This window comes from Chelativorans salis (assembly GCF_025336525.1).
In the GTDB taxonomy this organism is placed as follows: Bacteria; Pseudomonadota; Alphaproteobacteria; order Rhizobiales; family Rhizobiaceae; genus Chelativorans; species Chelativorans salis.
In genome coordinates this window covers 1-114298 of the sequence record NZ_JAOCZP010000005.1, presented here as the reverse complement: position 1 = coordinate 114298, position 114298 = coordinate 1, and the positions used below count along the sequence as shown (strand labels likewise).

108 protein-coding genes and 4 pseudogenes (1 of these 112 cut by a window edge) are annotated in these 114298 nt (G+C 61.4%); 65 read left to right on the top strand and 47 right to left on the bottom strand.

The genetic code is table 11. The annotated features are described in order from the left end of the window. From N5A92_RS16965 to N5A92_RS16940, 6 genes are all read left to right on the top strand, one after another. Window positions 1-314, top strand: the 3' portion of a protein-coding gene (locus N5A92_RS16965) for an ABC transporter ATP-binding protein (RefSeq protein ID WP_260904883.1). It extends 718 nt beyond the left edge of the window; only the last 314 of its 1032 coding nucleotides appear in the window; its start codon lies beyond the left edge, outside the window; it ends in the stop codon at window positions 312-314. Continuing rightward, a complete protein-coding gene (locus N5A92_RS16960; protein WP_260904882.1) occupies window positions 311-2257 on the top strand; it encodes an oxidoreductase in 1947 nt (648 codons plus the stop codon). Before N5A92_RS16965 ends, N5A92_RS16960 begins: the two co-directional genes overlap by 4 nt. A 31-nt stretch (window positions 2258-2288) precedes the next feature. Beyond that, a complete protein-coding gene (locus N5A92_RS16955; RefSeq protein WP_260904881.1) occupies window positions 2289-3782 on the top strand; it encodes an aldehyde dehydrogenase family protein in 1494 nt (497 codons plus the stop codon). A 16-nt stretch (window positions 3783-3798) separates the two neighbouring features. Further along, window positions 3799-4398 carry a glutathione S-transferase family protein gene (locus N5A92_RS16950; protein WP_260904880.1) on the top strand — a complete coding sequence of 200 codons (600 nt, stop codon included), beginning with the start codon at window positions 3799-3801 and terminating at the stop codon, window positions 4396-4398. Window positions 4399-4474: 76 nt separating this feature from the next. Further along, on the top strand, window positions 4475-5449 hold the full coding sequence (locus N5A92_RS16945; RefSeq protein WP_260904878.1) for a LysR substrate-binding domain-containing protein: 975 nt from the start codon (window positions 4475-4477) through the stop codon (window positions 5447-5449). A 4-nt stretch (window positions 5450-5453) separates the two neighbouring features. After that, window positions 5454-6362: an IclR family transcriptional regulator gene (locus N5A92_RS16940; RefSeq protein WP_260904877.1), complete on the top strand. Its 909-nt coding sequence runs from the start codon at window positions 5454-5456 to the stop codon at window positions 6360-6362. A 40-nt stretch (window positions 6363-6402) separates the two neighbouring features. Here the strand turns inward: N5A92_RS16940 and N5A92_RS16935 are convergent, their stop codons facing one another. The 7 genes from N5A92_RS16935 to N5A92_RS16905 all read right to left on the bottom strand — a co-directional run bounded on the left by N5A92_RS16935 (window position 6403) and on the right by N5A92_RS16905 (window position 14606). Beyond that, the gene (locus N5A92_RS16935) at window positions 6403-6768 is read right to left on the bottom strand and encodes a cupin domain-containing protein (protein ID WP_260904875.1); all 366 of its coding nucleotides are present in this window, start codon (window positions 6766-6768) and stop codon (window positions 6403-6405) included. After that, complete coding sequence (locus N5A92_RS16930; RefSeq protein WP_260904874.1) at window positions 6765-8555, bottom strand: thiamine pyrophosphate-binding protein; 1791 nt, start codon at window positions 8553-8555, stop codon at window positions 6765-6767. The genes N5A92_RS16935 and N5A92_RS16930 overlap by 4 nt, the downstream gene beginning before the upstream one ends. Window positions 8556-8590: 35 nt before the next feature. Next, window positions 8591-9322 (bottom strand): SDR family NAD(P)-dependent oxidoreductase, encoded by a 732-nt coding sequence (locus N5A92_RS16925; RefSeq protein ID WP_260904873.1) that lies wholly within the window; start codon window positions 9320-9322, stop codon window positions 8591-8593. A 154-nt stretch (window positions 9323-9476) separates the two neighbouring features. After that, window positions 9477-10460, bottom strand: a complete 984-nt coding sequence (locus tag N5A92_RS16920) for a Bug family tripartite tricarboxylate transporter substrate binding protein (RefSeq protein ID WP_260904872.1) — start codon at window positions 10458-10460, stop codon at window positions 9477-9479. Between the two features lie 112 nt (window positions 10461-10572). Continuing rightward, window positions 10573-12561, bottom strand: a complete 1989-nt coding sequence (locus N5A92_RS16915) for an oxidoreductase (RefSeq protein ID WP_260904870.1) — start codon at window positions 12559-12561, stop codon at window positions 10573-10575. Between the two features lie 59 nt (window positions 12562-12620). Further along, window positions 12621-14135, bottom strand: a complete 1515-nt coding sequence (locus N5A92_RS16910; protein WP_260904868.1) for a tripartite tricarboxylate transporter permease — start codon at window positions 14133-14135, stop codon at window positions 12621-12623. 15 nt (window positions 14136-14150) lie between these two features. After that, window positions 14151-14606 carry a tripartite tricarboxylate transporter TctB family protein gene (locus N5A92_RS16905; RefSeq protein ID WP_260904867.1) on the bottom strand — a complete coding sequence of 152 codons (456 nt, stop codon included), beginning with the start codon at window positions 14604-14606 and terminating at the stop codon, window positions 14151-14153. Between the two features lie 205 nt (window positions 14607-14811). Between N5A92_RS16905 and N5A92_RS16900 the strand changes: the two genes are divergently transcribed. The 4 genes from N5A92_RS16900 (at window position 14812) to N5A92_RS16885 (ending at window position 18760) form a co-directional block, all read left to right on the top strand. Further along, a complete protein-coding gene (locus N5A92_RS16900; protein ID WP_260904865.1) occupies window positions 14812-15507 on the top strand; it encodes a GntR family transcriptional regulator in 696 nt (231 codons plus the stop codon). Continuing rightward, a complete protein-coding gene (tcuA, locus tag N5A92_RS16895; protein ID WP_260904864.1) occupies window positions 15504-16937 on the top strand; it encodes an FAD-dependent tricarballylate dehydrogenase TcuA in 1434 nt (477 codons plus the stop codon). Before N5A92_RS16900 ends, tcuA begins: the two co-directional genes overlap by 4 nt. Continuing rightward, window positions 16927-18012 (top strand): tricarballylate utilization 4Fe-4S protein TcuB, encoded by a 1086-nt coding sequence (gene tcuB / locus N5A92_RS16890; protein ID WP_260904862.1) that lies wholly within the window; start codon window positions 16927-16929, stop codon window positions 18010-18012. The genes tcuA and tcuB overlap by 11 nt, the downstream gene beginning before the upstream one ends. A 139-nt stretch (window positions 18013-18151) precedes the next feature. After that, window positions 18152-18760, top strand: coding sequence for an O-methyltransferase (locus tag N5A92_RS16885; RefSeq protein WP_260904860.1), 609 nt, complete (start codon window positions 18152-18154; stop codon window positions 18758-18760). A gap of 89 nt (window positions 18761-18849) precedes the next feature. Here the strand turns inward: N5A92_RS16885 and N5A92_RS16880 are convergent, their stop codons facing one another. Beyond that, window positions 18850-20094 carry a LysR family transcriptional regulator gene (locus N5A92_RS16880; RefSeq protein WP_260904858.1) on the bottom strand — a complete coding sequence of 415 codons (1245 nt, stop codon included), beginning with the start codon at window positions 20092-20094 and terminating at the stop codon, window positions 18850-18852. 130 nt (window positions 20095-20224) lie between these two features. On the opposite strand from N5A92_RS16880, the gene N5A92_RS16875 reads away from it, so the two are divergent. The 8 genes from N5A92_RS16875 to N5A92_RS16840 all read left to right on the top strand — a co-directional run bounded on the left by N5A92_RS16875 (window position 20225) and on the right by N5A92_RS16840 (window position 28238). Then, complete coding sequence (locus N5A92_RS16875; RefSeq protein WP_313958427.1) at window positions 20225-20959, top strand: PIG-L deacetylase family protein; 735 nt, start codon at window positions 20225-20227, stop codon at window positions 20957-20959. Next, window positions 20959-21651, top strand: a complete 693-nt coding sequence (locus N5A92_RS16870; RefSeq protein WP_260904855.1) for a 4-carboxy-4-hydroxy-2-oxoadipate aldolase/oxaloacetate decarboxylase — start codon at window positions 20959-20961, stop codon at window positions 21649-21651. The genes N5A92_RS16875 and N5A92_RS16870 overlap by 1 nt, the downstream gene beginning before the upstream one ends. Next, a complete protein-coding gene (locus tag N5A92_RS16865) occupies window positions 21644-22735 on the top strand; it encodes a 4-oxalomesaconate tautomerase (protein ID WP_260904853.1) in 1092 nt (363 codons plus the stop codon). The genes N5A92_RS16870 and N5A92_RS16865 overlap by 8 nt, the downstream gene beginning before the upstream one ends. Further along, window positions 22732-23616, top strand: a complete 885-nt coding sequence (locus tag N5A92_RS16860; RefSeq protein WP_260904851.1) for an amidohydrolase family protein — start codon at window positions 22732-22734, stop codon at window positions 23614-23616. Before N5A92_RS16865 ends, N5A92_RS16860 begins: the two co-directional genes overlap by 4 nt. Beyond that, window positions 23613-25547, top strand: a complete 1935-nt coding sequence (locus N5A92_RS16855; protein ID WP_260904849.1) for a TRAP transporter permease — start codon at window positions 23613-23615, stop codon at window positions 25545-25547. Before N5A92_RS16860 ends, N5A92_RS16855 begins: the two co-directional genes overlap by 4 nt. A gap of 13 nt (window positions 25548-25560) precedes the next feature. Beyond that, entirely contained in the window at window positions 25561-26535 is a 975-nt protein-coding gene (locus N5A92_RS16850; RefSeq protein WP_260904846.1) for a TAXI family TRAP transporter solute-binding subunit, read from the top strand. 83 nt (window positions 26536-26618) lie between these two features. Next, a complete protein-coding gene (locus tag N5A92_RS16845; RefSeq protein ID WP_260904845.1) occupies window positions 26619-27275 on the top strand; it encodes a dienelactone hydrolase family protein in 657 nt (218 codons plus the stop codon). 129 nt (window positions 27276-27404) lie between these two features. Beyond that, complete coding sequence (locus N5A92_RS16840) at window positions 27405-28238, top strand: LysR family transcriptional regulator (RefSeq protein ID WP_260904843.1); 834 nt, start codon at window positions 27405-27407, stop codon at window positions 28236-28238. Window positions 28239-28270: 32 nt separating this feature from the next. Here the strand turns inward: N5A92_RS16840 and N5A92_RS16835 are convergent, their stop codons facing one another. From N5A92_RS16835 to N5A92_RS16825, 3 genes are read right to left on the bottom strand one after another with little or no spacing between them, the layout of a single operon-like run. Further along, the gene (locus N5A92_RS16835) at window positions 28271-29557 is read right to left on the bottom strand and encodes a hypothetical protein (protein ID WP_260904841.1); all 1287 of its coding nucleotides are present in this window, start codon (window positions 29555-29557) and stop codon (window positions 28271-28273) included. A gap of 28 nt (window positions 29558-29585) precedes the next feature. Further along, the gene (locus N5A92_RS16830; RefSeq protein WP_260904839.1) at window positions 29586-30821 is read right to left on the bottom strand and encodes a pyridoxal phosphate-dependent aminotransferase; all 1236 of its coding nucleotides are present in this window, start codon (window positions 30819-30821) and stop codon (window positions 29586-29588) included. Beyond that, the gene (locus N5A92_RS16825) at window positions 30802-31542 is read right to left on the bottom strand and encodes an SDR family NAD(P)-dependent oxidoreductase (RefSeq protein WP_260904838.1); all 741 of its coding nucleotides are present in this window, start codon (window positions 31540-31542) and stop codon (window positions 30802-30804) included. Before N5A92_RS16825 ends, N5A92_RS16830 begins: the two co-directional genes overlap by 20 nt. Window positions 31543-31673: 131 nt before the next feature. Here N5A92_RS16825 and N5A92_RS16820 point away from each other — a divergent pair, with 131 nt between their 5' ends. The 9 genes from N5A92_RS16820 (at window position 31674) to N5A92_RS16780 (ending at window position 40617) form a co-directional block, all read left to right on the top strand. After that, the gene (locus N5A92_RS16820) at window positions 31674-32423 is read left to right on the top strand and encodes a GntR family transcriptional regulator (RefSeq protein ID WP_260904836.1); all 750 of its coding nucleotides are present in this window, start codon (window positions 31674-31676) and stop codon (window positions 32421-32423) included. 86 nt (window positions 32424-32509) lie between these two features. Beyond that, window positions 32510-33496, top strand: a complete 987-nt coding sequence (locus tag N5A92_RS16815; protein ID WP_260904834.1) for a Bug family tripartite tricarboxylate transporter substrate binding protein — start codon at window positions 32510-32512, stop codon at window positions 33494-33496. Window positions 33497-33556: 60 nt separating this feature from the next. Continuing rightward, window positions 33557-34009, top strand: coding sequence for a tripartite tricarboxylate transporter TctB family protein (locus N5A92_RS16810; RefSeq protein ID WP_260904832.1), 453 nt, complete (start codon window positions 33557-33559; stop codon window positions 34007-34009). A 47-nt stretch (window positions 34010-34056) separates the two neighbouring features. Beyond that, the gene (locus N5A92_RS16805) at window positions 34057-35604 is read left to right on the top strand and encodes a tripartite tricarboxylate transporter permease (protein WP_260904830.1); all 1548 of its coding nucleotides are present in this window, start codon (window positions 34057-34059) and stop codon (window positions 35602-35604) included. Further along, window positions 35591-36652, top strand: a complete 1062-nt coding sequence (locus tag N5A92_RS16800) for an Ldh family oxidoreductase (RefSeq protein WP_260904829.1) — start codon at window positions 35591-35593, stop codon at window positions 36650-36652. The genes N5A92_RS16805 and N5A92_RS16800 overlap by 14 nt, the downstream gene beginning before the upstream one ends. 31 nt (window positions 36653-36683) lie before the next feature. Then, entirely contained in the window at window positions 36684-37367 is a 684-nt protein-coding gene (locus tag N5A92_RS16795) for an FCD domain-containing protein (protein ID WP_260904827.1), read from the top strand. A 359-nt stretch (window positions 37368-37726) separates the two neighbouring features. Further along, complete coding sequence (locus N5A92_RS16790) at window positions 37727-38146, top strand: AbrB family transcriptional regulator (RefSeq protein WP_260904826.1); 420 nt, start codon at window positions 37727-37729, stop codon at window positions 38144-38146. Window positions 38147-38150: 4 nt separating this feature from the next. Beyond that, a complete protein-coding gene (locus N5A92_RS16785; RefSeq protein WP_260904825.1) occupies window positions 38151-39578 on the top strand; it encodes an MmgE/PrpD family protein in 1428 nt (475 codons plus the stop codon). Window positions 39579-39603: 25 nt separating this feature from the next. Continuing rightward, the gene (locus tag N5A92_RS16780; RefSeq protein WP_260904824.1) at window positions 39604-40617 is read left to right on the top strand and encodes an amidohydrolase family protein; all 1014 of its coding nucleotides are present in this window, start codon (window positions 39604-39606) and stop codon (window positions 40615-40617) included. On the opposite strand, the gene N5A92_RS16775 is transcribed toward N5A92_RS16780, so the two are convergent. Continuing rightward, window positions 40614-41585 carry a D-2-hydroxyacid dehydrogenase family protein gene (locus tag N5A92_RS16775; RefSeq protein WP_260904822.1) on the bottom strand — a complete coding sequence of 324 codons (972 nt, stop codon included), beginning with the start codon at window positions 41583-41585 and terminating at the stop codon, window positions 40614-40616. The two genes, N5A92_RS16780 and N5A92_RS16775, sit on opposite strands and share 4 nt — an antisense overlap. After that, complete coding sequence (locus N5A92_RS16770) at window positions 41582-42679, bottom strand: AbrB family transcriptional regulator (RefSeq protein ID WP_260904820.1); 1098 nt, start codon at window positions 42677-42679, stop codon at window positions 41582-41584. The genes N5A92_RS16775 and N5A92_RS16770 overlap by 4 nt, the downstream gene beginning before the upstream one ends. A 49-nt stretch (window positions 42680-42728) precedes the next feature. Between N5A92_RS16770 and N5A92_RS16765 the strand changes: the two genes are divergently transcribed. From N5A92_RS16765 to N5A92_RS16715, 11 genes are all read left to right on the top strand, one after another. Continuing rightward, window positions 42729-43430 (top strand): GntR family transcriptional regulator, encoded by a 702-nt coding sequence (locus N5A92_RS16765; protein ID WP_260904818.1) that lies wholly within the window; start codon window positions 42729-42731, stop codon window positions 43428-43430. A gap of 42 nt (window positions 43431-43472) precedes the next feature. Next, window positions 43473-44345 carry an NAD(P)-dependent oxidoreductase gene (locus tag N5A92_RS16760; RefSeq protein ID WP_260904816.1) on the top strand — a complete coding sequence of 291 codons (873 nt, stop codon included), beginning with the start codon at window positions 43473-43475 and terminating at the stop codon, window positions 44343-44345. 79 nt (window positions 44346-44424) lie between these two features. Beyond that, on the top strand, window positions 44425-45351 hold the full coding sequence (locus N5A92_RS16755) for a LysR substrate-binding domain-containing protein (protein WP_260904815.1): 927 nt from the start codon (window positions 44425-44427) through the stop codon (window positions 45349-45351). 145 nt (window positions 45352-45496) lie between these two features. Further along, window positions 45497-46666: an FAD-dependent monooxygenase gene (locus tag N5A92_RS16750; protein ID WP_260904813.1), complete on the top strand. Its 1170-nt coding sequence runs from the start codon at window positions 45497-45499 to the stop codon at window positions 46664-46666. Between the two features lie 46 nt (window positions 46667-46712). Further along, entirely contained in the window at window positions 46713-47531 is an 819-nt protein-coding gene (locus N5A92_RS16745; RefSeq protein ID WP_260904811.1) for an alpha/beta fold hydrolase, read from the top strand. Between the two features lie 264 nt (window positions 47532-47795). Beyond that, entirely contained in the window at window positions 47796-48770 is a 975-nt protein-coding gene (locus N5A92_RS16740; RefSeq protein WP_260904809.1) for a Bug family tripartite tricarboxylate transporter substrate binding protein, read from the top strand. A 40-nt stretch (window positions 48771-48810) separates the two neighbouring features. Further along, a complete protein-coding gene (locus tag N5A92_RS16735; RefSeq protein ID WP_260904808.1) occupies window positions 48811-49248 on the top strand; it encodes a tripartite tricarboxylate transporter TctB family protein in 438 nt (145 codons plus the stop codon). Further along, window positions 49239-50753, top strand: a complete 1515-nt coding sequence (locus N5A92_RS16730) for a tripartite tricarboxylate transporter permease (RefSeq protein ID WP_260904806.1) — start codon at window positions 49239-49241, stop codon at window positions 50751-50753. Before N5A92_RS16735 ends, N5A92_RS16730 begins: the two co-directional genes overlap by 10 nt. Window positions 50754-51453: 700 nt before the next feature. Further along, window positions 51454-53118, top strand: coding sequence for a carboxylesterase/lipase family protein (locus tag N5A92_RS16725; protein WP_260904804.1), 1665 nt, complete (start codon window positions 51454-51456; stop codon window positions 53116-53118). Between the two features lie 219 nt (window positions 53119-53337). Then, a complete protein-coding gene (locus N5A92_RS16720; protein ID WP_260904803.1) occupies window positions 53338-54963 on the top strand; it encodes a carboxylesterase/lipase family protein in 1626 nt (541 codons plus the stop codon). Window positions 54964-55031: 68 nt separating this feature from the next. Then, window positions 55032-56606 carry a carboxylesterase/lipase family protein gene (locus tag N5A92_RS16715; protein ID WP_260904801.1) on the top strand — a complete coding sequence of 525 codons (1575 nt, stop codon included), beginning with the start codon at window positions 55032-55034 and terminating at the stop codon, window positions 56604-56606. 19 nt (window positions 56607-56625) lie between these two features. On the opposite strand, the gene N5A92_RS16710 is transcribed toward N5A92_RS16715, so the two are convergent. From N5A92_RS16710 to N5A92_RS16665, 10 genes are all read right to left on the bottom strand, one after another. Further along, the gene (locus tag N5A92_RS16710; protein WP_260904799.1) at window positions 56626-57906 is read right to left on the bottom strand and encodes a LysR family transcriptional regulator; all 1281 of its coding nucleotides are present in this window, start codon (window positions 57904-57906) and stop codon (window positions 56626-56628) included. A 57-nt stretch (window positions 57907-57963) separates the two neighbouring features. Beyond that, entirely contained in the window at window positions 57964-59538 is a 1575-nt protein-coding gene (locus tag N5A92_RS16705; RefSeq protein WP_260904797.1) for a carboxylesterase/lipase family protein, read from the bottom strand. A gap of 8 nt (window positions 59539-59546) precedes the next feature. Next, complete coding sequence (locus N5A92_RS16700; protein WP_260904796.1) at window positions 59547-60761, bottom strand: LVIVD repeat-containing protein; 1215 nt, start codon at window positions 60759-60761, stop codon at window positions 59547-59549. Between the two features lie 42 nt (window positions 60762-60803). Beyond that, complete coding sequence (locus N5A92_RS16695; RefSeq protein ID WP_260904795.1) at window positions 60804-62345, bottom strand: tripartite tricarboxylate transporter permease; 1542 nt, start codon at window positions 62343-62345, stop codon at window positions 60804-60806. Beyond that, window positions 62345-62878 (bottom strand): tripartite tricarboxylate transporter TctB family protein, encoded by a 534-nt coding sequence (locus tag N5A92_RS16690; protein ID WP_260904793.1) that lies wholly within the window; start codon window positions 62876-62878, stop codon window positions 62345-62347. Before N5A92_RS16690 ends, N5A92_RS16695 begins: the two co-directional genes overlap by 1 nt. 28 nt (window positions 62879-62906) lie before the next feature. Continuing rightward, window positions 62907-63920, bottom strand: a complete 1014-nt coding sequence (locus N5A92_RS16685; RefSeq protein ID WP_260904791.1) for a Bug family tripartite tricarboxylate transporter substrate binding protein — start codon at window positions 63918-63920, stop codon at window positions 62907-62909. 297 nt (window positions 63921-64217) lie between these two features. Further along, window positions 64218-65306, bottom strand: a complete 1089-nt coding sequence (locus N5A92_RS16680; protein ID WP_260904790.1) for an ABC transporter ATP-binding protein — start codon at window positions 65304-65306, stop codon at window positions 64218-64220. 20 nt (window positions 65307-65326) lie between these two features. Further along, on the bottom strand, window positions 65327-66415 hold the full coding sequence (locus N5A92_RS16675) for a carbohydrate ABC transporter permease (protein ID WP_260904788.1): 1089 nt from the start codon (window positions 66413-66415) through the stop codon (window positions 65327-65329). Next, window positions 66408-67331, bottom strand: coding sequence for a carbohydrate ABC transporter permease (locus N5A92_RS16670; protein ID WP_260905271.1), 924 nt, complete (start codon window positions 67329-67331; stop codon window positions 66408-66410). The genes N5A92_RS16675 and N5A92_RS16670 overlap by 8 nt, the downstream gene beginning before the upstream one ends. A 94-nt stretch (window positions 67332-67425) precedes the next feature. Then, window positions 67426-68694, bottom strand: a complete 1269-nt coding sequence (locus N5A92_RS16665) for an ABC transporter substrate-binding protein (RefSeq protein ID WP_260904786.1) — start codon at window positions 68692-68694, stop codon at window positions 67426-67428. A gap of 334 nt (window positions 68695-69028) precedes the next feature. On the opposite strand from N5A92_RS16665, the gene N5A92_RS16660 reads away from it, so the two are divergent. The 4 genes from N5A92_RS16660 to N5A92_RS16645 are packed head-to-tail and all read left to right on the top strand — an operon-like array spanning window position 69029 to window position 72350. Further along, window positions 69029-70048, top strand: coding sequence for a Gfo/Idh/MocA family protein (locus N5A92_RS16660; protein ID WP_260904785.1), 1020 nt, complete (start codon window positions 69029-69031; stop codon window positions 70046-70048). 5 nt (window positions 70049-70053) lie between these two features. After that, the gene (locus N5A92_RS16655) at window positions 70054-71148 is read left to right on the top strand and encodes a Gfo/Idh/MocA family protein (protein ID WP_260904778.1); all 1095 of its coding nucleotides are present in this window, start codon (window positions 70054-70056) and stop codon (window positions 71146-71148) included. A 45-nt stretch (window positions 71149-71193) separates the two neighbouring features. Next, complete coding sequence (locus tag N5A92_RS16650; protein ID WP_313958426.1) at window positions 71194-71946, top strand: FadR/GntR family transcriptional regulator; 753 nt, start codon at window positions 71194-71196, stop codon at window positions 71944-71946. 11 nt (window positions 71947-71957) lie between these two features. Continuing rightward, window positions 71958-72350, top strand: a complete 393-nt coding sequence (locus N5A92_RS16645; protein WP_260904776.1) for a VOC family protein — start codon at window positions 71958-71960, stop codon at window positions 72348-72350. Here N5A92_RS16645 and N5A92_RS16640 read toward each other — a convergent pair. The 10 genes and pseudogenes from N5A92_RS16640 to N5A92_RS16595 form a co-directional block, all read right to left on the bottom strand. Then, window positions 72346-72468 (bottom strand): annotated as a pseudogene (locus tag N5A92_RS16640) (IS5/IS1182 family transposase); the annotation flags it as partial. The gene N5A92_RS16645 and the pseudogene N5A92_RS16640 sit on opposite strands and share 5 nt — an antisense overlap. 260 nt (window positions 72469-72728) lie before the next feature. Continuing rightward, entirely contained in the window at window positions 72729-73274 is a 546-nt protein-coding gene (locus N5A92_RS16635) for a 2,4'-dihydroxyacetophenone dioxygenase family protein (RefSeq protein ID WP_260904775.1), read from the bottom strand. Between the two features lie 29 nt (window positions 73275-73303). After that, window positions 73304-74008 (bottom strand): SDR family NAD(P)-dependent oxidoreductase, encoded by a 705-nt coding sequence (locus N5A92_RS16630; protein WP_260904774.1) that lies wholly within the window; start codon window positions 74006-74008, stop codon window positions 73304-73306. Continuing rightward, window positions 74008-74937: a sugar kinase gene (locus N5A92_RS16625; RefSeq protein WP_260904773.1), complete on the bottom strand. Its 930-nt coding sequence runs from the start codon at window positions 74935-74937 to the stop codon at window positions 74008-74010. Before N5A92_RS16625 ends, N5A92_RS16630 begins: the two co-directional genes overlap by 1 nt. Before the next feature lie 20 nt (window positions 74938-74957). Further along, on the bottom strand, window positions 74958-75605 hold the full coding sequence (locus tag N5A92_RS16620; RefSeq protein ID WP_260904771.1) for an RraA family protein: 648 nt from the start codon (window positions 75603-75605) through the stop codon (window positions 74958-74960). A 40-nt stretch (window positions 75606-75645) separates the two neighbouring features. Next, complete coding sequence (locus tag N5A92_RS16615; RefSeq protein ID WP_260904770.1) at window positions 75646-76650, bottom strand: C-terminal binding protein; 1005 nt, start codon at window positions 76648-76650, stop codon at window positions 75646-75648. Continuing rightward, window positions 76647-77666, bottom strand: a complete 1020-nt coding sequence (gene dctP, locus N5A92_RS16610) for a TRAP transporter substrate-binding protein DctP (protein ID WP_260904769.1) — start codon at window positions 77664-77666, stop codon at window positions 76647-76649. The genes N5A92_RS16615 and dctP overlap by 4 nt, the downstream gene beginning before the upstream one ends. A 29-nt stretch (window positions 77667-77695) precedes the next feature. After that, window positions 77696-78985 (bottom strand): TRAP transporter large permease, encoded by a 1290-nt coding sequence (locus N5A92_RS16605; RefSeq protein WP_260904768.1) that lies wholly within the window; start codon window positions 78983-78985, stop codon window positions 77696-77698. After that, complete coding sequence (locus N5A92_RS16600; protein ID WP_260904767.1) at window positions 78982-79461, bottom strand: TRAP transporter small permease; 480 nt, start codon at window positions 79459-79461, stop codon at window positions 78982-78984. Before N5A92_RS16600 ends, N5A92_RS16605 begins: the two co-directional genes overlap by 4 nt. Before the next feature lie 50 nt (window positions 79462-79511). Continuing rightward, window positions 79512-80711, bottom strand: a complete 1200-nt coding sequence (locus N5A92_RS16595; protein ID WP_260904766.1) for a major royal jelly family protein — start codon at window positions 80709-80711, stop codon at window positions 79512-79514. 114 nt (window positions 80712-80825) lie between these two features. Between N5A92_RS16595 and N5A92_RS16590 the strand changes: the two genes are divergently transcribed. Then, complete coding sequence (locus tag N5A92_RS16590; RefSeq protein WP_260904765.1) at window positions 80826-81575, top strand: GntR family transcriptional regulator; 750 nt, start codon at window positions 80826-80828, stop codon at window positions 81573-81575. A 211-nt stretch (window positions 81576-81786) separates the two neighbouring features. Then, window positions 81787-81936, top strand: a complete 150-nt coding sequence (locus tag N5A92_RS16585) for a hypothetical protein (RefSeq protein ID WP_260904764.1) — start codon at window positions 81787-81789, stop codon at window positions 81934-81936. Here N5A92_RS16585 and N5A92_RS16580 read toward each other — a convergent pair. Continuing rightward, a pseudogene (locus N5A92_RS16580) lies at window positions 81898-82086 on the bottom strand (hypothetical protein); the annotation flags it as partial. The gene N5A92_RS16585 and the pseudogene N5A92_RS16580 overlap by 39 nt on opposite strands. Before the next feature lie 339 nt (window positions 82087-82425). Between N5A92_RS16580 and N5A92_RS16575 the strand changes: the two are divergent. From N5A92_RS16575 to N5A92_RS16540, 8 genes are all read left to right on the top strand, one after another. Next, a complete protein-coding gene (locus N5A92_RS16575; protein ID WP_260904763.1) occupies window positions 82426-83496 on the top strand; it encodes an alpha/beta fold hydrolase in 1071 nt (356 codons plus the stop codon). A gap of 3 nt (window positions 83497-83499) precedes the next feature. Next, window positions 83500-84342: a class III extradiol dioxygenase family protein gene (locus N5A92_RS16570; protein ID WP_260904762.1), complete on the top strand. Its 843-nt coding sequence runs from the start codon at window positions 83500-83502 to the stop codon at window positions 84340-84342. Window positions 84343-84362: 20 nt separating this feature from the next. Then, the gene (locus N5A92_RS16565; protein ID WP_260905269.1) at window positions 84363-84665 is read left to right on the top strand and encodes a YciI family protein; all 303 of its coding nucleotides are present in this window, start codon (window positions 84363-84365) and stop codon (window positions 84663-84665) included. A gap of 98 nt (window positions 84666-84763) precedes the next feature. Then, complete coding sequence (locus N5A92_RS16560; RefSeq protein WP_260904761.1) at window positions 84764-85675, top strand: LysR family transcriptional regulator; 912 nt, start codon at window positions 84764-84766, stop codon at window positions 85673-85675. A 176-nt stretch (window positions 85676-85851) separates the two neighbouring features. Next, window positions 85852-86877 carry a TAXI family TRAP transporter solute-binding subunit gene (locus N5A92_RS16555; RefSeq protein WP_260904760.1) on the top strand — a complete coding sequence of 342 codons (1026 nt, stop codon included), beginning with the start codon at window positions 85852-85854 and terminating at the stop codon, window positions 86875-86877. Window positions 86878-86962: 85 nt separating this feature from the next. Beyond that, a complete protein-coding gene (locus tag N5A92_RS16550) occupies window positions 86963-88909 on the top strand; it encodes a TRAP transporter permease (RefSeq protein WP_260904759.1) in 1947 nt (648 codons plus the stop codon). Further along, window positions 88902-90482, top strand: coding sequence for a sulfatase family protein (locus N5A92_RS16545; protein WP_260904757.1), 1581 nt, complete (start codon window positions 88902-88904; stop codon window positions 90480-90482). Before N5A92_RS16550 ends, N5A92_RS16545 begins: the two co-directional genes overlap by 8 nt. Before the next feature lie 72 nt (window positions 90483-90554). Next, window positions 90555-91436: an alpha/beta fold hydrolase gene (locus N5A92_RS16540; RefSeq protein ID WP_260904756.1), complete on the top strand. Its 882-nt coding sequence runs from the start codon at window positions 90555-90557 to the stop codon at window positions 91434-91436. A 24-nt stretch (window positions 91437-91460) separates the two neighbouring features. Here the strand turns inward: N5A92_RS16540 and N5A92_RS16535 are convergent, their stop codons facing one another. From N5A92_RS16535 to N5A92_RS16525, 3 genes are all read right to left on the bottom strand, one after another. Beyond that, entirely contained in the window at window positions 91461-92369 is a 909-nt protein-coding gene (locus N5A92_RS16535; protein ID WP_260904754.1) for a methylenetetrahydrofolate reductase, read from the bottom strand. Continuing rightward, on the bottom strand, window positions 92366-93211 hold the full coding sequence (purU, locus tag N5A92_RS16530; RefSeq protein ID WP_260904753.1) for a formyltetrahydrofolate deformylase: 846 nt from the start codon (window positions 93209-93211) through the stop codon (window positions 92366-92368). Before purU ends, N5A92_RS16535 begins: the two co-directional genes overlap by 4 nt. A gap of 171 nt (window positions 93212-93382) precedes the next feature. After that, on the bottom strand, window positions 93383-94591 hold the full coding sequence (locus tag N5A92_RS16525; protein ID WP_260904752.1) for a LysR family transcriptional regulator: 1209 nt from the start codon (window positions 94589-94591) through the stop codon (window positions 93383-93385). Window positions 94592-94705: 114 nt separating this feature from the next. Here N5A92_RS16525 and N5A92_RS16520 point away from each other — a divergent pair, with 114 nt between their 5' ends. The 5 genes and pseudogenes from N5A92_RS16520 to N5A92_RS27490 all read left to right on the top strand — a co-directional run bounded on the left by N5A92_RS16520 (window position 94706) and on the right by N5A92_RS27490 (window position 97816). After that, on the top strand, window positions 94706-96079 hold the full coding sequence (locus N5A92_RS16520; RefSeq protein ID WP_260904751.1) for an aminomethyl transferase family protein: 1374 nt from the start codon (window positions 94706-94708) through the stop codon (window positions 96077-96079). A 479-nt stretch (window positions 96080-96558) separates the two neighbouring features. Continuing rightward, window positions 96559-96726 carry a hypothetical protein gene (locus tag N5A92_RS16510; RefSeq protein ID WP_260904750.1) on the top strand — a complete coding sequence of 56 codons (168 nt, stop codon included), beginning with the start codon at window positions 96559-96561 and terminating at the stop codon, window positions 96724-96726. 152 nt (window positions 96727-96878) lie between these two features. Then, window positions 96879-96947 (top strand): annotated as a pseudogene (locus N5A92_RS27495) (autoinducer binding domain-containing protein); the annotation flags it as partial. A 91-nt stretch (window positions 96948-97038) separates the two neighbouring features. Beyond that, entirely contained in the window at window positions 97039-97308 is a 270-nt protein-coding gene (locus N5A92_RS16505; protein WP_260904749.1) for a hypothetical protein, read from the top strand. 61 nt (window positions 97309-97369) lie between these two features. Beyond that, the gene (locus tag N5A92_RS27490) at window positions 97370-97816 is read left to right on the top strand and encodes a LysR substrate-binding domain-containing protein (RefSeq protein WP_425248599.1); all 447 of its coding nucleotides are present in this window, start codon (window positions 97370-97372) and stop codon (window positions 97814-97816) included. Window positions 97817-97933: 117 nt separating this feature from the next. Here the strand turns inward: N5A92_RS27490 and N5A92_RS16500 are convergent, their stop codons facing one another. After that, window positions 97934-98530 (bottom strand): TetR/AcrR family transcriptional regulator, encoded by a 597-nt coding sequence (locus N5A92_RS16500; protein WP_260904748.1) that lies wholly within the window; start codon window positions 98528-98530, stop codon window positions 97934-97936. Between the two features lie 167 nt (window positions 98531-98697). On the opposite strand from N5A92_RS16500, the gene N5A92_RS16495 reads away from it, so the two are divergent. Together N5A92_RS16495 and N5A92_RS16490 are read left to right on the top strand one after the other, a co-directional pair. Continuing rightward, window positions 98698-99228, top strand: coding sequence for a hypothetical protein (locus N5A92_RS16495; protein ID WP_260904746.1), 531 nt, complete (start codon window positions 98698-98700; stop codon window positions 99226-99228). Beyond that, a complete protein-coding gene (locus tag N5A92_RS16490) occupies window positions 99218-99886 on the top strand; it encodes a class I SAM-dependent methyltransferase (RefSeq protein WP_260904745.1) in 669 nt (222 codons plus the stop codon). The genes N5A92_RS16495 and N5A92_RS16490 overlap by 11 nt, the downstream gene beginning before the upstream one ends. Before the next feature lie 37 nt (window positions 99887-99923). Here the strand turns inward: N5A92_RS16490 and N5A92_RS16485 are convergent, their stop codons facing one another. Further along, on the bottom strand, window positions 99924-100091 hold the full coding sequence (locus N5A92_RS16485; RefSeq protein WP_260904744.1) for a hypothetical protein: 168 nt from the start codon (window positions 100089-100091) through the stop codon (window positions 99924-99926). A gap of 144 nt (window positions 100092-100235) precedes the next feature. Next, a complete protein-coding gene (locus tag N5A92_RS16480; protein WP_260904742.1) occupies window positions 100236-101150 on the bottom strand; it encodes a LysR family transcriptional regulator in 915 nt (304 codons plus the stop codon). A 96-nt stretch (window positions 101151-101246) separates the two neighbouring features. Here N5A92_RS16480 and N5A92_RS16475 point away from each other — a divergent pair, with 96 nt between their 5' ends. From N5A92_RS16475 to N5A92_RS16450, 6 genes and pseudogenes are all read left to right on the top strand, one after another. Beyond that, window positions 101247-102209 carry a TAXI family TRAP transporter solute-binding subunit gene (locus N5A92_RS16475; protein WP_260904741.1) on the top strand — a complete coding sequence of 321 codons (963 nt, stop codon included), beginning with the start codon at window positions 101247-101249 and terminating at the stop codon, window positions 102207-102209. Window positions 102210-102472: 263 nt separating this feature from the next. After that, complete coding sequence (locus N5A92_RS16470) at window positions 102473-104068, top strand: TRAP transporter permease (protein WP_260905267.1); 1596 nt, start codon at window positions 102473-102475, stop codon at window positions 104066-104068. Then, complete coding sequence (locus N5A92_RS16465; RefSeq protein ID WP_260904740.1) at window positions 104065-105411, top strand: acyclic terpene utilization AtuA family protein; 1347 nt, start codon at window positions 104065-104067, stop codon at window positions 105409-105411. The genes N5A92_RS16470 and N5A92_RS16465 overlap by 4 nt, the downstream gene beginning before the upstream one ends. A 57-nt stretch (window positions 105412-105468) precedes the next feature. Continuing rightward, window positions 105469-105798: an AtuA-related protein gene (locus tag N5A92_RS16460; RefSeq protein WP_260904739.1), complete on the top strand. Its 330-nt coding sequence runs from the start codon at window positions 105469-105471 to the stop codon at window positions 105796-105798. 46 nt (window positions 105799-105844) lie between these two features. After that, a pseudogene (locus tag N5A92_RS16455) lies at window positions 105845-107863 on the top strand (3-hydroxybutyrate oligomer hydrolase family protein). A 518-nt stretch (window positions 107864-108381) separates the two neighbouring features. Next, the gene (locus N5A92_RS16450) at window positions 108382-108963 is read left to right on the top strand and encodes a dihydrofolate reductase family protein (protein ID WP_260904738.1); all 582 of its coding nucleotides are present in this window, start codon (window positions 108382-108384) and stop codon (window positions 108961-108963) included. A 227-nt stretch (window positions 108964-109190) separates the two neighbouring features. Here N5A92_RS16450 and N5A92_RS27485 read toward each other — a convergent pair whose 3' ends face one another. From N5A92_RS27485 to N5A92_RS16415, 7 genes are all read right to left on the bottom strand, one after another. After that, window positions 109191-109358 carry a DUF1127 domain-containing protein gene (locus N5A92_RS27485; protein ID WP_425248598.1) on the bottom strand — a complete coding sequence of 56 codons (168 nt, stop codon included), beginning with the start codon at window positions 109356-109358 and terminating at the stop codon, window positions 109191-109193. Window positions 109359-109598: 240 nt separating this feature from the next. Next, the gene (locus N5A92_RS16440; protein WP_260904736.1) at window positions 109599-109895 is read right to left on the bottom strand and encodes a nucleotidyltransferase family protein; all 297 of its coding nucleotides are present in this window, start codon (window positions 109893-109895) and stop codon (window positions 109599-109601) included. A 214-nt stretch (window positions 109896-110109) separates the two neighbouring features. Next, window positions 110110-110721 (bottom strand): class I SAM-dependent DNA methyltransferase, encoded by a 612-nt coding sequence (locus N5A92_RS16435; protein ID WP_260904734.1) that lies wholly within the window; start codon window positions 110719-110721, stop codon window positions 110110-110112. A 141-nt stretch (window positions 110722-110862) separates the two neighbouring features. Then, window positions 110863-111384: a GNAT family N-acetyltransferase gene (locus N5A92_RS16430; protein WP_260904733.1), complete on the bottom strand. Its 522-nt coding sequence runs from the start codon at window positions 111382-111384 to the stop codon at window positions 110863-110865. 50 nt (window positions 111385-111434) lie between these two features. Next, entirely contained in the window at window positions 111435-111983 is a 549-nt protein-coding gene (locus N5A92_RS16425; protein WP_260904731.1) for a chloramphenicol phosphotransferase CPT family protein, read from the bottom strand. A gap of 238 nt (window positions 111984-112221) precedes the next feature. Then, on the bottom strand, window positions 112222-112998 hold the full coding sequence (locus N5A92_RS16420; protein WP_260904730.1) for a TIGR01458 family HAD-type hydrolase: 777 nt from the start codon (window positions 112996-112998) through the stop codon (window positions 112222-112224). A 573-nt stretch (window positions 112999-113571) separates the two neighbouring features. Next, on the bottom strand, window positions 113572-113943 hold the full coding sequence (locus tag N5A92_RS16415) for a GNAT family N-acetyltransferase (protein WP_260904729.1): 372 nt from the start codon (window positions 113941-113943) through the stop codon (window positions 113572-113574). Window positions 113944-114298: the final 355 nt, after the last annotated feature.

The window sequence follows — 114298 nt, the reverse complement described above, 5'->3', positions numbered from 1 at the left end:
TTGTGGAAATCGGGGACACCGAGGAAATCTACGAGCGGCCCCTGCATCCGTACACAAAGGCTCTTTTCAGGGCGATGCCACTGCCTGATCCGGATCGGGTCAAAAGCGCACCCAGCCTGCGCGGAGAAATTGGCTCGGCGCTCGACCTTCCGAAGGGATGCCGTTTCTGCCCACGTTGCGACGAAGCAATGCCGGTCTGCAGCGCTGTCGATCCCGAGCTTGTCGATGTGGGCGCAGGGCGGCAGGTCGCGTGCCATCTGATTGGCGGGCCTCAACTCACGAAGGCCACGCACCAAAGAGGTTCCAACGAATGAAGCTTTTTGAACCGGGCTGGATCGGAAACCTCAAGCTCAAGAACCGTGTGATCATGTCGGGTGCGGGCATCGGCGCACTGATCGATTCCGATGGAAGCCTCTCGCAGCGCGGGATCGACTATTTCGTCGAGCGCGCCCGCGGCGGCACCGCAATGATCACCACAGGGTCGGTCCGCGTCTCACGCCATTTCGAAAAGGATCCGTTGAGCCCGATCCAGACCTCCCTCATGTTGGACAACAAGGTTTATACCCGTTGGGTGCACGAACTCAGCCAGGCAGTGCACGATTATGGCGCCAAGCTGTGCGTCCAGCTGGCGCCGGGCCTCGGGCGCTGCATGAGCAAGCCGGACCTGATGAAGGGCATTCGGCCCTATGGTGCTTCCGCCATACCTTGCCTCAACGACCCCAAGCGGTTGACCCGCCCGATGAGCAGGGACGACATCAACCGGATGCTCGATGATTTCGAGCGGGCGGCAGGCCTTCTCAAAGTCGGCGGGGCCGACATGGTCGAGTTGAACTGCCACGCGGGCTATCTCTTCGACCAGTTCATGACGCCGCTCTGGAACAAGCGAGAGGATGAATACGGCGGGAGCTTGGAGAACCGGCTGCGGCTGATCATGCAAGTGGTCGAGCGACTCAAGGGCGTTCTGGGCAACACGTTTCCGGTGACAGTGAAATATGCACTCGACCACTATCTTCCCGGAGGCCGAGAGGCGCCGGAAGGGGTCGAGATCGCGCGCGCACTGGAAGCGGCCGGGGTCGACGGGCTGATGATCGATGCTGGCTGCCGCGAAACGCAATACTGGACGCTGCCATCGGAGTTCCTGCCCGAAGGCTGCACACTGGAACTTGCGCAGATGGTCAGCGAGGCAGTGGATATCCCAGTGATCGCAGTCGGCAAGCTCGGCAATCCCGAGATAGCCGAAGCGGCGCTGACATCCGGCAAGGCAGATTTCATTGCCCTCGGACGCACGCTGATTGCCGATCCGAACTGGGCCAACAAGGTGCGCGCGGGCAGGTATCTCGATATTGCGCCCTGCGTCGACTGCTTCGAAGGCTGTCACAAATACATTCACGACGGAAAGCGGATCGGCTGCGCGGTAAACGCGGCGACCGGCAACGAGCGCGAAATGCGCCTCACTCCGGCAGAGCAGAAGAAGCGGGTACTGGTGATCGGCGCCGGGCCTGGAGGCATGGAAGCAGCGCGCGTGGCCGCGCACCGCGGCCATCGCGTCACCGTATGGGAAAAGGAAGGCGGCGTGGGCGGTAATCTCGGGCCCGGCTCGTCACCACCGTTCAAAGAGATCTACCGGCGCCTGACAGACTACCTCGTCCACCAGATGGAGAAGGAAGGCGTCGATGTGGTCTTTGGCAAGGAAGCCACGGCGGAAAATGTTGCGGAGATCTCTCCCGAAATCGTGATCGTCGCCGCCGGCTCCGCGCCCATCGTGCCCCCCATTTCGGGCGTCGAGGGGGCGAATGTCGTTGCCGCCAACGATGTCCTTACCAACCGGGCCGAATGCGGCCAGCAGGTGGTGATTGTCGGGGGCGGCGTCGTCGGTTGCGAAACCGCGTTGCATCTGGTGCTGCAGGGGCGCGAGGTGACAATCGTCGAACGATTGAGCGCGCTGGGCGGCGACATGTACTACATCAACCGCATGCATATGCTCAAACTCCTCCAGGAAGAGGGCGTCCGTGTTCTCACGGAGGCCAGCGTGCTCGAAATCAATGACGCCGGTGTTCGCTATGCGGAAAAGTCGGGAACTGAGCATCGGCTTGTTGCGGATACGGTCATACTCGCCGTGGGCTTCCGCCCACGCCGGGAAATCGCGGAGGCGCTCGAGAGCGGCCCGGCCGAGGTGTTTTCGATCGGCGATTGCATAGCGCCACGCAAGGTGGCCGAGGCGATGCAGGAAGCCTACCGCATCGCCCGACTAATTTAAGTCTTTGGCAGTGCTGCTCCTTGGAGTCAGCGTGTCCAGTTCCGCAGACGACCGTATCGGAGACGATCTGATGTCCTACAGTTTCGAAACCAGCCAGGTGGGGGCGCTGCCCGTTTGTGGGATGCTTCTGGGCGGCGAATGGGTTCCCGGAGAAGGGGCCGCGAGCGAGATTCTCGACAAATTCCGTCTGACATCCATTGGCCAGTTGCCGGCGAGTTCCAACGTGCAGATCGAGCGCATGATCAGAATCGCGCATGAGGCCTTTGAAGGCGACCGGCTGACGCCGCACGATCGCGGTCGCATTCTCGACGGTGTGGCGGAGCTGATCGAGGCGCGACTGGCCGCGTTCGTGTCGGTGATGCAGCCGGAAACCGGCTTTACGACTTCGGACTGCAAGGGCGAGATCGGGCGGACCGTGCAGACCTTTCGCCTGGCGGCCGAGGAGGCGCGTCGGCTTGCGGGCGACGTTCTCCCGGTTGCGGGCGCGCCGGGGCAAGGCAGGCGCTTGGCTTTCACGCTGCGCGTGCCGCTCGGCGTCGTGCTGGCGGTCACGCCCTTCAACGCTCCGCTCAATACGGTGGCGCACAAGATCGCGCCCGCGATTGCCGCTGGAAATACGGTGGTGCTCAAACCGGCCGGCCAGACGCCCCGCACCGCGTGCCTGCTGGCCCACTGCTTTCTTGAGGCGGGGCTCCCCGAGGGCTATCTGCAGGCCTTCCACGGGGGCGGCGCGGCGGTCTCCGCCGCAATGACGGATGAAAGGGTACGCTACATCGCCTTCACCGGATCGACCGAGGTCGGAAGGATCATTCAGGGGCAGGCAGGTTTGCGGCGCACTCAGATGGAGCTGGGCTCCATCGCCTTTACGTTGCTTGCCGAAGACTGTGATCTCGAAGTGGCTCTGCCGAAGGTGATCGGGGCCGGCTACCGCAAGGCCGGGCAGGTCTGTACCTCCGTACAGGTTCTGATGGTTCATAAACGTCTGAAGGACGAGGTCGAAACACGCATGGCCGAGAGCGTCGCGGCTTTGCCACATGGCGACCCTGCCTGCGAGGGGTGTGTGACCGGCCCCATGATCTCGCTAGCCGATGCAAAGCGTGTCGAGAACTGGGTCAACGAAGCAACCGCGTCTGGCGCGCGCCTTTTGGCCGGCGGTAAGCGCGAGGGTGCGGTGGTTGCGCCGACACTACTCACCGGTATCGGGCCGAACATGAAGGTGGGTTGTCGAGAGGTCTTCGGGCCTGTTATCGGGATCGAAAGTTTCTCCGACCTCGATGCCGCGATCGCGCGTGTGAATTCCACGCCCTACGGGCTGGCTTCGGGCATGTTCACGAACCGGCTCGATGCCGCCTTTGCCGCAGCCCAGCGCCTCAGGGTCGGCGGTGTGCATGTCAATGAGACCTCGTCGTCACGGCTCGATATGATGCCCTATGGCGGCTCCAAGGACAGTGGTTTCGGCCGCGAGGGCCCATATTACGCGATGCGCGAGATGAGTGAAGAGCGCGTGGTAAGTTTTACGGTCTAAGGGAGAGGCGGCCGAAATGCTGACCCTTCTTCAGACGTCGGCTTCGCCCTTCGCGCGGAAAGTGCGCATGGTGGCGATCGAACGCGGCGTGCCGCTTGCGCTTGAAGAGGCAAAGGTCGATCCGGCCGATCGCAACACTGCGCTCGGCGCCTTCAATCCGCTCGCCAAGATCCCTGTCTTGCTTACCTCGACGAAGGCGATCTACGACAGCCGCGTTATCTGCCGCTACATCGATGCCAAAGGGGAGGGGCCGGGACTTTATGCCGGCCCTGATCCCTGGGGGATCCTGAGACTCGAAGCGCTTGCCGACGGCATCATGGATGCCGCGGTGATTGCCCGGTACGAGCTGGTGATCCGTCCCGGCGACCTTGTCTGGCAGGATTGGGCTGCGGCGCAGTTTGCTCGCATCGAGGCTGCGCTCGATTGTCTGGAGGCGTGGACCGAAGACCTCCAAACGCTGCATATGGGTACGATCGGCCTTGCCGCTGCGCTCGAATATCTCGACTTCCGGCACCCCAAGCTCCACTGGCGGAAAAGGCGACCGGTTCTTGCGGAATGGCTTGAGGGCGAGGCGGCGACCGAGCGAATGCAATGCACGCGTTATTCGGCATTCTGAGGAGGTTTGCGATAATGTGAGCGGATGGCTGGACAGGAGTGTCCTTCCGGCCCATTCTCCCATGGGAGGAAAATGTATGGATATCCGCCAACTCCGCTATTTCGTTCATATTGTGGACTGCGGCAGCCTTTCACGTGCGGCGCGTGAACTCTACGTCGCGCAGCCCGCTCTCAGTCAGCAAATAGCCAAACTCGAAGCGGAGGTGGACAGGCCGCTCCTGAACCGTTCTTCCAAGGGTGTGGTCCCGACGGACAACGGGCTGGCGCTCTATCATCACGCGCGTTTCATGCTACGCCAGTTCGACCAGGCCGTCGAGATCGCGCGGGGCGAAACCGGGCCTGTGCAGGGCGTGGTGACGGTGGGGCTGCCGGCAACAACGGTAGCTGCGATCGGCTTGCCGCTGGTGAAGCGCCTGCGCGAACGATTCCCGAACATCCTGCTCAATGTTGTTGAAGGGATGAGCGGGCATATCGGGCAACTCATGCGGCTCGGTCAGTTGGATATGGCGGTGCTCTTCAGTTGCGAGCCGGCGCTTGAAGCCGTAATTGAACCCCTGATGGTGGAAGAGCTTTTCCTTATCCTGCCGGAGGAAAGTCGACTGGTCCCCGGCGGGATCGACCATGTCAAACTCGCCGAGGCAGCGGCGCTACCCCTCATTCTGCCGACGCGCGACCACGGCCTGCGGCAACGGATTGAGGCAGAGTTCGAGAATCGTGGCCTTTCAGCTAGTGTCGTGGCCCAGGTGGATTCTTTGTCGCTCGTCATGGATTGCGTTCACGACGGGATGGGTGCCACGATCAAACCAATGGGTGCAATTATGAAGGAGAGTGCCGGCGGGCGACGCTTCCGGTATCTGGCTTTCCGCGATCTCGTCTTCCGGCGGCGCAATTTCCTCTATACTCTGCCTCCGGGACAGCTTACGCCGGCGGCCACGGTTGTGGTTGCCGAGCTGCGTGAAACCGTGCGCTTGTTGATCTCCGACAAGATTTGGCCCGGCTTTGAAGGCGCATTCCCCGAGCCATCCCCCTTTCCGGAGGCGATCGCTTCCTGAGCAGTTGTGGTCCCCAGACATAGGATTCAAAACTGGTCAAACCCCAGAGCGTGGTGTTAGAGCTTCGGCAAGCAAGAACGGTGCCCAAACGCCGATGGAAAAGATGAACACAAGCGACAGCAAGCCTATAGTCCGCGGATCGGGTATCCAGTCCCTCGAGCGTGGCGCCGCAATTCTTGATGCGGTGGCCGGTAGTCCTGACGGTTTGGGGCTTACCGAGATCAGCGGTCGCGTGGGCCTCCACACCAGCACTGCATTCCACTTGGTCAAGACATTGGTGGGGCTTGGTTTTCTGTCTCAGGACGGAGACGGCAAGAAATACCGTATCGGAACCCGGCTGTTCGGACTTGCCTCCGGCGCTTCGAGAGAGCGGACCCTGCTCAATTTCGGTCTGCCCGTACTTGAGCAGCTCAGTGCGCTGACGGGCGAGACATCGCATCTCGCCGTCAGGGAGCGCGCTGACGTCATCGTTGTGGCGCGGACCGAAGGGGCGGGGCTCCTCCAATTGTCCGAGCGCGTCGGGATTGCACGGCCGATGCATGCCACCGCCCTGGGCAAGGTGCTCCTGGCATATATGCCAGAGAAAGAGCGGGACGAATTGATCAAGGCTCTGCCGCTCCACCGCATTACGGAAAACACAATCACCGATCCTGGAAAACTTCGCCGCGAAATGGAAGTCGTGCGTAGCGAAGGCATCGCCCATGATCGCGCCGAGTTCGACCCGGATCTGCGTTGTATCGCCATGCCGGTCTGGGATTTCACCGGCCGCTGTGCTGCTGCGATCGGTCTATCCGGCCCTGCCTGGCGGATGACGCCGGATGTGACCGGCAAGCGGATCCCAAAACTCGAAGAAGCGGCGCAGCAACTGTCACGGGCGCTCGGACACCGCACCTTGGAACCGGCAAAGGCATAGGAGAAGACGGCCAAAAAGCCATCTCCCATCGGGATATCCCTCACTCGTCCCGCGCGGGCGCGGTGACCACGATGAAAGTCAGGTCGCCAAGCCCTGTGTTTTCTATTGAGTGCCAAGTGCCCGGAGCGATGAAAATGACGTCGTGTTTGCGAACGACGCTCTTTTCTCCGTCGATCTCCATCATCCCTTCCCCTTCAAGGATATGATAAACCTGTTCCTGGAGGTTGTGGACGTGGCGCTCGACATAGGCCATCGGCTGATAGGTCGAGATGCGGTAGTCGATGTGCTGAGTGGCTGCGCTTTCGGGCGTGACAAGGCCCTTTGAGAGGGCGGAGCCGAAATGTCCTGGATACTGCTGCCAAGACACTTCGGCCAGGTGCCGGATGAAGGACTTGCGTTCGCTCATCTGACTTCCCCGTAAGGCTGCCAAGGCTTGCCGAAGATGGGCTCCTTGGGCGGCAGAGGCGGTAATTCCCACGAGCCCGTCGCCGGCGGACGGATATCCGCGTCCACATGTACGTCGATCAGAGCGGGTCTGTTCAGCTTCACGGCCTCTTCAAGGATGCCCGCAAAATCTTGGCTTCGGGTCACCGTATAGCCCACGACGCCGCTCGCCCGCGCCCATGCTGCAAAGTCAGGATTGTACTTTGCACCCGAAGCGTTGTGATAGAAGGCAGTGCGGTATTCGCGGCCGCCGAAATACCCGTATTGCAGGTCGCGGATCGCGCCCCAAGCGAAATTGTTCCAGACGACGAAAACAACGGCAATGTCATATTCGACCGCTGTGCACAGCACATGCGGCACCATGGTGAAACCGCCATCGCCGCTGATCGAGACCACGGGCCGGTCGGGTGCTGCAAGCTTGGCGCCGAGTGCCGATGAAGGCCCGAAACCCATCCCCGAATAGCCCCAGGTGTTGAGCATGGACTGCGGCCGGCGCGCCTGCCAGAACTGCATGTACCAATTGTGGTGCACGCCGGAGTCGAGCGTGATGATGGTGTCCTCGGGCAGCACTTTCAGGCAGTCGGCGACAATGCGTTCCGGCCGAATGGGGCTTGCATGCTCGGCAAATCCCGGCGCGACATATGCTTCCCACTCTGCGCGCCAGCCAGCAATCTCCGCGAGCCAGGGGGCGAGACGGTTGTCGCCGATCTCGCGGCCCTCCAGTTCGCCCAGAACCTGCTCAAGGAACGCACGAGCGTCGGCCACAATCGGCAAGTCCGGCGTGTAGTTCCGGCCTAGTTCCGCGTGGTCGACGTCGACATGGATGAGCTTGGTCTGCGGGAAGTTCCAAGAATAACCGGGCTTCCAGCTTGACGCCGACCGGTCATCGAAACGTGCGCCGATGGCCAGAACAAGATCGGCGTGCCGGCCGGCCTGGTTCGCCTGATAGGCGCCGTTGCGGCCGATAAAGCCAAGCGAGAGCACATCTCTCATGTCGAAGCAGCCCATGCCGTTGGGCGAGCTGATGACAGGGATCGAAAGCTTGTGGGCCAGTTGTGTGAGCTCGGCCGAGGCGTCGGAGAGGGCCACACCGTGGCCGATGAAGATCACCGGCCGTTCCGCCGCGAGGAGCATGTCCATCACCCGCTTCACGTCCTCCAGGCTCGCGCCGCTGCGGCGCCGGCCGAAGGCATTGCCGCGCAGCTCGGTCGCGACCTCGGCTTCTTCCTGAAAAAGGTTATAGGGGACGTCGAGATTGACCGGACCGGGCCGGCCCGTCGTCATCGCTGCCGCAGCCTGTCGCATGGCGAGCGGCAGCATCTCGACACGGGTGGGTTGGAAGCTCCGCTTGACCACCGGTTTGATAACACTGTTGAAATCGGCGTGATGATGAAGGTTCAGTTCCTGGAACGGTCCCCGGTTGAACTGGCTGGTGGGCACGTTCGCCGTGATGGAATAGACGGCGGAGCTGTCGGTCTGGGCTACCGCGAGAGCCATGATCTGGTTGGCCGATCCGGGGCCGGTCGAGGTCAGCGTGGCCGCCGGCTGGTGTGAGACGCGGAAGAAACCGTCGGCCATATGAACGGCGGTCTGTTCGTGGCGCGGCGAGATCAGCGCAATGTCGTCCCGGCGTTCGTAAAGGCAATCCAGAAGCCCCACATTGCCATGCCCGCATATGCCGAAGACATGGGTGATTCCCTCCTTGAGGAGAGACTCGGTGATGATCTCTCCACCTTTTTTTCGTGTCATCTCAGTCAGCTCCATGCAGTGATTATCGCCAGGCGTCAGATCATGCCGCCGTTCGGCTGGACGATCTGGCCATGGACCCAAGACGCAGCATCGGAGGCGAGGAAGCCGACGACGGCGGCAACCTCCGCGGGACGTCCGACGCGGTTGAATGGGCTCATCGCCGCGGACCGTTCCACAGCGGCGGTATCCTTGCCGGCGCGGAACAGGTCGGTGTCGACAGGACCGGGCGCGACGCCGTTCACGCGCACCTTGCGTGGCGCGAGTTCACGGGCCATGGAGCGCAACAGGCTTTCGACGGCGGCCTTGGAGGCCGTATAGGGGCCGACGCCGGGGATACCCATGCGCACCATGGATGTGGTGAGGCCGATGATCGTGCCGCCGTCGCGGATATGGTTCGCTGCCGCGTGAAGAACGTTGAAGGCACCGACGATGTTGACTTCGACAAGGTTTGCAAACCGCTCATGCGGGAATGCGCCGACCGGTGCCGGAGGCACATTGATGCCGGCATTGGCGACGACGCAGGCCGGCGCTCCGCCGAATTCGGCTTCGGCTTGTGTGAAAATGCGTTCGATTTCCTCAGGGCTACGAATATCGCATTCGTAGCAGGATATCCTGGCCAGGGCTCCACCGGGAACCGGGTCGGGTTTGGCCGAAATGTAGGTGAGCACGACGTCGTAGCCGTCGCGGGCGAGCGCCTCAACGATGGCTGCGCCGATGCCGCGTGAGCCGCCGAACACGATTGCAGTCTTGGAATTCATTTCGTCCATTCCCGTTGCCTATTTTCTGTCAGAGTTCCGGTGCCGCCAGGGTCCACCGCCGACGGAGATGGCTGGATGCGATGCGGCCAATCGGGTCACGCGCTTAAACCGAGCGGCGTGGGCAGCCCCCGATCCGAGTGACCGGGGGCCAAAGCAGAGCACTTCATTTATTCAATTCGGTGGGAATACCGAGATCGGCTATGATCCCGGCAAAGTTCTCTTTGACCTTTTTCAGATAGGCGGTGAGTTCGGTGTGGCCACGATATTCCTTGGCCGCGATCAGCTTGGTGAGGGTTTCTTTGAACTCCGGTGTTTCCATTGCTCCATGAAAGGCATCGTCGAGCTTGGCTATGATCGGCTCCGGTGTGCCGGCAGGCGCAACGATGACGCTGACCGCATGGGCGTCGAAGTCGTAGCCGAGTTCAGGCAGCGTCGGTACATCCGGGAAAGCCGGCATGCGGGTGTCGGAAATCACCGCCAGCAGGCGCATGTTCCCAGCGCGGACGTCCTCTACCCACTGCGTCGAACCGACTGCGGCGTTAACATGGCCGCCCAGCACTGCGGCGAGGGTGTCGCGCGCGCCAGGGTAGGGGACGTGGGTCCAGTCGAGACCGGCTTCCTTGCCGACATACTGCATCGCCACGTGCATGGTCGAACCTGCGCCCGAAGTAGCGTACGTGATGTTTCTCGGATTTGCCTTGGCATCCGCAATGAACTCTTCAAAAGTCTGCCAAGGTGAGTCGGCCTTGACCACAACGCCCGTCACGCCCGATGAAAACTGCATCACAGGCGCAAAATCCTCCTGCGTGTAGTCCATCTTTCGCATGGTGAGCATGCGGCTCAGCGGCGTGTCGACGACCGAGGCGAGGGTGTAGCCATCGGGCGCCGCCTGAGCCAGAACGCCGAGTGAAACAGCGCCTGCTACGCCGGGCTTGTTGACGATGTTGATCGGCTGGCCAAGCTTCTTCTCTACCAATTCGGCGAGGTGGCGTGTCATGACGTCCATGTTGTCGCCGGGATTGTAGCCGACGAGAATCGTGATCGGCTTGGTGGGAAAGTCTTGGGTGGCCGCGCTGGGCGCGGCCCCGAGAATGGCACCGAGCGCGAGACCAAAGACCGCGCCCAAAGCATTGAGCTTGAATTGCATTTCAACTCCTCCTTCTGTCGATAGCCCACCAGCCGGCACTTCGGCTGAACAGGCGGTCCCCTCCCAGGGGTTGTGTTCCGGCCGGGCCTGCTGGTCCGAACGGAAGGTCCCGTCAGATCGAACGTCCAACCTCGAAGCCGTCCCAGACGGCCTTCATGATGTTCTTCGGTCCGTCGCAATCGCCGATCGAGTAGACTTCGCCAGGAAAGCTCTGAACGAGCTGGGCGTAGAGCTCTGGTTCGGCTTTGACGCCGACGGCCATGACCACCGTGTCGCAATCGAATTCCTCGCGGGCGCCATCAGCACGGCTGACCACTACCGACCCCTCCCGCACCTCTTCGAGAGCTGTATCTGTGAGGATCGGCACCAGATGGAATGCAAGCAGATCAAGCAGCATGTTACGATTGGCGCGCGCCACGGGAATTGCCACCGGGCGCGACAGCCGTTCGACTATCCTGACGCGCTTGCCCTTCCTGGCGAGCCAAAGGGCGAGTTCGCAGCCATTCTCTCCGGCGCCCACGACGATGACGTTGTCGCCCGTCTCATACCTGCCTAGCAGAACACCGGTGCTCGGCACGACATGCGGAAGATCGGCGCCCGGCATTTGCGGCATGATGTCCGTCGAGCCGCTGGCCACGACTATGACATCTGGCCCTTCGGCCTCGACGACCGCCGGTGTAACGGCAGTGCCGACCATGACGGGTATCCCGCGATTGGAGAGCTGTCGCTGATACCAGGTATTGAGCCGCCCAACGTCTTTCTTGTCGTCCGGCACCGATGCATCGCGCAGATGACCGCCGAGCTCGGTCTCCTTCTCGTAAAGAATGACTTCGTGTCCCCTGGCGGCAGCGACAAGTGCTGCCTCCATGCCCGCGGCGCCGCCGCCTGCAACAAGCACCTTCTTCTTGACGAGCGCCGGGGAGGGGGTGTGGGTTCGTTCGCGCCCGCATGCGGGGTTCACTGTGCATGAGTTCAGATCACGGCCATGGATGGCCTCCGTGCAGGCCTGGTGACAGCCGATGCAGGGGCGAATGTCCTCGACCTGGCCCGCGCGCACCTTGTTAGGCCAATAGGGATCTGCGAGCAGGCCCTTGCCGATTGCGACGATATCGGCCTCGCCGGATGCAATGGCACGTTCCGCCATGTCCGGGATGTCGAGGCGGCCGACGGTCATGACGGGTATCGAAACCACCTTCTTGACCATGGCCGCCATGGACAGCATGCAGCCATGGTCCTGATAGATCGGTGGATGCGTCCAATAGTGGCCTGCGAACGCGCCGGCATCGACGGCCAGCCCGTCGAAGCCGGCCTCCTCGAGAAGCCTTGCCATTTCGAGCCCCTCATCGATGTCGCGGCCCACTTCGCTAAAGCTCTCGCCCGGCAGGCCGGCATCGTGCAACGACTTCATGTAGTGCTTGAGCCCATAGCGATAGGTGACGGGAAAATCTTCGCCGACGCGGCTCTTGATCTCGCGCAGGATCTCGAGCGGGAAAGTGAGGCGGCCACGCAAATCGCCACCATATTTGTCGTCGCGCTTGTTCCAGAAGGAGCAGGTGAACTGATCAAGCAGAAAACCGCCGTGACCGTGCAACTCAATTCCGTCGCAGCCGGCGCGGGCAACGATTTCGGCGGCGCGGCCATATGCCTTCACCAGCGCCTCAACTTCTTCGGTCCTCAGCGCCCGGCAAGTGATCCTCGGGTCGCCGAAATTCGGCACGGCGGAAGGCGCGATGGGGCCGCCCCTGATGGTGCCGGGGCGCGCCTGGCTGCCGAAGCCGGGAGAGAGCTGAACGAAAAACTTCGCGCCGAGCGAATGAACCGCCTCAGTCAGATCCGCGAATGGACGAATGAACGCTTCCCGCACGGGACCGCGCTTGCGGCTGGAATGCTCGATCTCATCCTCGACCTTGAGCATGCCCGTGTGCAGCAGGCCGGCTCCACCCTTGGCGCGTTCTACGAAATAGTCGACGTAGCGCTGGGTAGGGAGACCATTTTCGTCCTGCAGGGCGGGAAACCCCATGGGCGCCATGGCGATCCGGTTCTTGAGACGGACCTTGCCGATCGTAAGCGGTTCGAAGAGGTGAGGGTACCTTATCTGCATATGCAGTATTCCCTGATTTGAAGTTGGTGCATGGCGCGTCGTCCCCCGTGCGATTCCGGTTACTCGGCCCCGCGAATCTGACCCCGCGCACGGCGCCTAGCGCGCAGATACGGGAGTACGTTCGAGATCAGGATGAGGAGCACCAGGAGAAGGATGGCGCCGGAGATCGGCCGCGTGACAAAGATGGAGAAATCGCCGCGCGAGATCAGCAGCGACTGGCGCAGATTCTGTTCGAGGATCGGACCGAGCACGAAGGCAAGAACCAGTGGTCCCGCGTCATAGCGGAACTTCCGCATCAGGTACCCGATGCCCCCGAACACGAGCATCACAAGAACGTCAAATGTAGAGTTGTTCACCGAGTAGGCCCCGATGAGGCAGAACAGGAAGATGAGCTGGTAGAGCATCCAGCCAGGCGTCTTGAGGATCTGAACCCAGACACCGATAAGTGGCAGGTTCAGAACGAGCAGCAGCACATTCCCCACATACATGCTCACCACGAGGCCCCAGAAGATCTGGGGATGGTTGCTGATGAACATCGGTCCCGGCTGAACGCCCTGAATGACGAGAGCCGCAAAGAGCATCGCCATGATCGGGCCTGTGGGCAGGCCGAGGGAGAGCAGGGGGACAAGTCCTCCGCTCGCCGCCGCATTGTTGGCTGTTTCCGGACCGGCTACGCCTTCGATCGCGCCTTTGCCGAATTCTTCGGGGTGCTTGGAGATCCGGCGCTCAACGGCATAGGAGGTGAAGGTCGCAAGCACGCCGCCTCCGCCGGGAAGAATGCCGATGAAAAAGCCGATAAGCGTGCCGCGCACGATCGGCCACTTTGCGCGCGCCCAATCGGCCATTGTCGGCCAGAGGTTTTTCACCCGAGTTTCCGTCGGGTGTACCTTCGTTTCCTGTCCTTCGAGATTCTCGAGAACCTCGGTCACGCCAAACAGGCCCATGACGACGGGGACGATGCCGATGCCGTCGCTCAGTTCGTTGATGCCGAGTGTGAACCGGGGCAGCGCGGTGACGAGGTCAAGCCCCACCCCGCCCAGGATAAACCCAACGAACGCCATCATCAGGGCCTTCAGCGTCGAGCCCTGGGAGAGGTGGGTAACAAGGACCAACCCTATGCAAATGATGGCGAAATATTCCGGTGGGCCGAATCTGAGGGCCATCGACGCGAGCGGCTGTGCGACGAGCATGAGGATTAGCACGCTGACCGTGCCGGCAATGAAAGATCCCCAAGCGGCGATGCCTAATGCGGCGCCTGCGCGGCCCTTGCGCGCCATCTCATGGCCGTCGATGCAGGTGACGATCGAAGTCGCCTCGCCGGGGATGCGCACGAGGACGGAAGTTATCGTCCCGCCATATTGCGCCCCATAGTAGATGCCGGCGAGCATGATAATCGATGCTTCAGGCGACACATACATGGTCGCCGGCAGAAGCAACCCCATCGCACCGACAGGACCTATGCCGGGGATGACCCCGATCAGCGTCCCGATGACGACCCCAAGCGTGCAGAACAGCAGGTTCTCCGGCTGGAAGGCGACGCCGAGCCCGAGGGTGATATTCGATAAGATGTCCATCTGGCGCAGCCTCCGTCAAAAGCCCCAAGGGCCAACCGGAAACTGGCTCTTCAGCAGAAACTGGAAGATCAGCTGGGTTAGTGCGGTGCTGATAAAGGCGAGAACAGCGATGAGAACGTAGCGTTTCGGCTGGACCAGCCAGAACAGCACGAACATGAGCGCAAATGTGGTAAAGCCGTATCCAAGCAGTGGAAGAACAAGCGCGTAAAGAACGAGCGCGATAAAGCTCGGTAATACCCTCGGAACTGCTGCGAGGGGAGGTGCCTTGTCATCCGCCGCTTCCGCACCCTGGAAGGTGGTGCGGGCGATATGCACCAGTGACAGCAAGCCGAGACAAAGCGCCGATACGAATGTCACAAATCCAGTACCGGGGTTGGTAGGAGTCCCAAGACCAAGCCGCATTGACTCTGCCATAACCAGAGCGGCAAAAAGCAGCCAGAACATCCCTCCGGCCTGTTCGTAGATTCTCATGATCCTCCCCGATCGTGCGACTTGTGTCGGCGACTAGGCCGGGCGCTGGCGGAAATCGCGCGTCAACGATATTATTTCAATATTAGAGATACGTTCCGACATTATGGTAAGTCAACCCGGAATCTGGTTGCGTTCATGCGTATCGCCGGCTATTGTCTCCTATCGTATCCAACCGGATACAAATTTCCACTGGGCCATCCTTCTTATGACCAACGTGCAAGACAAGACCCCGCATGGCCAGACGGCGTACATGCGCTTGCTCGACGAGATTCGCCGCGGCGATCTGCTGCCAGGCACGCGACTGCGCGAAGTCGAGCTTTCGGAGAGATTGAAGATCTCGCGCACACCTGTTCGTGAGGCACTGCGGCGCCTTGAGGCGGACGGACTGGTCGTCCATCAGCCGCGGCTGGGCGCCGTGATGCGCCGGCTTGGCTATGCCGAAATCATGGAGCTTTACGAGATGCGCGCTGTTCTCGAGGGAACGGCCGCGCGGCTTGCCGCGCGGGCAGCCTCGGAAGTGGAATTGGCCGAACTCCGTGCCCTAAACGAAGAGTTTGCTGATGTACTCAATGACGAACTGCAGGCAGCCGAGGTCAATCGCCAGTTCCATTCCATTTTGCTGGATGCGGCCAAAAACCGCTTCTTACGCAAGTCGGTCGGCGCCCTGCAGAAAACGATGTCCATTCTCGGCCGCTCGACACTGATCGACGTGGGGCGGGCAGGGGCGGCATGCCAGGAGCACATACGAATTCTGGACGCCATCGAGGCGCGAGACGGAACAGCGGCCGAAGCCGAGATGCGCGCTCACATCGAGGCTGCGCAACGTGTGCGCCTCAAGGCACTGCGGGCGCTCGACCGCGATGAGGAAGAAGTGCTTTGGGAAGAGGGAGATGGACTGTGAACCGGTCAGAGCTGCCGCCGCGCGGTTCATGGGATGTCATCGTCGTGGGCGGAGGGAACGCAGCCCTTTGCGCCGCGATCTGCGCCGCCGAAGAGGGTGCGCGCGTGCTCGTGCTCGAGGGCGCTCCCAAGCCCTATCGCGGCGGAAATTCCCGCCATACCCGCAACTTCCGCTGCAAGCATGATGGGCCGCTCTCTGTCCTCACCGGCACATATGGCGAGGACGAGTATCTTGACGATCTGATACTGGTGACCAAGGGCAAGACCGATGAGGATCTGGCGCGGTTTACGATCCGCGCCTCCCAGGAATGCCTGCCTTGGATGGAAGCGCATGGCGTTCGTTTCCAGCCCTCCCTGTCCGGCACCCTGTCCTTGAGCCAGACCAACGCCTTCTTCCTCGGCGGCGGCAAGGCGCTCGTCAACGCCTACTACAACACTGCCGAAGACCTTGATGTGACCGTTCGCTATGAAGCTCAGGTCAGCCATATTGGCATTGAGGCGGACAGTTTCAAACATGTCGAAGTGAGTTTCTCCGGCGGCCCGGTGGAGCGCATTTCCGCGCATGCGGTGGTACTTGCCTCGGGGGGCTTCCAGGCCGACCGGGAATGGCTGGTAAGCGCCTGGGGGCCGGCCGCCAGAAATTTTCTCATCCGCGGAACACCCTATAACCGCGGTGTGGTGCTGCGCGATATGCTGGACCAGGGATGTGAAAGCGTCGGCGATCCAACGCAGTGCCATGCGGTGGCCATTGACGGTCGCGCACCCCAATATGACGGGGGGATCGTTACGCGCCTCGACTGCGTACCATTTTCGGTCGTAGTGAACCGGGATACGGAGCGCTTCTATGACGAAGGCGAGGACGTCTGGCCCAAGCGCTACGCAATCTGGGGGCGCCTCGTCGCCGGACAGCCGGACCAGGTAGCCTACGCGATCATCGATTCCACATCCCTTGATCTCTTCATGCCATCGGTCTTTCGGCCGGTGGTGGGACAGACCATCGAGGAACTGGGTGAAAAGCTCGGCCTCGATCCTGCAAAGCTCGCCAAAACCGTCGTCGGTTTCAATGCCGCCTGCAAGCCCGGCGCCTTCACCCCGACGGAACTGGACGGGCTATCGACGGAAGGCATTGATCCTCCCAAGACCAACTGGGCACGTCCCGTCACGGAGCCGCCCTTCTATGGCTATCAACTGCGGCCAGGGGTCACCTTCACCTATCTCGGCCTCAAGGTCGACAAGACAGCGCGCGTTCAGACGCCCTCCGGCGCTCTCTCAAATGTTTGGGCCGCCGGCGAAATCATGGCCGGATCAATCCTGGGGCAGGGCTACCTTGCCGGTTTCGGCATGACGATCGGCACCGTCTTTGGGCGTATCGCGGGGCGTGAAGCGGCGCGCTACGTTCTTAACAATCAGGAAATTGCAGATGTCGCTTGAACTCTCCCAGGCCGTTTCGGGCTCAACCGCCGAAGCCCGGCGGCAGATCGAGATCTGCAATGCATGCCGCTATTGCGAAGGCTATTGTTCCGTGTTTCCGGCGATGACGCGCCAGAAGATGTTCTCCGACGGCGACATCACGCATCTGGCGAATCTCTGTCACAACTGCCGGGGCTGCTACTATGCCTGCCAGTACACCGAACCGCATGAATTCGCGCTGAACCTTCCTGCGGCGCTGGCCGAAGTCCGTCAGGAAAGCTGGGAGCGGCTGGTCTGGCCGGCGCCATTTTCGCGCTTGTTCCATACGCATGGCGTGGCAATTGCGGGGATGCTGGTCGCCGGCATCTCGGCCTTGTTCGCCTGGATTGCCGCCCTGCCGGAAGGTGCGGGCGACGGGTTCTACGCGCACCTGTCGCACAACGCGATGGTCGCGGTTTTCACCCCGGCATTCCTGCTGCCGCTTGTTGCCGTCGCCATCGGCCTGTACCGGTACTGGCGGGACGTCGGTGCGGGGCCTATCACGCTGCGCGACATCGGCAACGCCTTTGCCAGCGCTGCAACACTGCGGAACCTCGACGGCGGACAGGGGCAAGGCTGCAATTTCGAGCGCGAGGACCGCTACACCGACCTCAGGCGCTGGTTCCACCAGGCCGTGCTCTACGGCTTTCTTGCCTGCTTCGCCGCGACGTCGGTGGCAACGCTCATGCACTACTTCCTTGACTGGCAGGCGCCTTACGGCCTCTTCACGCCGCCCAAGCTCCTGGGCGTGCCCGGCGGCATCGCACTGGTGATTGGCACCAGCGGACTTGTTTGGCTTAAGATGCGAGCCGATCCCAAGCTCGGCGCCAGCCGGGTTTGGGGAGGCGAGATGGCATTCGTGCTGCTGCTCGGTCTCGTGGCGGCTTCCGGGCTGACGCTATATGCAGCCACCGGCACCTTTGCAGTATCCAGCCTTCTGGCGCTGCATCTGGGTTCGGTGCTGGCCTTGTTCCTGCTGCTACCCTATACGAAAATGGTTCATGGCTTCTTCCGCGTTGCGTCGCTGCTTGCGGAGGAAACGAAGCGGAAGGTATGAGTGCTGGGCGGCACGCGCGACGGCACCGCCATCTGGTGCGCTTCGCGTTCCGCGAAGATTAGCGGATCGACTGGCGCCGGGCCCGAAGCGTAGAGGCTCCGAAAACTCCCATTCTCCAACAAATTTCTCCGGGACTTCAATGGACGACAAAATCACGGCAGTGCTCGACGCCTACCACGGGCTGATCCAAAAACAACGTCAGAGCCTGCAGCAGGGGCGGCCCGAGACGGGAGAGGACAGGCGGTTTCTTGCCATAGGGCCGCAAACGGGACGGCTGATCAACATTCTCGCCAGGAGCCTGAAGGCACCGAATATTCTGGAGCTCGGCACATCCTATGGCTACTCGGGAATCTGGCTGGCGGAAGCCGCGCGGGCGACCGAGGGCCGGCTGATCACGATGGAGATGCATGACTATAAGTCAGCCTTCGCGCAGGACATGGCGGCCAAAGCAGGCCTTGCCGATTATGTCGACTTCAAAGTCGGCGATGCCGTTCAGTTGATCGATGGCCTGACAGTGGGGCTGGATTTTGTGCTCGTCGATCTCTGGAAGGATCTGTATGTCCCTTGCCTCGAAGCCTTCTATCCAAAGCTGAACCCCGGCGCGATCATCGTCGCGGACAATATGCTGCGCCCCGGTGGTGAAAATGTCATGCACTACGGCAGGGTCGTGCGCAAAATGCCCGGCATCACGAGTGTGCTCCTGCCGGTCGGGTCGGGGATCGAGGTCAGCCGCTACCAGCCGGAATGAATTCCATCGCCAGATGACCGACCCTAGCGGCCCGCGCTTGCACGCCCGCGCAGGAGGTAGGGATGATCGAAGCATGAGGTCAGGCATATTTACCGGACGCCAGTATCGCTTGCGTGCATCCTGAACGCATTTTCGGAACATATTCTTCTCAACATATCCAAAAAGAGCGATTGCGTTGCGGTCGGTGACCAGCCGCGCCGCGTTGTGATGCCGATGGGGCGGTCGGAGCCATCGAGCGTGAAGTCCAATGTCGTGAGAACGCCTTCTTCCAGCTCCCTTGCGATCTGGTGCCGGGAAATGATGGTGAGGCGGTCGCTGCCCAGCAGCAATCCGCGGATCAGTATCAGGGAACTCGATTCCACGATCCTGCCTGGCGCCGGCACTTTCGCGTTCTGGAACAGCGCATCGAATTGTTGACGGGTCGGGATGTTCGACGACGGTGTCACCCAGGGAAATTGCGCGAGCATGTCTGCGCGGAGGCGCCTCCTTCCCGCAAGCGGGTGGCCGGCCCGTGCGGCTATGGCCAGCTTGTCGACAAACAATTCCTCCTGCACGACGTCGTCCACCGGAGGGGGATCCCGCAACGCACCGATGAGAACGTCCATCTCCCCATAACGGAGCGCGTGCAACAAATCCTTATAGGCGCCATCACGCACCTTGATCCGGACTTCCGGCCGCATCGCGCACAGATCGTTGATCGCCTTTGGAAGAATGAAGCTGCGCGCCAGGGGAAGCGTGCCGAGGACGATCCGCGCCGTATCTTGCCCCAGCAGCATGCAGACTTCCTCCAGTCCCTGTTTGAGCTCGGCGAACGCCAGCAACACGCCCTGGCGCAGGGCATCGCCGGCGTGAGTAGGCTCGAAACCCTGGACAGACCTCGTAAAGAGCTGAAGTCCCGATATGCGCTCCATGTCGTTGATACCCCTATGCACAGAGGGGCGGGACACACCGAGGTTCCTGGCCGCCCAGGAGTAGTTTCCGGTTTCGCAAAGCGCCAGAAAACACCGCAGTTGAACCGATGTCAGCAGATGATGGAAGTTCGCAAAGCCGACGGATTTCGAGCGTCCGCCGCCACGCGCTGCCCGGCGCGCGGCGCGTGCCAGGATAAACAGCGCCCGATCAACCCGGGCACGCAGCAATTCACCCGCCTCAGTCAGGAACATGCCGGTGCTCTTCCGCAGAAATAGCGGTGTGCCGACCGCTTCTTCAAGCTTGGCCAGAGCCTGGGTTATCGCTGGCTGCGAAAGAAAGACCTTTCTGGAGGCGGCCGAAATACTGCCGGTAGCGGCAACCTGGGCAAAGGCACGCAGGTGACGGAGATTCAAACGGATCACGGGATGCTCCCTTTCTTGCCGAACCAAAACGTAGTGTAGCAAAAACTTATGGGCTCGGCGTCCCATTGAAATGGCAATTGCGAACGAGAGGAGAGAAAAGACAGCAGTGTTTGTTGGAGGAGAGACCGACTTGACTGCGAATAAAACGGCACTGGTGATCAGCGCCCACGCGGCCGACTTCGTCTGGCGTTGCGGAGGTGCGATCGCATTGCACCAAAAGCTGGGCTACGACGTGACCGTGGCTTGCCTTTCCTTTGGAGAGCGCGGGGAAAGCGCCAAGCTGTGGAAGCAGGAAGGCACTACGCTGGAGAAGGTCAAGGCCGCGCGGCAAAAGGAGGCCGAGGCCGCCGCCAAGGCGCTCGACGTCCACGATCTTCAGTTTCTCGACTTGGGCGACTACCCGCTGGATCTCGGGGTGGAGGCGCGCGAGCGCACGGTGGATCTCATTCGGGCCGTGCAACCGGCCTTCATGATGAGCCATTCCATGTGGGACCCATACAATACGGACCATATGAACACGACGAAATTCGTGCTCGAGTGCCGCATGGTCGCGCAGGCCTGGGGGCATAAACCGGGAGAGAAGGTGCTTGGCGCGCCGCAGCTTTATCTGTTCGAGCCGCACCAGACCGAGCAGATGGGCTGGAAGCCGGACGTGTTCCTGGACATCACCGAGGTGTGGGACAAGAAGCGCGCCGCAATCGAGTGCATGGAAGGCCAGGAGCACTTGTGGGCGTACTACACAACTGTAGCTGAGAATCGCGGCAACCATTTCCGCCGCAATTCCGGCGGACAGGCAGGCGGCCGGCCGGCAAGATACGCCGAGGGTTTCCAGTCGGTGTTTCCGCGAACGGTGGATGAACTCTGATGGCCGGGTCCACGACGGAAGCGGGCGTTGTCGTCCAGCATATCGAGCGTGCCGAACAGGCTGTCATCGACGGCCTTGGCGAATGCGGAGTCGCGACCGTGCATGAGGCGCAGGGTCGGAAGGGTTTGTTGGCCGCCAATATGCGCCCGATTTATTCCGGCGCGCGGATCGCCGCATCCGCGGTTACCATCTCGGCGCCGCCCTGCGACAATTGGATGGTCCATGTGGCCATCGAGCAGATCAGGGAAGGCGATATTCTGGTGCTCGCCCCCACTTCTCCGTCCGATGCCGGCTATTTCGGCGACCTGCTCGCCACGTCGGCGAAGGCGCGTGGCTGCCGGGGTCTCGTGATCGACGCCGGCGTTCGCGATGTGCGCGACCTGACGGAGATGCGGTTTCCTGTCTGGTCGAAGGCAATCTTCGCACAGGGCACGGTGAAGGAGACGGTCGGGTCCGTCAACGTTCCCGTGGTTTGCGCCGGCGAGCTTGTCAATCCAGGCGATGTCATCGTGGCCGACGACGATGGCGTTTGCGTCGTGCGGCGCGAGGAAGCGCCAATGGTGCTGGAGAAGGCGCGCGCCCGCGAGGCCAAGGAGGCGGAGAAGCGCGCGCGTTTCGAGAAAGGCGAGCTCGGCCTCGACATTTACGGCATGCGCGGGCGCCTTGCCGAAAAGGGCCTGAGATATGTCTGACGGCATTCGAACCATGTGGATGCGCGGCGGCACGTCGAAAGGCGGCTATTTCCTTGCCGACGATCTTCCATCCGACACTGCCGAGCGCGATGCCCTGCTGCTTTCGATCATGGGATCGCCGGATCCCCGCCAGATCGACGGCATGGGCGGGGCGGATCCGCTGACCTCCAAGGTCGCCGTCATCGCCAGGTCGGAGCGTCCTGGGATCGATATCGACTATCTGTTCCTGCAGGTCTTTGTGGATCAGGCGCTGGTGTCGGCGGCGCAGACCTGCGGAAACATTCTGGCCGGCGTCGGTCCGTTCGCCATTGAGCGCGGCCTGGTGGCGGCGCGGGAGGGCGAGACGCGGGTCACCATATACAATGAAAACAGCGGTCAGGTGGCGGTCGCGCGGGTTGCGACACCCGGCGGGCGCGCGTGTTACGAAGGCGTGGCGCATATCGACGGCGTGCCGGGCCAAGCCGCTCCCATTCCCATCGAATTCAAGGATACGGCGGGCTCCAGTTGCGGCGCGCTGCTGCCGACCGGACATGCCGCCGACATGGTGGACGGCGTCGAGGTCACCATGATCGACAACGGTATGCCCTGCGTCCTCCTGGCCGCCCGCGACATGGGTATTTCCGGACGCGAGACGCCGGCCGAGCTGGAAGCCATGTCTGCCCTGCGCGAGAGGTTGGAGGCGATCCGGCTTGCCTGCGGCACGATGATGAATCTCGGCGACGTCACCGAGCAATCCGTACCCAAAATGACGATGATTTGCGAGGCGCAATCGGGCGGCGCCATTTCCACGCGAACCTTCATTCCGCATCGCTGTCACAAGGCGATCGGAGTGCTGGGCGCGGTCAGCGTCGCGACGGCCTGTCTGATCGAGGGGTCAGTCGCTTTCGATATGGCCAGGCGGGGCGAAGGGAGCGAGCGCAGCCTCTCCATCGAGCACCCGACCGGCGAAATGACGGTCATCGCATCGCTGGACGAAGCTGGCTCCATTCGATCCGCCGCCATATTGCGCACCGCTCGCAAGCTGATGGACGGCGTTGTTTTCCCCGCGCCGCGGGCGCATGTGCCGACAAAGGCAGCAGAATGACAGCCGCATATCTGCCATTCCATCCCGATCCGTCGAAGCCGCGCTTTCAGGTTCCTGCGGGCGCCGTGGATGCCCATTGCCACGTCTTCGGTCCGGCGGCGCAATACCCCTTCGCGCCCGAGCGGAAATACACGCCCGTCGACGCGCCGAAGGAGAAGCTGTTCGCGCTGCGCGACCATCTGGGGCTGAGCCGCAGCGTCATCGTACAGGCGACCTGCCATGGACGCGACAATTCCGCGCTTGTGGACGCGTTGCGAAGTTCCAATGGCACGGCGCGCGGCGTTGCGGTCGTCGGAGCCGGGGTGGAAGACGATGAACTCGTCCGGCTGCACGACGCAGGTGTGCGCGGCGTGCGCTTCAACTTCCTGAAGCGGCTTGTCGACGACACCCCGCTTGAAACCTTTACCGATATCGCCGCGCGCATCTCCCGCCTCGGCTGGCACCTCGTCGTGTATTTCGAGGCGGAGGATCTCGAGCGGCTGAAATCATTCCTGGGCGAATTGCCCGGCACGGTGGTCATCGACCATATGGGCAGGCCCGATGTGTCAGCGGGGGTGGATAGCGCGGAATTCCAGCAGTTCATCCGGTTCCTCGATGAACACCCGAACATGCATGTCAAGGTTTCCTGCCCCGAACGGCTGACCAGGGCAGAGCCGCCCTATGACGATGTCGTGCCGTTCGCCAGGACGCTCGTCGAGCGACTTCCAGATCGCGTGTTGTGGGGCACGGACTGGCCTCATCCAAATATGAAGTCCCATATGCCGGACGACGGAAGCCTGGTCGATTTCATCCCTCGTATCGCCGCCACCGAGGCGTTGCAGCGCAAGCTTCTGGTGGACAACCCGATGCGCCTCTACTGGCCGGAGGAAGCGGGAAGATGAAGCAGGAGCAGAAGCTGAACCCGGCCGTCAACCGTCTCATTGCACTGTTCGCAGGGCTGATGTGCGCTGCTTGCGTTTTGTGGAATCTCGAGGTTCCAACCCGCATCGGCATAGCAATTCTCTCCCAGCAATACATGGCCTTTCAGCTCGCCATGGCCTTGGCGATCACTTATCTGCGTTTTGGCTTGCGGGGAGAAGCGAAGAAGCGGGTCGGCATTCTCGACGGCGCGATAGCGGCGGTCGCGCTCGCCGTCCTTCTCTACGCCGCCTGGGATTACTCGTGGCTCCTGAAGGAGCAAGCCTACAGGCCCTGGCAGATAACGCTCATCGGCGCCGTGGTCACAGTGACGGTCATGGAAGGCATCCGCAGACGCGCGGGCTGGATGCTTTTCTCCATCGTTGCCGTCTTCCTCGTCTATGCGCTGGTGGCCGACCAGGTTCCCGGCCGGCTCATCGGCAAGGAACTCAGCCCGCTGCGTCTCGTCCAGTATGTGGGATTCGACCCTAACGCGGTGTTCTCCACCCCGCTCGCGGTCGGCACGATCATCGTTCTTCTGTTCGTTCTATTTGGTCAGCTTCTATTTGCGGCTGGCGGGGGCGCGTTCTTCACCGACCTCGCCATCGCAGCGACGGGCAGGTCTCGCGGGGGCAGCGCCAAGATTTCCGTGGTGGGTTCCGCTCTCTTCGGCTCCATTTCCGGCAGCGCGGTATCGAATGTCGTCACAACCGGCATCATCACCATCCCGCTCATGCAACGGGGCGGGTACTCGAGACGCGATGCCGGCGCCATCGAGGCGGTCGCCTCAACAGGAGGCCAACTGACGCCGCCCATCATGGGAGCGGCGGCCTTCCTCATGGCCGAGTTTCTCGACATTTCCTATATGACCGTGGCCGCGGCGGCGCTGTTGCCCGCCTTGCTCTACTACTTCAGTGTTTTCATTCAGGTCGATCTCATTGCCGGGCGCGACAACATCACCGCCAGCGAAACGGACGGATTGACCGTGGCGCAGGTGCTTGCGGAGGGATGGCATTTCATCGTCCCCTTTGCCATCCTGCTCGGAGGTTTGTTTTGGTGGCGGCTTGACCCGCAGGACGCTGCCATTCTGTCTTCGGTGGCAATCATCTTCGTCGGCTTTCTGCGCGGCTATCGCGATCAACGCCTGTCGCTGCGCTCGCTTGGCAAGGTCACGGTGAATGCCGCGACGAGCATGGTAGATCTCATCCTTGTCGTGGCGGCGGCCGGTTTCGTGATCGGCATTCTCAACATCACCGGTCTCGGCTTTGCCCTGACCCTGGTACTGGTCGACGCAGTCGGCTCGAACGTGATCGCCCTGCTGCTGATCTCGGCGGTCATCTGCACTATTCTGGGCATGGGCATGCCGACCTCCGGCGTCTATGTGCTGCTTGCCGCGCTTGTCGCCCCGTCGCTAGTGCAGGCAGGCATCCAGCCGATCGCGGCACACCTCTTCATCCTCTATTTCGGCATGATGTCGATGATCACGCCGCCTGTGGCGCTTGCCGCCTTCGCTGCGGCGACGATCACCGGCGACAACCCACTTTCGACCGGGCTGGCCTCGATGCGCGTGGGATGGGCGGCATTCATAATCCCGTTCCTCTTCGTCGCGTCGCCGGTCATTCTGCTGTACGGCGGATGGCCGGAGATCCTGTCGGCCATGGTCCTGTCTTTCCTCGGGATAGCAGCGGTGACGGCGGGTATCGTCGGCTATTGGGGCCGGAAGCTCCAGATGGCCGCGCGTGTCGCGCTCGTTGGGCTCGGTGCACTGGCGTTGCCGCTCGGGTTCCTCTCAATTCCCGATATTGCGCATTGGATAGCCGCTTTGGGCGCGGTCGCCGTTGCGCTGTTTCTCGCGGTTTCCGCCAGGCGGCAATCGGTATCCGAAAGCAGTTCGTTGAAGGCAAGAAGTCCATAACAGGGAGGACATCATGAAACATATGAAAACTCTGCTCGCGGGGGTCGCTCTTGCCACTTCCGGTATGATTGCGACGGCCACCGCCCAGGTCGTGACCGTCGCAACGGGCGCACAAGGATCTCTCGCGTATAATTCAGGCCAGGCGGTTGCCAAGGTTGCCAACGATGCCGGCATCACGGCGCGAACACAGCCCCTCGTGGGATACCTTCCGCTAATCAGCAATGGTGAAGTCGATTTCGGTTTCTCGAACGGCGTTGAAGCCGCCTTCGCTTACACGGGTACCGGCAATTACGATCGCGCAAGTCCCAACCTCAAGTTGGTCGGCACTATGTTTCCGCTGACGACCGGTCTGATGGCGCCATGCGATCTCGGGCTCGAAACCATCGCCGACGTCAAGGCGAAGGCGGGGGAACTCCGCATCGCTTCGGAATATACGTCGTCGACGATCATTCCCTATTACATTGGGGGCGGCCTCGCCAATGGCGGCCTCACATATGAAGACTTCCAGAACGTTCCGGTTTCGAGCTTTGTGGCCGGCATCAACGCGTTGGGGGACGGGCTGGTGGATATCGCGCTTGTCAGCCTCAACGCCGGAGCCGGGCAGCAGGCGGCAGTGAAGCTCCAGGACCGTGGCGGCCTCTGCTATATCTCGCTCGACAATTCCGAGGAGGGCACGAAGGCATTCAAGGATTTCCTGCCGGCCGGCAATATCGTTTCGCTGCCCCAAAACCCCGATGTGAACGGTCTGCAGGACTACGACGTGAACATTATGCAGATCCCCTGGATAATGCTCACCAACAACGATGTCGATGAGGACCTCGTCTATCGCATGACCAAGGCCGTCGCAGAGGGCAAGAAGGCGCTCACGGAGTCGTTCGGCGCTTTCGCCGGCGCCAGTACCGAGGCAATGGCTCCGGCGAACGAAGTTCCCTACCATCCGGGCGCCCTGCGCTATTTTGAGGAGGCCGGCATCAAGGTCGGCGATTGAGACCATATCGGAAACGGCGCCGGTCGAGGGCTGGCGCCGAAAACGGCGATCTTGCCGTCAACAGTGATGAAAGGATTACAAGAATGATGACACAACTGACCGCGTCGGATGGGCATCAGCTCGACTGCTGGATGGTACCGGCCCAGGGAACCCGGCGTGGCGGTGTCGTGATCCTGCAGGAGATTTTCGGCGTCACAGACCAATTGAAAAGTGTTGCGGCTCGCTATGCGAAGCTGGGCTATGACGTCGCCATACCGGCGCTGTTCGATCGCCGCGAGAGGGGCGCAGTCATTCCTTTCGACCAGGGCCCGCGTGGACGCGATCTGATGCTCGCCGCCACTCTCGAGGAGACCATGCGCGATGTCGAGGCGGCCGTACAGGCGCTCGCCGCCAAGGGTGGCAAGGTCGGGGTCATCGGCTTCTGCTGGGGTGGAGGTCTTGCCCTGCGCGCTGCGCAGAAACTCAATGTCGCCGCTGCCGTCGCCTTCTACGGCACGCGGCTGCCGCAATATCTCGACAGCCCTTTGAGGGCACCGCTGCTCGGTCATTTCGGCACGAAGGACGACCACGTTCCGCCGGAAATGCTGGATCAGGCCAAGGCTTATCTGCCGGACATGATCGTGCATACGTACGAGGCCGGGCACGCCTTTGCCAACGATGCACGACCCAGCTACGTCGCCGACGCGGCCGAGCTTGCGCATGAGCGCACGGCCGGGTTCCTCGATAAACATCTCGCCTGACCGGCGCGATGCGCTCCCGCCCGCTCAGGGCGGGACGCCTTGCTCAAAAGGTACTGGAACGCAGCACAAAGTTCGGCGAAGGAGGGGATTAGCCGGATGCGTGTAGATTAGCTGGGCCTTGAGGCATTCATGGCCGTAGCCGAATTGGGCAGCTTCTCGCGGGCTGCCCAGAGGCTCAATCTTACGCAGACCGCTTTGAGCCATCGCATTCGCAAGATCGAGGCGGATCTGGGTACGCGCCTCCTGGTGCGTACCTCGCGTGATGTCTCGCTGACCATCGCGGGACAAGATCTCCTTCCGCAGGTTCGCGAGCAAATGGATGCCCTGGCGGAGCTCTACGGCGCCGTTCATGACAGCGGGCGTGAATCGCGGCGCAGGCTGGTCTTCGCTTGCCTTCCCACCGTTTCGATCTTCCACCTTCCGGAGTTGATCAGGGATTTTTCCAACGCGAACCAAGGTCTCGAAGTGGTCCTGCTCGATCAGCCGGCGGGTCGGATCGTCAAGCTTGTGCAGGAAGGCCAGGCCGAATTCGGGATCACCATAACGGGCGCAAATCCGTGGGACCTCGAAATCGAACACCTGTGCACGGAGCCTTACGTTCTACTCGTATCGAAACACCACCGGTTGGCTGGCCGCAAGAGCGTGGCAAGAAGCGACCTGCTCGGAGGGCGCCTCGTTCGTATCCGAACGCAATCCATCAACCGCCAGATCATCGAGGACTCCCTGGGAAGTCTAAGTAAACAGCTCGACTGGCGCTTCGAGGTGCAAAACGTGACTACCGCCATGAGCCTCGTCGACCATGGCGCCTCCGTCACGGTCTTGCCGCAACTCACCAAGCGCCTCGTGCCGAACGAATTCGTCGGGCTGCCTTTTTCCGATGTCGATCTTTCGCGCAACATCGTCGCTCTCCAGCGTTCTATGATTTTCATTCATCATTATTTTGCCGGCGACGCTGCGCATTGAAGCGCGGCCGGTGTCACATCCGTCTGCATCTCTCAGAGGCGATCGAGCAGCGCTGCGATGTCGAGCAGGTACATCTGCCGGCAGCCTTCATGCACCGAATCGATGCAGACGGCTCGGTTGTCCCGGCTCCAGCGCGGGTGCAGATCGCAGCGGTTGTGCTTGCCCAGATCTGCGGGGGTGTAGAAGGTACCCAGATCGTAGCGCACCTCCTTCTCGCAGTCGAAAAGGAACAGCGTGCGTTCGTTGGTCTTGGCGTCGGGATATGTATCCGACAGCATCCAACGCCCGTTCCGGCCATAGGTCATGTGCCCGTTTTCCGTGAGGATACCGTTTCCCACAACGCTCACGTCGCCCGTCCGGTCGTTATAGAGTTGGTAGTGAATCTCGCCTTCATGCGGACCCCAGACGATGACCTCGTCGTCGGATTTCCACAGGGGGTGGGAAATCTGCCATTCGGACTTCTCGTAGTCGAAGGTGCCGTGGGAGCTCGGGTCGAAATCCTTCTCGAGCTGGGGCAGGGGGTGGTCCGTGTCTTCCAGCAGGTGCAGACCGGTGCCGTCGCCGTTGATGGTGAACAGCCGATGCAGGTAGCAGAACTCGTCATCCGGCCGCTCCGTCCAGCGATGGATGAACAGGAAGCGGGTACCGGAGGGGTTCACCTCCATATGGGTGATCCAGTGCGTCGCCCCGTCCATGGACGGCACATGTTCGAATTCGAAGAGGCGGCGCAGGGAACATATGAGTTCCGTCTTGCCGGTTTCGATATCCATGCGCCAGATGCCGTCATCGTCGGGAGCGAGCGGCAGGCCGGGTTCGGCACGCGTGGCCGGATAGCCGATGGTGCGGTGCGTCTTTATGAAACGTGAGTAGTTGATCGTCAGGGCAAATCGGCCATTGGGCGCCATGACGTAGATGGGCGCGGGAAGTTCCCGGCTTTCCCCTGTTGCGGGATCCACCACCTGGGAGCGGAAGTCCGGATAGATGTTGTCGGGGCCCGGCACTGTCGTCGCGCGGGTGTTGTAGATGACCTGGCCCGTATCGCCCAGCCACTGCAACTGACAGCCCATCTGCCAGTTCCAGGCGGTGGTTTCGCCAAGCTTGTGCCAGCGGTCGCCGTCGGTGAGATCGAAAAAACCTACCTCTGCCACTTCACGGCCAGTCAGGTCGCCGGTGAAAAGCGGCGTGCGGTTACCCAGAAGCCGGGCGTCGCTGGGACCGAAATTGGTCTTGTTGTAGTAGCCAAAAAAACTGTGGAGGCTGCCGTCGCCCGCGCGACGGATCGGCACCTCGTCGGATAGGTCGATGATCTTGTGGGTCATTTGGTTGTTCCTGTGTGGAGCGCGATGATCAGGCGAGAGCGGCCAGAAAGTCGTGCATCCGTGTCATGGCAGTTTCGATGATGTCTTCCGAGGTGGCGAAGGACATGCGGAAGAAGCCCGGCTGCAGGAAAGCGGCACCGGGAATCGCGGCGATTTCCGCATATTCAAGCAGCGCTTCGCAGAAACTCACATCGTCTGTAATGGTCATGTCGCCGACCGACTTGCCGTAGGCGGCCCGAATATCCGCGAATATGTAGAAAGCGCCCTGCGGCGGGATGTAGCGCAGATAGGGCATCCGGCCGAGCCGCGCCGTGATCAGATCCTTGCGCTTCTGATACTGGGCGGCCATGGCATCGATCTGCTCCTGCCCGTTCCGCAGCCCGCCAAGCGCAGCCCACTGCGCAATGGAGCTCGGGCCGGAGGTATTGTGCCCCTGAAGCATCGTCATCCGCTTGATCAATTCCGCTGGCCCAATGGCGAAGCCGATGCGCCAGCCGGTCATGGCAAGGCTTTTCGATGCACCGTTGATGTGCAGCATCCGGTTCCGCGCCGCGGGGCAGAGATTTAGTGGATTGCGGTATGTGATCCCGTCGAAAATGATCCGTTCATAGATTTCGTCATTGATGATCGTCAGATCGTGTTCGATCGCGAGTTCGCAAAGACCGACCACGAGGTCATCGCCATAGATGCGGCCGGAAGGATTATTGGGCGCGTTGAGCATGATCATCCGCGTGCGGTCGGTGATCGCCGCGCGGATGTCGCCGAGCGAGAAGTCGAGCGTCTGTGGGTCGGTTTCGATGATCACCGGCTTGGCGTCGCAGAAGCGGACCTGTTCTACATAGCTGACGAATGCCGGGGCGATTATGATTGCCTCGTCGCCGGGATTCAGCAGGGCGGCGCAGGCTTCGAAGAGCAAGGGCTTGCCCCCTGCGCCGATCATCACCTCCCGCGCCTCGTATTCAAGAGCGAACCGGGTCTTGTAATAGCGAGCCACCTCCTCGCGCAGTTCCAGCAGACCTGCGGCGGGGGTGTAGAAAGTATGGCCCGCGTCCAGCGCCCGGCGAGCGGCTTCCATCACAGCGGGTGGCGAAACGAAGTCTGGCTCGCCGGTGGAAAGCGAAATGATGTCCCGGCCCTGCCGTCGCAAGTCGGCGGCTTTCTCGGACACCACGCGAGTGGCGGCAGGCTGCAGGCGGGTCAGGCGTTCTGAAATACGCACCATACTCGGTCCTCTCCTCACCGCATCACGTGGCTTGGCCGCCATTGACACCGATCATCTGACCGTTGACGAACCGGCTGGCGGGTGAGGCGAGGAAGGTGACCGCCGCGGCCACGTCTTCCGGCGCGCCCATGAAGCCCACGGGGATCGATGCCAGCTTCTTCGGGTCTGTGCCATCCCGTCCCTCGGTCAGGGTTTGGCCCGGGGAAACCGCGTTGGCAGTGATGCCGTGTGGCCCGAACTCTGTGGCAAGCGCCTTGGTCAGCCCCCAGATCCCGTGCTTTGCCGCAGAGATCGGCGCACCTTCGAAATAGCCCTTGATCGCCTTCATTCCGGTCATGCTGATGATCCGGCCCCAGCCCTTGTCCACCATGCCGGGCAGGAATGCCTGCGTGGTCCGGAAGGCGGCGGTAAGGCTTGTGTCGACGACGAAATGCCAGTCGCTCTCGTCCATATCCAGGAAAGGCTTGTGCGGCCGGACGGCCGCATTGTTCACGAGGATGTCGATTGTGCCGAACCGATCGAGCGCCGCTTTCGAGATGGCCGCAATCTCCTCCGCTCGGCCCATGTCCCCCATGACAATCAGGCTTTCGGTGCCCTGCGCGTGAACCAGTCCGGCGGTATCCTCACAGGCCTGGCGGTTGCTCGCGCCGTTGATCACCACGTTGGCCCCGAGGCCTGCAAGTTGCGCGGCGATGGCGCGCCCAATGTTCCTTCCCGATCCGGAGATGAAGGCGGTTTTGCCAGCAAGAGGTCTGTCGGTCATTCCAAATCCTTTTCTTTTGTCTCTGGCCAGCCACGTTCCAAGGCGCAGCCATAGGCGCGCGCACGCCTCGCAATCCTGGCACGGTGACTACGGAGAATCCGGAACGTGAAAGGTCCTCCTAAGCCGGGAAGATGGAGCGGGCCATAAAAATTGTCAACAGCGTGAAAACTGTTGACAATCTGAAAAAGGAGCGTTCTTTTATCGGCATGGAAATTTCGAACGACACACAGGCCATGGTTTCTGCACGCCGCGAGAGGTCGCTGACCACCATCGTGCGTGACAGGCTGGAACAGATGATCCTCAAGGGTGAGTTGGGGGCAGGCATGCGCCTCAACGAGCAGGCGTTGTCAAAGGTGCTTGGCGTCAGTCGCGGCCCGATCCGCGAGGCTGCGCGGCTATTGGAGCGTGACGGGCTCGTCGCTTCGGTCGCCAATCAGGGCGCGTTCGTGCGGCAGCTGTCGATTGAGGAGGCGCTCGAACTCTATGATCTGCGTGCGGTCATTGCTGGCCACGCCTGTGCCCAACTTGCCGAACGGGCTAGCGCAGCAGCGAAGCGCGAAATGCGTGAGAGGGTGGAAGAGATGGATCGCTGTATCGCGACGGAGGAAGAGGCCCGCTACTTCGAACTCAATCTCGCCTTTCACGACCGCATCGCGGAGCTGTCGGGGGGTAAACGCACCCTGGCTCTTTATACGTCGCTGGGCAAGGAAGTGCGGCTGCTGCGGCGGCGGGTGCTGCGAGGAACGGAATCAATGCGCTTCTCGAACGAGGAGCACAAGCAGATCGTCGGAGCGATCGAGGCCGGCGATGCGCCGGCTGCCCGCCAGGCGGCTGAGCAGCACCACATCAACGGGAAACGGCGCTGGCTCGATACGCTCTAGGCCTGTTGTCGAAGCACTGTGCGTCCGGTTTTGGCCGGGTGGAACTGGAGAAGGCGGGGAGGACCGCACACAAATGGGAGGAAAGCATGAAATTTATCAGCGAATTCGTTGGAACGGGCCTACGCGGGACCGGATTGGCCGCTGGTTGCGTTCTCGGTCTCATCGCCGGCAGCCATGCGCTGGCGCAGGATTATCCTAGCAAGGATCTCGATTGGACGATCGCATTCGGGCCGGGCGGCGGAAACGACATCATGGCCCGCACCCTGATCGACATCATCCAGAAGTACGACTTGTACGGGCAGGATATTAGGGCAGAGAACCGGGCCGGCGGCAGTGGAGCGGTCGGCTGGGGCTATGTATATTCCAAGGCCGGCAGTGGGTACGACATCTCCACAACCTCGGGCAGCCTCATAACCACGCCGCTGCAGGCCGACACCCCGTGGAAGGCTTCCGATTTCGTGCCGCTGGCATTGCTGGCGACCGATGACCTCGCCATCATGGTGAGCGGCAATTCCGAATGGGACACCATCGAGGAGTTTATCGAATCCGCAAAGGAGACGCCGCCGACGCTCGCCGGCACTGGCACCGTGAACGTGGACTTCATCGTGCCTACGCTTTTCGCGGAGAAGGCGGGTTTCGAGTTCGAATACGTCTCGTTCAACTCGATGGCCGACATGCAGACCGCGCTGCTGTCGGGAGCTGTCGACGCCATGGTCGGCAATCCGGGCGAAATCGTCGGCCTCGTGGAGTCCGGCGATATGAAGGCGTTGATCTACAGCGGCGAGACCACCCCGCCGGCGCTCGGTGATGTCCCGACGATGGATGAGAAGGGCTGGGGCGTTGGCGTGTCCATGCCGCGCGGCCTGATCCTGGCTCCCGATGCGCCGCAGGAGGCGGTCGACTTCTGGCGCGCTACGGTCGAGAAGATCGTGGAGACTCCGGAATGGGAAAAGTACATCGAAACCAACCTCCTGACCGAGAATATCAAATACGGCGATGACTTCGGGACCTTCCTGAAGAATGCCCAGGATGGGTTCGAAAAGGTGTTGCGCGCGCAGGGCGCGATCAAGTGAAGCAGACCTGACAGGGGGGCGCCGGCCGAATCCCGTCCGGCGGCCCCCGTGGAGCCTGAGATGCGTATCATCTTCTTCGTCGTGATCCTCGCTGCGGGGCTCATGTATTCCTATGTGGCTTTCACAAACCTGGACTTTCTGACGATGACCGGACGGCTGGGGCCGGGGTTCTTCCCCCGGGGCATCGGGGTCTTGATGGTGGTCTTCACTCTCTGGAGCATGAGCGCCGAATTGCGGCCAAGTGCGGCCGAGGGACGCTCCGACGTCGGCGGTTACGCCGGCCAGGTGGCGCTAATAATGGGTTTTGGCGTGGCTTATGTGCTGTCGCTGGGCTTGATCGGCGGCATTCCGGCAACGGTGATCTTCCTTTTTGTCACCTTGTCGGTGCTGAACCGGAACCGCCTTCTACAGAATGGACTGGTCGCGTTGCTGGTGCCCGCCGCGATCTATGTGCTCTTCGACAGGCTGCTGAACGCCGCGATACCCGAGGGCGTACTGCCGCTTCCCTTCTGAAACGCTCCGCGCCGGTGCGTAACCCGATATACTGGAGCCTTCCCTTCATGGACCTTTTCGCTGACCTCTGGATGGGTTTGTCCGTTGCGATCAGCCCCATCAATCTGGTGTATCTGCTGATTGGTGCGATGGTGGGCATGATCGTCGGTATCATTCCTGGCTTCGGCCCCGCGGCGGGTCTGGCGATTCTCTTGCCCGTCACCTTCGGGATGGATCCGATCGGCGCCGTGATGATGCTCGCCGCGATCTACTACGGGGCGATGTATGGCGGGACGATTACCTCGATCCTGCTGAACACACCGGGCGAATCCGCGACTGTTGCCAGTACTTTCGACGGCTATCCGCTGGCCCAGAAGGGGCGAGCGGGTCCCGCGCTGGTGATGCAGGCGGTGGCCTCGTTCACCGGGGGGACAGTGGGTGTCATCCTGATCACGCTTTTGGCGCCGGCCTTTTCCCACGTCGCCCGCAACTTCGGCCCGCCGGAGTATTTCCTGTTGGCGCTTCTGGGGATGCTGACCCTGATCGTGATGATCGGGGAGAATTGGAAGCTCGGCGTGCTCTCCGCCCTCATCGGTTTCGCGCTCGGCACCGTCGGCGTAGATCTCGAAACAGGTCAGAGCCGCTACACATTCGGTTCCGCGGAGCTGATCGGCGGCATTCACTTCATTCCGATCGCCATCGGCCTCTTCGGCCTGGGCGAACTCTACTTTGCCTTCTACCGGGGCCTTCATCGCATCGGGTCGGGCTCCATTGCGCAATATGACCGGAAGAAGGGCTTCTGGCCCGATTTGGCCGACTGGGTAGACACGAAGTTCACGCTGGTGCGCGGGTCCATCCTGGGCTTCGTGGTGGGTGTGATCCCTGGCGCAGGGGCGACCATCGCCTCGCTCATGGCCTATTCCTTCGAGCGCTCCTTCTCAAAGCGTCCGAAAAACTTCGGCAAGGGCGAGATGGCGGGCCTGGTGGCGCCTGAAGCCGCGAATAACGCCGCTTCCTCGGGCGCGATGATCCCGCTGCTGACGTTGGGAATTCCCGGCTCGGCCTCGACCGCGGTCCTTCTGGCGGCCTTTCTTCTCTGGGGGATGCGTCCGGGTCCGCTCTTCATGACGCAGAATCCGGAATTCGCCTGGGGGCTGATCGCCTCGATGTATCTCGGCAACATGGCACTCCTGGCGCTCAATATCTTCGCAATCCCGCTCTTCGTGCAGATCATCCGCGTGCCATACCGGATCCTCGCGCCCATCGTGTTGGTCATCTGCACGCTCGGGACATTCAGTGTCTCCAGCTCGATGATCGAGGTCTACCTGATGTTCACCGCCGGGATCGTCGGCTTCTTCATGCGGCTTTATGGCTTCTCTCCCGCCGCGCTGGTTCTAGGGCTGGTTCTGGGGCCGCTCGCGGAGGAGGCCCTGCGCCAGACGCTGACCATATCGCGCGGATCCTTCTGGATCTTCCTGGAACGCAATGGGTCGATCGGAATCATCGTGACCACGGCGGTCCTGCTTCTCGTCCTGCCACTTATGCAACGCATTGGACGCAGAGCAGGCGCCTTGAAGCAGGGTACTGTCAGTGAGGCTGAGGATGCCGGGGTCTGAGGCACGGATCGCTCAAGGCGCGCTGGAGGGTTTGGCCGCCCGCGCCTTCTCCGGCCTCGGCGTACCCGATGCGGAGGCGGGGCAGGCCGCCGCAGTACTCGTGCTGGCGGAGATGATGGGAATCTCCACACATGGTATTGCCCGCGTCGTCACTTACGGGAAGCGGCTCGCATCCGGCGGGATCGATGCCGGGGCCCGGATCGAAAGCACGCGGATCGCTCCGGCGTTTGTCCAACTGGACGGCGGCAACGGCCTGGGGCCGGCAGTTGGGGCGCGAGCACTCTCCACTGCGATGGAGTCGGCGTGGGAGAGTGGGGTAGGCGTGACGCTTTGCAGGGGGTCCAATCATTTCGGCGCTGTAGCGCCATATTGCTGGCAGGCCTGCGAGGCGGGCTTTGCTGCGATTGTCATGTCAAATACGACACCGCTGATCGCGCCCACCGGCGGGCGGACTCCTGCCGTGGGGAACAATCCTATCGGCTTCGGCTTTCCGGGGCCGGAGGGCCGGCACGTCATCGTCGATATGGCGATCTCGGTCGCCGCACGCTCCCATATCCGCCGCGCAGCAGAGGCCGGAGAGCCGATCCCGGATGACTGGGCGACGGATGCCGAAGGCCGGCCGACGCGGGACGCCTCGGCGGCGATGCGCGGGATGCTCATGGGGATCGGGAGGCACAAAGGCTATGGTCTTGCGCTCGCTGTCGACATGCTGGCTGGCGTTCTATCCGGGGCGGCTTTCCTCACGGAAGTAGCCGATCTGTCTCGTGAGCCGGGGGCCTCACAAAATCTTGGGCACGCCTTTCTCCTGATCGACGTATCGCGCTTGCTGAATGCGGCGGAGCTTGCCGAGCGGATGGACCGGGCGAGGGATATGCTTACCTCTGTAATGCCCGTCGATCCGGACAGTCCCGTGCGTCTTCCCGGCGACCGGGCACTGGCGCGGATGCGTCGAGCGCGAACCGAGGGCATCGCGGTGCCAGATCGGGTTCTTGATGATTTGCGAGCGCTCGCAAATGGCAAGGAAGAGGTGCCGAAAACGCTGGATTGATCTTCTCGGAAGTCCAGTTAAAACCGGTGTGATGAGGCAGTCCAATGATCCCTATGCCGGACTATCCGGCGAGACGATACGTCCGATCCAGACCCTGAGCCGGATTGCTTTGGAGGCGATTGAGCGTCTCATTGCCGATGGATCGCTTAAATCCGGTGATCGGGTTAACGAAAGTCATCTTGCAGAGCTCCTCGGTATCAGCCGAGGCCCCGTCCGTGAAGCCGTTCACAGCCTGGAACAGATGGGACTTCTTGTCAGCGTCACCAATAGGGGCATGTTCGTCCGGGCGCTCAGCCTGGAAGAGGCGCAGCACCTATATGAACTCCGCTCGGCCCTCGCTGGGTTGGCCGGTCGGCTGATCGCCGTCCGTGGGACCGACGAGGATATCAACACCCTGATCGCTCTCGTGCACGAGATGGATATGGCAGTGTCAAAGGACGATGCCGAAACCTACTTCCGGCTGAACCTTGATTTTCACGAAAAGCTGATCGGCGCGGCCGGTAATCCAGCGCTTCAGGCAACCTACCAGCGCATCGTGAAACAGCTTTTGCTGATGCGGCGCCGTGGACTGGTGCAGGCCCACAACATCCGTATTTCGAATGAAGAGCACCGTGTGATCGTCGACGCGCTGCGCATGCGCGACGCCGATGCAGCCGAAACGGCCATGCGCATCCACGTGGAGAACGGTTTCAAGCGGATTGCCGACGCAGGCTGATTGCTGCAAGGCGGGCTGCCGTGGAAGGCGATTTACCTGTATGGAGCAGTGGGTACTTGAGGAACTGTCAACAGTTAACTGTTGACAGATATATGTGGGCTCATCATTATGAAGTCCTAATGGAATCTCCCTACATGATGCTGCCTCTAGTACCAGCTCCTGCCTGTCGCCTCTTCGCGCCAATGCCTTGTTGCCGCATGGAGCGGCGCTGATGATTGCCACCTTGCGCGCCCAACCGGGGACGTACGGTTTCGCCGTCATCCTGGTGCCAGCTGCAATCGGTGGAGCGATCTGGTCCGCATCGGGTTTGCCTCTGGGTTGGCTGATGGGGGCCGCGCTCGTCACCGGGGGCCTATGCAATGACCGGTCGTCCGGTCGCTGTTCCGAAGCTGCCGCATCGTGCAGGGCTGGTCATGATCGGCTTGGCACAGATCATCGTGGGACTGGCGCTTGGCGCGCGCTTCGAGCGCCAGCGGCTGGCTTCGATCCCGCGAGCGATGGCGGCCGGCCTGGCGATACTGGCGCTCATCATGGCCGCGATGGCGGCCTTTGCGGCGCTGGCCGGAATGCTCATGCCGCAAGATCTGCCTTCGCTGATCCTCGCTTTTTCCATCGGCGGCATGGCCGAAATGGTTCTGACCGCAAAGGTGCTACATCGGGATATTGCGCTCGTTGCCGCTTTTCAGACGTTGCGCGGAGTGACTGTCAACGCGGTGGCCGGGGCCGTCTGGCAACGGCTCGGTCGCAAGTTTTTCAAGACTGACATGAGAGGAGACTGAACCGGTGTCTGCCCAGAACAACGCTTATGCCGAAATGCCGGGGAATACGCAGGTCACGGAAGAGGCTGCCCGCTTCATTGAAACGGTAACTTTCCATGGCATTCCCGAGGAAGCGATCCGCATCGGCAAGCGCTGCATGATCGATGCCTTCGGACTCTACGTCGCCGGGTCGGTAGAGCGATCGGTCCGGATACTTGCCGACGAGGCGCGGGAGTTCGGCGGGCGCGAGGATGCCCGACTTCTTGGCGGCGCGCAAAAGGTTCCCGCACCCATGGCCGCACGGGTTCTCGGGACCGCGGGCCACGCTCACGACTGGGATGACAGCCAGGTGAGCCACGATCCCGCCCACATCTACGGGCTTTTGACGCATCCCACGATCCCGCCGCTTACTGCAGCGCTGGTCATGGCGCAGAAGATGAAGCCCGTTTCGGGCCGCGACTTCATGCTGGCCTTCCTCACTGGGTTTGAGGTCGAGTGCAAGATCTCCGAATGGATGCTGCCCAGACACTACATGCAGGGAATGCATTCCAGCGGCACCGTGGGGCATTTTGGCGCCTACGCGGCGGCGGCTAAATTGTTGGGGCTGACTGGCGAAAAGCTGCACGCAGGCCTGGGGATCGCGGCGAGTTTCGCCGCCGGCATCCGCTGCAACTTCGGCACGATGACGAAACCGCTTCACGTCGGTCGCGCGGCCGAAAATGGTGTGACTGCCGCGCTGCTTGCGGCCCGAGGCTATACCGCGGATCCGGAGGCGCTCGATGGTCCTTGGGGTTTCATGGCTGTGCAGGGCGGCGGCGCCAGCCATGAGAAACTCTCGCAAGGCTTCGGCAAGACCTGGACCATCATGAACCCGGGCGTATCGATCAAACCCTATCCCTGCGGCGTGCTGACCCATCCGACTATCGACCTGATGCTGCGGCTGGTGAGGGAGGCCGACCTCGCCCCTGAGGACATCGAGGCCGTGATCGTCCATGCCGGGACCAATATCCTGAAGCCGATCCGCTACCCCATCGCGAAAAACCACCTGCAAGCCAAATTCTCGCTTCCCGCCGCTCTCGCGATGATCGCCCTGGAGCGGAAAGCGGGAAAACGCGAGTTTTCCGACGCATTCGTCGGCAGCGCGGCGATGCAGGACATGCAGCGCCGCATCTCCACCGAGTTCGATCCGGAGATCGAGGCTAAGGGTTTCGACAAGATGCGCTCGCGCATCACGATCCGCGTGAAATCGGGCGGCGAGGTCGCAGGCTGGGCCGACGAACGTTACCGTGGCGGACCGGAGAACCCGCTAACAGACGAGGAAGTCGAGGCCAAGCTGCGCTCCTGCTGCGAAGGCGTCCTTGACGAGATCGGTCAGGACAAGCTGATCGCGCGGAGCTGGGCCGTGCTCGACATGGACGACGCCGGCGCGATCGCCGACCTGCTCCAAGCTTGATCAACCAGCCCCGGGGAGGAGAGCAATGATCATCGATTGTCATGGACACTACACCACCGCGCCCGGCCAGCTTGTCGCCTGGCGCAACACCCAGATCGATGCGAAAGGGGACCGCTCGCGCATTGCGGAACCCGATGGGCCGGTGATCTCCGATGACGAGATACGCGAGAGCCTCCTCGGGGCGCAAATCCGCACCCAGCGGGAAAGGGGCATCGACCTCACGCTCTTTTCCCCACGCGCGGCGGCCATGGGGCAGCACATTGGCGATGAGGCCATGTCGCGGCATTGGAGCCGGATCTGCAACGACCTGATCCGACGGATCTGCGACCTCTTTCCGGATCATTTCGCGCCGGTCTGCCAACTGCCCCAGTCGCCCGGCCGCAAGCCGGAACGCGTCGTGCCGGAACTGCGTCGCTGCGTTGAGGAGATGGGGTTTGTCGGGTGCAATCTGAACCCTGACCCCGCTGGCGGCTATTGGACCGATCCGCCGATGACCGACCCGTGGTGGTTCCCCCTTTACGAAGTGCTGGAGGATCTTGATGTGCCCGCCATGATCCACGTCAGCGGGTCTTGCAATCCGAATTTCCAATATAGCGGCGCGCACTACATCAACGCCGACACTTCAGTTTTCATGCAGATCCTCGACAGCGATCTGTTCGATCGCTTCCCGCGGCTGAAGTTCATCATCCCGCATGGTGGCGGGGCCGTGCCTTTCCACTGGGGGCGCTACCGCGGTCTCGCGATGGACCGCGGCCGCAAGGAGCCGGCGCTGATGATGGGGCAGAACATGTTCTTCGATACCTGCGTCTATCACCAGCCGGGCATCAACCTGATGACTGAGGTCGTGCCGGTGGACAATGTACTCTTCGCTTCCGAGACATATGGGGCCGTGCGGGCGGTCGACCCGGAAACGGGCCACCAGTTCGATGACACGAAACGCTATATCGAGGCGAGCCCGCACCTGACCGATGCAGACCGCGCGAAGATCTTCGATGGCAACGCCCGGCGGGTGTTCACCCGGCTGAAATTGCCGGACTAGCCGAGCACCTCGGGGTTGATCAGGTTGATCGGCGCACCTTCGCAAAAGGCGTTCACCTGCTGGTAGATGTCGCTGAACTGCATATCGAGTTCGTCCTGCGTGACGAACCCGATATGCGGGGTGGGGATGATCTTGGCATGGGCGATCTGCGGGTCTTTGGGGTCCGTTACCGGTTCTCCGCGGAATACGTCGACAGCGGCGCGGCCGGGCCGCCCTGCATCGAGAGCGGCAATGAGAGCACCGTCCTCCACCAATCCCGCCCGTGCGGTGTTGACGAAAAGCGCGTCGGGCCGCATCCGGGCGAGGTCGGAACGGGTCACGATCTCGCGTGTTTCCGGGGTCAGCCGCAGGTGGACCGACACGACGTCTGGCTCGGCGAAGAAAGCCTCCCGGCTATTCGCCACGGTCTCGCCATCCGCGCTTGCGCGTGCACGACCGTCCTCGGACGCCCACCATACGATCTCCATTCCGAAGCTGCGGGCAAAGCCTGCCACGGCGCGCGCGATCCGCCCGTACCCATATAGCCCCAGGGTCCGTCCACGCAGGCTGCGCCCGACACCCGCCTGCCAGTGGCCGGCGCGAACGGAGGCGATCTGCTCTGGCAGATTCCGCATTGCCGCGAGCATCAGGGCAAAGGTCAGTTCAGCCGCGCCAAAGGAGAAGCTGTCCGAATGCAGGTTGGTGCAAAAGGCGATCCCGCGTTTGGTCAGTGCTGGCACATCCACATGCGGATAAGTGCCCCGCATTGACACGAGCCGCAGGTCCGGGAGCTTTTCGACAAGGCTTTCGGTGATTGCTGTCCGGTCGCGAAACAGCACCAAGGCCTCCGCGTTCTCGATGCAGCCGGCCAGCGCCTCCTCGTTTGGGGCGCGGTCCGTCCAGACCGTTACATCGTGATCGGCGAGCATCCCGAAACTGGGCAGATGGCGCAATGTGTCGTGATAGTCGTCGAGGATATGGACTTTCATTTGCCGCCTCCCGGTTCCGTGGCCGTTCTTTTTGACAGTCCGATCATCGCGCCCACCAAGGGCGCGCCGGCGATAATCAGAATCACGCGCAGCAGATGATGGACCACGACAAAGCCAAGATCCGCCCCGACAACGATGGCCAATACCGTCATTTCGGCCTGGCCGCCCGGGGCGAAGGCGAGAAAGCCGTCCAGCGGATCGGCAAAGCCCAGATGCACCACAATCCCGGTTACGATGAGCGCCAGAACGGCCAGGATCACGACATAGAGGGCGCCCGCAAGCACATCGCGGCGAATTTCGTATAGTGTAATCCCGACATAGCCGACGCCGACCCCGACGCCGATGAAGAACTGCGCCGCCTGAATCGCCAAGGCCGGTGGCCGCGCGTGAATCAGCCCGGTCAGCGACAGTAGGCCGGCGAGGATCAGCGGCCCGATGATCGTCGCTCCGAAAAGCCCGATCCGCTCGCCACCCTTCCAGCCGATAATTGCCGCGCCCGCCATGAGCGCCAATTCGACGATGGGAATGTCCGCCACCGGAGCCCCCGTCGGCCGGGTCAGCGGAACGTTGAACCCCACAGAGATGACGACAGGCGCGATCGTCACGATCAACAGGATCCGGGTCGCGTGAATGAGCGAGAGTGCCCGCAGGTTCGCGCCGGCTTCCTGTCCGAAAACGAGCATGTCCTGCAATCCGCCAGGCATCGCGGAATAGTAGGAGGTGGCGAGGTCGTATTTCAGCAGGCGGTGAAAGTAGGGGATGCCAACCGCTCCCATCACCGCGACATAGAGCGGGACAAATGCGATGGAGCCCAACATCTGCGGCAGCCGGGCCATGAGCTCGGGCGTTAAAGACGCTCCGACAGCCACGCCCAGCACCGTCCGCGCCAGTTTCGATGCAACCGGCAGGCTCGCAAGCGGCAGGCGCACCAACGCCGCAATGAGGCAGGCCGTCATGGCGCCGAAAAGAAAGGGCAGGGGGAGTTCGAACGCCCAGAAGAGCGCCGCGCCGGCCGCCGCGATCGCCAGTGTCAACAACCGGTGAACGTGGCTCGCTCGCGAAATGCTCTGGGAAATATCTGAATCTTGACGCATTGTATCCTTATGTATACTTCTGAATTCAGACAGGATGCAAGCGGTAACGATGAGCCCAGCCGACCGGAAAAAGGGAGACGGCGAGAAGCTGCAGGGGCAGGGCGCCTACGCGCAGCTTCTCGATGATATTCGCAGCGGACGGCTTCTTCCGGGCGTGCGACTTCGTGAGATCGAAATTGCAACGAGGCTCGGCATCAGCCGCACCCCCGTGCGTGAGGCTATCCGCCGGCTGGAGGCCGATGGGCTAGTCTCCTTCCTGCCGCGTATCGGCACCGTGGTGCGGCAGCTCAGCTACCCCGAGGTCATGGAGCTTTACGAAATGCGCTGGGTGCTCGAAGGCACGGCTGCACGTCTGGCCGCCCGTAGCGCCTCCGTGGTGGAAATCGAGGAACTGGCCGAGATCAATGCCGAGATGATCCGCGAAGGGCAGACACCGCAGGAATTGGTCACGCTTAATCGCCAGTTCCACAACACCCTGATTGCTGCAGCCCGCAACCGCTATCTGGTTCGGTCGGTCCGCGCGATCGAAACGACGCTGCTGATCCTTGGTCCCACTACCATGGAGGACCCGGCTCGCGTCAGTGCTGCGGTCGAAGAGCACCAAGCTGTAGTCGATGCGCTGCGCGGCCGGGACGAGGCTTCCGCCGAGGCGATGATGCGCGCCCACATTGAAAGCGCGCAGCGCACAAGGTTGCGGCAACTCAGGAGCCACGGGCAATTGATGGAGGGTGAGGGGGCCGATCAGGCATGATAACCGCGCCACGCCCTGCGCCCAGGAAGCGAGGAGGACAAGATGAGGATCGCATTTATCGGTTTTGGCGAGGCTGCCCGCGCGTTTTGCTATACGCTGCGGAATGCGGGTCACGCCGTGGACTTTTCCGCCTATGACATCGTCGACGCCGCCGAGATGCGGGAGGCGATGTCCGTGCGCGACGTTCGCCACGCAAGCTCGGCGGGGGACGCTGTCCGCGATGCCGACTGGATCATCAGCGCGGTGACTGCTGACCAGAGTCTTGCGGCTGCCGTTTCGGTCGCGCCTTATCTCGTGCAGGGGCAAGTCTTCATCGACATCAATTCGGTTTCGCCAGATCGCAAAGCAGAGACAGCGGAACGGATCGAGGCGCAGAGCGCGTCCTATCTCGACATGGCCGTCATGGCGCCGGTTCATCCCAAGGGCCATGCCACGCCCACGCTGATCGCCGGCACATGTGCCGCCACGATGGAGCCGGAACTGTCCGGTCATGGCTTTGCCTTTGATATCGTCGGCGACCGGGCCGGGCAGGCCACGGCCGTGAAGATGGTGCGTTCGCTCTTCGTCAAAGGACTGGAGGCCATCACCGTCGAATGTGCGCTCGCGGCCGCCACGTCCGGTGTCTACGACAGGGTCATCGGTTCATTGGAACGCAGCTATCCACAGTTCGACTGGACGGAGCATATCGCCTACGTATGCGAACGGACCTTGAACCACGGCAAGCGCCGGGCAGCGGAAATGCGCGAAAGCGCCGCTACTTTGGACGCACTCGGCCTGCGCGGAGGGCTGGCGCGAGAGATTGCCGAGGTTCAGGACAGAATGGGTGCGCTGCCAGCCACTCGCCTGCCCGAGGGAGACATCCGCACCTCGCTGCGCGACACGGCCGCCGCGCGAGGGGCCAGGCTCAAAAGCTGAAGGAGGGCTGTCTTTTCGCGACTGGCGCCTGACGTGGACAGAATTGCTAAGTTGAGCGTGGCGTTGCAGGGAGGCAACCATGGAACTGCGCCATCTGAGATATTTTGTTGCAGTCGCCGAAGAAGGCAGCATTACGCGCGCAGCGGAGCGTCTTGGAATTCAGCAGCCGCCGCTTGGTCAACAATTGAAGGCCTTGGAGGCCGAACTTGGCGTTCAGCTCTTTGACCGGGCACCCAAGCGTATTGCCCTCAATGCTGCCGGTCGGGTCTTCCTTGAAGAGGCACGAGCGATCCTCTCCCGGACACAGGAGGCGGTGGATCACATTCGCCGCTTCAACATGGGCGAGAGCGGAACGTTGTCAGTGGGCTTCACCAGTTCCGCTTCGTTGCATGCACTGACTCCGAGGCTGTTGGGCGCATTCCGGCAACTCTTCCCCCTGGTGCAGATCGCGGTTGAGGAGAGCGAGACTTATGAGTTGGTTCTCGCCTTGCAGAACAGCAGGATCGATGTCGCCTTTTCGCATGTTGCAACTGATGACTTCAAGAATCTGACGAGCCGGTCCCTCGGGCAGGAAGGAATGATCGTCGCGATGCCCATCGGTCATCCGCTGGCGCAATCGGGCGAAGGTCCGCTCGATATCCGGGCGTTGGCAGACGAGAAGATTGTCGTCTACCGGCGGCCTGATGGCCCCGGGATCTTTGACGGCATCCTGAAATGTCTCGATCAGGCAGGGATCCGCATTTCCATTTCGGATCAGGTCAGTCGGATGATCGCGGCGATCAACCTCGTCTCTGCCGGGCGCGGATTGACAATTGTTCCCGCCTCGATGGGAATCCTGCATCGCGCTTCGGTCCACTATCGTCCCTTGATAGGCGACGTCATTCCACCCCTGCCGCTCTATATCGCCTTTCGCACGAATGAGCGGCTCGCCCTGGTAAAGAAATTTGTCGAGGTCACCTCCGACATGACCAAGGATGCAGCGGACAGGAAAATGTCCACCGAATGAGGGCCGGTCGTCTTAGGAAAGGTTTTGGCTCGTCCAAACCACAATTGAAACTTATAAAGTTCTAACATAGTACATAATAGATATTTTACATATGCTTTCAGCCCAACTACCTTCCAGAGATAAATCGTCAAACTCTGGGGATCCGATGAGCAAGAAGAAGCTATCTATCGCAGTAGTTGGTGCCGGCATGGGAGGGCTGGCGGTCGCCGCCACGCTTCGTCAGGTTGGCGTTGAGGTGAACGTCTACGAACAGGCCGAACAGTTCCTGCGCGTCGGAGCCGGCATCCAGATGCTGCCTAACTCATCGCGTGTTTTGCGCGGGATCGGGGTCGAGGAGCGGCTCCGCAAAGTATCTTTCGAGCCTTATTCCCATTTGAACAGGGTTTGGGATACGGGCGAGATCAAGCGCGAGCTGCCGATGCCCGAAAGCCTTTACGGGGCGCCCTTCCTCTGCACACATCGCGCTGACCTGCATGAGGCGCTCTATTCCGTCCTGCCACCAGAGATGGTGCATCTGGGCAAGAAGCTCGTTGGGCTGGACCCGGTAGGTGATGGCGTTGAGCTCGGCTTCGCCGATGGCACGAAAGTTCGTGCCGATGCCGTGATCGGGGCGGATGGAGTCCATTCGCTCGTGCGCGACATCATCGTCGGTCCCGACGCGCCCTTGCACAAGGGGCGCATCGCCTATCGCGCTGTTTTGGAGGCCAGCCTGATGGACGGCGAGATCGCACCCTCGCGCACGAAATGGTGGGGCCCAGACCGGCATATCGTTATCTACTACACCACACCGAACCGCAGCCATCTCTATTTTGTCACGAGCGTACCGGAAGACGCAAAATGGATGACCAAGGAATCCTGGTCGGCCAAAGGTGATGTTGAAGAGCTGCGCGCCGCTTATGCAGGGTTCCATCCAGAAGTGCAGATGGTGCTGAATGCCTGCTCGGATTGCCACAAATGGGCCATTCTGGAGCGTGAACCCTTGCCGCATTGGAGCGACGGTCGTGTGGTGCTGCTGGGTGATGCCTGTCATCCGATGACCCCCTATATGGCCCAGGGGGCGGCAACCTCGATAGAGGACGCGGCAATCCTCGCCCGCTGCATTTCCGCGGTTGAAGGTGACGATATAGAGCGCGCCTTCCGCAATTATGAGGCAAATCGCAAGCCCCGCACATCGCGAATCCAGGCCATTTCGAGTGCGAATACCTGGATGTCCGGCGGCAATGACGATCCGACCTGGCTCTATGGCTACGATGCCTGGAACGTGCCGCTGGTCGACGCTTCCGAAGCAACAATGGCAGATGTGGCAAGTGTGTGAGACAAGTAGGCGCACGAGCCCGCTTCGCAAAGCCGGGAGATGAACAGTGAATGCAGAAATCACAACGGCAAACCTGCGTGACGGTGCGAAGATTACCTATCGCCGCTGGGGCGCTGGCAATTCCGGTGGGCGGATTCTGCTCGTTCATCCGTTGGCGCTGGACGGTTGCCTTTGGGAGCCGGTGGCGGCGTGGCTGGCGGCGGCACGGATGGATGTCATCGCACCGGACTGCCGCGGACATGGCCGATCCGAGCGGAGCCCGGGCCCTTACAGTGTCGAGCAATTCGCCGACGATCTGACCGATCTCATGGATCATGCCGGCTGGGCCAATGCCATAGTAGCCGGGTGCTCCATGGGGGGCTGCGTGGCGCAGGCCTTTGCCGGGGCCTATCCGCAGCGACTGCAAGGCCTGGTCCTCGTTGATACGACCAGCTGGTATGGGCCGGACGCCCAAGCTTCATGGGCCGAGCGCGCCACAAAGGCACGGACGGAAGGGCTGGCTTCGATGAGCGGCTTTCAGACAACACGCTGGTTCAGCGACGCTTATCGAGCCGACCATCCCGAACGCGTGGCTGAGGTGGTCGACATCTTCATTGCCAATCAACTGGAGTGCTATGCCGCGTCTTGTGCCATGCTCGGAGCGGCCGATCTTCGATCGGTCCTTCCCAGGATCAGGGTACCAGTTCAGGTCGTCGTCGGCGAAGATGACTACGCCACCCCGGTTGCAGCTTCGGAGTATCTGGCGCGGGAAATTCCCGGCGCGAGATTGATCATTCTGCCGCATGCTCGGCATCTGACCTTGGTGGAGCGGCCGGACAACATCGCTGCGGCGATTGCGGAGGTGACTGAAGCGAGCGTTTCATAGAGCGAAAAGGCTTTCGGCCGAACTGGGTCGGGACTGCAATACAGGTGAGGAGATGATGGCTTCGACCGAAACGGCACAGTTTGCCCTGACCCCATTCTCCGGTCATCGGGCCATCAGGGCTATAGGGGTGGGGTATCCGCAGCCGGTGTTCCAGGCTGGCGGATCCGAACAAAACAAAGCCGTGCCCTTTGAACGCTCGTCCAAATCCTTGGAGGCCAAGTTCGCGCAAAGTTCAGTGTCATGAAAACGAAAAGGGAGGAAAACATGTTCAAAAAGCAAATTGTCCGGCTTGCGAGAATTGCCGTTGCCATGGGGGCCATGATTGGCGGTCCTGCCGCCGCACAGGAATATCCTGTAAAGCCCATCCAGATGATCGTGCCGTTTGGCCAGGGCGGTGCAACTGATCAGGTTGCGCGATTGATGGCCGCGCCGCTTGAAGAAGCGCTTGGTCAACCGGTTGTCATCATAAACCAACCCGGCGCCGGCGGCGCGATCGGCCTGTCAAATCTTACCAAGGCACGGCCTGACGGCTATACGGTTGCGATCGGCTCGGACTCGACTCTTGGCGCACGACCTCTGATGTCTGAAACCGGGTATGACGCCGACAGCTTCACAATGATCGCGCGGCTCGTCCAGATTCCTTCTGGGGTCGCGGTGCGTGTAGACAGCCCCTATGAGACGCTGAATGATCTCGTCCAGGCCCTCAAGACCGAGCGCCTCGCCTATTCGGGCTCGGGCGTTGCCTCCGGGCCGCATCTTGCGATGGCGGTCTTCCTCGCGCAGCAAGGGGTGCAGGCAACATTCGTCAACTCCGACTCCAATCAGGACGGTTTGGTCAAGCTGCTCTCCGGTGAGGTCGATTTCCTGACCGGTGGCGGGTCGAACTTTCCTGCGCTCTTTGGCGAGGATGGTCAAAGTGACATCCGCGTCCTTGGCCTTGCCGCCGAGGAGCGCTGGTCCTTTATGCCGGACGTGCCGACCTATCGTGAGCAAGGCTTCGATTATGTGAATTCGCAGTGGTTCGGCCTAGTGGCCCCCGCGGGTGTTCCGCAGGAGATCGTCGATGAGCTCTCCAGCAAGATCAAGGCTATGGTCGAAACCCCCGAGTTCTCGCAGCGACTTGAAGGGTTCTTTTTCAATGCCGCCTATCTCGGCCCAACGGAGATGGACGGGCTGGTGAAGGAAGACATGCAGAATGTGCGTCCCGTCCTCGCGGAGATTGGGCTGTTAAAAAACTGACCCCGTTCCCGCACGCTGCTCGCGTCTCAAAGAGGCCGTCATGAACATACTGCATAAGGATACCGTTTCGGGAGCTGCCCTTCTTGCGCTTGCGGTGCTGGTGGTGTCCATGTCGCTCGACATGGGCACCGGTGCGGGAGGAGAGACCCTGACACCGAGTTTCGTGCCGCGGATCTGCGCCGCGGGCCTCGTGATCAGCGGCGCGTTCCTCTTGCTGCGCGGGTTGCGCTCGGAAGGGGGGATGCCCGCCATATTGGACCGCCGAATCGCGATAGTGATGATCGCCTTGGTCTTCTACCTCTGGTTCTTTCACGCGATCGATGTCCGCTTCGGTGTCTGGGCTTTCACCCTCGCCACCATGCTCGCCTTCGGCATACGTGCCCCGCTGATGCTGATCCTCTATCCGGTCGCGCTCTCAGCTATCCTGTATCTGTCCTTCAGCTGGGGTTTTAGGGTGGTACTTCCGACATGGATCTGATTGCGTTTTCCGATATCCTGCAGGGCGCGGTACAGGTCGCCAATCCTTGGGTTGTCTTCTTCGTGATCGTCGGTGTGGTCATCGGGATGATATTCGGGGCAGCGCCCGGGCTGACCGCACCGGCCGCCATCGCACTGTTCCTGCCAGTGACCTATGCGATGGGGCCGACTTCGTCGATGGCGCTCTTGCTGGGCATCTACTGCGCGGGTTATTTCGCGGGCTCAATCCCCGCGATCCTCATCAATACGCCTGGTGCGCCAAGTTCAGCGGCCACCGCGTTGGATGGCTTCGCCATGGCCCGTGCCGGCGAGGGAGACAGGGCGCTCTCGACGGCCATATGGGGATCGCTCATTGGTGGTCTGTTCTCGCTCCTCCTACTGATGACGATCGCACCGCTATTGGCGCGGTTCGCCCTGACGTTTACCTCGGTTGAATATTTCTCCTTCGCGCTCATAGGAATTGTCTGTGTTGCGGGGATATCGCGGGGTTCCTTGGCCAAGGGATTTGCTGCGGCGCTTTTCGGCATTCTCGTCAGTACGGTCGGGATCGATCCGGTGAGCGGCGTCGGGCGCTTCATGTTTGGCGAGCCGAACCTGATGGGCGGCATCCCGCAGACCACCGCGCTGATCGGCCTGTTTGCAATCTCTCAGATGTTGCTGCTTTCCAAAAAGGACACTCAGGATCAAATTGTGCTTCCGACGCAGAAAGCAGCATCTCAGCTGGCGGTGCTCCGTGATCTGTGGCGGTACCGCTGGGTGACCTTCAAATCTGCCGTAATCGGCAGCCTGATCGGCGTACTGCCCGGGACCGGACCGGCCATCGCCTCATGGATCAGCTATAGCGATGCGCTGCGCGCCGCAAATCCTGGTGACAAATTCGGGCAGGGTGAGGTCAAAGGGGTGATCGCTTGCGAGGTCTCGAACAACTCAGTCACCGGTGGGGCCATGGTCCCCCTGCTGACGCTCGGCATTCCAGGCGATCCGGTGACAGCGATCCTGATTGGCGCTCTCATGATCCAGGGGGTTCACGTCGGGCCTTTTCTTATTCAGCAGAATGGCTCTCTTTTTGTCTCTATCCTGCTGCTCCTTTGTCTATCGAATATACTCATGGTCGCGGTCGGGCTGAGTGCTCGGAAGGTGGCGGCGAAGGTTCTGCAGATTCCTCCGGGTATTCTTGTTCCAACAATCTGCATGATGGCGGCGATTGGCGTCTTTTCGATCAGCAACAATGCCTTTGACGTGCGGCTGGTGCTGATCTTCGGTTTGATTGGCTACCTGATGGTGCGTCTGGAGTTTCCCACCGCGCCCGCCGTGCTGGGAGTCGTGCTGGGGCCGATTCTTGAGAAGAACCTGCGCAACGCCCTGACGGTCAGCGACATGGATTTCTCCGTCTTCATCACCCGGCCTGTCAGTGCGGCTGCTTTGATCGCGACCGCTTGCCTGCTCTATGTTTGGCTAGGGCCGCGCAAACGATCGGAGGTACACCCGCAACCTGAGAAGCTTTGATGAATTACGCATCTTTTGACCTGCTGCCGGTTTCGCGGACACCGAGATAAGGTGTTTTGACGAAACCGGAGTTTGTGTTGCGGTGCAAATCGAATGGCGACATCGGGGCCGTATGAACGCTTGCCCTGCCTCGGTGAGCGTTCTATGCAATGCCGCCGCGAAGCCCCCAGGTGCTCCCGCTCTCGCTTCCGACGAGCAGGATCGTCTCCGCCCGCCCGGCACGAGGCCCAGAACTGCCGCACGCTGGCCGGTGTGAAGCATGTAGATCGTCTTGGACAGGTGCCCCATCCCGCTCCAGGTCTATGTTCACGCTCTTGTCGAGGATTCCCGGGGTCAGTCTTTTTCCAAGAGCGTTTTGACCACGACCCGCCCGGAGGTCATACGGGCCCGGGCTGGGCACCGGCGCCCCCGCGTGAGCGTTTGGCACCGCGCGACGCGTGGCTATGGCGCTATACGGGCAGCTATCTTACTGGAACGTCTCGGAAGCAGACATGACGGTGTCGATGTTGCGTTGCTCTGGGTTCCAGCGGAAAGCAAGGCGGCTTTTTGATAGCGCTTACTGAAAACTCGATAACCCCTCAAAGTTTACGGCCAACTATCCTCCTGTAATCCGCAGGTACTCTCGTGTCAGCGGAAGCCGGGTTTTCGACTTTCCTCAGGCCCGGCCATTTCGAAGTGACAGTTGGAGGAGGAGGAACGAATGTTCGACTCGAGACAGCTCACACTGGCTGGCCTTGGGCGGTCAGCAGGCCTGGCTGCAATACCCATGATGGCGATGATCGGCGCGACATTCATGCCGACGGTCGGAACTCAGGCATCGGAATATGTCACAGCCGCGGACCGTGCGCTGGTCGCCACGGATGCGGGCAAGCTGCTGGGTGCCGAGCGCAACGACGTCTTGCAGTATCTTGGCGTGCAGTACGCCACTGCCGAGCGGTTCATGACGCCGCAAAAGGTGAAGTCCTGGGAGGGTGTCCGCCCGGCGGTGACCTATGGCAACAACTGTCCCATCCCGCCGATGAGCGAGGTCGCCAACGACGAACTTTTCAATCCGCATCGCTATCTTCCCATGAGCGAGAACTGCCAGTTTCTCAACATCTGGACACCCGGGGTGAACGACGGAGGCAATCGGCCTGTGATGGTCTGGCTGCATGGCGGTGGCTTCACCAATGGATCCGCGATCGAGCAGGTGGCCTATGACGGCGAAAATCTTGCAAAAAAGGGAGATGTCGTCGTCGTAACGCTGAACCACCGGCTGAACATTCTGGGCTTCCTCGATCTATCGGCATACGGGCCGAACTATGCGGATACGCCCAATCTCGGCCTGATGGACATCGTGGCTGCCCTTGAATGGGTGCGCGACAATATCGAGGCGTTCGGCGGCGATCCGGACAATGTCACGATCTTCGGGCAGTCCGGCGGCGGCGGCAAGGTGCGTGCCCTGATGCGCATGCCGGCAGCGGACGGCCTGTTCCATAAAGCTATAGTCCAGAGCGGCGCCACCAATGTGGTGGGCATGCCGAAGGAAGCCGCGAGCCGTGTGGCCGAACTCACGCTTGGGAATTTGGGCTTAACCGCGGAGACGGCTGACAGGATTCGCGAGGTTTCCTACGAGGACTTGCTGGCGGCCGGAACCCAGGCCTTCGAGACGCTCTCGCAGGAGAATGCCTTTCCAGGCGTCACCGGTTGGCGGGCCGTCATCGACGGCGTGCAAGTCCAGAAAGACGAGAATGGCGGCGACGGCTGGGTCGACCAGGGGCGCGACATCCCACTTCTGATCGGCAACGTGCTGAACGAAAGCGAAACGGTCATCCGCAACAAGCCTGCCGACCTTCTCGCTGACAACAAGAACCAATGGGCCGAGGAATACGCCCGGGAGAAGCTGACGGAGCGGTTCGGCGACAAGGCCGATGCGGTGGCAGAGGCCTTCCTGGCCGCATATCCCGACAAGACGCTGGCCGATGCCTACTTCGTCGATCTGCGATCGCGCCCGGGCACGCTGCGCAATGCCAAGATGAAGGCGGAACAAGGCGGCGCACCGGTCTACACCTATATGTTTAGCTGGGAATCTCCGGTGCTGGAGGGGATAGGCATGGCCTGGCATTGCGCGGAAATCCCGCATGTCTTCGCAAATGCCGAACTCGTCAATACGGCCACCGGGGGCGGACCGGACGCGATCGCAATATCCGAGCGGGTAAGCAACGCCTGGATCGCCTTTGCCCGTACGGGTAACCCGAACCATGAGGGCCTGCCCGAGTGGCCGGCCTACACGGTCGAGGACGGGGCGACGATGATCTTCGACAATGCGAGTGAAGTCCGCTTCCATCACGATACTCCGCTGCTGGAAGCCGCGGGCGTGATCTGATCCTGTCTTCCAACCAAGCAACGAGTGTGCCGGCGGCATTCCGCCGGCGCACTGAAGGAGGAACAGCCGAAACTTGCTGACCGGACATTGTCTTGGCCGGTGGAGAAGCGGCCTAGCCTGTCCGTCCCGATGGGACGGATCCCAAAGGAGGAGGAGGAGGAGAAAATGCACATGGTACCTAGCAAGGCATCCCCTTGCAGGAGATTGGCGTGGTGTGTGTTGGCCGGCAGTCTTCTACTGAGCACTGCCGTACCAGCCGCTCTTGCCGACCCGGTTGATGTGGTCGAGATCGCTGGCGGCAAAGTGAAGGGCGTCGAAACGGATGTGCCGGGCGTCCAACTCTTCAAGGGCATTCCCTTCGCCGCCCAAACATCCGGGGCAAACCGGTGGATGCCGCCGCAACCCGTCGAGCCCTGGGAAGGGATCATGGTTGCAGACAGATGGCCCGATCAGGTGGTGCAGGATATCAACCTCAATCCGGTTGGAAAGTTCTGGGGCGATGAGTTCTATTACGATCGTGAGTTCCTGCCCCCGGCCAGCGAAGACAGTCTGAAGCTCAATCTCTATACCCCCGCTGCAAGCACCGACGACAACCTGCCCGTCTATGTCTGGATTCACGGCGGCGGCAACGATCACGGCTATGCCTCGGAAATAGAATTCTGGGCATCGAAACTGGCCGAAAAGGGGGTCATCGTCGTTCAGACGCAATACCGTGTTGGACCTCTTGGTTTCCTTGCGCTCGACGAACTGAGCAAGGAAAGCCCGAACGGCGCGTCCGGCAACTATGCCCTGCTCGACCTCGTCGCGACACTTCAATGGGTGCATGACAACATCCAAAGCTTTGGCGGCGACCCGAGTCGGGTGACGATAGGAGGTCAGTCGGCGGGCGGGCGAAACAGCGTCACCTTGCTCAAGAGCCCCTTGGCGAAGGGACTATTCCACCGTGCCGTCATCCAAAGCGGCTTTGGTGGCATCCTGCCTTTGGACTTCAAGACGCTGGAACAGGCGGAGACCGACAACGCCGCGGCGCTGGAGGAGATATTTGGGAAGCCGATGAACCTTGCTGATCTCCGAGCGCTACCGACGACCGAGTTCACCCAAAAGATGGTGGGAGATGATATTCTCTACAAAGCACTCGACCGAGCCATCGGCGAATACATCATCGACGGCTACTCGCTGACGCAGGAGTCGATCGACCTGCTGCGTCCGGGCGCGCTCAACGGCATCGATATCATGATCGGCGGAACTTCCGACGAACGCACCTCGCAACGAGGCGGCCCGGACCGCACCTTCGCGGATGAGGAATTCGATGCCGCCATGACCAAGATCTACGGCAACGACGACTACACGGATGTATACGAGCCGTCGGACCCGCGGGACGCATACCGGATGTCGCTTAGGGCTGACACCGACTTCGAGTTCCAAAAGGCACTCATCTCGGCGCAGTACGCAAAGGCGCACAACGACAGCAATGTCTTCGCGTATTATTTCAACCACGTGCCGCCTGGCCGGGACTCCGAGTTCTACGGTGCGTACCACTCGGCGGACCTGTGGTACTTCTTCAACTCACTGCGGGAGTGGCCCGGTCAGCGGCACTGGACGGATGCGGACTATCGCATGGCCGACACGATCTCGTCCTACCTGGCGAACTTCATCAAGACAGGCGACCCGAACGGAGAGGGTCTGCCGGCTTGGCCGCAACCGACGGATGGGGCGGCCTTCATGCGGTTCGCCGACGGCTATGCCTTTGCCGTCGAGTCGACGCCGTATCCGAGCCGTGACGCCCTAAACCGCAAAGCAGTATTTGACCGCTTCGAAATGCGCGAGGGCGAACTTTCCAGGTGAGGGGAACGGTGCTCTGCCCGAGAATGAGGGGTTCAGCACCCTCATCCCCAGCCTGAAGGAGAGGACAGATGAGTTTTCTACCGACCATAAGCCGGTTCAGCCGGCAACTTGGCTTCGCCCTTGCAGCAGGCCTGTTGGCCGCCAATACGGCAGGTGCTCAGACGGTAACTGCGCCCGCGGGCGAATTTCGTGGAACAAGCACTGGTGGGCTCGATATCTACCAGGGCATCCCCTACGCGGAGGCGCCGGTCGGCGATCTCCGCTGGGCACCGCCGCAGCCGAAGGCTCCGTTCACCGAGCCGTTCGAGGCGACGGATCCGGGCAACGAGTGCGTGCAGTTCGCCACCTTCTGGCGTCCGGACCGCCCGGCGAGTTGGACCGAGGACTGCCTGTCGCTCACTGTCTACGTGCCGCCTGATCGGGAAAACAACCTGCCAGTCTTCGTCGGCTATCACGGAGGCGGCTCCGTCAACGGCGCCAAGACCGACTGGCATCCGCGGGAACTGGCGCTGGCGGGATCCGTGGTCGTGACGGCGAACTATCGCCTGGGGGCGATGGGGTACCTCGCGCTCGATTTGCTGAATGCCGAATCGAAGGACGGCCAGAGCAGCGGCAATTACGGCGATCTGGACAAGGTCCAGGTGCTTCGCTGGGTCAAGGAGAACATCTCGGCCTTCGGGGGCGATCCGAATCGCGTCACCATCGCCGGACAGTCGGCCGGCGCGCGCGGGGTGTGTTTCCTTCTTGCCTCGCCCGAGGCCGCGGGCCTGTTCCATGGGGCGGTGATGCAAAGCGGGCGCGAATGCCCAAGCACCTCGAACGCCGACCAGGTTGAGGCGGGCAACAAATTTGTCGGGTCGATCGGCTGTGCGGATGCCGAGGATACACTAGCCTGCCTGCGCGAGAAATCGCCGGCCGAGGTTTTGACCGCGCAGGCGGATTCAGAGCTTGGTTTCCCAACGACCTACGGCGGTTACGCGCTGCCGAAGCCGCCGCTGGAAGCGTTCCGGTCGGGTGAGTTCAACCGCGTCCCGGTCATCATCGGCAACACGCGCAACGAAACGCGCGTCTTCATCTACGAGGGTAACGACCTGCAGAAGCAGCCGGTCACGCTTGAGAAGTACGAATCGACGGTGCGCGAACGGATGGGCGACAAGGCCGATGCCGTCCTGGCGGCCTATAAGGAGTCCGCGGCGACCGCCCCCGGCATGGCGCAGGGCGATTTCGATACCGACCAGCGCTATATCTGCGGCACCCACAAGGCCGTCGATGCCCTGGGCGAATGGACGCCGACCTTTGCCTATGAGTTCGCCGACGAAACCGCGCCGATCCGCTCTTATGCCAGCGTGCCGCCGTCGTTTGATCTCGGTGTCCCCCATAGCGCCGAACTGCCTTATCTGTGGGGCGAGGACACGGTCCCGAATGGGCTTACGGCCGAGCAGCAGAAGCTGGCCGAACTGATGCGCGCTCATTGGATCAGTCTCACGGATCCTCAGGGCATGGCCGCAACCGTCAAGGCCGAGTGGCCGGCCTATACGCCGGATGGCAGGCAGCGTATCGTCTTTTCCGCAGGTGGCGAGACCAGCATTGTCCCCGAGGACCAGTACCTCGCGGACCATAACTGCGATCTCTTCGCCAGGTAAAAAACGAGCTGGGGCCTTTTCACGACGGCCGCAGCTCCGGCAACGGAGAGCTGATTTCGTGGAACTTAGCCGCGCGGCGTCTCAAGCGCGCGGCGAGTTCGGAATGAAGCGGGGGCGGACGAAAACTCTGCCGTCGATAGAGATAGATCGACCGCGCAGCGATCGGCAGCGGATAGGGCAGGACGGAAAGATATAACTCCTGGCCATTCGAGACGATGTCGTGCCAGGAGGAAATCATCAGCCGGTCGCTGGAGCGGAGGATGGCGAAGGATGTCATCGCCGACTGGGTCTCGATCACTGAGTGGCTGGGGAAGGCGACACCTTCGAAGATCCGCTCGCAGGCTCGGCGCAGTGGAGTACCTTCGATCGGCAGCAGCCAATCGTGCCTCAGTAGGTCGGCAATAGTAACCTTGCCGACGCGGGTCAACGGATGGCCGGCCCGGCATGCGATTGCATAATTTGCGCTGAACAGCTCGTCCCCCACAATCCCATGCGCCGCCATGTCGTCGCGCTTTGCACAAATCAGGTAATCGAGCTCGCCGTTGCAAAGCTTTGCGAAAGCGACATCGAAGGAGTCGTCTACGAGTCGGACACGAACCGAGGGGCGATGCGACAGATAGCAGGAGAGTGTCATAGGGATCAGTGCCGTGCGTGCCAGGCCAAGGCAGCCTAGGGCGATGGTGCTGACATGGCTCTCGTCCAATGAGGCCAATTCGTCGACGGCATAGTCGAGCTCCTTGGCCGCGAGGCTGAGGCCCCTGGCAAATGCCTGTCCGGTTCGGTTGAGGACAAGGCGCTCCGCGTTCCGTACGAACAGATCGCATCCCAGGCACCGCCCGACTTCACGCAACCGCCGCAACAGAGAGGCCTGAGAAATTCCAAGCTTTTGCGCTGCCGCATCGACGTCGCCCAGGCGGGCAAATGCTGCAACAGCAACGATGTGGAGCCAAGAGATAGACGCGACTATACGACCCAGATCCGCCTCGGCGCGTTTCCCGAGCGGGCGAAGCGCCGCAACCACGGTATCGTTGAGAAGCTCGAAAAAAGTCACTAGGCGGGCATGGACGACTTCCCCTTCCGGCGTCAGGCGGCTGCCGCGCGCATCGCGCTCCATCAATCGGACGCGGAACATCTCCTCGACCTGACGCAACGCATAGGTCATGGTCGATTGAGACATGTGGACTTCGTCGCCCGCTTGATTCAGGCTGCCCAACCGGCCGGCCGCTTCGAAGGCGCGGAAATGCCGGATGCTGATGTGTTTCGTGCGCTCGAGAACCGATAGCGTCACCGGCGGAACCAACCCCGAATTTCTTCCTGGATACGCATCATAGCATATCGGAAGGAATTCTAATCGGTCTCAGGCAGAACCGGCCAACTTCCGCTCGTCCTGGTCCGAACCGATATCCAGGGTGCAATCGGTGTCGAGGATCATCGTCTCGCATCCGGCTGCGGAAACGGGCAGCCATTCGGGCAGGCCCGGGTGGTTCGGATCGCCGGTGCGGGCGAATTCAGCCCATGTGCCCGCGACGCGGTCTGCCAGCCTGATCGCCTCCGGGCTGCCGGTGGTCCACTCGACACAGCGGTGGGCGTTGGCGAAGACGAAAGGCAATTCTGCATTGTGGAATACACCCGGCCGTCCACCGAGTGCCGGCGTGCGCCAGCGGAACCAGTAGAGATACGCAGGCGCCCGGCCTTGGCGCACCTTGCGCCGGGCCTGGATCACAGCACATTCCCGCACGGTAGCGCCATAGGCGCGAGATCGAAGCTCGAACGGCGTGATGTCGGGATACTTGGAGCGGAACAGAGCTAGCACGGCAGGGCCTTGCTCGCCGAAAGTGCGGGAAAACTCTTCTGCCACGGCACGATCAGTAAGTCCTTCGGGATCGGGAACGCCGATCCCGTTTGAGAACTCGTGAAGCGTCGTGCCGACAAGCAGCGGCACCTCTGCGCTGAACTCGGGTGCCTCGGGATCGAAGGCATGGCTAGGAAGGTTGATGCCGTCGACCACAGGCTCCCACCGGACGCGGAGGTTTCGGCGGGCCGGGTTTTCGGGAACCGCGACACGCTGCACCACCGTCATTCCGAAGCGCATCAAGCGCTCCGACGGCATCTCCAGCAACCGTCGTTCGGCATCTATCCCACCGATTTCGGCACGAATGGCTGTGCGGACACGGTCCGCCTGCTCGGCCCCGCACTGACGCAGCGCGATGTTGCTCTGGACGATTGCGCGGTGGAACAGGCCACGTGTTGCGGGCATCCCCATCAGCGTCGTCACCTTCGCCCCGCCGCCGGACTGGCCGAAGATCGTCACGCAGCCCGGATCGCCGCCGAATGCCTCTATATTGTCGCGAACCCATTCTAGCGCGAGGATGATGTCGAGCATACCGGCATTGCCCGAGCCGGCGTATCTCTCTCCCAATGACAGGGCGGGCATATAGCCAAAGATGTTGAGCCGGTGATTGACGCTAACGACGATCACCTCGCCGCGTCGACTGAGTTCCTCTCCATTGGTCGCCGGGAGTTCGCTGCTCGAGCCAAACGCGAAATGGCCACCGTGAAGCCAGACCATAACTGGAAGTCGCGCTTCGCGGTCGAGTGTCGGCGTCCAGATGTTAAGGTTGAGGCAGTTCTCACTTTGCACACCCTCCCGCCACTGCAAGAGGAAATCCTCCTCCTGATACGCGCGGCTCATCTCCTCTGCCTCGGCGCGGGGCGGCTGCGGACATATAGGTCCGAACGTCAGACAAGGCCGCGCACTATCCCAGGACGCCGGCAGCCGTGGAGGGAGAAACCGGTTCACCCCTCCAGTATCGGCGCCATAGGGTATTCCGAGGAAGGTATAGACATCCTCGGCAAGGAATCCCGAAACGCGGCCCGACCGTGTCTCGGCCTCGGCTACGCTGGGGCCGGAAAAAATGCGCCTCTGGGCCATCACCGTTCTCACCTGCCCTCGAATTGAAGAATGTCGAGGCCGCGATTGCGGTCGCACAGAAAGACAATGCCCGAAGCGTCAGCGTAGACGTCATTGCTCATCGGTGCCGGATAGCCATCGGGCGGTTGCGGAAGAAAATGACCGATTTCACGCGGGCGGGCCGGGTTTGACGTGTCGATCGCGCGCAGACCCCCGCTGAACCAGGTCACGAACAGCGTGTCGCTGCGCATGGTCTCGTTATACTGGTGCGCGCCGAACGTAAGGCCGGAAAGTGCATGGGGGCTTGCGCGCTCCTGGAGATGAAAAAGCGAGATCGGCCGTATGTCCGCCGGGTCCTCCACATCGAGGAACCACAGCCCCGCATGAGGTTCCCCGGGCGCAAAATCATGTTCTTCGTCAACCGCTACCGCGACCTGGCGCCCATTGTGCCGCGCTCGGATCGGCATAACGGTGTGCGTGGGAGACGGAAAGGGCGGATGGTAATTGTAGCTTCCGAGCGTCCGCGGCCGCGTGATGTCGGAGCAGTCGATCACATAGACGCCGGCCTTCATGCAGGCGGCCCAGAGCCGATTCCCGGATCGCAACGCGTGGTGCAAGCGGTGGCCGTATCCTCGCCAGGAAGGCGTCTCGCCGCCCGCGACGTGCTGGCCCGGCATCCACCATCGGCTGACCTCCTTCGGCCGGGAAGGGTCGGCAAGGTCGTAGATGACAAGGATGTTGCCGATATATCCTTCCATTTCGGTCGATAGGTAAAGATATCTCTCGTCCACATCGAAGCGGTGGGCACCGAACCCATGCGTGCGTATATACGCGATCTCACGTGGACGAGCCTTGTCCGAGATGTCGTAGATCTTACAGCCGCCGAGATCGTAGGGCCGGGATGTGTAGCAACGTGCGCTGGCGACAATCTTAGCGGGCAGCCCCGTGCGCACCGCGATCTGGGCGTCCGTCGCATTCGGATCAGCTTCGATCGCCGCGCCCGCCTGCCGCGTCTGGTGGCGGGCAGCCTGTTCGACGTTGACGAGCATCAGATCGCCGATCACCCGCACCTTGTGGGTGTGTGACAGATGGTCGGGCAGCATGATCGTGTGGACGAGTTTCGGCCGTCTGGGATCGCCGACATCGATGATGCTGGTTCCGTGCGGAGCGTGCATGTGGCCGACAAAAGCGTAGCCGTTCTCAACCGTCACCTGCCCGCCGCCCGGGATATCCAGCCTGGCCAAATGCTTGAAGTTCTTAGATTCTGTTTGGTTTGGCATAATAGCTCAATAGGGATTGATGGTTTCCTTGGCGGCAGGCCCGTTGCGAAGTGCCCGCCGCATCCTCCGCCCCTTCCACCACTGCAGTGCGAGGGACAGCACGAGCAGCCCCCACAGCGTGTTGCCTATGGACGATGAGAAGAGAATTTGAAGATCGCCCTGACCCAACCGGAGCGAGCGCAGGAGGTATTGCTCGAAAAGCGGCCCCAGGAGCACGCCGATCAGTACGGCAATGACATTGTACCCGGTGCGCCGGCAGATGTAGCCGATGACGCCGAAGACGAGCGCGACATAGATGTCGAAGACGTAGCCCCGGTTGGCGAGCGAGGCGACGACGGTTAGCGATAGGATCAGCGGAACGAGCACGCGCGTCGGTACGAGAACGATGGTGCCCACATAGCGCGCGAGCGGCAGCACAAGGAAGACCATCACGATGTAGGCCGCGAGCATCGAAAAGAAGATGCCGTAGGCTGTTTCGGGACGGTCTGTGAAGAGGCGCGGGCCCAGAAGGACGCCGTTGTACTGAAGCACCACAGCCATGACCGCGGCGGTCGTGCCGCCGGGCACACCAATCGCCAGCAGCGGGACCAGCGTCCCCGAGGTCACGCCATTGTTTGAACTTTCGGCCGCGATCAGGCCTGCCGGGCTGCCGCGGCCAAAACTTTGCGGATCGCTGGAGAATAGACGCGCCTGCGCGTAGGCAACGAACGAGGCGATCGAGGCCCCTGCGCCCGGAACGATGCCGATCAAGAGGCCGATGAACGAAGTCCAGGCCAGAATCCACCATTGCCGGATACATTGATGAATTCCCTCGAATGTCCCGGTCCACCCCGAAACCTTCTGACGAGCCTCCTCCGAGCTCAAGGCGACCGACTCCCGCTCGAACATCACCAGGGCCTCCGAGATCGCGAGAAGGCCGATAAGTGCGGGGACCAGCGGCACCCCTTCGTACAGCTCGATAAAACCGAACGTGGCGCGGGGGGTGCCGTAGATAAAGTCCGTCCCGACCACTCCCATGAGGAGGCCGAAGAAGCCGGCGATCAGCCCCTTAACGAGGTCATCGGTGGCGATCATTGCGATCAGGCAAAGGCCAAAGACCATGATCACAACCATGTCTACGCTGTGCAGGTAGAGGCCCATCCTGGAAAGAAAGGGCAGAAACGCGATGGCGAGGATGGTAGTGAAGAGGCCGCCGACAACCGAGGCGAATGCCGAGATCGCGAGAGCCTCTTGCGAGCGTCCCTGCTTCGTCATGGCGAAGCCGTCTAGGCAGGTTGCCGCGTGTCCTCCCGTGCCGGGCATATTGATCAGAATTGCTGGGATGCCGGCACCCATATGCGATGCGCAATAGACCGAGACCATGAATGCCATGGACGTATCAATATCCATGACCAGGGTGAGAGGCAGCAGGATGAGCAGCGTGTTTTGGGCGCTGAACCCCGGAATGGCGCCGACGAGGATGCCCAGGACGACCGCAGGAATGATGATCCAAAGGTGGGTGAAGGATGCAATAAGCAGCGTCCCGTAGTTCTCCCAGCCAGACAACATCATATGCCTCCGCCGACCAGTAGAGGCGCAAGCAGGTTTTCAACCGGGCCGTAGGGCATTCTCTTGTCGAGGACTGCAATGAACAGAACATAGACCAGCGCAGCCGTACCGGCCGGAAGTAGCACCAGGAGGGCGGGGCTGCGAACATCAAGAATCCAGAGGCTGGCAAGCAGAGCCAGGAACAGCGACAGCGTGACGCCGAGCCACCCGATCAGCATCGCGAAACCGGCAAATACAGCCAAGAGAACGAGGCGTCGCCGCTGATCCGGTGTCCAGGCGGCGATGGACCCGAGGCGCATCGAGGCCCTTCCTTCGGTTATGGCGATCGCCATGGAGGCGATCTTGAGCACGATGAGGCCCAGAAGGGGAACGCCGATGAGAATCCCGTTGATGCGCGCTTCCCACTTCAGGTTCCAGGTGTCCCAAAAGAAGTAAAGCGCGAAGAGCCCCGCGACGGCAGGGATCAACAGATCGGCACCCAGCGCCCGTTTAGGGGCGCCGGGGCTCGTCTCGCGCGATAGGTGGTCGTCCATATTTGGCTCTCGGCCATCAGCTGGCCACCTAACCGGCAGTCAGCTGATCTCCATATTTCGTGGCCAGCTCGACCATGCTCTGCGCAAGTTCCATGCAAGTGGACTGATCGCGGAAACGAACGCCGTCCCAAGGCGTCACCCCGCTCTGAACGATCTCTTCCTTGAACCTGGGATCGTCGAATACGGCCGCCGAGGTATCCTGGAGCACCTTGTAGTCGTCCGGGTTGGCATCGGCCCAGCTACGGTGGACAGCCCAGGAGCGGGTCGAGTAAAGGCTGGGAATGTCGGTCCCAAAGACTTCGTTGATCAGCGGCACGTCACCGCGGGTCTCGGCCAGCACGAACTCTTCGCGGTCGAAAACCCCGAGGATACGCGCCCCCTCGATATATCCTGCAGTGCCACCGCCGCCGCATTCGGCCTCCCCATTCAACACCGCCACCACCTGAGGATTGCCCCCGCCATAGGGAATGATGTTGAACTGCGCCCCTGTCGCTTCGGCCAAGGCCAGAAGCCCGATCGTGCCCGGGTGCGGCAACCGGCTCACGGCGATGCTCACCGGCCGTTTCATGGCCGTCTCGACAACCTCTTCAACCGACGTGAATGGGCTTTCGCCCGAAACCCATATGCCGCAAGGGTCGGTATCGATCCCGCAGAAGTAGTAAATGTCCTCGGGGAATTTGAAATCAGGCTTCTGCAGCGCGTACATGATCATCTCCGCGCTCACATTGCCGAAAAGCAAATTGCTGCCGTCCATTTCGCGTTGCTTGAAGTACAGTTCATAGCCCACTTGCCCGGCCGCGCCAGGGCTGAACTGACGCTCGAAATTTTGTCCGATCTTGTCCTTCCAGCTATTGATGAAGGCGCGGGAGAGACCATCCGCCCCTCCGCCCTCTCGGGTGGGAACGATGACGTCGAAGGTCCTGCTGGGATAATTGGCTGCGAAACCTTTGCCTGTCGCGCCACCTACCGCCGATGCGGCAACGAAGCTCCCAGCGATCTTCAAGAAGCCTCTGCGATTCATGAAAGCAGTTTCGGCTAGCATGTTGAATCCTCCCTTCGTGCTCGATTTTTTTCTGTGCACCCCGCAACGATATGGTGGTTGAGCGTCTCACGGTTATCGATTCTCTCCCCGGGGCTCTGGAATTCGTTCTCCCGCGAGAGGACATTCAATCTCCCTTCTTCGGACAGACTGATGATGGGCGTCGGATCCTTCTGGCAGATCGTGATCAAAGGCCTTGTCGTCATCGCCGCCGTGGTCATCGATTAGTTCCAGCAGCGTATGGAAGCGCGCATCACCCTGCAGCACTAGGCGGTCGTGCTCCTCGTAGGCTGTACTCTTTCAATTGCCCAGCGGCACGCGCAGGCCCGCTGCATCGAAAAGGTGCCAGTGGCCCTCTCGCGGCTCGGCGTGCAGGACGTCACCGCGCGCCACGCGGCTCTGTCCAGCTTCGTGGATCAGGACTGGTGTGCCGTCAGGTGTGGCGCAGTGCAGATAGCTATTGGAACCGTGCTGCTCGGAAACGCTGACCGTAAGCGGCCAGCCCGTGCCATTCTCAGACAGCGTGAAATGCTCAGGGCGCACGCCCAGCGTTACCGTTGCCCCCGCCCTGAGCGGACCCGGGCGCGCGGGAAGGGTAAAGGGCGGCAGATGCGGGCTTTGGAAGGAAAGGCCGGCTTCGCTGACCCTAGTGATCGCGCCGTTGAGAAAGTTCATGCGCGGCGAGCCGATGAAGCCTGCCACGAACAGGTTGCGCGGGTGGTTATAGAGTTCGAGTGGCGCGCCCACCTGCTCGATCACGCCCTTGCGCAGCACGACGATCTTGTCGGCCATGGTCATGGCCTCGATCTGATCGTGCGTCACATAGATCATGGTGTTGCCGAGCCGCTCATGCAACTTGGTGATCTCCACGCGCATCAGAACGCGAAGCTCCGCATCGAGGTTCGACAGCGGCTCATCGAACAGAAAGATCTTCGGGTTGCGGGTGATGGCGCGGCCGATGGCGACGCGCTGGCGCTGACCTCCCGACAACTCCTTGGGCCGGCGCTCCAGCAGTTCCTCGATCTGCAGCATCTTCGCCGCCGCCTCGACTCGGCGGGCGATCTCGTCCTTGGGCATGCGGATGTTTTCCAGCCCGAAAGAGAGGTTCTGGCGCACGGTCATGTGCGGGTAGAGCGCGTAGGACTGGAAAACCATCGCCACGCCGCGGTCGGCGGCGGGCACGGAAATCACGCTCTCGCCGGCGATACGGATGTCGCCGGCGGTGGCCTCCTCCAGCCCGGCGATGAGGCGCAACAGGGTGGACTTGCCGCAGCCTGACGGCCCGACGAAGACCACGAACTCGCCATCTTCGATCTGAAGGTCGAGGCCGGGGATCACCTCGACGGCGCCGAAGGACTTGCTGAGCTTTTCCAGGACGAGATTTGCCATTCCGATTTACGTGTCCGATTTCACTTGATACCGGTCGAGGCGATGCCGCTGGCGATGTAGCGCTGCAGGAAGATGAAGGCGAAGGCGAGCGGCAGGGCGGTCAGCGTCGTCATCGCCAGGAGCTGGTCGTAATGAATCTGGTTCTCGTCCTGGAACGAGGCGAGCGCCAGTTGCAGCGTGAAGACCTCGCGCCGGTTGAGCACGACCAGGGGCAGCAGGAAATCGTTCCAGCGCGACAGGATCGAGAAGATCGCCACCACCGCGAGCGCCGGCGCGGAGAGAGGCAGAATGATGCGCCAGTAGATGCGCCATTCGCTGGCATGGTCCATGCGCGCCGCCTCGATCAGTTCGTCGGGGATGGTGAGCATGTACTGCCTGAGGAGGAAGACGCCGGTGGGGGTGGCGACTGTGGGCAGAATGACGCCCCATAGATTGCCCACGAGGCCCAACTGGGCGACGATCAGATAGATCGGCACGAGCACCACGGTCGGCGGTATCATCAGCGTCATTAGGATGGCGATGAGGGCGAGTGTGTTGCCCTTGAAGCGGTATTTCGAAAGCGCAAAGGCGGCCATGGAATTCATGATCACCGTAATTGCCGTGGCGACGATGGTGATGAAGAGCGAATTATAGACGAACAGCCACAGATCCGAGCCCGAGGCAGACAGGAGCCGCGTGTAATGCTGCCAGGTGAAGAAGATACTTCGCACGGGCTTGGCATCCGCCACGGGTACGACGAGCCGCCCGGCCCCGGGATTTGCCGGATCGATCATCTGGGCGTTGAGCCCGACACGGCGGATTTGCGCCAGCTGCCGCGTCTCGCCGTCCTCGGTGGTGACCTCGTAAAGGGACAGGGGCTCGTCGAAACCCTCCACTGTCACCGTCTCCGCCGCGTAGGGCAGGAAGGTGGGCGGAAACTCGGCCAGGTTGACGGGTGCCTTGAAGGAGGAAAGCACGACCCAGAGCACCGGCGCGAACATCACTGCCAGGCCGAGAAACAGGTAGGCGTAGGTGAGCCAGTCGGTCCAATCCGCACGCACCCTGCCGCGGCGACGGGTGAGGAACTGGAGGATGGAGCTTTGCGCGGTGCGGGCGGTAAGCTCAGTCATAGCTCTTCCCCCGCGCCAGCCGCAGTTGGATCAGGGTAAAGACCAGCAGCACGGCACCGAGCAGCAGGGAGGCTGCAGCCGCCAGACCGAAATTGCGCGGCTGGATGGCGAAGCCGATCTCGTAGATATACTGCACGATCAAAATCGTCGCCGAGCCTGGGCCGCCGCCTGTCAGAACGTAAAGCTCATCGAAGGTCTGCACCGAGCGGATGACGCACAGGATGAAGACCACCAGCAAGGTGGGCTTGAGCATGGGCAGCGTGATGCGCGTGAAGACGCGCCAGGGATTTGCGGCATCCATCTTCGCCGCCTCATAGACGTCGCGCGGGATCGACTGCAGGCCGGCCAGCAGGATGATTGTGAAGAAGCCCATATGCGCCCATACGGTCACGAAGACCGACCAGAAGAAGGCGGAGTTCGGGAACACCAACCAGTTCACCGGTGTGAGACCGAGCGCCGTCAACAGGCCGTTGAGGGCACCGTTTCGCTGCAGGATCCATTGCCACGTCAGCGCCACTACCACCGGTGAGAGCATGACCGGGAAGAAGAAGATGCCGCGGAAGAAACCCCGGCCGCGGATGTCGCGGTTGAGGCAGATGGCGGTGAAGAGCGCGATCCCGATCATCGCCGCGACCTGTACGGGCACGAAGATCAGCGTATTGCCCAGCGCGCGCCAGAAGAGGTCGCGGGAGCATGTAGAGGGGTCGAGATAGCTCCCGCACTCGAACAGTGTCTCGTAATTCGCTGCGCCGACATAGGGCCGGTCCGCGGGGTAAAGCCGGTCGCTGCCGGTGGCCGAATAGAAGATGTTGATGAAGACCGGCAGAAGCGAGAAGAACAGCACGGCCGCCAAATTGGGGAAGAGGAACACCCAGGGCATCCGCTTGATGCCAAGGATCTTCTGCGCACCGCGCATGACCGGCTCGATCGCCCTGGCCGGCAGGGCGACCAGGGCTGTGAAGGCTCCCGAGAATGTGGCTGCGGCGCGCATGGCTCCCTCCGCGCGCCGGCTACTTGGCTTCCGCAGCCTGAATCGCAAGCTCCACGTCCTGCCTGATGCGCTCTAGCGCGGCCTCGACGGTCAGCTCGTCATTAATGACCTGGCTGATGCGCGTCGTCAGCGCGTTCATCATGGCCCGCTGATAGCGCCAGCCCTGGAAACGGTAGGCGGCCGGCGCCATCTTCGGGATCTGGTCCATGAAGGTCCGGAGCGCTACCTGGGTCCGCTCGGAGGCGGTGGGATAGTCGACGCCTTCCTCGATGAGCGATGTGGCGGCGGGAATCTCGACCGCTGCGGCGATGATCTCCTTGTAGTTCTCCTGCTGCGCGACATAGTCGATATATTCGCCCACGAGTTCGGGGTGCGGCGTGTGCTTGAAGCCCACCAGCGCTCCGCCGCCGGGCATCGCCGTGCAGGAGGACGGGCCGCAGGGCGTATCGACCACGGCCCACTCGAACAGGTCGCCGACCTCGGTATCCATCCGGCTGAGCGTCCACGAGCCGCCGAAATAGAACACCACATTCGCGTTCAGGAAGTCCTCGAAAAGCTCCCGGTGCGTCGAGCCGCCGACCGCGCCCCAGAGATCGAGTGGCATGGTGCCGTTCTTGTGCCACTCGACGAACGTGTCGATAGCCGCGTGCAGGCCGTCATCGACGACGGGATTTCCTTCCTCATCGACCAGTTCGGCGCCATGGCTAATGGCGAAGCTCGCGAAACGGTGACCGGAGCGGTCCATCTCCATCGGGAACTCGGTGTTGGTCGCCTCGGCCACCTTGCGCGCGGCTTCGGCCCACTCGTCCCAGGTTGCCCCCTCCTCAGGCACGGAAACTCCCGCCTGCTCGAATAGGGTGAGGTTCACATAGGCGCCGTTCACGGTGAGCGAAGTCGGCATGCCGTTGATGGCCTTGCTCTTTCCGTCTGTACCGCGCAGCCATTGCAGCGTCTGGCCGAATTCCTTCTCGAAGTTCGCCGCGTCCACATACGGCGTGAGGTCGACATAATAGCGGCTGAGGCCGCCCAGGTCGGTGATGATGGCGGCGTCCGGTCCCTCACCGGACTCGAGCTGCACGGGCAGCGCCTCGACGACGGTCTGATAGGATACCGTCTCCAGCTTCACCGTCTTACCCGGGTGCTCCTCGTTGAACCGCTCGGCGACGGGCGCCATCGTCTTGCAGCCGAATCCGATATCGTCGCAGTATATCGTGACCTCCTGGGCGTGTGCCGTCGCCGTCATCACCAGGCCGAAAGCGGTGTTCGACAAAATAGCAGTAAGCTTCATGATTCTCCTCCTCTAAGGGCGGTCGCCCGCCCTGTCGACCAGCCTGGCTGTCCCAGCCGAAAAATGACGTTGGTCTAACCAGAGAAGCTTCGTTTCGTCTGGTCAGAATGTCAATAGTCAAAGAGAATGGGCGCCTATTTTCTAGAAGCTTATGATTTAACTGTATCTTTTCACATAAGGGATGTCGTGTGCCGGACTTGACATATCTTCCAGTTTCCGTTCTGGTCTGACCGAAATGTGGTCCCGCGCTCCTGCGGTAGGGGCAAGAGGGGCTGGGCACCGGTATCGAATTCGGCTTCCCAATGGGCGAGGATTGGCAGAAGGAACGGCAAGAATGCTGAAGTTTGCGGCCGTGGGCATCGACCACGGGCATATATTCGACCATGTAAACGGCCTCACCGCAGCGGGCGCAGAGTTCGTGGGCTACTGCACGCAGACCTCGGTCCCGGCGCTATTGGAGAATTTCCGCAAGACCTATCCGGAGGCGGAGGCGCTTGACCGGGAGGCGATCCTTGCCGACCCCTCGATCAACGTCATCTGCACCGCCGCCATCCCGCGCGATCGGGCGGGGCTGGCGATCCGCGCCATGGAGGCTGGTAAGGACGTGATCGTCGACAAGCCGGGCGTCACCACGTTCGAGCAACTCGAGGCGGTAGAAAGAACCGTCGCGCGGACGGGTCGCATCTTCTCCGTCTGCTTTTCCGAGCGGCTTTGCGTGCCGTCCGCCGTGGTAGCCGGCAAGATGGTGGCCGACGGGGCGGTCGGGAAAGTGGTGCAGACCCTCGGCGTGGGGCCGCACAGAAAATCGCTCTCCACACGACCGGGCTGGTTCTTCGAGATGGAAGCCATTGGCGGCGTCATCAACGACATCGCCTCGCACCAGATCGACCAGTTCCTGTTCTACACCGGCTCGGACAGCGCCGAGGTCGTGGCAAGCTCGGTCGGTAATCTCGGCACGCCGCAATCAGCCGAGTTCCAGGATTTCGGCGAGGTGCTTTTGCGCAGTGCGCAGGCCTCGGGCTACATCCGCGTCGACTGGTTCACGCCCGACGGCTTGCCCACCTGGGGCGACGGGCGGCTCACCATCCTGGGTACCGAAGGCTATATCGAGCTCAGGAAATACATCGACATCGCCGGGCGGCCGGGCAAGGACCACCTGTTCCTGGTGAACGGTTCGGGCATACGCCACATCGACTGTTCGCGCGAGCCGCTCGACTACTTCGACGCCTTCGCCAGGGACGTGCGCGACCGTACCGAGACGGCGATGAGCCAGCGCCACGTCTTCGAGGTCTGCCGTCTGGCGCTCGATGCGCAGGCCAGAGCTGCCATCATCACTCCCAAGCAACAGGATTGACGATCATGACCCATAAACTGCGCGTGGCGGTGATCGGCGCCGGCATCGCCCAACGCCACCTGACCGGCTATAGCTGGAACAAGGATCTCTTTGAAGTGCCTGTGCTATGCTCGCTGGATGCCGAGCGCGCAAAGCCTGTCTGCGAGCAGTTCGGCATCCCCGAATATACCCAAGACGTCGACTTGCTCTTTGCGCGCGACGACATAGACGTCATCGATATCTGCACGCCGCCTTACAACCATTTCGAGTTGACACGACGCAGCATCGAGGCCGGCAAGCACGTGATCTGTGAGAAGCCGCTTTTCGGCTCGCTCGCCGAGGTGGACTTGATGGCCGAGATTCTGGCGAAGAGCGACCACAAGCTCATGCCGATCTTCCAGTACCGCTACGGCGCCGGGCTGCAGAAGCTCAAGCGCCTGATGGCGGAGGGGCTGACGGGTAAACCGTTCATGACCACCATAGAGACGCACTGGTGGCGTGGCGCCGACTATTACGAGGTGCCATGGCGCGGCAAATGGGCAACGGAACTTGGCGGCGGCCTGCTCGGCCATGCCATTCACGCACACGACATGCTGAATTACGTGCATGGGGAATGTGCCGAGGTATTTGCCTATGGGGCGACGCTTCTCAACAAGATCGAGGTCGAGGACACAATGGCACTCGCTGTGCGCATGAAGAATGGTTCACTCGCTGCCCTGTCGATGACGCTGGGCTCTCGCAAGGAGATCTCGCGCCTGCGCTTTTGCTTCGAAAACCTGGTGGCCGAAAGCATTACCGAGCCCTATACCATGGCGCGCGATCCTTGGACCTTCACGGCGGGGACGTCGGAGCACCAGGAGCAAATCGAGCGGGCGCTGGCAGATTTCGTCCCGACGGAGGACAGCTACACGCGTCAGTTCGAGCTTTTCCACCAGGCGATCGTCAACGATACGGAGCTGCCGGTGACGTTGCAGGACGCGCGCAACTCGCTGGAATTGGTGACTGCGGCTTATCACTCCGAGCGTACCGGCCGGCCCACGCCGCTGCCGATCAACCGTGAGCATCCGCTCTACAGCTCCTGGTTACCCGCACCGGAGGTGGCGGCCGCAAAGAGCGCGTAGTATCCTCGGACGAGGGCGCGACCCTCGGGGAGAACGGAGACTGGGTTGGAGAAGGCTGAAGGCAGGGCCCGCATACTGACGTCCAAGCGGCTTTATCAAATTGTCGCGCGCCGCATTGCACGCATGATCGAAGAGAATGCTGGCAGACCTGAGTGGCACCTGCCTTCCGAGCGCGAGCTTGCCGAAGAGTTACAGGTGAGCCGCACCGTCGTGCGCGAGGCCGTCATCGCACTGGAGATGCGCGGGCTTGTAGAGGTGCGCGGTCGGGCCGGCATTGTCGTGCTTCCGACGCGGCCCAACCAGCTCGGCTTCGACGCCATCAACACCGACATCGGACCCGGCCCCTTCGAGCTTCTGGAGGCGCGGCTCGCTGTCGAATCGGGTGCCGCCTATCTCGCCGCACAGCGGGCGACAAACTACGACATCATGGAACTCGAGGAGTGCATCTCGCGCATGCAGCCTGACACCGGCGCGGTGCCGTCGAGCGAGAAGGGCGACCGCGAGTTCCACATGACCATCGCCAACATCACTGGCAATGCCATCATCGTCTCCATGGTGGAAGCGTTGTGGGCGCAGCGTGACGCTTCGCGCATGTGGAAGAGGCTTCACGAGCACATCCATGATGAAAGCGTGCGGCCGATGTGGATCGGCGACCATCATGCCATCGTCGCCGCTTTGAAGATGCGCAATCCTGAGGCCGCGCACAAGGCAATGGCGCGCCACATCACAAACATTATAAATGAGCTGCTGCAGGCAGACGAACGCGGCCGCTTCATGGATAACGAAGATACGACGTAGGGAGGCATTCCGTGCTGAGAGGCTTTGAACATGCCGGCATCACGGTGCGCAACATCGACCGGAGCCTGGCGTTTTATGTTGATCTCTTGGGGTTGAAGCTCGTTGTCCGCCGGCTGGGACTCTACGGCAACGAGATCGCATTTCTTCACGCTGGCAACAGCATGCTTGAGCTTGTCAGCCCAGCGACGGGCGCGTTGCTCGCCGAGGATGTGGCGGAGGGCCGCGCCGGCATACGGCACTTGACCTTCAGCTTTGATGACGTCGAGGAGACCTATCGCCAGCTCGAGGAGGCAGGGGTGGAGATGGTTGAGCCCCCGCGGCCCGCCTATAATCCCGACATCGTGGGGAAGGTTGCTTTCTGCCGCGATCCCGATGGGTTGCTCATCGAACTGACAGAGCCTTAGGCAGATCGCGCCACTGCGAACCGGTCCGCACCATATTAGGCACCGCTTCCATGAACATGCGGTTGTCGCGGCCGCACGAACCGCGCGTGTGCGCATCACCAATGATGTAGACCGACATCCGCCCCCACTGAGCGTCGCTCAAATCGGACGTGCACACCCCGCTTACCCCATCAAGTGGCCTGCTGAACCAGCCAAGTCTCGTGATGCAGGCTGGACGACCGGTAGACAGACTCGCGGGAACCACGCGCCGGGCGGTCCGATATTGTGGAGCGGCACGACACGGCGGCTTCACAGACTGCTCCGGAGCAGCTTTCGGGAAACGAAAATGATCGGCGGCGAGAGCCGTTGAGCGGGACCTGCTCTGCCGCGTTGACCGGCCTACCGGATGAACTGGTCGACGAACCCGATTCCGAGCCCGACCTTCTCGTAATGCGCACGGCACAGATCGATCTTCGTGAACACGTCCTCGTAGCCGAGTTGCTTTCCGTCAGGGTCGACATAGATCATGCAGCCGTTGACCTGGAACAGCGTGATCATCTCCTCTATATGCGGATCGACCACCAGCGTATGGGTCTCGCCCGGCGCTTCATAGACATAGCCGCCTTCGACCGCTTCCCAGTCGTGCTCCAGATAACGCCATGCGCCCTTGATGACATAGCCATGGACAGGCTGCGGATGGCGGTGACGCGACAGGACGCCGGACTTCCGCACCTTGAGAAGGTTGACCCAGTAGCCTCGTGAGGCCGAAAGGCAGAGCGGGCGGAACCAGACGTTCTCCGCCTGCGGAACCCAGACGCGGTCATCATCAGGCAGAACGCTCGGAATCACGATCTCCGGTGGTGATTCCTTCGGCTGGGGATGACGATAGGGGATGCGGGCCTCGTTTGCGTTCTCGAGCGCCTTGCGTTGTGTGTTCGTCGTCATGGCAAATCCTTCCAGGATCTATTTTCTCGTTAGCAGGCGGCGTAGCCTCCATCGACCGGCAGGACGGCCCCGGTGACGAAGCCGGCCTGCTGCGAAAGCAGGAAGAGGACGGCTCCGCCGATATCGTCCGGCTTGCCCCAGCGCTTCATTGGCGTGCGCGCCAGAATGCCCGCCGAGCGGCTTTCATCCTCGACCAGATTGCGCGTGAGTTCAGTTTCCACCCAGCCGGGCGCGATCGCATTCACACGCACGCCTTCCTCAGCCCATGCAGTGGCTAGTGCCTTCGTCAACTGCGCGACGCCGCCCTTGGAGGCGGTGTAGGCCGGCACCATCGGACCGCCAAAGAAGGACAACATCGACGCGGTGTTGACAATAGAGCCCCCGCTGCGTGCCAGAAGCGGCTTGGCCGCGACGCACATGCGCATCGTGCCGGTCAGATTGACGTCAATGACGCGACTGAAATTCTCGATCTGATATTCGGCACCGCCACGCATGATCATCCCAGCGCAGTTGATGAGCGCATCGAGCTCTTCGATTGCCTCCAGGCAAGCGGCTATAGAGCGGTCATTGGTGACATCGAGCTGACATAGGGTCAGATTGTCAGCAGGCGGAACTGCCGAGAGTTCAGCCTCCGTCAGGCCCGCGGCCGTGACACGGTAGCCGGCGGCGAGCAAGGTGCGGGCGACGCCCGCGCCGATGCCGCTCGTACCGCCTGTTATCAACGCATGCGGCATTATCGTGCGCCCTCCGTCGCCAGCGCGTCGAGGACCGCCTGCCGCATCGGCATGGGTGCAACGGCGCCATAGCCGCGCGTGGATAGAGCTGCGGCCGCATTGGCGAAGCGTGCTGCCCGGAAGGGATCGTCGTGAGCGAGGAACTCGGCCAGGAAGTTGCCGTCGAACGTGTCGCCGGCCGCCGTGGCGTCCACCGCCTCCACGCGAGTCCCTGGCACGCGCCGGCGCTCGTCCGGGGTCGCCACCAGACACCCATCCTTGCCCAGCGTTAGCGCCACGATTCCGGCGCCTTGTTCGAGATAGTGGTCGGCAATCGCGTCCGGCTCGCTTAGCCCCGTCAATTGCTCCGCGTCCTCCAGGCCGGGCAGGGCGATGTCCGTCATGCGCATGGCCGCCCCGATCAATGCGCGCGCCCGCTCGAGCGGCCATAGCTTCAGCCGCAGATTGGTATCGAAGGAGACTTTCGTGTTCGCGCGCCGGGCGATCTGGACAGCTTCAAGGACGGCATCCGATGCACTCGCGCTGATGGCCATGGATATGCCGGAGACATGGAGGATTTCAGCATTCTCGATATAGGAACGCGGCAAGTCGTGCGGACCCATTCGGCTCGCCGCCGAGCCCGCGCGAAGATAGGAGAAGACGTGTCCATTTCCACCATGAGTGACGAAATAGATGCCCGTATGGGCCTGGGAATCGCGAGTAACCTGCGATGCGTCGACGCCGTTCTCCGCCCATAGGCGCATGAAGCTGTCGCCGAACTCGTCCTCGCCCAGGGCGGTGACGTAACCCACCGCGGCGCCGGCGCGCGCCGCGGCGATGGCACAGTTGGACGTATCGCCGCCATGGCCGCGCAGATAATGTCCCTTCTCGTCCACCTGGTTGAATTCGACGAGCGGTTCGCCCATGCAAACGATTTGCGGATTGGACATGTCGGCGTTTTCTCCTTGATCTAGATGCGACCGTACTTGGCCATACCTTCCTTTAGCGACCCGGACGCGATGATGAGCTTGGCCTGCTCGGCTTCCTTCAAGTCGATCCCCTGGGCTGCAGCAAGCACCTCGGCGGCTTTCTCCCGCGGCACGATGACCACGCCATCGACGTCGCCGACCACGATGTCCCCGGGATTGATGGTAACATCGCCTATCGTGACCGGGACCATCGAGGCGATCGTCTTGTAGCGGCCGACGGTCGTTCCGGGGGATGCCGAGCGCGCGAAAACCGGGAACCCGAAATCGCGCTTGATTTCCGTTATGTCGCGCACGGCGCCGTCCAGAACCGCGGCCTCAAGCCGATTGGCGACGGCGCCGGCCGTCATCAAGCCGCCCCAAACTGCCACGTTGCAATCGCCGGCGACGGAGATGACCATCACGCTGCCGGGCGCGGCATTGTCCACCAGTTCCAACGCGTGCGTCGGTGGCACTTCCTCGCTTGTCGCTTCTTCCAGAACGGTCGCGGCCGGTCCGGCGATTTTACGATCGCTTGTGCGTGGCGTAATGGCGGAATCGAGATAGCCTTTGCTGCCGCAGATCTTGTCGACTGCATCTGCGACGGAGGCGGTTGCAACCCGGCGGAAACCTTCGATCAGGTTCTTGTCCATACTCTGTGCCTTCTCTTGCGTTGACGAATGTGTGCTCAGTTCAGTCCCAGCGATTGACCCAGTGCTTTGGCGCCTCACCGGCAAAGACGCGCGCGACCTCCTGGGCAGCCTTCGTCTGCAGTTCGGCGACGCTCTCTTCGGAATACCAGGCCGTGTGGTCGCTCAGCACCGTGTTGGGTGTGGACAAAAGCGGGTGATCAGGAGCCGGCGGTTCGTCGGCGAACACGTCCAGCCCGGCGCCGCCCAGATGGCCGGACTGCAAGGCTTCGACCAGCGATTCCTCGTCGATCAGGCCGCCGCGCGAGGTGTTCACGATCACCGTTCCCGGCTGCATTGCCGCAATCCGCTCGCGCGATATCATCTTCTCCGTGGAAGGGCGGAGGGGGAGGTGCAGCGAGATGACGTCGCTGCGCGCGATTAGCTCATCGAGATCGGCTGCGACTGCGCCGTAGGGCAGGACGCCCCCATTGGCATCGTGCACCCGCGTCTCGCTGAAGCCGAGCGTGGACACCTTGCGGTGGAAGGCGGCGCCGATACGGCCATATCCGATAATGCCGAGCGTGCGACCGGCGATGCGGTGCATAGGCTCGCGGCGCGCCACGTTCCACATGCCTTCGCGTACCGCACGGTCGCGCGCGGCAGTGCGTCGGAGAACCGAGAGCAGAAGGGCCAGCGTGTGGTCGCTCACTTCCTCGACACCGTAATCGGGCACATTGGCGACATAGATGCCGCGTTCCGCCGCCCGCCGGCGGTGGATATTGTCCACGCCGACCCCATAGCGCACGATGACGCGGCAATGCTTCATCTCGTCGATTGCATTGGCCGTGACCGGGCTCTCCCTCACCAGGACCGCGTCCGCTTCGCGGACCGCTTCCACGACCGCCGCCGCGTCCCCGTGGCACGCACGCTCGATGACACGGAAGCCATAGGGCTTCAGGATGTCTTCCTCGATCGTATGCTGGTCGTACCCGGCGTCGATGACGACGGCGACCGGTGCACGGTCGCCGTCACGTGTGTGGTGGTGGCTGGATACCGGATGTGTCACGAACCGGCCTCGTCGATGGCACCAAGAAGCCCGTCCACCAGATCGGCACCGACCTGCTCGTCCAGATAGGCGCGCACGGCAGGCTGGGCCAGCTTGCGGAAGGCATCGCGCTCCTGCGGTGTCAGGGTCGTCACCGTCATACCATTATCGGCAAGGATGGTGCTGGCATTGGAGTCCTGCGCCGCCGTCATGCCGCGGTGGATCCCGATGGCGATGCGGGTGCCGTCCTCGATGATCTTCTGCTGTTCCGGCGTCAATTGCTGCCAGAAGGCGTCACTCATCATATAGGCGTGAAGGCTGAAGACATGGCCGTCCAGCGTCACGTGCTTCTGGTTCTCGTAAAGGCTTGCGGCCAGAATGTTGGTGACGCCGTTCTCCTGCCCGTCAACCGTGCCCTGGGCAAGTGCGGTCGGCAGTTCGCCCCAGGCGATCGCGGTCGCGTCCCCGCCCAGCGATTCGACGAGGGAAACATAGACTTGGCTCGGCTGGACGCGGATCTTCAGGCCCTGCAGGTCTTCCGGCGTCTTTACCGGATGCTTTGAATTGGTGAAGTGACGCACGCCGTTGTCGGCAAATCCGAACAAGCGGATCTGCGTCTCGGCAAGCATGTCCTCGGCAAATTTCTGGCCGAAAGGACCGTCAAAGACATTCCATGCCACCGCTTGGTTGTCGAACGCGAAGGGTAGCGAAAAGACTTCGATGGGTGTGTAGGTGCCGGCAATGCCGCCATCATGGACAACCGCCATCTCAATGGTACCGAGCTGCAGCCCCTCCATCGTCGTCTGCTCGTTGCCGAGCTGTCCCGCCGGATAAATCTCCACGTTAATCTCGCCACCCGTCGCACCTTCGACATAGGATTTGAAAGCCATAGCGGCGGCATGTTTGGGCTGATCCATTCGTCCTGGCTGATAGTGACCGTACTTGATGGTGAGTTGTGCCAGAGCGGGGCCTGCGGTCATGAGCGTTGCCGCAGCCAAGATGCCCGCAAGGCCGGCCAGTCTGTTGAGAATGCGCATGAATTCCTCCTCTTTCTGATTAAGTTTTTTTAGCGAACGTATCCGAACAAGCCGGGTAGCCAGAGCGACGCCGCCGGCACGAAAACCAGCAGTAGCAGTACGAGCAGTTCGGCGAGCAGAAAGGGACCGATCGTGGCGACGATCCGCATCAGCGGGATGCGGCTGACCACGGACACCACGAACAGCACGCCGCCGACGGGCGGCGTGATCATGCCGATGGTCAAGGAGAGGATGACCACCAGCGCGGTTTGGATCGGATGGATGCCCGCCATGTCGGCGATCGGCGCCACGATCGGTGTGAACAGAAGGACGCCGGGCAACGTGTCGATGAAGAGCCCGCACAACAACAGAAAGATAGCCATGACGAGGAGCAGCAGCATGTTCGGTAGGCCGAAGCCGGCGATGAAGCCGGCGATCGTCTGCGGAAGCTGCAGCACCGTGAGCAGCCACGCGAAAGCCGATGCGGTCGCCACGATCATCAGCACCGCCGACGTCATCAGGGAGGCGCGGGCGAAAAGGTAGGGGAGTTGGCGCCAAGCCAGGCTGCGCAGCACGAATTTGGCGACGACGAAGGCATAGACCGCCGCCACCGCCGAGGCTTCAGTCGGCGTAAAAGCACCGCTGTGTATGCCGCCGATAATGATGACGGGCAGGGGAATGGCGGATAAAACGACGCCCGATTCACGGAAGAACTGCAGCCATGGCTTGCGCGGCTCATCGAGCGCGAAACCGCGCCGCCAGCTGAGATAGGCGTTGGTCGCGACCAGCGACAGGCCAATGAGAGCGCCCGGCACGATGCCGGCGATGAAGAGCGCCGAAACGCTGACTGCATTGTCGGTGAGCGCATAGATGACCATGACGATGGATGGGGGAATGATCGAGGAGATGATAGCGGACGAGGCGGTAAGGGCGGCCGCATACTCCGGCTTATAGCCACCAGAACGCATCATCTGGATCGTCACGGCGCCGGGACCGGCTGCATCGGCAAGCGCGGAGCCGGAAATGCCGGAAAAGAACACGGACATGAGAATGTTAGCGTGGCCGAGTCCACCGCGTAGCCGGCCGATGATCTGCCGGGCCAGGGCCAGCAAGGAATCTGTGATGCGGCCCCCCGTCATCAGTTCCGCCGCCAGCACGAAGAAGGGAACCGCCATCAGCGGAAAGCTGTCGATGCCCGAAAACATCCGCTGCGCCAGGATGAGGCCGGGATAGCGACCATCCCATAATATGGCGGCGAGCGAGGCCCCTCCCATGACGATGGCGACTGGAACGCCCAGCACCATCGCTACCGCGAAAACTGTGAAAAGAGCGGCGCTCATGGCTGCGCCTCACTGGAAGCCGTCCGATCATCTCTCAGCGACAGGAGGAGGTGCAGGATGGCCAGGCAAGAACCGATCGGAACCGCCAGATAGATCATGCCCATGGGCAGATGCAGCATGGCGCTGCGTTGGCGCGACGCGAACTGCGCATATTCGATCCCGTACCAGGTAAGAGCGGCAAAGAAGATGAAGACCAGCGCGAAGGCCGCCCAGGTAAGGGCCGGCTTTATGCGTGTGGTCAGATCAACGAGGAGCGTCACCGCCACGTGCATCCCCTCACGCATTGCGAGCCCAGCGCCGATAAAGACGATCCAGATCATCAGGTAGCGTGACACCTCCTCGATCCAGCCGAAGGAGACGCTGAAGAAGTAGCGGGAAACGATGTTGGCGAAGACGAGCGACAGCATCATCGCAAGCATAGCAGCAACGAGCAGGCCGTTGACGACACACAGCCAACGGTCAAATCGTAAGAGCATTGCGGTCCTCCTCGCCGAGCGCCGATAGGCTGCGTCCGCCCTGCAAAGTTCTAGTTTAGGTAGGGTGCGGCCTTAGTCGCCAGCCGCCAGATCGTGAAGTTCGGGACAGGCGGATTCTCGAAATCCATGTCCCCATCGACCCAGACGTGCAGGTGGTTGGATATCACATGCAGCCTGCCATCCGGCGCCCAAGCGAGCGTATCCGGCCATGCCATTTCCGGGTGATAGGCGACCCGCGAGAGGCGACGGTTGGCGGGCTCCCATTTAAGGACCGAGTTGAGCTGGAGCGCGGTGAGATAGATATTGCCGTCTTTGTCCGCCGTGAGACCATCAGTGTTGGAAGGCAGCACCACCTCCGTGCGCACGGCTGCCTGAAGTTCAGATTCCGAGACCTTAGGATCACGGAGGAGCGCAGTCGGCAGCGAAAAGAGCGTGTTGCCGGTCAGGTTGGTCCAGTAGAGCGTCTGCTTATCACCCGACAACGCAATGCCGTCGGCGCCGGTTCGCATCGGGCCGTTCTTGAGAACCTTACGGTCGCCGATGTTGAACATGAATTGTGGTTCGTCGTTGGTAAACTTGGTCGCGTTCAGCACGCGCCGTGCCGTGTTGGCGTTGCGGTCATAGACGATGAGACCACCGCAGAGAGGGTCGCTGAAAATCCCACTGTCGGTAATATAGGCAAAGCCCGACTCGTTATCGACGACGATGTCGTTCAGAAACGAGCATCTCTTGTCCGACACTGCTGGAGGGAACTCGTAGCGCTGGATCTCCTCGTTGGCCTTGATATCCCATAGGATCAGCTTCTCGTCCCGGACCCCGGACTCGGCGCCGGCGATGTGGCCCTGGTCGAGGATCCACATGACATCGTTTTGGTCAATCTCGAATCCCAGAACCGCCTTGAGCCCCTGCGGATTCGCGACAGCATTGAGTTCGAGCGAAGGGTAGGGCTGGAGCTCGTAGTCATCACCATTCTTCACTAGCCTGGACAAGGTCGCAGGTATGTCCGCTCCACCCCAGCGAGCGGTCGAGACATACATATTGCCGGCCGCGTCGAACTTGAGGCCCTGCACAAGGACCTTTCCGTGGAGCGGACTTTTGCTCCAAAGGGCTGCCGCGTCTCCGCTCTGAAGCTGATAAGTGAGGCTGTTCCAGCGAATGACCGGTGCAGGCTCGCTTTCTTGCGCCGCCACACTGCCGGCCAATATGGTTGCAGCCGCCGCAATGATGAGCCTGATATCGAGAATCCCCATAGGAGTGCCCTTCCTACCTGTGGCAGCTTCATTTGCGGCTGCCTATCTGCTACCTTAGACGGTAGATGAAACTAAGGTAGCAGTTTTCGATTGGCTGTAAAGAGGAATTTGCTGATGTCTCTGGATTCGCCATCCACGCCTGACACCGCGCCAGGCAGCAAGGAAGGCGCGCGCGTCAGGAAGCTTTCGCGTCCGGCGCTCCTCGTCGATGAAGTTGCGCGGGCGATCAGGGAAATGATCGTTCAAGGGAAGGTCGCATCCGGTGAAAAGCTGTCGGAGAACGCCCTGGCCGCAGAACTGGGAGTTTCAACAACCCCGGTTCGCGAAGCGATATCGCTTTTGCGCAGCGAGGGACTAGTGACAGTGCAGCCGCAATCAGGAACCTATGTGTTCAAGCTTCAGCCCGGCGAGCTTAATCAGTTGTGTGAACTGCGGCTCGCCCTTGAGCCGGCTGCGGTTGAACTTGCACTCAACAACCCGTCATCAACACTGGCCGACGATCTGGCGGCAATCGCGGAGAAAATGAAACAGGCACAAGCCGAGGGACAGATTCGCGAGTATCTTTCGCTTGACACCGCCTTCCACGACACGATCATCACTGCTTCCGGCAATCCCTATCTCTCAAGCGCCTATGCACTGATCAGCGCGAAGATGGCGGCTTTGCGGAACCGGCTCGGTAACGATCCGCATCACATGGGAAAGTCAATGCGCGAACATGTCGACATCACCGAGGCCATCAGGGCACGAGATCTGAGCAAGGCAAGAAAGATCCTACGAGGCCACATTGCCCGCAAGGAAGGATCGTACTGGGAACATCTCGATCCGGATCGGCTTTTGAAATCGGCTAACCAACAGGAGGTCTAACCGGGGTGCCAGCCGGCACCCTTGCTCCCTTCTTGCCCAAATTCCATTGATGAAGAGTTGTATGCGGCGGCGCAGATGGATTGTTCATCGCTTTCGCCAGCACGTTGCTCAACGGCAGATGAATGTCTCGCGTTCAGGCTTTCGTGCCTGGCAACCCTGTCTGGCCCGCTTCACATAGGGTCATGGACAACTAGGCTTTCCATGGCGACCAATGAGCCGACCTCCCGCCTTTGAGGCCGCTGACTATCCGGTCGACGAGCTTCCGACCGCGGCGGAGGCGCTGGCGACGGCGGCCGTGCAGCTCTCTTCATGGATCGAACCCTCAGTTTCTTCGCACCATGAAGCCGTTGAAGAACGCTGAGAGCTCAGCGTGGGCATGGAGCGGGAGAACATGAGCGATGTACTGGTCCGGACGCACCACGACCATACAGCCCCGCTCGCGGTCGATACCGCGCATGTCGAAGATATCGTTGCGGCCTTTGATGTCGGGACAGAACATCTTCTCGTAGTCACGGCCAAACTCATTTCAATCTCCGCGGAATGAACACGGTAAAGCCGTACAGTCGCGCCGGATTTGACGACATGCGGACTTTGGCGATGTCGGCCAGAACGCCCGGTTTCATTTCCGTGGCCAATCGGCTGAACTGGCCATAATATAGCATTATTGCTATTAACAAGGGCAGAATTAGCATTTTACATGTTTGTTTTCTCCTGTCATTGGTCGCGCCACAGTCGATCCGCGACGTGGCTTTGTGGGCTCCGTAAGTGATAATCCGGTCTCTGAGATTGGATTTCTGGTTGGAATTCCAGGGTCACATCTGAATCTTGAAAATCCAACTTGGCAGAGCAAATGAGCCAGCCAACGCTCGTCCTGATCCCTGGCCTCTTGTGCGACAGCTTCGCCTGGCACAAGCAAGCCGGAGTCTTCGGCAAGGACATGCCAATCGGCATCGCCGACGTCAGCGCCGGCGTTTCCATCACGGGCATGGCCGAAGACATTCTAACCAGGCATCCGGGCGTGCTGTGGGTGGCAGGGCATTCCATGGGCGCACGCATCGCGCTCGAAATGGTGAGATTGGCGCCTGAACGTGTTGCGAAGCTCGCCTTGATCGACACCGGCATTCATCCCCGTCGCGAGGGCGAGGAAATCAAGCGGCAGGAACTGGTCGATCTCGCCTACAGCGACGGCATGTCCGCACTGGCGGCACGCTGGCTGCCGCCCATGGTGCACGAGGCCCACCATGGCGACGAAGTGCTGATGGATGGGCTGACCGAGATGGTGCTGCGTGCCAGTCCCGAACAGCACGAGCGCCAGATCGAGGCGCTGCTCAGCCGGCCGGACGCCGCAGCCTATCTCGGTACAGTCACCTGTCCGGTGCTGCTGGTGGTGGGGCGTTACGACAAGTGGAGCCCGGTCGCGCAGCATGAGGACATGCTGGCGCTGCTGCCCGATGCTCGTCTGGTGATCATCGAAGACGCTGGCCACTTCGCGCCGCTGGAGCAGCCCGAGGCGGTGACCGCGGCCATGCGCATGTGGATGGCAGGCTGGCAGAAGGAGGACAAGATGACCGACACGTCGGAAGACGGCAAGCAGGCTCTGCCCGAGACGCCTCTGTTCGATCGCGAGGCGAACTTCAGAGGCTATCGCATGAACAAGATGGCGATGGATCTCGGTCGTGCCGAGAACCGCGAAGCTTTCAAGGCCGACGAGGACGCCTATCTCGACCGCTACGGCCTTTCCGACGAGGAAAGGGCCGCCGTGAAGGCGCGCGACTGGCACGAGATGGTGCGCCTTGGCGGCAACCTGTTCTTCATCCTGAAAATCTCGGCCATCGACCCGACGCCGATGACGCGAATCGCGGCCGCGCAGGCCGGCATGGACCACGACGCCTTCCTGGCGCAGCGTTTGGGAAAGGTCTGACAAATGGCCAAGATCATTGGCGGCGTCGGCACGAGCCATGTTCCCTCCATCGGTGTCGCGCTTGACAAGGGTATGGCGGACACGCCGGACTGGAAGCCGTTTTTCGACGGCTACATCCCCGGCAAGGAGTGGATGAAGCAAGCCAAGCCGGACATTGCAGTGGTGATCTTCAACGACCACGGCAATTCTTTCTTCCTCGACCGGGTCCCGACCTTCGCCGTCGGTGTGGCCGAAAGCTACAAGCCCGTCGACGAGGGTTGGGGCCCGCGTTCCATTCCCGAGTTTGCAGGCGCTTCGGACCTCTCATGGCATTTCGTCGACAAGCTGGTCGAGCAGCATTTCGACCCACTCGTTTGCCGCGAGATCGAGGTGGACCACGGCCTGCAGGTTCCGATGGAGTTATTCTTCGGCCGCCCGGACAAGTGGCCGGTCAAGGTCGTTCCGATCTGGGTAAACACCATCCAGTACCCGATCCCGACGCCGCTGCGCTGCTGGGAAATGGGCAAGGTACTGCGCGACGCGATCGAGAGCTTCCCGGGCGACGGGCGTGTGGTGATCATGGGCACTGGCGGCCTGTCGCACCAATTGCAGGGCAGCCGCGCGGGCTTCATCAACCGCGAGGCGGACGAGGCCTGGCTCGACGGGATCGCAAACGACTACGAGAAATACCGCAACATGTCGCGGGAGGACTATGTCGAGCAGTTCGGTTCGGAAGGTGCGGAGCTAATCATGTGGCTCGTCATGCGTGCCGCTATGGACCCGAAGGTCGATTTGAAACACAAGCATTACTATGCGCCGGCCTCGCTGACTGGCGCCGGCATGGTGGTGCTGGAGAACCAGACCTAGGAGCGGAGATGTACTTCTTGATGATCTGCTGGCATAAGCCGGGCTCGCAGGCGGTCAAGAAAGCGCAACACGACCAGCACCGCGTCCATGTGGCATCGGGCGGCAATGGTGTCGTCAGGGTGCTGACCGGCAGCGCCCTGACCGAGGCGGACGGGGAGACCGACGTCGGTAATTTCGGCATTTTCGAAGCGGCGGGCGAAGCCGAGGTGCGGGCCTTCGTCGAAGCTGACCCGTTTACTATTGCCGGCATCGTCGACAGCGTCGAAATCGTCCGCCTGCCCGACCGTTTCAAGGCCCACCGTATCCAGCCGCTGTCAAGCTGACAGAGCGAGATAAGCTGCTGCCCAGTCGGTGCTTATTGCAGTTTGCCCGACACGAGACGTACCCATAGAATGCACGCTCCGGAAGTGGGGCAAGCAGGGTGATTGTGAAGAACCGTGTCAGGATCAGACAGCTGCGCGTTTTCCTTGAAGTTGCGCGGCAGGGGGGCGTTGTGCGTGCGGCCGAAGCGTTGCATTTGACGCAGTCGGCAGTCTCCAGAACAATCGGTGAGTTGGAGCGCGTTGTCGGGTTGCCGCTGTTCGACCGCAGCCAACGCGGTTCCAAGCTTACGGAGGCCGGGCAGCTTCTGCAGCGGCATGCTACTTCGGGGTTGGCGCAGATCGATATGGGCGTTGCCATGGCCGGCAACCGCTCCAACTCAACGGACGTTGTGAAAGCAGGTGCTCTGCCGACCGTTGCGGGAGCAACTTTTGCGCGTGTCGTACGCGACTTTAAACGGCGTTTCCCCCAGACCACAGTGCATGTTGCAAGCGGGACCAACGCGGAACTGCTCTCAAAATTGCGGCGTGGAGATGTGCATTTCGTGTATGGCCGCCTCGCTGCGGCAGAAGCCATGAGGGGGCTGGCGTTCGAACATCTATACTCCGAGGAAATCGCCTTTGTTGCCGCCCCTGATCACGCGCTTTTTGAACTGGAACATGTCGAACTGGCCGACTTGGGCGACCACAGCGTCGTCTTGCATCAGGCGGATACGATCATTCGGAATGAAATTGACCGTTTTCTACTTGAACATGGGATTACCGGGTTTGGTGATGTCGTCGAAACGAATCTCATTGAACTCGCGCGTGCTCTTGTGATCGCAAACGGTTTTGTCTGGATCGTACCGGTGGGAGTCATACGGCAGGATCTCGAACGCGGAGACCTGCGGCGCCTGAACATTTTCGCCCCGGAGCTTCAGGGGCCTATAGGAATCAGTACCGATCCCGCTATTCCGCAAAGCGCAGCTTGCGAGACGTTGATCAACGACATCCGAGTGGCGGCAAAAGCATAGCCTGGCGTCCGGTCAGCCAAGGGGTGTGCGAAATCTGCGCCGCACGCTTTCGATCGCCCAATATTCTGATCCCGTCTCCGGAGGCATTGACAGCTTCGCTCCCGGGTTCAGGGCCGATCGATTGTCCGGCTCCTTTTCGAGCGGAGCGATGTCAGCGCCAACATAGCAATTTCGCTATGTTTTGCCGCAAGTTTAGCAATTTACATATCAAGAATTCTCCTGTCAGTTGTTATTTAAAATCGTCAAAAAGGGAGGAGAAGATGATTTCTCGTATTTTGCTTGCGGCTGCCATCGTAGCGGGGCTGTCCGGCGCCGCTTCGGCCCAGACGATCTCGATCGGGACAAACCCGCAAGGCTCGCTGGCCTATGCGACAGGGGCGGCCGTGTCCAAGGTTGCCATCGAGGAGGGCGATATTCGGATGCGCGTCGTGCCGCAGGGCGGGCCGAATGTGGTCGTTCCGCTGGTGAACAACGGAGAGCTGGAATTCTCCATCGCCAACGGGGTCGCCGCTGCCTTTGCATATACCGGCCAGGGCGAATTCAGCAGCCCGAACGAAAACATCCGCATGGTCGCGGTGTTGTTCGATCTCTACAGCGGCTTCATCGTGCGCAACGACAGCGACATTCACACCCTGCAGGATCTCCAGGGCAAGCGCGTCGCGTCCGATTTCCTCACGCAGCAGGCCGTCCAGACCAATGCCGAGGCCACGCTGAACACGGTCGGCATGACCTATGACGACGTGCAAAGAGTGCCGGTGCCGGACGGTGTGCGTGGTGTCGAGGATTTGGAGACGGGCAATGTCGATGCAACGTTCTTCTCCCTGTCCTCGGGGCGCACCAAGCAGGCGGACGCGGCTTTGGGCGGCATTCGTATCCTGCCGATAGAGAAGTCGGAGGACGCAAACGCCAAGATCGAGGCCATTTCGCCGGGAGCATGGGTGGCCGAGGTCAAGCCCGGTCCGAACTTTCCCGGCATAACCGAGCCGCAGGGTGCCTATACCACGCCTTTCGTCATTCTCGCCGGCGCGGATGTGCCGGACGAGGTGGTCTACAATCTGGTCAAGGCGCTTCACGCCAACAAAAAGGCTCTGGTGGCCGCGAACGGGGCGTTCAACGGCTTCGATCCGGCCGCGATGCACACCGATATCGGCGTTCCCTTCCACCCCGGCGCCGAACAATTCTACACCGAAGCCGGCCTGTAAGACGTTCGGCTCTGCCGGAGCATCATCTCCCGGCGGCCATGTGCGCCGCCAGGAGACTTGAGAATGCATTCCAGGGAGGAATGACATGTCCAGGCCTGAAGCTTCGAAGGCGGACACCGCTGAACATATCGAGCAAGATAATCCGAAGATTGTTTTAGCCGGCAAGATTATCGGCTCGGTTCTGGTGCTGCTCTCGCTGGCGAATGCACTCGATCTCTATCGGGCCTTCGGACTGGTGTTGATCAACGAGCAGTTGCTGGCCGTCATCCTCGGTCTGGCGCTGGCGACGGTCTTCATCGTGCAACCCTTCACGCGTCACACGGCGAAGACGCGTTTGCCTTGGTATGACGCCGTGGCGGCGATACTGGCGTTCGGCGCCTGCACCTATGTAGCGATCAATTATGTCGGCATTGTCGCGACCCTGTTCGACAAGCCGTTCAGCTCCGTGGCCGCGGCCACCATCATCGTGGTTTCGGTCGCCGAATGCTTGCGGCGCACCGCGGGGACGATGCTTTTCGGCTTCGTTCTGTTCTTCCTGGCCTTCGGGCTTGTAGGGCACCTTGTTCCCGGTCATTTCCAGGGGCGCGAGGTCGCCATCGACCGGCTGCTGATCTATCTCGGCATGGACGCAAGCGGGATTATCGGGTTGCCGATCGGGGTGGTGGTGTCGATCGTCGTGCCCTTCATCTTCTTCGGCAATTTGCTCAACGCATCGGGCGGAGCCAGCTTCTTCACCGAGATTTCAGCGGCGCTGATGGGCAAATATCGCGGCGGGTCCGCCAAGATCGCCGTTGTCGCATCATCGCTGTTCGGTTCGATTTCGGGCAGCGCCGTGGCCAATGTTGTTTCGACCGGCGTAATTACCATACCGATGATGAAAAGGAGTGGCTATCCGCCGGAGCGGGCTGCGGCTATCGAGGCTGTGGCCTCGACGGGTGGCCAGCTCATGCCACCGATGATGGGCGCGGCTGCGTTTCTGATGGCCGAATTTCTGCAGGTGCCGTACACGGATATCATTCTCGCGGCTCTGATCCCGGCGATCCTTTATTACGTGTCGCTGTTTATCCAGGCCGACCTGTACGCGGCCAAGGAAAATATCCGTTCGGCCGACGAGATGAGATACAATGTGCTCGAGGTGCTCTCGAAGGGCTGGCTCTATATCTCGCCCTTCGTGGTGATCATTGTCGGACTGTTCACCTTAAACCTGCAGCCGCAGACCGCTGCCATGTATGCGACAGGTCTGATCATTCCGATCGCGCTGGTGTTTGGTTATCGCGGCGTGCGCATGCATTGGACACGGCTGCTCGAGGCGGTTGGCGATACCGGCGTCGCCGTGACCCAACTGCTCATGGTCTCAGCCATGGCGGGTGTGGTGATCGGCGTGCTCAATATCACTGGCCTCGGCTTTGCGTTGACCCAGGCGATCATTGAGCTCTCTGGGGGTAACCTCGCGGTCATTCTCCTGCTTTCCGGTGCCATCTCGATCGTATTGGGTATGGGTATGCCCACGGTGGGTGTGTATCTGCTGCTCGCGACGCTTGTTGCGCCTTCGATGGTGGAAGCAGGCGTGCCCCCCATCGCAGCGCATATGTTCGCGTTCTATTTCGGCATCCTCTCGATGATTACTCCGCCCGTGGCCGCCGCGGCGTTTGCCGGTGCGACGATAGCGAAGGCGGATTTCGTCAAGACCGGATTTGCCGCGGTGGTCTTCGGGTGGCCGGCCTATGTGGTGCCTTTCATCTTCGCCTTGTCGCCCGAAATGCTCTGGCAGGGAACACCATTTGAGATCGCAAGGATCTTCGTTCTCTCGGTGGTCGGCGTGTGGCTCGTTTCGGCAGGCTGGATCGGCTTCTTTGGCGGAAGGCTGAGCGCCGTGTGGCGCTTGGCATTCATCCTGGCGGGTGCTGCTTGCTTTGTACCCGGATCTGCCATTCCCGGCGGTCATCTCGTCGACTCGGCTGGCATAGCAGCCGGTATTGCGATCGTTGCCGCGCGCCTTTTTCTCAGCCGTACAAAGGTGGTCAATGCCTAAGCGTCCCAATTTCATCCTTTTCATCACCGATCAGCACCGGGCTGATTTTCTGGGATGCTATGGCCACCCGGTGCTCAAAACCCCCAATATCGACAGGTTGGCCGGGTCCGGTATCAGGTTCGATAAGTTCTACGTGGCGAGCCCGGTCTGCATGCCCAACAGGGCGAGCCTTATGACCTGCCGCATGCCTTCAAGCCATGGCGTAAGGGCCAACGGCATTCCGCTGGAACGGCGCAATGTCACCTTCGTCGAGGTGCTCAAAGCGGCCGGATACGAAACCGCGCTGATCGGCAAGAGCCATTTGCAGAACTTCAGCGGCAGACCGTCGATGATCGAGCCGCCGGTGACCCGGCCAGACCATTTCCGGGCCGACTGGCCGCTCGATCAGTCGGTACGCACGGAATATCGGGATCCGTTCTTTCGTGTGGAAGAGCCGGACTTTTGGGACGGGCCGCAGCCAAAGGTTCCAACGCCATTCTATGGCTTCGACCATGTGGAGCTGGTGACCGGACACGGGGATGCGGCGGGCGGCGACTATGTGCAGTGGGTGGCCGACCGCGATGCGGACGCGGCATCGAAGATCGGCATCAAGAACCAGCTCCCGCACGACTATTCCTGCCCGCAGGCCGTGCGCACGGCGGTGGCGCCGGAGCACTACTCGACCACTTTCATCGCCGAGCGGGCGACAAAATGGATCGAAGATCGCGCGGATAGCGACAAGCCGTTCTTTCTGATGGTGTCCTGGCCAGATCCGCATCATCCGTTCAATCCGCCGGGTAAATACTGGGATATGTACAAGCCTCAGGAAATGGCGCTGCCGGCGGCCTTTGCCGCCAATGATTGGACGCCGCCCTTTCACGTGGCGGCGGCGATCAGGGAGCGCGAGGAAGGGCGGGCGAACCTTGCGGGCATGGGTACGGTTGCGTGCTCGGCACGCGAGGCGCTGGAGGCCCGTGCACTGACCTGCGGCCTGATCGCAATGATCGACGACGCTGTGGGCACGGTTGTCTCCAGTCTCGACCGGACGGGCAGGGCGGACGATACGGTGAAAATATTCACCTCCGACCATGGCGACCATCTTGGCGATCACGGGCTGCTTTTCAAAGGTGCAGAGCAGTATGAGCAGATAACCAGGGTCCCGTTTATCTGGTCGGATCCCGAGGGGAAGACGGGCGAGCGAAGCGATGCCATTGGCCAGACACTCGACATCGGCACGACGATACTTGAGCGCGCCATGATCGAAGCCCCGGTTGGCATGCAAGGCATCAGGCTGCCCGTTGCTGGCGGAGAGGGACGCAGCGCCGCCCTTATCCAATATGATCACCAGAAAACCGATCCGGCTTTTGGACCGCAGCCCAGAGTGCACACGCTGCACGATGGCCGCTGGCGCCTGTCAATCTATCAGGGAACCGATTTTGGGGAGCTCTACGACCTCGAGACGGACCCGGAGGAGTTGCACAATCTGTTCGATGTTCCCGCTGCTGTGTCTGAGAAGGTCCGGCTGATGGAAATGCTGGCGCGAGCGGAGATCGCAGCAGTTGACCGGGCGCCGGTTCCGACCGGACAGGCCTAGCAAATCGACCAGATATCGAAAGCAGGTCTCCTGTGGAGAAAGGCGCATCACAGTTCGAGGGAGGAGAGCCACATGTCTATCAATCACAAGTCCTACGCCAAAGGCCGCACAGGTAACGGAGCTTCATTGAACGCGGTCCCAAAACCGTCGCGGCGCTCGGTGTTGACGGGGGCCTCGACGATTGCGGCGGTCGCCCTGACGTCCGGCTTGGCGACGCCTGCCGTCGCCCAGACAAGCCGGAAGACGTTCGTTCTGGTGCATGGTGCCTGGCATGGGGGCTGGTGTTGGAAACATGTCCGCGACATCCTCGAGGCAAAGGGACACCGCGTGTATACGCCGACAATGACGGGCCTCGCGGAGTATTCGCATATGCTCAGTGCGGACGTCGACATGAATACGCACATCCAGGACATCACCAACCTGTTCTGGTGGGAGGACCTCAACGACGTCGCCCTCGTTGCCCATTCCTATGCCGGTTGGGTCTGTTCGGGCGCCCTTGAAAAAGTCGAAAAGCAGGTATCCTCGCTGGTCATGGTAGACGCATTTCTTCCGGTGGATGGGACAAGCGCCTACGACACCAACACACCCGAGCAACGGGCGAAACTTGATGAATTGCGTGCAGCGGGCACTATAGCGAGGCCGCCGATCCCCGCGGAAGCCTTCGGGGTAAAAACGCAAGCGAATATCGATTGGGTCAACGCAAAGATGACCCCTCAGCCGATGAATGCCGTTTTCACAAAGGCCCATCTTACCGGCGCACGCGAGCGGATAGCCAAGAAGTTGTTTGTACGAGCCCTTGGTTTCCCGCAGCCTGCATTCGCCAGGAATTACGAAGAGACCAAGGCCGATCCGACCTGGGAAACCTACGGGGTCCCGGAGGATCAGTCTGGACACGACATCATGGTTGATGCGCCTGAGTTGCTTTCTGATCTGATCGAGCAGGCTGCCGCCTGAACGTGATCAAGGAGGGCGGTGGCGTCACGCACCGCCCTCACGCTTGTCAGCCCACGTACCCCGCTCGAACAGCCATGCGGCCGCGGCCTTTATCCCGCCGAACGGAAAGACATGAATCTGGGCGATCCTCGAGGCGGGATTGGCGTGCGCATACGCCTCTATGGGATCCACTACCTCGTCGGGCGAGAATCCCCCCATGAGCGTGGCAATCGAGCCGCCGCGCTTTTTGAGGAAGGACACGGAGCTGCCCACGCCGCACATCGCAGCATACTTGACCATTGTCGTCAGTTTGGCCGGACCGGCGACCCCGATGTGGACGGGCAAATCGATGCCATGCGCCGACAGGCCACCCGCCCATTCGGCGAACTTACGGCCATCGAAGCCAAACTGGGTCACGATACGCATCCGCGCGCCGGTGCGCTCGCCAAAATCCTGCTTCAGTTTGAGTACTTCAATCGCCACCGATTCAGAAAAATCCGGGCTGCCCTCCGGGTGGCCCGCAACGGCGATATCGCGAATGCCGTATTTGTCGAACACTCCCGTTTCGAGCACGTCCATCGCCCCTGAAAACGTCCCTACGGGCTTTTCGAGCCCGCCCGCTATGACCAGAACATCCCGCACACCACCCTCTTGAGATATGGCCCGGATGCGATCGTCCATGGCCCTGAGATCACGGACACGGCGGACGGCGATATGCGGGATAGGCACATAGCCTAAGTCGCGCAACCGTTTCGCTGCCATGACCTGCGTGAAACGTATATCCAGCCCCATGTCGGTGATAGAGACGCGAGTGCCTTTGGGGAACAGGCTCGGCAAGTCGGCGGACTCAATGGCCTGCCGTGGCGAAACCTCGATTGAAGCGGGAAGCCTGGCAGATCCCGCGCCCCGGTCGACAGTCGGTGCGGCAGCCTTGGACAGAGAGAATAATGTCATGAGAACACCACCGTCTTGCGCCCGTTGATCAGGACGCGATCTTCTAGGTGCAGCGCCACGGCGCGGGCGAGAACGCGACGTTCGATGTCCCTTCCTTTTCGGACGAGATCTTCGGGCGTATCGGCGTGGGTGACGTGTTCGACGTCCTGCGCGATGATCGGCCCCTCGTCGAGGTCTGCCGTGACGTAATGTGCCGTTGCGCCGATGGTCTTCACGCCGCGTTCGTGCGCCTGGTGATAGGGCTTCGCACCCTTGAAACCGGGCAGGAACGAATGGTGGATGTTGATGCAGCGGCCGGAAAGATAGGCCGAAAACTCATCGGAGAGAATTTGCATGTACCGGGCCAGAACGATCAGTTCGGCCCCGGTTTCCTCGATCAGGGCCTTGATCTGACTCTCCTGCTCCAACTTTGTTTCTCTGGTGATTGCGAGGTGATGATATGGAACCCCCATATGCATGGTGACATGGAGCGCGGAACTGGGATGGTTCGAGACGATACCAACGCATTCCATGTTCAACTCGCCAATGCGCATCCGGTAAAGCAGATCACCCATACAGTGGTCGAATTTGGATACGAGGATCAGGACCTTGCGCTTGCGGCTAGCTGGCCGCATTGCCCAGTCCAGGCCGAACTTGAACACCTCGTGCGAGAAACCGGCCTGGAAGGCGTCAATGTCCTGGTCCATCGTAAAGGCGACGCGCATGAAGAAGTTGCCGGTTTCCCGGTCGTCGAATTGCTGTGCCTCGTAGATATCCCCGCCATTCTCGGCAAGGCGGCCAGCCACGGCGGCGACGATGCCCGCCCGGTTCCGGCACCTCAAGGTCAGGATGTACTGAGACATGGCTCCCTTCCTTCCGCGGAAAACCGTGAAACGCCCGTCCTCCCGCCCGGATCGGTACGAGGCGCAAGAGGTTGACGCCGGCGCGGGTATTTCTGGATCGGTTGAGCATCCCGTATCATGGTGGATAGGGGCGTCGCTTATGCTTAATGTGAAAATCCCGCATTAAAATGATTATATCAACGGAGTTGAACCGCCCTGAGAACAGAGATTACGCAGAAGGCCCGTAAATATTTCCAGGATCTCGCTTGAACCTTCCGTTCGTTTCACCGTGAGTCCGATCGGGGTTTCGGAGTCGGGCAGATCGATATTGACCTTCTTGAGACTTGGCGGAAGGCTCGCGATATGCTGGTCGCTGTAGCTCAGGAGCCCGATCGAGTTGCTGTTGATGATGACTTGCTCCGCGTTGCTGAACGACAGGATTTCACACGTCTGGGCGGGAGGGACTGCGCCCACGGACTCAAACAGCCTCCCGAAGTATGATCGCACCGGTGTGCCGTGGGGCGCCACGATCCACCTTTCCTTTTGCAGGTCGGAAATTGTCACCCCGCGTGCATGGCAGGGGTGGGCTTGCCGCGCAACGAGCGTGAAACGCTCGTTGTAAAGGAAGATTTCCTCCAGTTCGGGGAAAGGGGTGGGAGAACGCAGTATCCCGATCATGCAATCGATCTCGCCCCTGCGAAGGGCCTCAGTCAGCATGTTGTAGCTTCCCGGCACCGCGATCAGGCGCAGATGCGGGTAGCGGTTCGTAAGGTAGCCAAAGGCCCGCGCCACCAGATCCTGCCCGGAGAATGGCAGCATGCCGACCGCCAGCCTTCCAACCAGGCCGCGCCTGGGTTCCAAATCGATGTTGTCCAGGGACAACTCCTGCAACAATTCGTCCCGAAGTGCGGCGAGTCTCCGCGCCTGCGGGCTCGCTTCCAGCCCATTGCGCCGTCGCTCGAACAAAGACTGCCGGCAATATTCCGAAATGGCCGAGAGCGACCGGCTGATGGCCGGTTGAGCCATTCCCAGGTGGACTGAGGCTGCCGATGCGCTCCCGAAACGTATCACCGCCGAAACCGCGTCGAGATGATGCCAACGCAGGAAGGGGGTCAGATTTGGCCTCGTATTGCCAATGGCTACGATGTCCGCTTCCGCCCTCGCAATATGCTTGAGAGCCGCAGAACATCGCTGCAGGATCGTGTCGCCCCAAACGGTCGGCTCGGTACCGCTCCAGCCCCTTTGAAAGAGCGTTGCGCCAAGCAGGTTCTCGGCCGATGCAACCGTCCGCGAGACCACGGGCTGACTCATGTTGAGGATGCGTGAGGCTTCATCGAACCCTCGCGCTATTGCTACCGCCTCGATCACTCTGGCTTGCTTGAGGCTAAGTCGGCTCTGCATGTCCATGTTCTTAATATAATCAAAATAGCTTAGATTATTCAATAACTACATAAGCGCTGACGCCAGCCTGATGTTAAGGGAGGAGGAACATGACCAACAGGGAGGAAGGGCGAGATGGCCGACAAGAACCTGCAAGAAAAAATCGATCGGATTGGCAATCCATCACATATGTTGCAGAATTCGCCGGTGGGGCCGTACGTGTTTCCCATTGCGCCACAATATACAAACTGGATGGAAGAAGTGCGCGCATGGCGTCATGGCGCGGTACTGCTTAATCAATCCTACCACATGACCGATTTGTACGTGCGGGGGCCGGATGCCATCAAGTTCATGTCCTATGTCGGCGTCAACAGCTTCGCCAATCTCGGCCGCGATAAAGCCAAGCAATTGGTCTGCGTCAACTACGACGGTTACGTCATCGGCGACGGCATCATATTCGGTCTCGAGGATGATGAAATCCTCTATGTAGGACGTCCGCCTCTCGCGAACTGGATGAAGTTTCAGGCCGAGATCGGCGACTTTGACGTCGAGACCGAACTGGACATCCGGTCAGTCGAAAACCCGGACAAGCCCCGCAGGCTCTACCGCTACGAAGTGCAGGGGCCGCTTGCGCTCGATATCCTTAACGAGGTCAACGAGGGCGGTCCGCTGACCACCAAGTTCTTCAACATGGGAGAAATCACCCTAGCGGGCTGCAAGGCGCGGACGCTGAGTCACGGCATGGGTGGCGCGAAAGGTCTCGAACTGTGGGGGCCTTACGAAGACCGAACAAAGGTTTATGACCGCCTGCTCGAAGTCGGAGAAAAGTACGGCATGCTTCGCGCGGGCGCGCGGGCCTATTCGTGTGCGGCCATGGAATCGGGATGGATTCCGTCTCCATTGCCAGCCATCTATTCGGGCGAAAAGATGCGTCCGTACCGCGAATGGTTGCCGGCAAATGGCTTTGAAGCCACCTGCTCAGTCGGAGGAAGCTTCCAGCCCGACAGTGTCGAGGACTTTTACCTTACGCCATGGGATCTCGACTACGGGCGGGTGGTGAAGTTCGACCACGACTTCATCGGGCGCGAGGCGCTCGAGAAGATGGAAGGCGAAGCGCATCGCACCAAGGTGACGCTTGTTTGGGACAAGGCAGATGTCCTCAAGATTTTTGCCGGCATGATGGAGGAGTTTCCCGGTCCCAAGCTGATGGAACTGCCTGCCGGCCACTATGCGGCGCATCCCTATGATCAGGTCTTGTTGAACAATGAACTGGTGGGTCTGTCGACCTACCCGGTGTATTCGGCCAACGAGCGGGCGTGGATATCCCTCGCCATGGTGCGCGGCGCTCTGGCCGAACGGGGAACGAGGCTTTCCATCCTCTGGGGTGAGGCTGATGGCGGCACGAAGAAGCCGCATGTCGAGAGGCACCGTCAGATGGAGGTGGGGGCCGAGGTATACCCGTGGCCTATTCATGAGGCTGCGCGAGTCGAATATCGGGCGCAGCGCTGAGAGGCGGGCCGGTTTACCGCATCGGTTTCGCGCAGGTCGTGAGGAGGATGGCGGCATAGTGATTGCGTCAGGAAGTCCTAGAGGGGGGCTTCCGATGTCGGCGAACTGGTCGAAGTACCGCTTGCGCCCTGGCTGCTGCCGAAGAGCCATGGCCACTAAGCTAACTGCTCTGCAGGCAACCGATGCCAAGAAGGTAATCACGATGCGCACAGCTTCATTTCCAGTCGCCTCCCAAGGCAATGCGGCTGCAGTCGAGGTTATCTCGGCAGCAGCCGCATTGCCTTGGGAGTTAGCTATCGCGATGTGCGCGACATCAGTTCTGGGGCCGGACGACCGCGTGTCGCATTTGTCGGCTCGGGACGGCGCGTGAGAAGCTTGGTGTGATCACCCTTCTCGTGACTCGACCAGCAAGCTTTGCGGAGAAGCGGATCGCCAGAAAGTCACGCTCGTAAGATCAACAGATTGTCTACGAATTGGAAATGGCGGCAAGTAATGCAGCGTGTTTTCGAGATTTTCATGGAACGTTTGTCGGAAAGCATGACGATGTGGATCTCGAGAACGCCATGGCTGCTACTGCCAGCGCGCTTGATCTTCCTATGTTTGCCTACCTGTCGCTGCCGACCAAGCCTGCAAGCGACCGCGACTGATCTCGAACTATCCCTTGGACTGGACATCATACTATCTCCTTCGCCGGTATGACGAAATTGATCCGGTGATCCTGCGGACGTAGTGTGAAAAATGCCCATTTCGATGGAAGCGGGAATGCTGCAGAGGCAACACCACGAGGGCTCAGCAAAGACTGTTCGACGAGGCGGCTGAATTCGGGATTGCCAGCGGGCTGACGATCCCGATCCATGATCGGCGCGGAGGCTTCGCCGCGCTGACATTTGCGGCCGATGAGCGCGCCCCGGCATTTCTCAGCGTCGCCACAAGATATGAGCAGGCGCTGCAACAGGACGATGACCGAGGATACCAGCCCCATTTCCACCGAGATCACGCCCGAAGGCGAGCAGGTTCTTGTTCCGGGCATCGCGCCGATCACCTTGCGCGACCGGCTTGTCGCCCGGATGACCGAGCCGATGACCCCGAAACGCAATCCCGATGCCGCGCAGGAGCCCTGCGACATCGGCCTGTTCGATCAGACCGCGCGCGATCAAACCGACCTGATCGATCTTCTCCGTGCCGCCGAACGTGGCGCACCAACCCCTGAACAGAAACAGGAGGACTGACCCATAGAACTCACACACATTCCGCGTGACCAGTTGAAGGTCTCCGCATTCAACATGCGCCATGCCCGCAAAGCCCCGGACGTCTCCGACATCCTGCCGTCCGTCCGGGCGCGCGGTGTCCAGCAGCCATTGCTCGTTCGACCCAACGGTCTTGTTCGGCCCAGCATCAGGGGCCGCCCATAAGGTCTGGATCGGATATGACGATGCCCATGCCCATCTGCCACAGGCCAAGTGGGTTCAGTCGATCAAGGGAGCGCGCCAAGGCTTCTTGCGGGTCGCCGATGCCGGGACAGCCCTGGAGGCGGTTGCCTGCGGGCTGGGCGTGAGCTTCCTTCCGAGGCTGGCGGCCGCGGGCGACGCGCGGTTACGCGAAATCATCGATGACTTGCCGATATCAGCACGAGCCCGATCAGTCTGGCTTCTCTCGCATGTGGATCAGAGGATGCGAGCCTCGGTGTCCGTGACGAAAGATTGGCTAATGACATTGCCGTGGGACGACGTCGGCTGAGGGTGGAGGGCCGCCCTTCAAGTGTGGCTCCCGGAACGACTTGGTTGCGCAGCATTCCGGGCGTAGACGCCGCAACTCTTGGCCCGCAGGCCGTGGGGTGGCCAACCGGGCGCACATTCAGCCTTGGCCAGATGCCGTGCAGTTCGACCGGTCGATGCCGTTCAGTACGAGATGGCGGAACATCAGGTTAACCTGAGACGGTGTCAGCCTGGGCCTCTGCTCGAGCCACCATGTCAGCGTAGTGAGAAATGCGCCGACAACGAACTGGATGCGGACCTCCTTGGGAACAGCCTCGTCATCCTCGACGTCCGACAATTCCTTCTTTACGATCTCTGAAAGAACTCGGCGTATCTCGGCGACCGCGATTACTCCGCCGCGCGCGCCGACGAGGGCCCTATAAATCTGCTTGTATTGGTCGGCGTGTTCGAACATGGCGAGGCTGAATCCCAGGAGTTCATCGCGGGCGCCTTCGCCCTTTGCCGCGGCAGCGTGCTGCGCCTCCGCCAGGTCGGCACGCAACGTCTGGAAGCCGCTGCGCAGCAGGTCCTCCTTTCCGGTATAGTGGGAGTAGAAGGTGGAGCGGCCGACATCGGCCTCGTCAATGATGTCCTGGACCGTCGTGGCCTCGTAGCCCTTGCTCAGGATCAGCGCCATCAACGCATTGTGCAACGCCTTTTGTGTGCGCGCCGCACGGCGATCCATCTTCCCTGCCATTGATAGGCTCCACCGTTGCCGGACAGACAAGGCCGAGCATCCGATAGCGGACAATCCACCCCATTCGTCTGTTGAGTTTATCGAACAGAATATTCAGCATCATACAATATGTCCATGTTTCGCTGCGACTGTTTGCAGCGCGAGGCCATTGATCCCCGGAGGCAACCATGACGCTCCCTCAACCCTGGCGAAAGCTCCTTTTGACCGTGCATGTTGCCGCAAGCGTCGGCGTGCTTGGCGCGGATCTGGCGCTGCTTACGCTGGGCATTGCCAGTGTCGGCGGCGCTGACGCGATGACTGTCTACCCAGCCGCAAGACTGATCGCAGCGAGGTTGGTCGCGCCGCTCGCTCTCGCCGCCCTTGTCACCGGATTGGCGCTCGGGCTTTTGACGCAATGGGGTCTGTTCACATACTGGTGGGTGACCATCAAGCTTGCGATCGTCGTGGTCCTGACCGGCGCAGTGCTGTTCGTTCTTGTGCCGGCGCTGGGCACGACGGCCGAGGCGGTGACCGCGACAACAACTGAACTCAGCCCGGCCGAGCGCCTGCCGCTCCTGATCGCCCCAGCGGCGGCGAGCGCGTTGTTGGTGGTGGCAATCCTCCTCGCGGTCTTCAAGCCCGGCTGGCGGTTGCGCTCATCTAAAGGCCAAAAAAGGCCCCATTCGGCGGCTCAGTCCGGAGCAGGTCATGACGGATAAGTCGTTCGGGAGGGATCGGCCCGCCATGAATGCCGAGGCGGGCCGTCCGGGAGCGAACCGCGGCATAAACTTTCCCCGCCTTTACGATCTGTTGATCCTGCTCATGACGCGGGGGCGCGATCCGGCATATCGCGCGGACCTCCTCGACCTAGCGGAGGTCGTCCCGGGACAGCATGTGCTGGACGTCGGCTGCGGCACAGGCACCCAGGCGATTGCGACCTACCCTCACGTGCAACCCGGCGGGTCGGTGACGGGCGTGGACATCTCTGCGAAAATGCTTGCCGTTGCCCGCCGCAAGGCTCGCCGTGCCGCCCTTGACATTGCCTTTCACCACGCGGACGCAGCCTGTTTGCCGTTCGACGACGAGCAGTTCGATACCGTCACGATCACCACGGTAATACACATGGTGCCGCCGAGCCGGCGCCGGCTGTGTCTCAGTGAAGCATGGCGGGTGCTCAGGCGCAGCGGCCGGCTGCTGCTGATCGACTACGCCGGCGATCCCGGCGAACGCAAGGGCCTCGTATCCAAGCACGGCCCACATGGGCGCTTCGACCTTTACGACTTGCGCGGGCCGCTCTCCGAAGTAGGTTTTGAGGAGATCACCGGCGGGCCCATTAAATGGCTCGAACTTCACTTTCTTCGCGGAACCAAGATGTGACCGGGCGTGGTGAAGCGAGACGCCTGGAAAGTGGAGCTTACATGATCGCCAGCAGCTTTACGTCCTCGGTCTTGGTGTAGAGACCGCGGGCTTTCGCGGCAGAGGCAGGCGTGGCCGAGTGGGCATCTCGTGCCGGTTCGCCCGCGCCGCCGCTGGCGGAGTGTTTAACAACGCTCGTCTTGCGCGAAACCATGATGAGCGTCATTGACAGATACCCCGGATTTCTCCGGAATCCTTGCAAGAAGCTTTCGACAAAGCCCGAACCGGCCTCTCTCTTAGAAGCCGCTACATTTGGCCTGATATCTACATGAGATTCTGGTTGATATCGAAGTGACCGCCAAGCTGCCGTTCAACCCGCGCGCTCGGCGATGCCGGACTTGCGCACATGCTCCAGGAACGCACGCGCCGGTGGAGATAGCGAACGCCCCGATCGCCGAACCAGCCCGATGCGGCGGCGGGCGCCGAAATCCGGAATCGGCCGCTGGACCAGCGCCTCGGTCCGCAACACCGGCAGGGTGAGTGTCGGCAGTGCCGTGATGCCCAGCCCTTCGGCCACCAGCGCGCCCGCTGTGGCGAGATGCGCCACCTCGAAGCGCGGCGCAAGCCTATGGCCGATGCGCAGACAGGCGCCGTCAATCAGTTCGCGCACACTGGTACCCTGAGCCATGGCGATGAAGGGCATCCCGACCAGTTCCACCCAGCGATAGGGGCGATCTTCTGACAGCGGTCCGCCTGGCGCGCCGATGGCGACGAAAGCGTCATCCATCAGCGGCTGAAACGCGAGGCGGCTGCGCGCCGACACCGTGCCCGCGGTGAAACCTATGTCGGCAGCCCCTGTCTCGACCGCCTCGAGCACGCTGCCCGAAAGGGCATCGACAATACGCAGGTCGATGTCCGGATATTCGACCGTGAAGCTGCGCAACAGCCCAGGCAAAAGGCCCGCAGTGACCGATGGCAGCCCCGCGATCGTCAGCCGTCCGTTGCGCGCCGAAAGATGCGCGTCGAACTCAACCATCACATCCTCGGCCGTATTCACCATGCGCTCGGCCACACGGCCGAACGCACGGCCGGAAGCGGTCGGCACCACGTTGCGCGTGTCACGGTCGAAAAGCCGCGTGCCGAGTCGTGCCTCAAGCGCCGAGATCTGCCGTGAAACGGCAGAGGGCGAAAGCCCGAGTTCGTCCGAAGCCATCCGGAATGAGCCTCTGCGCAACAGCACGAGAACCGTGTGGAAATCGCTAAGTGTGGGATTATTGCGGTCCATTCATGAATAATGCATCAATTCGCACTTCTAGCAACAAACGTCTTGAGCCATGCTGTTGCCGTGATCCCGGCTTCGGGACCTCAAGGGAGGACATCAATGAAACACGCGTTTTGCGCCCTTCTGGGGGGCACCATGCTTGCCACGCCCGCTCTGGCGCAGGACACAGATCTTCTGATCGGCTCGACCTCCGCCTCGTCCAGCCACTACGGCTATTTCGTCGCCGTCGGCCAGCTCATCAACGAAAATGCCGAGGGTCTCAGCGCCTCGGTGGTCGAAACAGGGGCCACGATGGACAACATCCGCCGCATGGCTCGCGGACAGGTTGATCTCGGCCTTGTGACCACCAACACGGTCCAGCACGCGGTCACCGGCACCAACGCCTTCGACGGCAATCCGCAGGATTTGCACCTGCTCTGGGTTTACACGAACGCGCCGCAGAACGTGGTGGTGCGGAAGGATGCAGGTGTCGACAGTCTTGAAGGGCTGAAAGGCGTGCGCTTCAATCCGGGCATCAAGGGCTCCAGCACAGAGGCTACGACGGAGGCGGTCTTCGAGACACTTGGCCTGACGGCCGATTTCGTGCGCGGCTCCACCACCGACATCGTGGGGGCGATCAAGGACAACCGTGTCGCAGGCTATGTGAAATCCGGCGCGGGGCAGAAGCTCGACGGGTCCACGATGGATATCGCAACATCGGTCGATATCACTGTGCTCGGGCTGACGGACGAGCAGGCCCGGACCCTGCGCGACGAGATGCCCGACATCTCGGTCGTGGATATCCCCGAGGGCGCAGCCGAGGGCATTCCGACTTATTCAACATGGAGCTTCGGTGTCGGCGTCGCCGCACCTGCCTCGATGGACGAGGAAACCGCCTACAAGATCGTCAGCGCCATCATGGCCGATGAGAGCGCGCAGGCCAACGCCATGGCCAGCCTCAAGGGAGCTGATCTCGCGCAGATGACGCTCGACTACGGGACCATACCGCTGCACCCGGGCGCTGCGCGCTGGTTCCAGGAAGAGGGGCTGGAAATTCCCGCCAAGCTGCAGCCCGGCGGCTGACATGCCCCTGGAGCGCATTCAAAGTGCGCTGGCGATCCTCGTCGGGGCTTTTGTTTTCTATACCGCGGCAACAGGCCCCTTCGAGGGGTTGATCCAGCGTGCGATTTTTCTCGCACTGGTGACCGCATTGGGGTTCGCGCTCTATCCGCTGGGCGCCGGGAAGCCCTGGCGTCCGATCGGACTTGCCATCGACCTTGCGCTCTACGCGGTGACGCTGGCGGCCTGCGGCTACGTGGTTTGGAACTACGACGAAATCATGACCTCTGCCCTGGGCCACGACGCTCGACAAGGTCCTGACCGCAGGGCTGGTGCTGGCGGTGCTCGAACTCGGGCGTCGCACCGTCGGCGTAATCTTTCCGGCGCTGGTCGTGCTGGGGCTGGCCTATGCGCTCTTCGGCAACCACCTGCCCGGCGCGTTGGGGCATCGCGGCTTTGACAGTGCCTTCGTGACTGAAACGATCTTTCTGGGCGATCTCGGCATCTGGGGCATGCTGACAGGCGTTGCCGCCACTGTGATTGCGGCCTTCGTGCTGTTCGGTGCGCTGCTTTTGCATTCAGGCGGCGGCCAGGCTTTCATGGACCTCGCCATGCGGCTTGGCGGACGCCAACCCGGCGGCGCGGCAAAGATTGCGACCATCGCCAGTGGGCTGTTCGGGATGATCTCGGGCTCGGCCGTGGCCAACGTGGCCACCACCGGCAATTTCACCATCCCGATGATGGTTCGCCTCGGCTATCCGCGCCCTTTCGCGGCCGCGGTCGAAGCCGTGGCATCGACCGGCGGACAGATCGCGCCGCCGATCATGGGGGCCGCCGCCTTCGTCATGGCCGAAATCCTCGGCGTGCCCTACCTGACCATTATTACCGGCGCCGTGCTGCCTGCGATCCTCTTCTACGTCTCAGTCTTCGTCACCGTGCATTTCGTCGCTCTGCGCAGGAACCTTGCCATCGTGCCAGAGGACGAGTTGCCCGCCTGGAGGACCATCGCCGCGCCCCGACGGGTGCTGCCGATCCTCGCCGCGCTGGGCGGCCTGGGCATCGGCATCTGGCTGGGCCGCTCGATCGCCACTTCGGCCTTCTACGGTATCGTCGGGCTCCTCATCGCCTTCGTCGTCACGCAAGCTGGGAAGCAGCGGCCGCGCGACATGATGAAACGCGTCGTTGTCGGGCTCGCGGATGCGGGCAAGGGCATGGTCATCATCGGCGTGCTGCTTGCGGGCGCACAGGTTCTTGTCTCCATGATCAACCTGACCGGCATCGGGGTCACCCTGTCCTCGCTGATCGTGACACTTGCGGGCGACTCGGTCGTGCTGGTGGCGCTGATCGTCGGTGCCGTCTGTCTCATCATGGGGATGGGCCTGCCGACGACCGCCGCTTATGTGCTGGTGGCCGCGGTTCTGGCGCCCGCGATGACCGCCGTCGGGGTCGATCCACTCGCGGCGCATCTGTTCGTCTTCTACTTTGCCACGATCTCGGTCATTACCCCGCCGGTCTGTGTCGCGGTTTTCGTCGGCTCGGGCATCGCTAATACAAACTGGCTCCCGGCCGCGGGTGAGGCGGTGCGGCTGGGCGCCGTGACCTATCTCGTGCCCTTCCTGCTGCTGCTCTATCCGGGGATGACCCTGCGCGGCGGTGGCCTGGACATCATTGAGGCCGCCGCCGCGGGCTTTGCCCTGGTGCTCGCTGTACCGGCGCTTCTGTCCGGCGCGCAGCTTATCGGGCGGCGGCCGCTTGACACAGTCCTTCTGCTCGCGGTCATCGCGCTGGCGATCTGGCCGCATCCCGTCACCCCGTTCATCGCATTGGCGATTTTTCTGGGTGCGCGCGCTATGGGACGCACCCGGCGAAAGGCGCTGGCATGAGCAGCGTGCGGATCGGTGCGGGCGCGGGCTTCCAGGGTGATCGAATCGCCCCCGCCGTCGACCTTGCAGAGCGGGGCGCGCTCGACTTCCTGGTCTTCGAATGCCTCGCTGAGCGAACCGTCGCGCTGGCCCAACAGGCGCGGTTGGCCGACCCAGCGGCCGGCTATGACCCCTTGCTGGACCGGCGGATGCGGGCAGTACTGCCGGCCTGCGCAAGAAACGGCACGCGCATCATCACCAATATGGGGGCCGCCAATCCCCGCGCCGCGGCCGAGCGCACCTGCGCCATCGCGCGTGAATTGGGGCTGTCGCTGAGGGTGGCGGCAGTCACTGGAGACGATGTGCTCGACCGTATCCAGGACTACGTCCTGGACGAGACCGGCGCGCGCGCCAGCGCGCTCGGCGAGCTGCTGGTGTCGGCCAACGCCTATATCGGAGTCCCAGGCATCGTCGAGGCATTGGACGCCGGCGCGGACGTGGTGATCTGCGGGCGTGCCTCGGACCCCGCGCTGTTCCTCGCCCCTCTTGTGCACTGCTTCGGCTGGGCCATGAACGACTGGGTGCGGCTGGGGCGGGGCACGCTGGTCGGCCATCTCCTGGAATGCTCCGCGCAGGTTACGGGAGGCTATTTCGCCGACCCCGGCGTCAAGGATGTGCCCGACCTTGCCCATATCGGCTTTCCGCTTGCGGAGGTCTCTGAGGACGGCAACGCCATAATCACCAAGCTGCCAGGCACGGGAGGTATGGTCTCCCGCGCCACCTGCACTGAGCAATTGCTCTACGAAATCCACGATCCCGCCCGCTACCTGCAACCCGATGTCATCGCCGATTTCTCGGGCGTTTCGCTTGAGGAGGTCGGCCCCGACCGGGTTGCCGTCTCCGGCGCCTCGGGCATCGCCGCGACAGGGCAGCTCAAGGTTTCGGTCGGGTATCGCGACGGCTGGCGCGGCGAGGGACAGATTTCTTACGCCGGCGCCAATTGCGTGGCGCGGGGGCGGCTCGGGCTCGCACTGCTGCGCGAGCGTCTTGCCGATTGCGCTGCGGCGATCAGCGAGGATCGCGCCGACTTGATCGGTCTGGATTCGATCCTGCCGGAACGTCGCGCGGGAACTTGGGAACCGCCCGAGGTCCGCCTGCGCTATGCCGCGCGCTGCGCGGACGAGGCAACGGCTCAACGCGTGGGCGAGGAAATCGAGAGCCTTTACCTTTGCGGTCCGGCCGGCGGCGGCGGGGTGACTCGCTCTTTGCGCGAAATCCTGGCTATCGCTTCGACCCTGATGCCCGCCGCGGAGGTGGCGGTGCGTGCTGAGGTTCTGGAGGAGGCCACTGCATATCTGCGCTGAATTTACACGGGCCGGTTCCTACGGCCCGCTATTCACGGTCAAGGCGAGGATTGTCCCATGAAGCTGTACGAAATTGCCCATGCCCGTACCGGCGACAAGGGCGACATCTCGAATATCTCGGTTATCGCCTATCGTCCCGAGGATTGGCCGCTGATCGAGCGTGAGGTGACGGCGGAGCGCGTTGCCGCACATGTCGGGCATGTGGATGCGTGCGAGGTCACACGCTACGCGCTGCCTCAACTGCAGGCGTTGAACTTCGTCCTGAGAGGCAACCTTCGGGGTGGCGTCACGCGATCGCTCGCGCTCGACGGGCACGGCAAGTGCATCGGCTCGGTCGTCTTGGAGATGGAGATCACCGGTCAGCCCCGCGGAGAGGAACGACGCTGACGGTTGCCACCGGACGCATGCAACCACAGATGGGAGGGAAGGAAGTATGAACCGTAAGACGAAATCTGTGCTGCTGGCAGGGGCCTGTGTGGTCGGGCTGGCGACGTCCACACCAATACTTGCGCAGGAGTCGGGTGGGCCGTCGTGGCTTCGCGTCATGAGCGAGAAGACCTATGACGGCGAGAACAATGATCTCGTCACCGGCGGCTTCGGCGTCAGCGGCATGATCGAGGGACCCGATGTCTCCTTTGCACACCCGCTCTCGCCGACTGCCGAAGAACTGCGCCGGGCATCCATCGTCACTGACGGCTCGGCGGGCTTCGGCAAGATCTATGGCCCGAATGTAGACGCCACGACGGGCGAGATCCTCCCGGGCGACGGCAAGGTCGCCGGGACAGAATATCTCGCCTATGCCGACGACGGCAGCGGCCAGCAGAACGTGGCCTTCCTGCTGCAGGTACCAGAGAGCTTCGACCTTGAGAGCCCCTGCATTCTCGCGGTGCCGGTGGGCGGATCGGCCAGCCTGTTTCGCAACGTCGGAAACATCGGTTACTGGGGGCTGCAGAAGAACTGCGCCGTCGTCTACACCGACAAGGGGCTCGGCAATGGCTTCCACGATCTTGTCACGAACACGGTGATATCAATCGACGGGACCAGAACCGGTGCCGAGGAGGCGGGCCGGGACTCGCATTTCACTGCTGATCTCGACGATGCGGCCCGGCAGGCGTTCCTGGAGGACTTCCCGCACCGGATCGCCTTCAAGCACGCGCATTCGAAGCAGAACCCCGACGCCACCTGGGGTAGGGATGTGGTGCGCTCGATCGAATTTGCACTGTACCAGCTGAACAACTCGTTGCCTGACGCCAACCTTACGTCCGACAACGCGCTAGTCATTGTCTCAGGCAACTCCAATGGCGGTGGCGCTGCGCTCTAGGCGGGCGAGGAGGATGAGGCGGGGCTGATCGACGGCATTGTGGCAGCACAGCCGCAGGTGCAGCTCGAACCCGACGATCGCGTGACAGTCGCGAGGGGTAAGACGGTTCGCGAGAGGACGGGCCGGCCGCTCCTGGACTACTTCACCTACGCGATCCTTTATCAGCCCTGTGCCGCTGCGGCGACGCCGGACGCGCCTTGGGCGGACCGCGTGACCTTCGCCGCGAACCGCTGCGAGGGCCTGATCGAGCGCGGGCTGGTCGAGGCCAGGACCGTTGAGGACGCGGCGCAGGAATCACTGGCGAAGCTCCGCGCTTACGGCTGGGAGCCGGAATCGGACATGCTCCACGCGTCGCACTACGTGATTGCGCCCACCGCCACCGCCGTTAAATACGCAAGCTCTCAGGGGCGCTTCGGGGTCGAAGACCGGCTCTGTGGATACAGCATCGCCTCGGTGGATGAGGACGGCCATCCGCAGGCCGTGCCGTCCGAAGAGCTCGCGCAAATCTTTGCCGTCGCGCCCGGTGGGGCGCCAACTGGTTCGATCGACGTGATCAACGATCAGGACCCGCGTGGGCCGACGCGCGACTTCGTCTCGCGGTCGCCCACCACCGGGCGGCAGGATTTCAACCTCGACGGAGCGCTTTGCCTGCGCGAACTCGTCACGGGCGATTCCGAGAATGCGCGGCGCGTGCAGAAGGGTATCGACGAGGTCGCCGGTGACGCCAACCTGCACGGAACGCCGACCATCATCGTCCATGGCCGTGCTGACGCGCGCGTGCCGATCGGTTTCACGTCGCGTCCCTATCTCGGCCTGAACTCGCTCAACGATGGGAAAGGCAATCTGCGCTTGTACGAGTTGACCAATGTCGAGCATTTCGGTGCAAGGCTCCCCGGTTACGCCGAGCACTTCGTCCCCATCGATCCGTATCACATCGCCGCTCTCGAACTCATGCACGTACATCTGACGGAAGGTGCGACCTTGCCGCCCAGCCAAGTGGTCCGGCCGGCGGTGGCAGCCGATGGTGCTGGCGAGGCGGGCACCGATCTCGTCCTACCGGAGATTGCTGCATCGCCCGAAGCTGCGGATCTCATCGGCGTGACTGAGGGGCGGGTGACGGTGCCAAACTGAATAACGCCCCTTCCACGTGGGAGCCAGGTGTTCAGAGCCCTTTCCGATCCCATCCGCCGGCGGGTGCCACAGCCCCTGCGTAAGGGGCCGATGAGCGCGAGCGAGAAAAGGGTCGAACCCTCGCGTTCCTCTGAGGTCGCGAGAGGGCACTTTGCAGGCCTTGGATTCGAGACTTGCAGCGCAACCAGCTTGGCCTATTAGGATCGCCGGGGCCGGCATCCTCTGCGATACGCTTGAAAGGGGTGGCTGGTCTCGGCCGCCGTCCGAGCAGTCTTCAGGCGCAGGTGTTCCACAGCCTTTGTTGTAAAGGCGCGGGCGAAGTTCCGTGCTCATGGCGACGCTCTCGGCACGGCGCTCGACGGTCGGCAGCGCGGCGAAATGCGCCCGCATCCACTCGATCAGCTCGATGAAGCATTCGCTGATTTCTAGGTCTACCTGTCGGATCGCCTTCGTTAGGATCGTTCTACGGATAGCTGGCGATCTGAGATGACTGACTATTCCGGCGGAGGGACAACCTGATGCGCAAGATCCTCGTGTCCATGTGGACAACACTTGACGGTTTGGTGGCGGGCCCAAACGACGAAATGAACTGGGTGCGCGGCGACGATGAGATGATGGCGTACGAGCAATCATTCGTCGAAGCCGCCGATACGCTGATGCTCGGTCGCAAAACCTTCGGAGATTTTGCAGGCCATTTTCCCGGTGTAGCGAAGGATACCGAACCCAAAACCGGAACAGATGAGATGCAGCGAGGCTACGCGCGCAGGGTCGACGTGATGAAGAAGATCGTGGTCTCGGCTTCCGGCAACGTTGCGGAGTGGCGCAATTCGCAGGTTCTTTCGAAGCTCGACGGAGAGGAGATCGGACGACTGAAAAATGCGCGCGGAGGCGACATCGTCATGTACGGCAGCTTGAGTGTCATCGACGCGTTGCGCAAACTTGGCCTCATAGATGAATACCAGCTCTTGGTGCACCCGATCGTCCTGGGGAACGGGCGGCCACTGTTCGACAGGACAAGACCGGTAAATCTGGAGCTTCAGTCGGTCAAGCCGTTCAAGTCCGGCGTCACCCTTATGAGATTTCGGCCCGGCGAGGCTTGAGATCATCGCAATCCGCTACGCGTCCTTGCGCTCCGACGCGTGGACGGCCGGAAGGGGTGGAAAGTTCGCGTTGCTGCCCTTGATCTGAACGCGCAGGAAGCGCCACTTGCTGCCCTTCATGGCGCTTCTCCAAACCTGTCGTTCGCGCTTCGACCCCGGCAAGTGCAAATACCTTCGAAGACGAGCGGCCGGGCAGGAAAGCGATCGCCAACACCGTCAGTGAATAGTCACGAGCGTCCCGAACGCGGACCCAGCGGTTGCCAAAACGGCCTTGCCGCCTGGCGGGTGACATCCGCGCGTGTGAGGCCGATGTCGGAGACAACGTGATCGTAGAGTTCGGAAAGATGCCGCCGGTCCTGTACACGTTGCCGCCACCGGCGAGGCCTTGAGATCATCGACCGCGTGCAGGCATCGCCGCGGCAGCGGTCTGCTGGCGCTGCGCGTGCTGGCTCAGCTAGACGCTGAACAGTACGATTACGACTCCTGCAGATTGCGAGAACGATAGGTTCTGGCCGAGCAGAATCCATCCGAGCATGATCGCTGAACTGGACTGAGAAAGCCGAGCGGGGAGACGATCGACGGGCCAAGTCTTGCAACGCCACGGAACCAACGCAGATAGGTGAGTGCCGCGCCGATCAAGCCGAGATAGGCAAAGCCCGCCAGGCTTTTCGCGGTGAGTTCGGGCAGGGGCGGTTCTTAGGATTGAATGCCAAGATGCCGTTCCACGCCGCCTGCACTCCGTTCGGCGCGTAGAGCCCGCCTGAACGGACATCGATTCCCACGCAGATACCGGAAATGAAGAAATGATCGATGTCGTCCATCGCGGACGGCAGGCGCGGATAGCTGCCGCCAAACGGCTTTTCGTACCACAGATGGAAGCTTGATGCCTGACTTCGACTGTCAAATTCAGGAGTACAGTGTGGCGGCGCCATGGCAATGTCGCACTAGCTCCTTAGGTATTTGATGAGAGCGGCGACTCCCAAAGCTAGGGCCAGAATCACCAGGATCCAGATCAGGACCATGCCGCCCATCATCCAGCCCCCGCCCATCGTGTCCATCATCATTGCTCTCCTTCATAGTGCTTCCAGTTGATGATCGTGCGCCAGCTGCCGCGTGCAGCGTGATCCATGCTGCTGAAGGTGCGGGCTAGATGCCGGTCGGACGGCGGCAGGCTTTGCTGCCGCCACAGGTCGGATCGTTCTCAATATGTCGGACTACTTCGAAGCCGTTTGCCCGCAACAGGTCGCAATACTCCGCGCTGTCTAGGCTCCCATGGTATAGGGGCTGTCCTTCAAAGGTGCCTATCGCTTCGCCATGCGTTGTGCCGCTGGTGAAAAGCAAAGTGGCACCAGGAAGACTGAGACGGCTGAAGGTCGCGAACATCGGGCGCTGATCTTGGGGCGTCAGGTGAAAGAAACTGTGCCATGCGACAAGGCCGTGGAAACGCCCCAGAAGGGGGAGATCGCGCATGTCAGCCGTGATCCAGAGATGATCGGGAAAGCTCTCTCTCGCCATGTCGATCAATGCGGGGGCGCCATCAACTCCGCAGATGTGGCATCCCTTCGCAATCAGATAGCCTGCAATCGGCCTGCCCGTGCCACAGCCGATGTCCAGAACTTCTCGTCCGTCCTGCGGCATGGCGCAGAGAAAGGCATCCAGCCAGGACCGTTCGACAAGGTCACTTCCACGCGACTCGACCCACGAGGCGGCGTGTTCTTGATAGAGGTCAATGACGGTGTCGGTGGCAGTTGAGGACATAGGATTTCCTTTTCACCACCAGCTCATGACCAGATTTTCCCGTGGCGGGCAATGGCCGCCTTGTCCGCGCGTGAGACCTACAGGAACGGGTGGAATCGACCCTTTTCTGCCGCGAAGGATATGTCCGTTGAAGGACTGCAGCTAGCCCTCATTGAGGACATACGGATTAGGATGCCTAAATACCAAATCGCCTGGATCTTCACGCGGAGCTTCTGCATCCAGCTCAGCACCCAGCCGTTCTGCGAGCTTGCAGGACCGGATGTTGTCAGCGTCGACGTAGCTGACGAGGGTCTTGAGACCACATACCTTGAAGGCCCAGTCCCGCAAAGCAGCGGCAGCTTCAAAGGCATAGCCTTTTCCCTCAGCATGGGGATAAACGAACCAACCCAATTCATGCTCAAAAAAGAGTGGTCCGTGATTGATACCGACCTGCCCGAGGCACACGCCACTATTGCGGTCTTCCATCATCAACGCACCGTGTCTCATGAGCGCCCATTGGGCAACATCGTGACAAAACACACCCCAAGCGGCTCGCGTTGAATATGGACCTCCCATGTAAACAGAGCGTTGGGAACCCATCATCTCGGCATACTGGGGCCAGTCTTCGATCTTCATGGGGCGGAGGAACAGCCGCTCGGTCTCAATCGTAGGTATATCAGTCATTTGATTTTTCTTTTGAACAGCCACAAGGACATCGGAGTCACGGAAATAATTCAATCAGCTGACAAAGGACTGAAATCAGACGAGCGCCGACAGCTCCTCCATGCCTTCAGCAGAATCTCGACATTGACTTCCGGGCCATCCTCCGAATTTTGCTCAAGATCGTAGTGCCTGCCGACGTGAATTTTCTCGAGGTCTTGCTTTGCGCTGCCTTGCGGTCGATCTCCGCGTGCAGCCTCGCGGCTCATCAGAAGCGGAGGCGAGCAATGCACGGCGACGAAAAAGACATCGTGCGGCGCGAGCAGGTTCCGTAGCGACTCGATCCATCCTTCGGTGTCAAGAATATGCTCCAGAATGAGGTTGTTGCCGGCATTCGCATAGGCGGCCAGCGACGCATGGAGGCCGTTAAAAAAGGCTGCTCTTGCATCGGCCCATTTGAAGTCTCCATTACGAAATCGATCGAGGGGCAAGACCCCAGAATCGCGAAGATGGTCGATCGAGATATGCCAAAACGGTTTCTCGATACGCGCCTGCAGCGTGCGTGCAATAGTCGACTTGCCGCTGCTCGAAGCACCATGAAGGAAGATGATTTGCGCCGCCATTCGGTGTGGCCCGCCCAATACCAAAGATGATCGCAACATAAGGTAGGACCTGCCAGTCCGAAAGGCGGCTTAGTCCCGTCAAGCAGCTGTTCGATGCCTTCGCGTCGAACTTCGACCTTCCACCTGAGTGGGCCTACGGCTCCGGTACCAGCCGTCAGATTTGGTGACCCGTAGCGTCTCACATAAAGTGAGCACGGGCGATGACGAGCGGTCAGGCGGAGGAGGACACAATCGCTACTCAGCCTCCATCTTTCCGCTTCAGAATCCACTTCGCAGCCGCGGGGAGATCGTCGACCAAGGCAGTTGGCTTTGGGACAAAGCGCGCCTCGTCGCCGACGCGGTACTTTCCAGTCCGGACGAGCAGTGCGCAGCTTAGCCCTGCGCGCAGGGATCCAGCGATATCGTTCTCGGCGTCGTCGCCGACCATGACGGCCTCTTCGGGCCTGCAGTTCATACTCGTGAGCGCCATCCCAAAGAATTCCGCCGAAGGCTTCCCAAGCACGATTGCGTGACGCTGACTGGCAAACTCCAGCGCGGCCACGAAGGGCCCGGCATCAAGGCTGGGCTTGCCGTCAGCATCCTTGAACATTCGATTGTTGGCGAGCGCCAGGAACTCGGCACCCTCACTCAGTTTTCGGAAAGCGGCATTCAGCTTGGAATAGTCGAGCGCCTCCCCCACATCGCCCACCACCACCGCATGCCTGCGTCCTTCGGGCAAGCCGAGGAGATCCGGCTCGAGCTTGGGATGGACCAGGAGATGGGGTGAGCAGCTGTGCTTCAGCAGCCATTCCCGGGCGGCTATCGCCGGCGTGAAGAGCTCGTCTTCTGTAACCGCTACTCCGAGCCTGTCGAGCCGAACAAGAATCGCCTTTTTCGTCGAACGCGTAGTGTTGCTCACGAACCGCAGCGGCACGCCTGCCCCACGCAGACGCCCGATCGCCTCCGCCGCACCGGCAATCGGCTTTTCGCCATCGTAGACGACTCCAGCAAGATCAAGAAGCACACCTTTGATCATACCCACAGCATGGCCGGGTGCAGCCCGCGGGTCAATTTCCGCACTTCGACCCTTTCAGTGTCGAGTTCGAAGGTCGTTCTTCGTTGTGACGCCACTTCCATGCCTCTTGAGGACGCCGGCGATCGGGAGTGTGGTTACGAGCGCCGTAGGGAAGCTAGCGCAATGTCTCCATTCTTTGCCAGTCACTGGAACGAATATCGCGCTTGGCAGACGAGCGCAGGGGCCAAAGGAAGGCCGGCTCTAGGCAGCGGGCCGAAGTTCCGCTTTCGATGGCGCTGCCTGCTCGTTCCGATCGCCGATAGCGATTTGAGCTTTCCACCCAGTTACGGCAAAGTTCGGCCCTCTGCAGTCGCCCACGTCAAGCACGTCGAACGGCTCGCTTGAGAGCCCGAAGCGGTCCTTAAAGGATGACGCCTAATCGGGCATCTGAACCAGATACTTCTCTGTCAGATAACTCCCTCAAAGGGCCGGCGCCTGCCAACTTCCCGATCGAAGTCGAAGCGACCATTCATCCCATCTATCGGGCGACCGCATGGGATCGTGAGCGGAATCAGAGCACGTGAAGAAAGGAGCTTACCGTAGGCAAATCAAGCCCGCATCGGTCGGCCGAAACTGACACGCACCAAAATAGAAATCGCGCAAATGGGGTTCGAAATCCACGTGGAGCCAATCGCAGCTCGAAGCCTTCGCGTGCCGCACCGCTTCTTCAACGAGTGAGGTGGCATAACCCTCGTGTCTCAAAGCCGGCTTGATCATCGTATCGAGCAAGAAGGCATGTCTGCCACCGTCCCATGCCACGTTGACGAAGCCGACAAGACTTCCCGATGCACGCGTGCAGACCCAGCCTAGGCTGAAATTGCTCACCCGCCTCAACCAGTCGTCAGCAGACAACGAATGCTCGAAACACTCCGAGTGGAGTGTATTGAGCTCCTTGTTCGTGAACATGCCACGCCATTCAAAGCGCGGACCGTCATCTCTTGGAATTGTTCTTGCCATGCTGTCTTATGTCGAGCGGAGATAATTTGGTCAACGTCCGTCTGCCTTGGATTGGAGTAGGTCTCGTCCCTATGTCGGCAATGTCCGCAACCAAGTCGTTCCGGGAGCCCCCCTTGAAGGGCGGCCCTCCACCCTTCTAGGCCCTTCCCCGTCTCGGGCGCCAGTCTCACTAGAGCGGTTCACTGGTTGTCTGAATCGTTTTGGGATTCCCGTGGCTGTTGTTTTGTGATTCAAGATGCTGGCTGGAGAGGAGGCCAGCATCTGATGACAGCACCTCTTTCCAATGATCTTCGCGAACGTGTTG

Excerpts from the sequence above, each read along its gene's own strand:
- N5A92_RS16765 (WP_260904818.1), top strand. The coding sequence starts at position 42,729 with ATGAGCCCAGCCGACCGGAAAAAGGGAGACGGCGAGAAGCTGCAGGGG.
- N5A92_RS16885 (WP_260904860.1), top strand. The coding sequence starts at position 18,152 with ATGGACGACAAAATCACGGCAGTGCTCGACGCCTACCACGGGCTGATC.
- N5A92_RS16520 (WP_260904751.1), top strand. The coding sequence starts at position 94,706 with ATGGCCGACAAGAACCTGCAAGAAAAAATCGATCGGATTGGCAATCCA.
- N5A92_RS16935 (WP_260904875.1), bottom strand. The coding sequence starts at position 6,768 with ATGAGCGAACGCAAGTCCTTCATCCGGCACCTGGCCGAAGTGTCTTGG.
- N5A92_RS16825 (WP_260904838.1), bottom strand. The coding sequence starts at position 31,542 with ATGACCGACAGACCTCTTGCTGGCAAAACCGCCTTCATCTCCGGATCG.
- N5A92_RS16465 (WP_260904740.1), top strand. The coding sequence starts at position 104,065 with ATGAGCAGCGTGCGGATCGGTGCGGGCGCGGGCTTCCAGGGTGATCGA.
- N5A92_RS16755 (WP_260904815.1), top strand. The coding sequence starts at position 44,425 with ATGGAACTGCGCCATCTGAGATATTTTGTTGCAGTCGCCGAAGAAGGC.
- N5A92_RS16910 (WP_260904868.1), bottom strand. The coding sequence starts at position 14,135 with ATGGACATCTTATCGAATATCACCCTCGGGCTCGGCGTCGCCTTCCAG.
- N5A92_RS16435 (WP_260904734.1), bottom strand. The coding sequence starts at position 110,721 with ATGTCCTCAACTGCCACCGACACCGTCATTGACCTCTATCAAGAACAC.
- N5A92_RS16630 (WP_260904774.1), bottom strand. The coding sequence starts at position 74,008 with ATGCCGCATGCGTTGATAACAGGCGGTACGAGCGGCATCGGCGCGGGC.
- N5A92_RS16810 (WP_260904832.1), top strand. The coding sequence starts at position 33,557 with ATGCGTATCATCTTCTTCGTCGTGATCCTCGCTGCGGGGCTCATGTAT.
- N5A92_RS16675 (WP_260904788.1), bottom strand. The coding sequence starts at position 66,415 with ATGACTGAGCTTACCGCCCGCACCGCGCAAAGCTCCATCCTCCAGTTC.
- dctP (WP_260904769.1), bottom strand. The coding sequence starts at position 77,666 with ATGCGCATTCTCAACAGACTGGCCGGCCTTGCGGGCATCTTGGCTGCG.
- N5A92_RS16665 (WP_260904786.1), bottom strand. The coding sequence starts at position 68,694 with ATGAAGCTTACTGCTATTTTGTCGAACACCGCTTTCGGCCTGGTGATG.
- N5A92_RS16730 (WP_260904806.1), top strand. The coding sequence starts at position 49,239 with ATGGATCTGATTGCGTTTTCCGATATCCTGCAGGGCGCGGTACAGGTC.
- N5A92_RS16815 (WP_260904834.1), top strand. The coding sequence starts at position 32,510 with ATGAAATTTATCAGCGAATTCGTTGGAACGGGCCTACGCGGGACCGGA.
- N5A92_RS16845 (WP_260904845.1), top strand. The coding sequence starts at position 26,619 with ATGATGACACAACTGACCGCGTCGGATGGGCATCAGCTCGACTGCTGG.
- N5A92_RS16495 (WP_260904746.1), top strand. The coding sequence starts at position 98,698 with ATGACGCTCCCTCAACCCTGGCGAAAGCTCCTTTTGACCGTGCATGTT.
- N5A92_RS16660 (WP_260904785.1), top strand. The coding sequence starts at position 69,029 with ATGCTGAAGTTTGCGGCCGTGGGCATCGACCACGGGCATATATTCGAC.
- N5A92_RS16835 (WP_260904841.1), bottom strand. The coding sequence starts at position 29,557 with ATGACCCACAAGATCATCGACCTATCCGACGAGGTGCCGATCCGTCGC.
- N5A92_RS16685 (WP_260904791.1), bottom strand. The coding sequence starts at position 63,920 with ATGCTAGCCGAAACTGCTTTCATGAATCGCAGAGGCTTCTTGAAGATC.
- N5A92_RS16690 (WP_260904793.1), bottom strand. The coding sequence starts at position 62,878 with ATGGACGACCACCTATCGCGCGAGACGAGCCCCGGCGCCCCTAAACGG.
- N5A92_RS16525 (WP_260904752.1), bottom strand. The coding sequence starts at position 94,591 with ATGCAGAGCCGACTTAGCCTCAAGCAAGCCAGAGTGATCGAGGCGGTA.
- N5A92_RS16475 (WP_260904741.1), top strand. The coding sequence starts at position 101,247 with ATGAAACACGCGTTTTGCGCCCTTCTGGGGGGCACCATGCTTGCCACG.
- N5A92_RS16585 (WP_260904764.1), top strand. The coding sequence starts at position 81,787 with ATGAGCCGACCTCCCGCCTTTGAGGCCGCTGACTATCCGGTCGACGAG.
- N5A92_RS16575 (WP_260904763.1), top strand. The coding sequence starts at position 82,426 with ATGAGCCAGCCAACGCTCGTCCTGATCCCTGGCCTCTTGTGCGACAGC.
- N5A92_RS16460 (WP_260904739.1), top strand. The coding sequence starts at position 105,469 with ATGAAGCTGTACGAAATTGCCCATGCCCGTACCGGCGACAAGGGCGAC.
- N5A92_RS16680 (WP_260904790.1), bottom strand. The coding sequence starts at position 65,306 with ATGGCAAATCTCGTCCTGGAAAAGCTCAGCAAGTCCTTCGGCGCCGTC.
- N5A92_RS16925 (WP_260904873.1), bottom strand. The coding sequence starts at position 9,322 with ATGGACGAAATGAATTCCAAGACTGCAATCGTGTTCGGCGGCTCACGC.
- N5A92_RS16945 (WP_260904878.1), top strand. The coding sequence starts at position 4,475 with ATGGATATCCGCCAACTCCGCTATTTCGTTCATATTGTGGACTGCGGC.
- N5A92_RS16770 (WP_260904820.1), bottom strand. The coding sequence starts at position 42,679 with ATGCGTCAAGATTCAGATATTTCCCAGAGCATTTCGCGAGCGAGCCAC.
- N5A92_RS16450 (WP_260904738.1), top strand. The coding sequence starts at position 108,382 with ATGCGCAAGATCCTCGTGTCCATGTGGACAACACTTGACGGTTTGGTG.
- N5A92_RS16915 (WP_260904870.1), bottom strand. The coding sequence starts at position 12,561 with ATGCAGATAAGGTACCCTCACCTCTTCGAACCGCTTACGATCGGCAAG.
- N5A92_RS16960 (WP_260904882.1), top strand. The coding sequence starts at position 311 with ATGAAGCTTTTTGAACCGGGCTGGATCGGAAACCTCAAGCTCAAGAAC.
- N5A92_RS16865 (WP_260904853.1), top strand. The coding sequence starts at position 21,644 with ATGTCTGACGGCATTCGAACCATGTGGATGCGCGGCGGCACGTCGAAA.
- N5A92_RS16425 (WP_260904731.1), bottom strand. The coding sequence starts at position 111,983 with ATGGCGGCGCAAATCATCTTCCTTCATGGTGCTTCGAGCAGCGGCAAG.
- N5A92_RS16510 (WP_260904750.1), top strand. The coding sequence starts at position 96,559 with ATGGCGGCAAGTAATGCAGCGTGTTTTCGAGATTTTCATGGAACGTTT.
- N5A92_RS16900 (WP_260904865.1), top strand. The coding sequence starts at position 14,812 with ATGACCAACGTGCAAGACAAGACCCCGCATGGCCAGACGGCGTACATG.
- N5A92_RS16625 (WP_260904773.1), bottom strand. The coding sequence starts at position 74,937 with ATGTCCAATCCGCAAATCGTTTGCATGGGCGAACCGCTCGTCGAATTC.
- purU (WP_260904753.1), bottom strand. The coding sequence starts at position 93,211 with ATGTCTCAGTACATCCTGACCTTGAGGTGCCGGAACCGGGCGGGCATC.
- N5A92_RS16850 (WP_260904846.1), top strand. The coding sequence starts at position 25,561 with ATGAAACATATGAAAACTCTGCTCGCGGGGGTCGCTCTTGCCACTTCC.
- N5A92_RS16540 (WP_260904756.1), top strand. The coding sequence starts at position 90,555 with ATGTCTATCAATCACAAGTCCTACGCCAAAGGCCGCACAGGTAACGGA.
- N5A92_RS16860 (WP_260904851.1), top strand. The coding sequence starts at position 22,732 with ATGACAGCCGCATATCTGCCATTCCATCCCGATCCGTCGAAGCCGCGC.
- N5A92_RS16535 (WP_260904754.1), bottom strand. The coding sequence starts at position 92,369 with ATGACATTATTCTCTCTGTCCAAGGCTGCCGCACCGACTGTCGACCGG.
- N5A92_RS16695 (WP_260904795.1), bottom strand. The coding sequence starts at position 62,345 with ATGTTGTCTGGCTGGGAGAACTACGGGACGCTGCTTATTGCATCCTTC.
- N5A92_RS16795 (WP_260904827.1), top strand. The coding sequence starts at position 36,684 with ATGAGGCAGTCCAATGATCCCTATGCCGGACTATCCGGCGAGACGATA.
- N5A92_RS16550 (WP_260904759.1), top strand. The coding sequence starts at position 86,963 with ATGTCCAGGCCTGAAGCTTCGAAGGCGGACACCGCTGAACATATCGAG.
- N5A92_RS16950 (WP_260904880.1), top strand. The coding sequence starts at position 3,799 with ATGCTGACCCTTCTTCAGACGTCGGCTTCGCCCTTCGCGCGGAAAGTG.
- N5A92_RS16830 (WP_260904839.1), bottom strand. The coding sequence starts at position 30,821 with ATGGCGGCCAAGCCACGTGATGCGGTGAGGAGAGGACCGAGTATGGTG.
- N5A92_RS16635 (WP_260904775.1), bottom strand. The coding sequence starts at position 73,274 with ATGACGACGAACACACAACGCAAGGCGCTCGAGAACGCAAACGAGGCC.
- N5A92_RS16750 (WP_260904813.1), top strand. The coding sequence starts at position 45,497 with ATGAGCAAGAAGAAGCTATCTATCGCAGTAGTTGGTGCCGGCATGGGA.
- N5A92_RS16670 (WP_260905271.1), bottom strand. The coding sequence starts at position 67,331 with ATGCGCGGTGCGCAGAAGATCCTTGGCATCAAGCGGATGCCCTGGGTG.
- N5A92_RS16805 (WP_260904830.1), top strand. The coding sequence starts at position 34,057 with ATGGACCTTTTCGCTGACCTCTGGATGGGTTTGTCCGTTGCGATCAGC.
- N5A92_RS16705 (WP_260904797.1), bottom strand. The coding sequence starts at position 59,538 with ATGGCCCAGAGGCGCATTTTTTCCGGCCCCAGCGTAGCCGAGGCCGAG.
- N5A92_RS16600 (WP_260904767.1), bottom strand. The coding sequence starts at position 79,461 with ATGCTCTTACGATTTGACCGTTGGCTGTGTGTCGTCAACGGCCTGCTC.
- N5A92_RS16780 (WP_260904824.1), top strand. The coding sequence starts at position 39,604 with ATGATCATCGATTGTCATGGACACTACACCACCGCGCCCGGCCAGCTT.
- N5A92_RS16790 (WP_260904826.1), top strand. The coding sequence starts at position 37,727 with ATGACCGGTCGTCCGGTCGCTGTTCCGAAGCTGCCGCATCGTGCAGGG.
- N5A92_RS16480 (WP_260904742.1), bottom strand. The coding sequence starts at position 101,150 with ATGGACCGCAATAATCCCACACTTAGCGATTTCCACACGGTTCTCGTG.
- N5A92_RS16485 (WP_260904744.1), bottom strand. The coding sequence starts at position 100,091 with ATGACGCTCATCATGGTTTCGCGCAAGACGAGCGTTGTTAAACACTCC.
- N5A92_RS16740 (WP_260904809.1), top strand. The coding sequence starts at position 47,796 with ATGTTCAAAAAGCAAATTGTCCGGCTTGCGAGAATTGCCGTTGCCATG.
- N5A92_RS16505 (WP_260904749.1), top strand. The coding sequence starts at position 97,039 with ATGACCGAGGATACCAGCCCCATTTCCACCGAGATCACGCCCGAAGGC.
- N5A92_RS16430 (WP_260904733.1), bottom strand. The coding sequence starts at position 111,384 with ATGACTGATATACCTACGATTGAGACCGAGCGGCTGTTCCTCCGCCCC.
- N5A92_RS16620 (WP_260904771.1), bottom strand. The coding sequence starts at position 75,605 with ATGGACAAGAACCTGATCGAAGGTTTCCGCCGGGTTGCAACCGCCTCC.
- N5A92_RS16420 (WP_260904730.1), bottom strand. The coding sequence starts at position 112,998 with ATGATCAAAGGTGTGCTTCTTGATCTTGCTGGAGTCGTCTACGATGGC.
- N5A92_RS16545 (WP_260904757.1), top strand. The coding sequence starts at position 88,902 with ATGCCTAAGCGTCCCAATTTCATCCTTTTCATCACCGATCAGCACCGG.
- N5A92_RS16595 (WP_260904766.1), bottom strand. The coding sequence starts at position 80,711 with ATGGGGATTCTCGATATCAGGCTCATCATTGCGGCGGCTGCAACCATA.
- N5A92_RS16840 (WP_260904843.1), top strand. The coding sequence starts at position 27,405 with ATGGCCGTAGCCGAATTGGGCAGCTTCTCGCGGGCTGCCCAGAGGCTC.
- N5A92_RS16440 (WP_260904736.1), bottom strand. The coding sequence starts at position 109,895 with ATGGCGCCGCCACACTGTACTCCTGAATTTGACAGTCGAAGTCAGGCA.
- N5A92_RS16760 (WP_260904816.1), top strand. The coding sequence starts at position 43,473 with ATGAGGATCGCATTTATCGGTTTTGGCGAGGCTGCCCGCGCGTTTTGC.
- N5A92_RS16870 (WP_260904855.1), top strand. The coding sequence starts at position 20,959 with ATGGCCGGGTCCACGACGGAAGCGGGCGTTGTCGTCCAGCATATCGAG.
- N5A92_RS16655 (WP_260904778.1), top strand. The coding sequence starts at position 70,054 with ATGACCCATAAACTGCGCGTGGCGGTGATCGGCGCCGGCATCGCCCAA.
- N5A92_RS16715 (WP_260904801.1), top strand. The coding sequence starts at position 55,032 with ATGAGTTTTCTACCGACCATAAGCCGGTTCAGCCGGCAACTTGGCTTC.
- N5A92_RS16905 (WP_260904867.1), bottom strand. The coding sequence starts at position 14,606 with ATGAGAATCTACGAACAGGCCGGAGGGATGTTCTGGCTGCTTTTTGCC.
- N5A92_RS16590 (WP_260904765.1), top strand. The coding sequence starts at position 80,826 with ATGTCTCTGGATTCGCCATCCACGCCTGACACCGCGCCAGGCAGCAAG.
- N5A92_RS16735 (WP_260904808.1), top strand. The coding sequence starts at position 48,811 with ATGAACATACTGCATAAGGATACCGTTTCGGGAGCTGCCCTTCTTGCG.
- N5A92_RS16605 (WP_260904768.1), bottom strand. The coding sequence starts at position 78,985 with ATGAGCGCCGCTCTTTTCACAGTTTTCGCGGTAGCGATGGTGCTGGGC.
- N5A92_RS16920 (WP_260904872.1), bottom strand. The coding sequence starts at position 10,460 with ATGCAATTCAAGCTCAATGCTTTGGGCGCGGTCTTTGGTCTCGCGCTC.
- N5A92_RS16555 (WP_260904760.1), top strand. The coding sequence starts at position 85,852 with ATGTTTTGCCGCAAGTTTAGCAATTTACATATCAAGAATTCTCCTGTC.
- N5A92_RS16415 (WP_260904729.1), bottom strand. The coding sequence starts at position 113,943 with ATGTTCACGAACAAGGAGCTCAATACACTCCACTCGGAGTGTTTCGAG.
- N5A92_RS16500 (WP_260904748.1), bottom strand. The coding sequence starts at position 98,530 with ATGGCAGGGAAGATGGATCGCCGTGCGGCGCGCACACAAAAGGCGTTG.
- N5A92_RS16800 (WP_260904829.1), top strand. The coding sequence starts at position 35,591 with ATGCCGGGGTCTGAGGCACGGATCGCTCAAGGCGCGCTGGAGGGTTTG.
- N5A92_RS16490 (WP_260904745.1), top strand. The coding sequence starts at position 99,218 with ATGACGGATAAGTCGTTCGGGAGGGATCGGCCCGCCATGAATGCCGAG.
- N5A92_RS27490 (WP_425248599.1), top strand. The coding sequence starts at position 97,370 with ATGCCCGCAAAGCCCCGGACGTCTCCGACATCCTGCCGTCCGTCCGGG.
- N5A92_RS16820 (WP_260904836.1), top strand. The coding sequence starts at position 31,674 with ATGGAGCGGGCCATAAAAATTGTCAACAGCGTGAAAACTGTTGACAAT.
- N5A92_RS16565 (WP_260905269.1), top strand. The coding sequence starts at position 84,363 with ATGATCTGCTGGCATAAGCCGGGCTCGCAGGCGGTCAAGAAAGCGCAA.
- N5A92_RS16570 (WP_260904762.1), top strand. The coding sequence starts at position 83,500 with ATGGCCAAGATCATTGGCGGCGTCGGCACGAGCCATGTTCCCTCCATC.
- N5A92_RS16725 (WP_260904804.1), top strand. The coding sequence starts at position 51,454 with ATGTTCGACTCGAGACAGCTCACACTGGCTGGCCTTGGGCGGTCAGCA.
- tcuB (WP_260904862.1), top strand. The coding sequence starts at position 16,927 with ATGTCGCTTGAACTCTCCCAGGCCGTTTCGGGCTCAACCGCCGAAGCC.
- N5A92_RS16855 (WP_260904849.1), top strand. The coding sequence starts at position 23,613 with ATGAAGCAGGAGCAGAAGCTGAACCCGGCCGTCAACCGTCTCATTGCA.
- N5A92_RS27485 (WP_425248598.1), bottom strand. The coding sequence starts at position 109,358 with ATGATCTCAAGGCCTCGCCGGTGGCGGCAACGTGTACAGGACCGGCGG.
- N5A92_RS16775 (WP_260904822.1), bottom strand. The coding sequence starts at position 41,585 with ATGAAAGTCCATATCCTCGACGACTATCACGACACATTGCGCCATCTG.
- N5A92_RS16930 (WP_260904874.1), bottom strand. The coding sequence starts at position 8,555 with ATGACACGAAAAAAAGGTGGAGAGATCATCACCGAGTCTCTCCTCAAG.